Genomic DNA, 112,980 nt, shown 5'->3' with positions numbered 1-112,980 from the left:
CGCCTGTTTCGTCGGCCCGTGGCTGCTCGCAGCCGATCCCGCCGCGAGCGACTGGGCCTCGATCAGCCTGCCGCCGACCTGGGCGAACCAGCACTGGTTCGGCACCGACGAGCTCGGCCGCGACCTGCTCGTGCGCACGCTGATTGGCGGCCGCGTATCGATCGAGGTCGGCTTGCTCGGCACGCTCGTGTCGGGCCTGTTCGGCGTCGCGTGGGGCGCGACCGCGGGCTTCGCGGGCGGCCGCGTCGACTCCGTGATGATGCGCATCGTCGACATGATGTACGCGATCCCGTACCTGCTGATCGCGATCCTGATGATGACCCTGTTCGGCCGCTCGTTCATGCTGGTCGTGCTGACCATCAGCGCGTTCTCGTGGATCGACATGGCGCGCGTCGTGCGTGGCCAGACGCTGTCGCTGCGCAACCGCGAGTTCGTCGATGCGGCGCGCGCGATCGGCGTGTCGCCGGCGTCGATCGTGCTGCGTCACGTCGTGCCGAACCTGCTCGGCGTGGTCGTCGTGTACGCGACGGTCTCGGTGCCCAATATCGTGCTGACCGAATCGGTGCTGTCGTTCCTCGGCCTTGGCGTGCAGGAACCGATGACGAGCTGGGGCGTGCTGATCCAGGACGGCGCGCAGAAACTGGAATCGATGCCGTGGCTGCTGCTGGCCCCGGCCGTCATGCTGTGCGTGACGCTCTACTGCGTGAACTTCGTCGGCGACGGCCTGCGTGACGCGCTCGACCCGAAGGATCGCTGAGATGACTGCACTACTCGAAGTCGACAACCTCGGCGTGCGCTTCACGCGCAAGGACGCGCCGCCGATCGACGCCGTGAATGGCGTGTCGTTCTCGCTCGAAGCCGGCAAGACGCTCGGCATCGTCGGCGAATCGGGCTCGGGCAAGAGCCAGACCGTGATGGCGCTGCTCGGCCTCCTGGCCGGCAACGGCACGACGACCGGCACCGCACGCTACCGCGGCGACAACCTGCTCGACATGGATACGCGCGCGCTGAACGCGGTGCGCGGCGACCGGATCGCGATGATCTTCCAGGATCCGATGACGTCGCTCAACCCGTTCCTGACGATCGAGCGGCAGATGACGGAGACGCTGCAGCTGCATCGCAAGCTGTCGCGCAAGGCAGCGATCAAGCGCGCGATCGAGGCGCTCGAATCGGTGCGCATTCCCGATGCGGCGCGCCGCATCCGCATGTATCCGCACGAGTTCTCGGGCGGCATGCGGCAGCGCGTGATGATCGCGATGGCGCTCTTGTCCGAACCGGAAATCCTGATCGCGGACGAGCCGACCACCGCGCTCGACGTGACCGTGCAGGCGCAGATCATCGACCTGCTGCGCGAGCTGAACCGCGAGCGCGGCACCGCGATCGTGCTGATCACGCACGACATGGGCGTGGTCGCCGGCCTCGCCGACGACGTGATGGTCATGTACGCGGGCCGCACCGTCGAATACGCGCCGGCCGAATCGATCTTCGCGGCGCCGTCGCATCCGTACACGATCGGGTTGCTCAACGCACTGCCGCGCCTGACCGACGCGGACGATGCGCCGCTCGTCGCGATTCCCGGCAACCCGCCGATGCCCGGCACCGCGCCGGCCGGCTGTGCGTTCGCGAAGCGCTGCACGTATGCGGAAGAACGCTGCGCCGCCGCGCGCCCGGCGCTCGAAACCTATGGCGCCATGGGCGCGGTGCGCGCGTGCCACCGCCCGGTGGCCGATCTGACGGGAGGTCTGCGATGAGCGTCGATGAACGCCGCCAAGCCGGCGCGACGGACGACACGCTGCTGTCCGTCGAGAATCTGAAAGTGCATTTTCGCGTGCCGCTCGGCGGCTATCCGTGGTCGCCGAAGGGCACGCTGCGCGCGGTCGACGGCGTGTCATTCGACGTCAGGCGCGGCGAGACGGTCGGGCTCGTCGGCGAATCGGGCTGCGGGAAATCGACGCTCGCGCGCGCGTTGATCGGCCTCGTTCCGATGACGGCCGGCACCGTGAAATGGCGCGGCCAGACCATGGCGCCCGATCACCTGCGCGGCACCGCGATGCGGCGCGAAGTGCAGATGATCTTCCAGGATCCGCTCGCGTCGCTCGACCCGCGCATGACGATCGAGCAGGTCGTCGCGGAGCCGCTCGTCACGCACCAGCCTGGCCTCGGCCGCACCGAAGTGCGCCGCCGCGTGATCGCGATGCTCGAACGCGTCGGCCTGAACGCGCATCACCTGCTGCGTTATCCGCATGAATTTTCCGGCGGGCAGTGCCAGCGCGTCGGCATTGCGCGCGCGCTGATCGGCGAGCCGCAGCTCGTGATCTGCGACGAACCCGTCTCGGCGCTCGACGTGTCGATCCAGGCGCAGATCGTGAACCTGCTGCGCGATCTGCAGCGCGAACTGTCGTTATCCTATCTGTTCGTCGCGCACGACCTGGCGGTGGTGAAGGCCATCAGCCAGCGCGTGCTCGTGATGTATCTCGGCCGCGTGATGGAGTTCGGCACGCGGCATGACGTGTACGGCGTGCCGCAACACCCGTACACGAAGGCGCTGCTCGATGCGGCGCCGACGCCGGAGCCGGCGCGCGAGCGTGCTCGCCGTCCGATGCTGCTGGCGGGCGAGATGCCCTCGCCGCTCAACCCGCCGTCCGGCTGCGCGTTCCGCACGCGCTGCCCGGTCGCGATCGACGCGTGCGCGCAGGACGTGCCGCTGCCGGAAGTGCGGCAGGGATCGGCGGCGCGCGTCGCGTGCATCCGCGCGGGCGCGGTGTGATGTGAAGTGACGCAGCAAACATAACCAAGGCAGGTCAACAGGGGTAGGTGCGGCGCGAACGATCTTCGCGCCGCGGGTACAGGCGCGCCCTTAGCCGGGCTCGCCGGGGGGCCGGGAGCGGATCGCAACCGGTGTGGACGATATCAACACAAGACGAGAATTATTACGATGAAAAAGCAGAAGACGATCGGGACGGCATCGAAGATGCTGCTCGCATGGGGACTGCCGGCGCTCGCAGGCGTCTCGCTGACGGGCGTCGCGCACGCCGACGACGCGGCGAGCGCGCCGCTGACGGTCGCGCAAGCCGCGCCCGCTGCCGGTACCGGCGCAACCGTTGCGCAGGCAACGACTCCGAACGCCGTTGTCAACGCCGAGGCGACCCAGGCCGTCACGCCGCCCGACGAGCCGTCGGCGCAGTCGAAATCGAACGGCTTCATTGCCGACAGCCATCTCGACTTCCTGTTCCGCAACTATGCGGACGTGCTCGACGCCAAGGGCGGGCCGCATCGCCATGCGTGGATCCAGGGCGCGATGGCGAACTTCGAGTCGGGCTATACGACCGGCCTGATCGGGATCGGCTTCGATGCGTCGTTGTATGCAGCGCTGAAGCTCGACGGCGGTCAGGGCGCCGGCAGCATGGTGCACATCGCGAAGGGCGGCGGCGGCGGCAACCAGCTCGCGTGGGCCTACCCGGGCATCTACGACGTCAAGGCGCGCATTTCGAACACGGTGGTCAAGTACGGTCTGCAGGCCGTCGACAATCCGTTCATGGAGCAGCACGACAACCGTGCGCTGCCGCCGACGTTCCTCGGCGCGACGCTCGTCAGCAACGAATTCAAGAACGTGATGCTCGAGGCTGGCAGCTTCACGAAGACCGACGCGCGCGGCCATACGACGCTCACCAACCTGACGACGCAATACGGCGGCACGCGCATCAATCGCCTGACCTATGTCGGCGGCACGTGGGACTACTCGCCGAACGGCGAAGTCGCGCTGTACGCGAACCAGGCCGACGACGTGTGGCACCAGTACTACGCGTCGGTGAAGCACAGCATCGGCAGCCCGCAGACGATCAAGTGGACCGGCTTCGGCAACGTCTATTCGACGCACGACACGGGCGATGCGCTGCAAGGCAAGATCAACAACAACGCGTACAGCCTGTCGCTGGCGGCCCAGCATGGCCCGCACGAGCTGCTGCTGGGCTTCCAGCAAGTGCTCGGCGACCAGTTCTTCGACTACCTGAACGAAACGAACGGCATCTTCCTGACCAACTCGATGGACGTCGACTACAACGCCCCGCACGAGAAATCGCTGCAGTTGCGTTACACGTTCTACGGCAAGGAAGCGGGCCTGCCGGGCTTCAAGGCGATGGTGTGGGGCGTGACGGGCTGGGGGGCGGACGGCAGCGCGGGCGCGGCGAACGACCCGAGCAAGTCGAGCATCTACTGGAGCAACGGTGCGCCGGTGCAGGGCCGTCACCACGAGTTCGGCTTCATCCCGTCGTACACGTTCCAGAGCGGCAAGCTGAAGAACACGAAGGTCACGTTCATCGCGATGTGGCACAACGGCTCGGCACACTACTCGGACGCGTCGAACACCGAGTACCGTCTGGTCGTGAACCTGCCGCTGCACGCGTTCTGACGGAAGGGGGCGCAAGGCCCCCAGTCTCGCACGGCCGGCCTGCGATCGGTGCGATCAGGCCGGCTTGTGCCATCCCGCGACAGGATCGCTCCCGGCGGGCGTTTCTTCCACGAGCGACGTGAGCTGGCGGCCCGTATCGCGCCATGCGTCGAGGCCGCCGCGCAGCGCGAGCGCATCGGTGAAGCCTGCATCGAGCAGACGCTTCGCCATCAGCGCGGCCGTCACCTCGTTCGGGCACGAGCAATACACGACGAACTTCTGCGTGAGCGGATAGCGCGCGACGATGTCGGCGATCTGGCGCTCGTCGGCGAACTGCGCACCGGGAATCGCGAACGGGTCGAGCTTGCGGTGCTCGGGCGAGCGGACGTCGAGCACCACCGGGGCGGCGGTGTCGCGCAGCAGCACGTCGAGCTCGTCGACGCCGATCCGCGCGTTCGCGAGCTGGCGGATCAGCGCGCGGCGGCGCATCCACCGCACGGCCGCATAGATGGCGAGCAGTGCGACGATGACGAGCAGCACCGCACGGCCGAGACGGCTCGCGCCGGCGAACAGCCAGTCGATCTGCCGGTAGAACACGAGGCCGGCTACCAGCCCGACGATCGTCCACAGTGCGGCGCCGAGCGCGTCGTAGCCGGCGAACGTGCGATAGCGCGTGCCGAGCGCACCGGCCATCGGTACCGACACCAGCGACAATCCGGGAATGAAGCGCGCGACCGCGAGCACGCGCACGCCGTAGCGGCCGAAGAAGCGTTCGGTCTTTTTCACGCAGGTATCGCGCGACAGCGACAGCCGACAGATCGTCTTCAGCGTCGTGCCGCCGTACCGCCGCCCGGCGACGTACCAGACCGTGTCGCCGATCAGCGCGCCGAGCACCGACAGCACCACGACCGTCACGAGCTGGGAGCCGATCATCGCCGGATGCATCGCCGACATCGCGCCGAACAGCACGAGCGTCGGCATCGCGGGCACCGGCAGGCCGATGGCCGCCGCGAGCACGTTGGCGAACACGAGAAGCGGCCCGTACTGGGCGACGAGGTCACGTAGGAGCATGACGGCTGGCCGAAAAGGGAAACGCGTGGCGGGAAATGCAGATGGGCCGATTATCGGCCTTTTTCAACGCAGCGGCGGGAATGATGCAAAGCGCCTGACGGCGGCAGGGGGATGTGGGTGAGCCAGCGCATTGCACGCGGCTCACCGTTCGGAATCAGGAGGGCGTGCGGGCGAGCGATGCGGCGCCGTGATTTTCGCCGGGCAGCTCGGCGCCGTGCGAGCGGATCGCCGCGATCAGTTCGGCTGGGGTGATCTCGTAGCGGACTTCGCGGTGGATGCCGGGCTTGCGTTCGTCGATCTCGATCAGCAGCACGCTCTTGCCGTCGCCGGTCGCTTCGAGCCGGAGCGAGCGCAGTTCGCGGCCATCGGCCGCGTCGTGTTCGGTGAGCAGGGTCATTGCCCCGGATGAGCCGGTAGTGCGCATCGAACCTATCCTCGTGTCGTGGATGCCTTGGCGGCAAAGATGTCTTTGTTGAATACGGCTTGACGCAGTTTAACGCGAACGGGCCGCAACACGGAGCATTTTCGTGGCGGTGAAATGAGGGCTGAACCACCGATCCTTCTGATGTTTGAGCCGCGCCGGGCGGGCGTCTGCACCGGATCGGGCGCCGGCCGAAACCGGTGCCCGAGCGGCGTTCTCGGCCGTGCCGACACGGGCGGCGACGCGCGCTGCGCCGCGCGTCGCCGCGGCGGCGTCAGAAGCGGTCGGCGAGCCCCATCGCCGGGTCGCTGACCGAGTGCCGGCCGGTTTCCACGCGGCCGGCCAGGCGGCGCGAGAAGCTCGCGTCGCTGTCGGCGGTGACGATGAAGTCGTACCAGTAGCCGGTCGAGTCGAGCTTCCAGTGCAGTTCGGACTGGTCGCCGGCGTGCACCGTGACGGTCCACGTGGTGCCGGCGCCATGGCCGTTGCCCCGACCCTGGTCGTTACCGTTTTCGTTGTCGCGGCCATGGCCGTGGTCGTCGTTTCCGCCGTGTCCGGACAGCGGCCCGTAGACCTGGTTCGACTTCACCGTGAAGCGCACCGTGCCGCCGCCGTCGTTGCGCAGCCGCAGGTGCAGGTTGCCGCTCGCGCCCGCATAGCCGACGCGTACTTCCGGATGCGGTGCGCGCGCGCCGGCCAGGCGGCTCAGGTCGCCGGTGAAGCGGCGGTGATAGCCGTTCGGGCCGAGCACCCACAGGTCATATTTACCGCCATCGTCGGCGCGCGCGGCCCAGTCGCCGTGCAGCGTCTTGCCGGGCTCGACGACGTAGCGCCGCGGCAGCCGGTCGAGGTGCAGCTTGTCATAGACGTGAAACACGGCGGCGGCGCGGCCGGTGTTCGCGAACTTCAGCGTGACCGTGCCGGCGCCGGCATCGGTGCGTGCGCTCGCGTGCAGTTCGTACGGCAACGCGCGCGACGGGCGCACGCCGGTCGCCTGCGCGGGCAGCGCGGGCGTCGCGGGCGGCACGATTTTCGGCGCGGTTTGCTGCGCGGCGCTCAGCGCGTCGACCTGGCTTTTCGTCGTACGGCCCGCGAGCGTCGGCAGCGGCTCGTTGTTCGGCGTGCGGAAATTGAACGCGCTCGTCAGGTCGCCGCACACCGCGCGGCGGTACGCGCCGATCTGCGGCTCCGCGACGCCGAAGCGCGCCTCGAGGAAGCGCAGCGTCGACGTATGGTCGAACACCTGCGAGTTGACCCAGCCGCCGCGGCTCCACGGCGACACGATCCACATCGGCACGCGCGGGCCCGGGCCGTACGGACGGCCGTCGGTTGCCGGCTGGCTCGACGTGGCCGGCGTGAAGTCGTGATACTCGACCGCGACGTCGGCGGCCGACAGCGTATGGCCGCCCGCGAGCGTGCCGTCGGCGTTGCGCGACGGCACGGCCGGCGACGGCATGTGGTCGAAGAAGCCGTCGTTCTCGTCGTAGTTGACCAGCAGCACGGTCTTGCTCCAGACCTCCGGGTTCGCCGTCAGCGCGTCGAGCACGGCCTGCACGTACCAGCCGCCCTGCGCGGGGCTCGACGGCCCCGGGTGCTCGCTGTACGCGGACGGCGGGATGATCCACGACACTTCCGGCAGCTTGCCGTTGCGGATGTCGTCGCGGAACGTTTCGAGAAAGCCGTACGGCATCGTGTTGCCGAAGCCCTTCGCGAGCGGGCTCAGCGGATCGTCGATCGCGGGGTCGTAGAACGCGCCGGCCGCCGTCACCGGCTGCGTGATATCGGTCGACGCGACGTACGCGGGCCGGCGTGCGGCCGGCATCTGCTCGATCGCCGCGCGCCAGTGGCGGAAGCTCATCATCTCGTTGCAGCCGAAGTTGTCGATCAGGCTCTGGTAGACCTTCCAGCTCACGCCCGCCCCTTGCAGCCGGTCGGCATAGGTCGTCCAGGTCCAGCCCTGGCTTGACGGGCCGATGTCGTTGCCGCCGTTGAACTGGTTGTTCAGCGCGGCGATCTTCACGCGGCTGCCGTCGGCCGGGCTGATGCCGTTCGGGCCGTTGGTGCCGCTCCAGTAGAACAGGCGGTTCGCGATCGTGCCCGTGTGCATCCCGCAGTGATAGTGGTCGCACAGCGTGAACGCATCGGCGAGCGCGCGCTGGAACGGCACTTCGGCCGCGTCGTAATAGCCCATCGACAGCGGCGTCTTCGCGTCCGGCCAGCGGTTCATCCGGCCGTGATCCCACGCGGCCTGCGCGTCGGCCCACGTGTGCGGCGTGCCGCCCGCGCGCTGCGCGTTGCCTTGGCGCGCGTCGAGGTGATACGGCGTCACGGTCGCGGCGGGCGCCGCCTTCGTGTACGTCTGATAGAACACGTCGCGGCCGTTCGGCGACGGCACCGCGAAGCGGTCGCCATAGCCGCGCACGCCCTTGAACGTGCCGAAGTAGCTGTCGAACGCGCGGTTCTCCATCATCAGCAGCACGACGTGCTTGACGTCCTGGATGGTCCCCGTTTCATGGAAGGCGGGAATGGCGAGCGCGCGGCGAATGCTCGGCGGAAACGCGGACAGCGCGGCGGCGGCGAGGCCGGAGCCGGCGGTCTGCTGAAGGAATTTGCGGCGTGACGTCATGGCGTTCGGATCCTGTGAAGGTGGGAGCGTTCGTGAGTTCGTCCGGCGGTGCCCGCGCGTGGTCCCGCCCCGGGACGATCCGCGATGCGTGCGTGTTCGGGGCATCGGCCGTGCGTCGCGGCGGTGCGCGTATCGCGCCCGACGCGCGACGTTGCGCGAATACTGCGGCCTTGCCGTCGCGATCCTGTGCGCCGCACGCTCGTGATGCGCGGGGCAGGTGCCGGCACACACCGTCCCGGCGCATGGCCGGGCTGAGGCGGCGCCCAGTCTAGGGACACGACATGACGTCGACGTGATGAAGAAATGACATCGCGTGTCGCGTGCGTGACGTTGTGTGCGCAACGATTCGTTCAAGCGCGAATGCGAGGCCGAGTACGGTAAGAAATTACCGATCGTCGCAGGGGCGACCGGTCGGAATTTTCCGGATGTTGCGAGGACGGCACACGCGCGTTTCGTTGCGGATGCAACCTGACGTGCGCCGGTGTGACGCCCATGTTTCAAATGCGTGAAATCGGCTAAGCTCGACGCGTTGCTGCGCACGTGCGCAGTCCGCGCGTTCGGCGCGACTTTTCGGAACCGGCCCACCCATGACCGATATCAGGATCCGGCACAGCGAGACGCACGACGTCGACGCGATCCGGCAGATCGCCGCGCATCCCGCGGTGTACACGAATACGTTGCAGCAGCCATTTCCGTCGCTCGAGAAATGGCGGAAGCGGCTCGACGACGTGCGCGAGCACGGCGTGAGCCTCGTTCCCGAAATCGACGGTACGGTGGTCGGCCATCTCGGCCTGCATCCCGAGCCGAATCCCCGCCGGCGCCACGCGGCGGCGCTCGGCATGATGGTCGACGCGGCCCATCACGGGCGCGGCATCGGCGGCCGGCTGCTCGCGGCCGCGATCGATCTCGCGGAGAACTGGCTGAACATCACGCGTCTCGAGCTGACCGTGTTTACCGACAACCGAGCGGCGATCGCACTCTACGAGCAACACGGTTTCCGCATCGAAGGCGAATCGCCGGATTACGCGTTGCGCGACGGCGTGCATGCGTCCGTGTATCACATGGCCCGCATCAGGACGCGGCAATGAAGGGCCGGCCGTCGCGGACGTGACGGCACGCGGCCGCGGCGCCGCGCGTCATATTCAATCGAGAATTCGTTCGTTTTCCTTCGGCTATACCTGTCGTATCTTCAAACGATTTGCCGGTCGCTGCGGCCGGCTTCGTGTTTCCGTATCGATGCATGCGCGGCGCTGCATGGCGTTCGGCCTCATCGCCATCGCATCGCGGCCCTCGTTGCGCGCGCGGCATCCCCCTGAAACCGTCCTTTTCAACGGAATCTGCTTCGATGAAAACCGTTCTCCGCAATCTCACCGCCGCCTGCCTGTTCGCTGCCGCCGGTGCGGCGCTTGCCGCTGCCGCGCCCGGGGGCGTCCAGGCGGCGAACGCAGCGCCCGACGGCGCGCATCTGCCGCCCGGCATCGCGTGGCAACACGGCGACGTCGATGCCGCGTTCGCGCTCGCGAAGCGCGAGGGCAAGCCGCTGCTGCTGTACTGGGGCGCGGTATGGTGTCCGTCGTGCAACCAGGTGAAGTCGACGATCTTCAGCCAGCAGGCATTCAAGGCACGTTCGTCGTTCTTCGTGCCCGTGTATCTCGACGGCGATACCGAAAGCGCGCAGAAGCTCGGCGAGCGTTTCAAGGTGCACGGCTATCCGACGATGATCCTGTTCCGCCCCGACGGCACCGAAGTGACGCGGCTGCCGGGCGAAGCCGATCTCGACCGCTACATGCAGGCGCTGTCGCTCGGGATGACGGCCGCGCATCCGGTGCGGCAGACGCTCGCGACGGCGCTGAAGAACGGCGCGTCGCTGACGCCGGACGAATGGCGCCTGCTGGCCGACTATTCGTGGGATACCGACGGCGCGTTGCCGGTGCCGGCCGATCGCGTCGCCGAGACGCTGCAGTCGCTTGCGCAACGCGCCCGGGCGGCGGGTGCGAAAGCCGAATCGGCGCGCTTCGCGCTGAAGTCGGCGGTGGTCGCCGCGTCGGACGACCCGGCGCAGGCCGGTGCGCTCGACAAGGCCGCGCTTGCCGATTCGCTGCGCACGGTGCTGCACGATCCCGCGCTGTCGCGGGCCGATTCGGACGTGCTGGTCGCGGCGCCTGCGCGCGTGGTCGCGTATCTCGGCGGCGACGACGCGCAGCGCACGAAGTTGCGCGGCGCGTACGACACGGCGCTGGCGCGCCTGTCGACCGACGGCACGCTGTCGTCGATCGATCGGCTGATGGCGTTGCACGGCCGCGTGCTGCTCGCGCGCGGCGACGCGCGCAAGGGCGCACCGTCCGCCGCACCGGCGCTCGCCGACACCGCGCGCAAACAGATCGCCGCGTCGGTGCAGCGCGCGGCGAACGCGTACGAGCGGCAGGCGCTCGTCAGCGAAGGCGCGGACACGCTGACCGACGCAGGGCTGTACGACGAATCGGATGCGTTACTGAAGGCCGAGCTGCCGCGTTCGTCCACGCCGTACTACTTCATGTCGGGGCTGGCCGCGAACGCGAAGGCGCGCGGCGACAAGGCGGCCGCGCTCGACTGGTATCGCAAGGCGTACGACGCAGCGAACGGGCCGGCGACGAAGCTGCGCTGGGGCGCGACTTATTTTGCGAATGCGGTCGAACTGGCGCCGGACGATTCGGCGCGCATCGAAGGGATTGCGGCCAGTGTGCTCGCGCAGGCCGACAAGACCCGGGACGCGTTCTACGGCGCGAACCTGCGCGCGCTCACCAAGGTCGTCACGCAACTGAACCGCTGGCGCGGCAGCGGCGCGCACGATGCGTCGGTCAGGTCGGTCGTGAAGCAGTTCGACGGCGTGTGCGGGAAGCTGCCGGCGGGTGATCCGCAGGCGGCGGCGTGCGCGAAGCTGATCCAGCCCGTGAAGGCGTAACGGCGCACGGAGGGATCGCCGGGCGGGCCGACGATTACCGGCCCGACTCCGACGACGCGCCGCGATCGCTGCCGTATCCGGCGTCGTGCTGACGGGCGATCTTCGCTTCGGCGGATACGATGCTGGCCGGATAGAACCAGTCGCTCGACTGGAAGCCGGCCTGCTTGAGCGCCTTGACTTCGGCGTGGACCTGCGCACGCGTGAGCGGCGGATTCGACTGGGCCTGCGCGGCGAACGGGGCCGAGACGGCCAGCGCGATGGCAATGGCTTGGATCAGGCGTTTCATGATGGGGACCTCCACGATTTCCGGTGAATCGCGGCGCTTCGTTCGTCGAAGCGCCGCGAGCGTTGAAACCAGTGTAGGCCGGGGCGGGCGCCTGAAAAATGCGATCGCGCCCAACGCAGTGTTTTGCTGCGGGTAACAATGGGTGGGTGATGGCTCGGACGACGGCCGGCGTGTCGATTTGGCGCAGGGAAATGAAAATCGGACCGGATGCGCTTGCCGGAATCCGTTCCAGTGCGCATGCGGTCCGATCCTGAAAGGCGAGAAGGCGGCGCACGAAACGCCGCCCCGATGCCAAGGCTTACACGAGCCCCGTCGCGTAGTACACGGCGATCACGAAGAATACCGCGAGCGTCTTGATGACGGTGACCGCGAAGATGTCGCGATACGACTCGCGGTGCGTGAGGCCCGTGACGGCGAGCAGCGTGATGACCGCGCCGTTGTGCGGCAGCGTATCCATGCCGCCGCTCGCCATCGCGACGACCCGGTGCAGCACGTCCATCGGGATGTTGGCCGCCTGCGCGCCCTTGATGAACAGGTCCGACATCGCGGCGAGCGCGATGCTCATGCCGCCGGACGCGGAGCCAGTGATACCCGCGAGCGAGCTGACCGACACGGCTGCGTTGACGAGCGGGTTCGGGATGCTCTTCAGCGCATCGCTGACGACGAGGAAGCCCGGCAGCGCGGCGATCACGCCGCCGAAGCCGTATTCCGACGCGGTGTTCATCGCGGCGAGCAGCGCGCCGGCGACGGCGGCCTTCGAGCCGGCCGCGAAGCGATCGCTGACGCGCTTGAATGCGGTCAGCACGACCAGCACGATCCCGAGCAGCAGCGCGGCCTCGACCGACCAGATCGCGACGACCGTCTTGATCGACGTCGTGACCGGCGCGTGCACGCCCGGCAGCACTTCCGGCGCGACCGTGTAAGACGCGGCGCCGTACCACTGCGGGATCAGCTTCGTGAATGCGAAGTTCGACACGCCGACGAGGATCAGCGGCAGGATCGCCAGCGCGGGATGCGGCAGCGCCGTTGCCTCGACGCGCTCCGGCTCGTTGACGAGCGACGTGCCGTAGCCTTCGCCCTTCGCCATCGCCGAACGGCGGCGCCATTCGAGATACGCGAGGCCGACGACGATGATGAACAGCGAGCCGATCGTGCCGAGCGCGGGCGCGGCCCAGGCAGTCGTCTTGAAGAACGTGGTCGGGATGATGTTCTGGATCTGCGGCGTGCCGGGCAGCGAATCCATCGTGAACGAGAACGCGCCGAGTGCAATCGCGCCGGGCATCAGCCGTTTCGGGATGTTGCTCTGACGATAGAGTTCGGCCGCGAACGGATAGACCGCGAACACCACGACGAACAGCGATACGCCGCCATAGGTGAGCAGCGCGCACACCGCGACGATCACCGCATTCGCGCGCGAGCGGCCGATGTAGCGGATTGCCGCATGGACGATCGACTCGGAGAACCCGGACAGTTCGATCACCTTGCCGAACACGGCGCCGAGCATGAAGACCGGGAAATACAGTTTGACGAAGCCGACCATCTTCTCCATGAAGATGCCGGAGAAGACCGGTGCGACGGCGGCGGGTTCGGTCAGCAGCACCGCTCCGAGCGCGGCGATCGGCGCGAACAGGATCACGCTGTAGCCGCGATACGCGGCAAACATCAGGAACGCCAGCGCGGCGAGGACGATCACGAAAGACAAGGGAGTCTCCTAATGGCTTTGGTTGTTGTTCGATCGCGCGGTGCGCCGCGGACCGGCTCAGGTTCGTGCAGGTTTCGTGCCATCGGCCGGATTGCGCCGCCGGACATGGGTCCGCTTGCGGCCGGCGGGCTCGCGCCGGTGCAGGTCTGACGATTCTACATAAAACGTCTCCATCCGGAGACGTTTTAGCCATCCGGTCGACCGTCGAAATCGTGCAGGGCTTTCCCGGACAACGCATTGCGGCGTGTCTCCGGAGTGAGATAATCCGTCTCGTTCCGGAGACATCCGGCCGACGATAAACGGAGACGAAGACACGATGATGAACGACTGGGCCCGCCTGCCCGTCAACTACGGCGACGTGCTGCGGCGCGCTGCCGAGTCGCTGTTCCGGACCTTCGAGGATTCGAGTGCGGGCACGGTGGTGGTCGATCGCAACGCGCGGGTGGTATGGATGAACGAGCGTTACGCCGCGCGCTTCGGGTTCGCCGATCCGCAGCAGGCCGTCGGTCTCGACTGCGAGGCCGTGATTCCGAACAGCCTGATGCGCGAGGTCGTGTCGACCGGGCAGCCGATCCTGCTCGACATCATGGAGACGGGCCGCGAGCCGCTCGTCGTCACGCGCCTGCCGTTGAAGAACGAGGCCGGCGAGACGGTTGGCGCGATCGGCTTCGCGCTGTTCGACCAGTTGAAGACGCTCACGCCAATTTTTTCCCGCTACGCGCAGCTTCAGCAGCAACTGATTGCGACGCAGCGCTCGCTCGCCCAGGCGCGCCGCGCGAAATACACGTTTGCGAGCTTCGTCGGCACGAGTGCCGCGAGCCTCGAGACCAAGCGCCAGGCGCGCCGCGCCGCGCAGGTCGATTCGCCGGTGCTGCTGCTCGGCGAGACCGGAACCGGCAAGGAGTTGCTCGCCCACGCGATTCACGCGGCGTCGGCGCGTGCACTCCAGCCGCTCGTGACCGTCAACGTCGCCGCAATTCCCGACACGCTGCTCGAAACCGAATTCTTCGGCGCGGCGCCCGGCGCGTACACCGGTGCCGATCGCAAGGGGCGCGTCGGAAAATTCGAGCTGGCCGATCGCGGCACGCTGTTTCTCGACGAGATCGGCGACATGCCGCTGCCGTTGCAGGGCAAGCTGCTGCGCGTGCTGCAGGACAAGGAGTTCGAGCCGGTCGGCTCGAACCGGATCGTGCGCGCGGACGTGCGCATCATTGCCGCCACGTCGGCCGACCTGCCGGCGCTCGTGGCAGCCGGGCGGTTTCGCGCGGATCTCTATTACCGGCTGAACGTGCTGACGATTCATGCGCCGCCGTTGCGCGAGCGCGCATCCGACATCGCGGCGCTCGTCTACGCGACGCTCGAGGAACTGGCGGCCCAGCACGGGCGCGCCGCGCACTGCGAGCTGACCGACGATGCGCTGCGGATGCTGTGCGCGTATCCGTGGCCCGGCAACGTGCGCGAGTTGCGCAATACGCTCGAACGCGCGCTGATGCTGTCGGACCGTTCGGTGATCGACGCGCGTGCGCTCGCGCCGTTTCTGGGGCCGGTGCGCATCTCGCCCGAGGGCGCCGCGCCGGCGCAGCGGGTTGCCGCGGCACCGGCCGAGCAGCGCGCGGGCGATGCGTCGACGGCATCCGGTGCGCCGGCCGCCTCGTATGCCGATGCGCTGGCGGCGTGGGAGCGACGGTTTCTGACCGATGCGCTGGCGGCCTGTGACGGGAAGGTCGTCGAAGCGGCCGCGCGTATCGGGATCGGCCGCGCGACGCTGTACAAGAAACTGGCGGCGCTCGGTATCGACCGGTAGGCCGATCGGCGATGCCGATGCGGCTCGACGTAACGCATCGAACGGGAGATCACGATGAAGCGGATCGGCATTGCAGGATGGCTGACCATGTTGCTCGCGAGCGCCGCACTCGCGCAGGCTGGCGACGCCGATGCGCCCGAGGCGCGGCGCAACTGGTACAACGATCCGTTCGTCGCGCTGTCGCAGGACGTGGCCGAATGCCCGTTGCCGCTCGGCCCGTGGATGACGCGCGCCGAGATGACGGACGATGCGCACTACCGCGCCGAACGCGGCACGACCTGCTGGCTCGCCCATCGCTGCACGAAGCCGAACTCGTATATGTATGACGCGTCGATTGCCGATGCCGCGAAGGCGCACTTCGCCGGCTCCGATCGTCTGCGCGGCACGAGCTTGTGGATCACCGTACAGCGACGTTTCATCTACGTCGAAGGATGCGCTGATACGACGTTCGATCGTCAGGCGCTGCAACGCGAATTCGAGGCGCTTCCGGACGTCGAGCAGGTTTTCGTTCGCATCACCGAGGATCCGCGCAAGCACTTGCCGTACAAGGCGCGCGGGCAACCCGAGCGCACGCCGGACTGACGGTCGAAGGGCTGCCCATGGCATACTCGCGACATTCAAAAAAAGGTTGACGGGAAGAACGATGAAACACATGCTTGCGTCGGTCTGTCGGTGGCCTCGGGCGGCCGTGATGTTGGCTCTGGTTGCAGGGCTCGGCGGGTGCGGCGGCAGTGCTCCGCTGTTCACTTCGGACGGGCGTCCGACCACTCAGGTGCAATGCACCGGCAGCGACTGGAGTAATTGCACCGACAATGCCCGGGCCATGTGCAACGGAGATTTCGACGTGATCCAGCAATCGACGGATGACGCCGTGCGAAATCTTCTCTTCGCATGCAAGAAGAAGAGCGGTTATTGATCCCGAAATGACCGGCTGAGGAGATCACGATCGGGCGACGCGCTTTTCTGTTTGCTTTGAGTCCATTGTTTTTCACGAATAACACTCATGGAGTCCCATCCATATGGCGACCTACAGGCAACTGAGCGCGCAGCTCGAACGGCTTCAGCAAAAAATCGACAAGGAACGTGAAAAGGCGGTTGCCGACGCGATTGCGGAAATCCGCGCGAAAATCGACGAATACGACATTACGCCGGAAGAGCTCGGTTTTCTTCCGGCAAAATCGGCTGCCACCGCTACCGCCGCGAAGCCCAGGCGACCCTTGCCGCCGAAGTACCTGAACCCGAAGACGGGCGAAACCTGGAGCGGCCGCGGGCGGGCGCCCGCATGGCTGGGCAAGAATCGCGGACGTTTCCTGATCAAGGACTGACTCCCGAAAATCCTCACCTTTCGTGCGCCGACCGACGGTGCGAACGGCCATGCGGCCTTCGCACCGTTTTGTTTTGGCGCAATCGTCATGCGATTTTCCCGGGCGAATTGAAGTGCAACGTCGCACAATCAACGGATCCCGTTTTGCGAATTCCCCGCGATCCGGCCGTATATTGCCGCGAATTCCCGTAAACAGCCGCGTAATGGCGCAATGCATGCGCATTGCCATTCGCGCTTTTCGCGGTGCATGCCTGACGCGGATTTTCATCACCTTTCGCATGCTGGCGCGGTGTGTCGTGCGATTCCCGAAGATACTCACCTTGGCTCCTGTAAATCCTCACCTTTGAGAAGCGGCTGCAGCGTCGTGCCGCGTTACGTGCATCGCGGGAAGAACTGGTGCTGCGACGCCGGCCGCGTGGGTTGCAGTCCATGGTGCGAGCATTGACGTCCGTCGAATAGCCGGCCGTTCGGCATATAGGCAGTCGCGGGCGCTTCGCCTATGCTTGGGATTCGCGTCGATCGGCGCACGGCCTGCGTGGCCGCATGCCGATCGTGTCGTCTTTCGTCACCGCAGGGAGCCGATGTGACCGTTCGCCATCTCGATGCGTTGTTCCAGCCCAAGTCCGTGGCGGTTGTCGGCGCGTCGTCGCGCGCCGGCAGTATCGGCGCGATGGTGTGGTCCCGTGTGCTCGACGGCGCGTTCCGGGGGCCCGTGTGGCCGGTCAATCCTAAATATCGCGAGCTGGACGGGCATGCGGTCGTCTCCGATGTCGACCGGCTGCCCACGCCGCCGTCGGTTGCGGTGATCTGCACGCCGCCCGCGACCTGGGCCGGCATCGTGCGCAAGCTCGGCGAGCTCGGCACGCGCGTCGCGGTGATCGTCGGCGAGGCGCGCACCGAGGCCGATCGCGCCGCGGTCGATCGCACGCTGAAGGCGGCGAAGCCGTTCGTGCTCCGTATCGTCGGGCCCGGCAGTCTCGGCGTGTCGTCGCCCGCGCGGCATGCGCATTTCGGCGCGCCTGCCTATACGGCGCGATCGGGCGGCGTCGCGTGGGTGTCGCAATCGAATGCGCTGACGAACGCGGTGCTTGGCTGGGCCGATGCGCGGGGCCTCGGCTTTTCGCATGTCGTCGCGCTCGGCAGCGAATCCGATGTCGATGCGGGCGACGTCCTCGACTATCTGGCGAGCGATCCCGGCACGCGCGCGATCCTGCTCGAGCTCGATACCGTGCGCGCGGCGCGCAAGTTCATGTCGGCGGCGCGCGCGGCCGCACGCAACAAGCCGGTGCTCGCGTTGCGCACCGGCCGTGCCGATCCCGGCGATGCGCTCTATACGGCGGCGTTCCAGCGCGCGGGCATGGTGCGCGTCGACGCGCTCGACGATCTGCTCGACGAAATCGAGACGCTCGGCGTCGGCCGCGTCACTGCGCGGGGCGCGGCGACGCTCGTGACGAGCGATGCGGGCGTGGCGAAACTCGCGGTCGATGCGGTTGCCGAAGTGCGCGACGTGCTGGCCGCTTGGTCGCCCGCGGCAACGTCGGCCGTCGCGGCCGCGCTGCCGCATCTCGCGGCGCCCGGCAATCCGCTCACGCTGGGCGACGACGCGCGCCCCGAGCACTTTGCCGCGGCAATCAAGGCGCTCGCCCCGTTTCCGCAGACGGGCACGCTGTTCGTCGTTCATTCCACTTCGCACAGCGCGCCGGCCGATTCGGTCGCGCGCACGCTGATCGACGCGCGGCAGCATGCGCATCGCGGCATCCTCGCGTGTTTCTTCGGCGCAGTGGACGCGGCGACGCGCGATGCGCTGCACGCGAACGGCATTCCGGTGCACACGACACCGCAGCGGCTCGCCCGCGCGTATGCGCGTCTCGTCGACTACAACCTCGGGCGCCAATTGCTGATGCAGACGCCAGAGGGTACGCCGCCGCAGCCGGCCGAGTGCGTGGCGTCTGCTCAAGCCGACGCACGTCGCATGGTCGAAGCCGGTCAGCATGAGCTGGCCGGCGAAGCCGCGCTGCACTGGCTGTCCCGTTTCGGTCTGCAGGGCGAGCAGCCCAACGAACCGGCCGGCAAGAACGTCGTCGACATCACGGTCGACATGTACGACGATTCGAACTTCGGTCCGGTGTTTCGCTATGCCGTGCCACCGGCCGACGGCGTATCGGCGCCGCTCGTCGTCTACGGCCTGCCGCCGCTGAACACGGTGCTCGCCCGCGCGGTGATGGAGCGTTCGCCGTATGCGCGCAGCACGCCCGTCGAGCCGACGCTCGACGCGCTGACGGCGCTGTCGCAGGTCGTGTGCGACGTGCGCGAAGTCGTTGCGATGTCGATCACGCTGCGCGTGCTGTCCGACCGAACATGGGTGGTCGCGCCACGCATCACGCTGGCTTCCGGGCGTAGCCGGCTCGCGATCATGCCGTATCCGCGGCACCTCGAGCAGACGCTCGAATGGCGTGGCGAGACGGTGACGATCCGTCCGATCCGTCCGGAAGACGAGGCCGCACACAACGAGCTGCTCGGTGCGATGACGCCGGAAGATCTGCGCATGCGTTTCTTCGGCGCGGTGCGCAGCTTCGATCACTCGCAGGTGGCGCGCATGACGCAGATCGACTACGACCGTGAGATGGCTTTCATCGTGTCGTTCACCGATGTGTCGGGGCGCGACCACACGCTCGCGGTCGCGCGTGCGGTCGCCGATCCCGACAACGAGACGGCGGAGTTCGCGATCGCGGTACGGCCCGATCAAAAGGGCAAGGGGCTCGGCCGGCTGATGATGACCCGCATCATCGACTACGCGCGCTCGCGCGGCACTACCTGGATGGTCGGTGAGGCGCTGCGCGAGAATTCGGCGATGATCTCGCTCGCGAAATCGTGCGGGTTTGCGGTGTCGACGACGGAGGAGCCCGGCGTCGTGGGTTTCAGGATGAAGTTGCAGCCGTAGGCGTCGGTTTCAGGTCCGGCGCTTGGGGCAGCGCATGGCGCCGACGCGTCCGAACATCTCGCCATGTCGCACGCTAAATAAGGAATGCAAAGCATTCGGTGCGGCCTTGAAGCAAAGCGTTCGGCAACGTGTCGGACCTGTCGGTCGAAGCGATCCCGCAACGCACACATGGTGTCCGGCGATGCTTGCAGCGTGCTGCGATATTGGCCCGCCGCAGCCGTTTCCACCGATGTGCCTGCAAGCATTCGCTGCCGTGTTCCGGCCTCGCGTTTTCAAAGCCGTCACCAAGGTGAGACTTTTCGGGAGCGGCGAGTGAGCTTTTCCGGGGCAGCATGGTGAGCCGATACGGGAGGGTTCGGTGAGCTCTCCCGGGAACGGCCGGTGAGTACCTGCGGGAGACGCCGGTGAGCCTTTCCGGGAGGCTTCGGTGAGCACCTGCGGGAGCGATTGGTGAGGATGTTCGGGAGCCGTCAGTGAGCGTCTCCGGAGTCTCGGGTGAGGCTTTTCGGGAGACCATGGTGAGCGCTTGCAGGATGCCGAGGTGAGCTTTTTCGGGAGCATGCTGACGCACGGCTCCCGTGGGCGCGACGCCGGCCCGTGCCGGCGTGAAGCGCGAGTGCGGGCACGCAGGAACCGTGCCCGCGATTACGTTCACGCAGCGAGTTTCGACGCCGCGTCGTTCACCTGGTCGCGCGAAATCGCGAGTTCCTCGAGGTGCGCATCGGCATAGACTGCACCGGTTTCGCGTTCGAGGCGGGCGATCGTGAGCGCACAACGCGCGGTGTCTTTCGGCATCGCGATGAAGCGCCTGACCGACTCGCCGGACGTGAACGCGTCGAACAGTGCGCCGCGCACGTCGTCGGGAAGCGTCTTGGTCCACTGGTACGGCTTGCCGTTGAACGTGATCGACGGCGGCAGCGTGCGTTCCTTCTTGGTCGCCGTGATGAGCCCGTAGGTGCGCGCCGCGTCGCCGATCTGCTCGGGCGAGAAGAGTTCGTCGGGCGTGATGTCGAACTGCTCGATGTAGTTTTCGATCGTCTGCATTGCGGCGGCACGATCGTCGCGCTTTTTCTGCGCGCGCGCGACGATATCGCGCAACTCGTCCGCTTCCTCGGGCGTGATCGTGAAGCTTGCCTGCTTCTGCTGAAGTTCGGAGAAACGCTGGAATTCTTGATCGTTCAGAAGTTTGGCCATGACATCCATCGAATACGACGGCCGTGACAACCGGCCGCCGTAGTTTTTGAGAGGGCCGCTATTCTAGCGTAGCGCCGCGGGTGCCCGATGCGACGCCGCGCATCGGGCACCGCACGGGCGTCGCGCATACCCGGAGCCGGCGCCGCTGCGCCGTGCCCGTGCATTTTGCCGGGTAACCCGCGCGTCAGCAGGTCTCGGTGCGGCACATCGACAGATGGGCGGCCGTATCGCGCAGTGCGCCGACGACCACGTCGACGGACGGCGCCATGTGCGCATCGATCCGGCGCATGTACGGGCAGGTCAGCACCGCGATCGCGTGGCCGGCCGGCCCGAGGATCGGCACGGTCAGGTCGGTCACGCCGTACGCTTGCCGGCTGTCCTGGCGCAGATAGCCGGACTGCCGGATCGACTGACACGCATTCGCGAGTTCCTGCTCGTTCAGCGGCGCCTCGCCCTTGACCTTGCAGTGCTCGGCCAGCATATGCGCGCGTTGCTCGGCGCTTTGGTACGCCAGCATCATGCAGCCCGACGCCGTATCGGCGAGGCCGACGCGCGAGCCGAGCCGGACCGACACGCCCCACGGGCCGGGCCCGTCCACCTGCGCGATCACGAGCAGGTTGCCGCGATCGTAGACGGACAGGTGGCACGACTGCTCGGCGGCATCGGCGAAGCGCTGCATCGGCGGCAGCGCCTCGGCGATCAGCCGGTTCATCGGCGGATGCCGGTGCGCAAGTGCGAACAGCTTGAGGCTGAGCGTGTAGCGGTCGCCGCCGGTCGAACGCATCACGTAGCGGCGCGCGACGAGGCGTTCGAGCATCCGATAGATCTCGCTCGCGTTACGGCCGAGCTCCTTCGTGATTTCGGTGCGGGTGAGTCCTTCCTTCTGCTCGGACAGGAGTTCGAGAATGTCGAGGCCCTTGTCGAGCGCGGGTGCGCGATAGCGGTCGATTGCGGCCATCGATTCCCGTGCGTCGCAGCCGGGAAGCGGGTCGTTGGTTGTCTGCATTGTCGGTGTGAGGTTGGGGGATTACCGTCGATCGGTCGGCGACGCACGCTGGCCGGTTCTGCACGCGTATAGGGCGGCCCCGCGAATGGCCATGGAAACCATCCGTGCGAGCTTAGCAATAAACATACAGTGTGCAATGCAGCGTCTTTTTACCGATCGTTACCGAACAAGAACGGATGGGCAAACGTTTTCGATGACAGGGGCACCCCGAATTGCCAGTATTCATGCACCGATGGCAGGCGCCGCCGCGAATGACGGCCGAGCGATCGACGTGGGTGCAGCGGGTGCTGCGCCGCAGCGTCGGCAGGCGCACCAATAGTCGGTATCCGTCGCGCGTCATTTCACGGCGCGCGGCCGATGGTACAAAGGCTTGCGGGCCAGCGACGGCGCGGCCGCGCGTGCAGCCGGCCGGCATGGGCCGGCACGCGTCGCGGATGCCGGGCCGTCGTCGCCGATGCGCAGACCGGCGGCCGCCCGTTCGATGCGCGCCGTACCGTCGTACGGCGCCGCGATCGCTGCGCCCGCGCGACTCTCGCGCGTCGACGGCACGCCGCATACGGCGCCGACGCGTGCACTCGACGATCGACAACCCGTCCGGCGCGCGGCCGCGAAAGGCCGCGTCGGCCGGTATCCTGTCCCATTCGACAACAGAGGTTAAGCACGATGAAACTGCTTCGCTATGGCCCGTCCGGCCAGGAAAAGCCCGGCATCCTCGACGCGGCCGGCCGGATTCGCGACTTGTCCGCGCATGTGCCGGACCTTGCCGGCGATGTGCTGTCCGACGCGGGTCTCGCGCGGCTGCGCGCGATCGATCCTGCCACGCTGCCGCTCGTGTCCGGGGAGCCGCGCATCGGCGCGTGCGTCGGTCGCGTCGGCAAGTTCATCGGCATCGGCCTGAACTATGCCAACCACGCGGCCGAAGCCGGCATGGCGGTGCCGAAGGAGCCGGTCGTGTTCGGCAAGTGGACGAGTTCGATCTGCGGCCCGAACGACGGCATCGACATCCCGAAGGGTTCGGTCAAGACCGACTGGGAAGTGGAGCTGGGTGTCGTGATCGGCGCGACGTGCAAGGACGTCGACGAAGCCCGCGCGCTCGATTACGTCGCGGGCTACTGCGTCGTCAACGACGTGTCCGAGCGCGAATGGCAGATCGAGCGCGGCGGCCAGTGGGACAAGGGCAAGGGCTTCGACACGTTCGGCCCGCTCGGCCCGTGGCTCGTCACGCGCGACGAAGTGCCGGATCCGCAGCGTCTCGACCTGTGGCTCGAAGTCGACGGCCACCGCTATCAGAACGGCAACACGCGCACGATGGTGTTCACGGTCGCGCAACTGATCGCGTATCTGTCGACCTGCATGACGCTGCAGCCGGGCGACGTGATCACGACCGGTACGCCGCCGGGCGTCGGCATGGGCATCAAGCCGTCGCCGGTGTTCCTGAGGGCCGGCCAGACGGTGCGCCTCGGGATCGAAGGGCTCGGCGAGCAGTTGCAGAGCACGCGTAACGCGCAATGAGCGCGTGAGCGGCGCGGGCCGGCGGGAGCATGTAGCCGCCCGCGCGCGGGCCATGCTGCCCGACCCGTGGGCACGACCGCCGCCGCGACCGGCGCGCACCGAACGACGATGTAGCCGAAACCATGGGCCCGATTCCGCACGATGCGGAATCGGGCCTTTGTCGCTCGTCCGCGTTCGCACGCAGCGGATCAGACGACGTTGTCGAGCTCGCAATGCGCTTCGAGCCGATACCCGTCAGGATCGACGACGAACGCCGCGTAATAGCCGGGGCCGTAGTGCTCGCGCTTGCCGGGCCCGCCGTTGTCCTTGCCGCCGTGCTCGAGCGCGGCGCGGTAGAACGCATCGACCTCGACCGGCGACGCGGCCTTGAACGACAGGTGCAATCCCGAATCGGGATCGGCGACGACGGGGCGAGCCGCGTGCTGCAACCACAGCTCGGGCTCGGTCGTGCCGTACCCGATGGCGCCGTCGTCGCTATACAGACGCTTGTAACCGAGTGCGCCGAGCGCGCTGTCGTAGAAGGTGCGGCTGCGGCCGATGTGTGCAACGCCGAACGAAAGGTGATCGATCATCTGTGGCTCCTTTGGACTGAGGGGGACTTCAGTGCGGCGAACCTGCTTATAGACACCATGCCAGCCGCTTGTAGCGAAGCGCGCCGAGCGTGATGTCGTCGTACGTGCGGCCGGCGGCGATGTGGATAACGTTGAACGAAAGACGATCGATCATCTGTGTCTCCTTGGATCGAAGGGAAGGGCAGTGCAGCCCCCTGTTTTTAACCACCATGGCGGTTATGTTAGAAATCGCTCGAACGCTTGTCAACCGGCATGGTGGTTAGATACGATCGCACCATGAGAAAAACGCAACCTTCCGTCACGACGGACTGCCTGATCCCGGCGCCGCCCGAAACGCTGAGCCTCGATTTCGCGAACACGCTGTACTGGCGCGGCAGCGACCCACCGACGGAAACCTTCGGCACGATGGACGACCTGCTGGCGTGGTGCCGCGAACAGGCGGGCGTACCGGCCGAGCTGGCCGACGCATGTCGCGTGCCTGACGAAGAGAAAAAGGGCGACGCGCCGACGATGCTCGCGCGGGCGCTCGCGTTGCGCGAGGCGCTATACCGGCTGTTTCACGCCCAGGCGGAGCAGCGCGAGCCGCGGGATGCCGATCTCGCGCTGCTCGGCGGCTTTCTGGCGGAAGCGTCGCCGCGCGTTGCGCCGGTGCGCGTCGATGGCCGCTATGCGTGGCGGATCGACGCGCCGGGCGCCACGCTCGCGGGGCTGCTGAGCCCGGTGCTGTGGTCGGCGATCGACCTGCTCGGCGGCACGCGGCTCGCGAAGGTCAAGCGCTGTGCGAACGATGCATGCCAGTGGCTGTTCATCGACGACAGCAAGAACGGCAGCCGACGCTGGTGCTCGATGTCGTCGTGCGGCAATCGCGCGAAGGCGTATCGCCACTATCACAAGGCCGAATGACCGGGCGGCCCGAACCTATTTCGCCGACAGCTTCCGCCACAGCGTCGTCTTGCTGATGCCGAGCATCGCGCACGCGCGGTCGCGGTCGCCGCCGCACGCGTCGAGCACCGCACGGATCTCGTCGGCTTCCGCGCGACGGCGGCGCGCATGCAGTGTTTGCGTGTCGTCGGCGTCGGGCGGCGCGGCGAACAGTTCGGGCGCGATCGCCTGCAGCGCTCCGGGGGCGAGCGCCGCGCACGCGGCGCCCGGATCGCTTTCGTCGGCTTCCTCCGCCAGCTCCACCGCGATCCGCTCGACCACGTTCTGCAGTTCGCGGACGTTGCCGGGCCAGCGGTAGCGCGCGAGCGTCGCTTGCGTCGCGTCGAGCACACGCAGCGCGTCGTCGGTGTCGCGCACGCGTTCGGCGAGACGCGGCTCGCGCCGCGCAGCCTGCACGAGCAGCGTCGCCGCGAGCGCGGGAATGTCGGCCGCGCGCTCGCGCAGCGGCGGCAGGCCGACGTTCAGGATGTTGAGCCGGTAATAGAGATCCGCGCGGAACGTGCCGGCCTCGACGGCCGCGAGCAGCGGCCGGTGCGTCGCGGCGATCACGCGCACGTCGATGCGGATCGGCTCGGTCGAGCCGAGGCGGATCACCTCGCGCTCCTGCAGCGCGCGAAGCAGCCGGCTCTGCAGCGACGGCGGCATCTCGCCGATCTCGTCGAGAAACAGCGTGCCGCGGTGCGCGGCCTCGAACAGGCCGGTCTTGCCGCCGCGCCGCGCGCCGGTGAACGCGCCTTCTTCATAGCCGAACAGTTCGCTCTCGAGCAGCGCTTCCGGAAACGCGCCGCAGTTGACCGCGACGAACGGATAGTTGCGCCGCGCGGACAGCGCGTGCAGGCTCTGCGCGATCATTTCCTTGCCGGTGCCGCTTTCGCCGAGCACGAGCACGGTCGCGTCGGATTTCGCGTAGCGGCGCACGAGCTCGCGCACGCGCGTCATCGGCGCCGATGCGCCGACCACGTCGTCGAGCGCGTAGCGTGCGGCGAACTGCTGCGTGGTCGGTTGCGACCGCAACGCGCGATCGAGCCGTTCGACCGCGCGCGATTCCTGGAACGTCAGCACGCTGCCCGACGTGACGCCGCGATCGACCAGCGGCCCGCGATGCACGACGTAGCGCACGCCGCGTATCGTCGCGAGCGCGTCGCCGTCTTCGCCGCGCAGCGTGCGCAGCTCGGGCCGCAGGTCGACGAGCGCACGGCCGACGGCCGCCGCCGGTTCGACCCCGAGCGCCGACGCGAGCCGTTCGTTGATCGCCTCGACGCGGCCGTGCGCGTCGAGCGCGACCACGCCGTCGCGCAGGTGCTGCAGCAGCGTGTCGAGCCGCTGGCGGCGGAATGTCTCGGCGTGCGTCGCATACGCGACTTCGAGCGCCGTCTCGACCGCCTTGCGCACCGACGCATGCGAATACAGGAACACCGCGCCCATGCCGGCGCTCGCCGCGAGATCGGTGACGAGGCCCGGGCCGACGATCGTCTCGATGCCGCGATCGTGCAGGTCGTGCACGCAGGCTTCCGCTTCCTGCGCGGACTGATATGACGCAAACTGCACGTCGAGGCCGTACGCGGCGACGAAGCGGCGCACCTCGGGCGGCGTTTCGCCGGCGCTGACGAGCGCGATCCGCGCTGCATCGCGCCGCGCGCGCGCGAGCGCCTGCATCACGTCGAAGCCGGTCGGAGACACGACCACCACCGGCACCTGCGCGCGCGTTTTCAGGAAGCCGCCGTTCGAGCCGGCCGCGACGATCACGTCGGGCCGCGCGGCGCCGGCCTCGGCGATCGCGCTCAGCGCGTCCTCGTACGCGCGCGTCACGATGCGCACGTCGGCGCGTTCGTCGAATTCGCCGGCGATCTCGCGAAACAGGTCGCGCAGGCGGCTGATACCCATCGCCCAGATGCGCGGGCGCACCGTGCGGTCGGCAGGGCCGACGGGCTTGGTCGAAGAGAGGTCCATGACGGCCGATTATGCGCGCGCGATTTCATTTTTGAAACATGAGATTGCCGAATTGAAATGAGCGACCGATGCAACGCCCTCGGCGGTTGCTTAAGAATCAGTGGGTTAGCGGCGTTTCGCAAGCTGGCCCGGTCCTTGCTGTTATCGGGCATTCCATCAGGAGGCCGTTCATGAGCAATACGCATCTTCAGAGCGCCGGCGCGAAGTTCCGCGCGGCAGTCGCGGCCGAGCAGCCGCTGCAGGTGGTCGGCGCGATCACCGCGTACGCGGCCAAGATGGCGCAGGCCGTCGGCTTCAAGGCCGTGTACCTGTCGGGCGGCGGCGTCGCGGCGAACTCGCTCGGCATCCCCGACCTCGGCATCAGCACGATGGAAGACGTGCTGATCGACGCGACCCGGATCACCAACGCGACCGACCTGCCGCTGCTGGTCGACATCGACACGGGCTGGGGCGGCGCATTCAACATCGCGCGCACGATCCGCTCGTTCATCAACGCCGGCGTCGCGGCCGTGCACCTCGAGGACCAGGTCGGCCAGAAGCGCTGCGGCCATCGCCCGGGCAAGGAGGTCGTGCCGACCGACGAAATGGTCGATCGCGTGAAGGCCGCGGTCGATGCGCGCACCGACGACCAGTTCGTGATCATGGCGCGCACCGATGCGGCCGCCGCCGAAGGGATCGACTCGGCGATCGAGCGCGCGGTCGCGTACGTCGAAGCCGGCGCGGACATGATCTTCCCGGAAGCGATGAAGACGCTCGACGACTATCGTCGCTTCAAGGCGGCCGTGAAGGTGCCGATCCTCGCGAACCTGACCGAATTCGGCTCGACGCCGCTGTTTACGGTCGAAGAGCTGCGCGAGGCGAACGTCGACATCGCGCTGTACTGCTGCGGCGCGTATCGCGCGATGAACAAGGCTGCGCTGAACTTCTACGAAACGCTGCGCCGCGACGGCACGCAGAAGGCAGCCGTGCCGACGATGCAGACGCGCGCCGAGCTGTACGACTTCCTCGGCTATCACGAATACGAGCGCAAGCTCGACGAACTGTTCGCGCAGGGCAAGAAGTAACACGGCCCGCACCCCCCGATACCCATTGGAGAAGGAAAACATGAGCGAGACGAAAGACGCAGCAGCACCGGCCGCCGCAGGCGCATTCAAGCCGAAGAAGTCGGTGGCGCTGTCGGGCGTGACGGCCGGCAACACCGCGCTGTGCACGGTCGGCAAGACCGGCAACGACCTGCACTATCGCGGCTACGACATTCTCGACGTCGCCGAATCGTGCGAGTTCGAGGAAATCGCGCACCTGCTCGTGCACGGCACGCTGCCGAACCTGACCGAACTGGCCGCCTACAAGGCCAAGCTGCGCGCGCTGCGCGGCCTGCCGAGCGCGCTGAAGGCCGCACTCGAACAGATTCCGGCGTCGGCCCACCCGATGGACGTGATGCGCACGGGCGTGTCGGTGCTCGGCACCGTGCTGCCGGAGAAGGACGACCACAATCTGCCGGGCGCGCGCGACATCGCCGACCGCCTGATGGCGTCGCTCGGCTCGATGCTGCTGTACTGGTATCACTTCTCGCACAACGGCAAGCGCATCGAGACCGAAACCGACGACGACTCGATCGGCGGCCACTTCCTGCACCTGCTGCACGGCAAGACGCCGTCGAAGTCATGGGTCGAGGCGATGCACACGTCGCTGATCCTGTACGCGGAGCACGAATTCAACGCGTCGACGTTCACCGGCCGCGTGATCGCGGGCACGGGCTCGGACATCTACTCGGCGATCACCGGCGCGATCGGCGCGCTGCGCGGGCCGAAGCACGGCGGCGCGAACGAAGTCGCGTACGAGATCCAGAGCCGCTACAGCTCGCCGGACGACGCCGAAGCCGACATCCGCCGCCGCGTCGAGAACAAGGAAGTCGTGATCGGCTTCGGCCACCCGGTCTACACGATCTCCGATCCGCGCAACAAGGTGATCAAGGGCGTGGCGCACAAGCTGTCGAAGGAAGCGGGCGACCTGAAGCTGTACGACATCGCCGAGCGCCTGGAATCGGTGATGTGGGACGCGAAGAAGATGTTCCCGAACCTCGACTGGTTCAGCGCGGTGTCGTATCACATGATGGGCGTGCCGACCGCGATGTTCACGCCGCTGTTCGTGATCTCGCGCACGTCGGGCTGGAGCGCGCACATCATCGAGCAGCGCATCGACAACAAGATCATCCGCCCGAGCGCGAACTACACGGGCCCGGAAGACCTGCAGTTCGTGCCGATCGAGAAGCGCTGACACGCCCGCCGCGCGCACCGGCGCCCGCGAGGCGGGCGGCCGGCGCGCGCGGCGCGTCATACCCCGAATTCCCGCCCCACATCATGAATACCGCCAACCGCAAACCCCTGCCCGGCACGTCGCTGGACTATTTCGACGCGCGTGCCGCGGTCGACGCGATCGCGCCCGGCGCCTACGACACGCTGCCGTACACGTCGCGCGTGCTCGCCGAAAACCTCGTGCGCCGCTGCGATCCGGCGATCCTCGCCGAGTCGCTGAAGCAGATCGTCGAGCGCAAGCGCGAACGCGATTTCCCGTGGTTCCCGGCGCGCGTGGTGTGCCACGACATCCTCGGGCAGACGGCGCTCGTCGATCTCGCCGGCCTGCGCGACGCGATCGCGGACGGCGGCGGCGACCCGGCGAAGGTGAACCCGGTCGTGCCGGTGCAACTGATCGTCGACCACTCGCTCGCCGTCGAATGCGGCGGCTTCGATCCGGACGCGTTCGCGAAGAACCGCGCGATCGAGGATCGCCGCAACGAGGATCGCTTCCACTTCATCGAGTGGACGAAGAGGGCGTTCGAGAACGTCGACGTGATCCCGCCGGGCAACGGCATCATGCACCAGATCAATCTCGAGAAGATGTCGCCGGTGATCCAGGCGCAGGATGGCGTCGCGTTCCCGGATACCTGCGTCGGCACCGACAGCCACACGCCGCACGTGGACGCACTCGGCGTGATCGCGATCGGCGTCGGCGGCCTCGAAGCCGAGAACGTGATGCTCGGCCGCGCGTCGTGGATGCGGCTGCCCGACATCGTCGGCGTCGAGTTGACCGGCAAGCGCCAGCCCGGCATCACCGCGACCGACGTGGTGCTCGCGCTGACCGAGTTCCTGCGCAAGGAAAAGGTGGTCGGCGCGTACCTGGAGTTCCGCGGCGAAGGCGCGGCGAGCCTGACGCTCGGCGATCGCGCGACGATCTCGAACATGGCGCCCGAATACGGCGCGACGGCCGCGATGTTCTTCATCGACGGCCAGACGATCGACTACCTGCGCCTCACCGGCCGTAGCGACGAGCAGGTGAAGCTCGTCGAGACGTACGCGAAGGCTGCCGGCCTGTGGGCCGACACGCTGGCCGACGCGCAATACGAGCGCACGCTGACGTTCGACCTGTCGAGCGTCGTGCGCAACATGGCCGGCCCGTCGAACCCGCACAAGCGGCTGCCGACGTCCGATCTCGCCGCGCGCGGCATCGCCGGCCAGTGGGAAGACAAGCCGGGCCAGATGCCCGACGGCGCGGTGATCATCGCCGCGATCACGAGCTGCACGAACACCAGCAACCCGCGCAACGTGATCGCCGCGGGCCTGCTCGCACGCAACGCGAATGCGAAGGGCCTCACGCGCAAGCCGTGGGTGAAGAGCTCGCTCGCGCCCGGCTCGAAGGCGGTTCAGCTGTATCTCGAAGAAGCGAACCTGCTGCCGGAGCTCGAGAAGCTCGGCTTCGGCATCGTCGCGTTCGCGTGCACGACCTGCAACGGAATGTCGGGCGCGCTCGACCCGAAGATCCAGCAGGAGATCGTCGATCGCGACCTGTACGCGACGGCCGTGCTGTCCGGCAACCGCAATTTCGACGGCCGCATTCACCCGTATGCGAAGCAGGCGTTCCTCGCGTCGCCGCCGCTCGTGGTCGCGTATGCGATCGCCGGCACGATCCGCTTCGACATCGAGCGGGACGTGCTCGGCCACGGCCCCGACGGCCAGCCCGTCACGCTGAAGGACATCTGGCCGACCGACGAGGAGATCGATGCGATCGTCGCGTCGAGCGTGAAGCCCGAGCAGTTCCGCAAGGTCTACGAGCCGATGTTCGCGCGCAGCGCCGACGCCGGCGAGCGCGCGGCGCCGCTGTACGACTGGCGCGCGCAGAGCACCTACATCCGCCGCCCGCCGTACTGGGAAGGGGCGCTGGCCGGCGAGCGCACGTTGAAGGGCATGCGCCCGCTCGCGGTGCTCGGCGACAACATCACGACCGACCACCTGTCGCCGTCGAACGCGATTCTGCCGAACAGCGCGGCCGGCGAGTACCTCGCGAAGATGGGCCTGCCGGAAGAGGACTTCAACTCGTACGCGACGCACCGGGGAGACCACCTGACCGCGCAGCGCGCGACCTTCGCGAACCCGACGCTGATCAACGAGATGGCGGTCGTCGACGGCGCGGTGAAGAAGGGCTCGCTCGCGCGCGTCGAGCCGGAAGGCAAGGTCATGCGGATGTGGGAAGCGATCGAGACGTACATGAATCGCAAGCAGCCGCTGATCGTGATCGCCGGCGCCGACTACGGCCAGGGCTCGTCGCGCGACTGGGCCGCGAAGGGCGTGCGGCTCGCGGGCGTCGAGGCGATCGCCGCCGAAGGCTTCGAGCGGATCCACCGCACCAACCTGATCGGGATGGGCGTGCTGCCGCTCGAGTTCAAGCCGGGCACCAACCGGACGACGCTCGGTATCGACGGCACCGAGACCTTCGACGTGATCGGCGAGCGCACGCCGCGCGCCGACCTGACGCTCGTGATTCACCGCAGCAACGGCGAGCGCGTCGAGGTGCCGATGACGTGCCGGCTCGATACGGCCGAGGAAGTGTCGATCTACGAGGCCGGCGGCGTGCTGCAGCGTTTCGCGCAGGACTTCCTCGAATCGTCGCAGGCCGCCTGAACGGCGCACATTGGGAACACAGACATGGCTCATATTCCTCAAATCAGGATTCCCGCCACCTACATGCGCGGCGGCACCAGCAAGGGCGTGTTCTTCCGACTGCAGGATCTGCCGGATGCCGCGCAGGCGCCCGGCGCCGCGCGCGACGCGCTGCTGTTGCGCGTGATCGGCAGCCCCGATCCGTACGGCAAGCAGATCGACGGGATGGGCGGCGCGACGTCGTCCACCAGCAAGACGGTGATCGTGTCGAAGAGCACGCGGCCGGGCCACGACGTCGACTACCTGTTCGGGCAGGTCGCGATCGATCGCGCGTTCGTCGACTGGACCGGCAACTGCGGCAACCTGTCGGCGGCCGTCGGCCCGTTCGCGATCGCCGGCGGCCTCGTGGATCCGGCGCGCGTGCCGCGCGACGGCGTCGCGACCGTGCGGATCTGGCAGGCGAACATCGGCAAGACGATCGTCGCTCACGTGCCGATCGTGAACGGCGCGGTGCAGGAGACGGGCGACTTCGAGCTGGACGGCGTCACGTTCCCGGCCGCCGAGGTGCAGCTCGAATTCATGGATCCGGCCGCCGAGGAAGAAGGCGCGGGCGGCTCGATGTTCCCGACCGGCAACCTCGTCGACGATCTGGCCGTGCCGGGCGTCGGCACGCTGAAGGCGACGATGATCAACGCGGGCATCCCGACGATCTTCGTCGAGGCCGAGGCGATCGGCTATACGGGCACCGAGCTGCAGGACGCGATCAACGGCGACGCGAAGGCGCTCGAGAAGTTCGAGACGATCCGCGCGCACGGCGCGTTGCGGATGGGTTTGATCGACACGCTCGACGAAATCGCGACGCGGCAGCACACGCCGAAGATCGCGTTCGTCGCGAAGCCGGCCGATTACGTCGCATCGAGCGGCAAGCGCGTGAATGCGGGCGACGTCGACCTGCTGGTACGCGCGATGTCGATGGGCAAGCTGCATCACGCGATGATGGGCACCGCGGCGGTCGCGATCGGCACGGCTGCGGCGATTCCCGGCACGCTCGTCAATCTCGCGGCGGGCGGCGGCGAACGCAACGCGGTCCGCTTCGGGCATCCGTCGGGTACGTTGCGCGTCGGTGCGGAAGCGCGGCGCGAGAACGGCGAGTGGACCGTCACGAAGGCGATCATGAGCCGCAGCGCGCGCGTGCTGATGGAAGGCTGGGTGCGCGTGCCGGGCGACGCGTTCTGATGCCTGGCGGTTCGTGCGTGCGGCGTGGCGCAACAGAACCTTGAAGCGATCCCTGCGAAGCGAATCCGCTGCGCAGGGATTTTTTGTTGGCTGGGTGCGTGGAGGAGGCAATTCGATGAACAGGGCATCGGACCGACGCGCTCGCGCAGGTCGACCGCGAATCATGGGCCCGCGTCCGTCGAGAGGAGAATCGCATGTCGCTTGATGCCCCGCTTTCCGGCATCCACATCGTCGAGTTCGAGGGGCTCGGCCCCGGCCCGCTCGCGGGCTGGATGCTCGCCGGTATGGGTGCACGCATCACGCTGGTCGCACGACCGTCCGGCCGCACGAGCGCGCCGGACGCACTGCGGGCCCGCGATGGCGACCTGCTGCGCGAAGGCAAGACGATCGTCGAACTCGACCTGAAGGCGCCGGCCGGGCGCGACGCCGCGCTCGATCTGGTCGCGCAGGCCGATGCGCTGATCGAGGGGCTGCGGCCCGGTGTGATGGAGCGGCTCGGCCTCGGGCCCGACGCTTGCGCGCGCCGCAATCCGAAACTCGTCTACGGACGCATGACGGGCTGGGGCCAGCGCGGCCCGCTCGCGGCCGCGGCCGGGCACGACCTGAATTACGTCGCGCTGACCGGGCTGCTGTCGCTGTCCGCGCCGCGCGACGGCCGGCCGGGCGTGCCGCCGACCGTCGTCGGCGATGCGGGCGGCGCGCTCGGGCTCGCGTTCGGGATCGTCTGTGCGTTGCTCGACGTGCGCGGCGGCGGGCCGGGGCGCGTGGTCGACGGCGCGATCGTCGATATCGTGTCGATGCTCGGGTCGCTCGCATTGTGGGCACGCGCGAACGGGCAGCTCGACGGCGCGCAGCCGAGCCTGTTCCACGACGCGCCGTTCTACGACGTGTATCGCTGCGCGGACGGCGAATGCGTGACGATTGGCGCCCTCGAGCCGCCGTTCTATGCGCTGCTGGTCGAACGGCTCGGGCTGACCGACGTCGATCCCGCGTCGCAGTACGACCGGGCGCGCTGGCCCGCGCTGAAGGCGCGTTTCGCGCAGGCGTTCGCCGGGCAGCCGTCCGCGCACTGGCGCGCGCTGCTCGAAGGCACCGACGCGTGTTTCGCGCCGGTGCTGAGCGTGGCCGACGCGGCCGTGCATCCGCACAACACGGCGCGCGGGATTTATCGGACGGACGAGTACGGGAACGTCCGGGCGCGGGTGGCGCCGCGGTTTATGCCGCTGGCGGGCGGCGGGGCCGAGTAGGGATATCGAACTTCACGGGTCGAGAGCGAATTCGGTACCGCCTGTTTGGCACCAGAAATCGCACTAAATATAGTGTCAAATAAAGTACAATGTAAATTCGATCGAAAAAGGAGCAGGCATGCCCCATACCATCCTGGCTAGCGTGACGGCGAGCGTCTCGGAGCTGAAGCGGAACCCGATGGGAACCGTGGCGGCGGGAGAGGGGTTCCCGGTCGCGATCCTGAATCACAACGAACCCGCGTTCTATTGCATTCCGGCGAAGACATGGGAGGCGATGGTCGAACGTCTCGAAGATATCGAAGACAACGTGCTGGCCGACTCGCGCGCCAAGGAGAAAGCCGTCAAGGTCAAGTTGAATGACCTTTGAGCTCGCCTTTCTCGAACCTGCGTTGAAGGAGTGGAGGAAGCTCGATCGCACCATTCGCGATCAGTTCAAGGCCAGACTCGTCGAACGGCTCGAGAACCCTCGCATTCCTTCGGCGAAGCTGCACGGTCATCCGGACCGCTACAAGATCAAGCTGCGCAGTATCGGTTATCGCCTCGTGTACGAAGTGCGCGATGCGGAAGTCGTCGTACTGGTAGTCGCGGTGGGGCGTCGCGAGCGCGATGCGGTCTATCTCGCCGCGATGAAGCGCTAGCGCGACACGCGCTGCGTGTTCGGCGTTCTTTCATTGACCTCGCGACGGGCGTCGTCTCACGCCGTTTCCTCCGGCCTGTCCGGCACCTTTCCGTCGCCGACGCGATTGATCGTGCCTTGCGCGATCGCGACGAGCCGCTCGTGATCGCCGTCGATGACGAACACGTGACACTGACAGGTCGCCTGGTGCCGGCCCGCGTAGACGAGCTTCGCGCGGGCGACGAGCGTGCCGTTCACGGCCGGCCGCAGGTAGTTGATCTTGTATTCGGCGGTGATCACGCGCGGGCCGAGCACGAGCGCGCCGGCGAACGTCAGCGCGTTGTCCGCGAGATAGCTGATGACGCCGCCGTGCACGAAGCCGTGCTGTTGCCGCAGTTCCTCGCGCACGGGCAGACACAGCGACACTTCGTTGTCGCCGATATGCATCAGCTCCGTGCCCAGCAGCATGCTGAACGGTTGCGCGCGCAATGCGCCGCGCGCGTGGTCCGTGATGTCGGTCATCGAACTTCCTTAATGAGTGCCCGCTTGCGCTGAACTCTAGGAAGGGGGCTGCCGATAAGCAAGGAAATTCGTTCGCGTTTCGGGCAAATTCCGGTGCGATGCGACGCGATTATTGCGCCGAATACCCAAAATCTCCGCGTTTGGGGGCGATTCGACGCGAATGCGCGCGCGAAGCGCACGATCGACCTGCGCAGCCGGCAATCGGCCTAAAGTCCGACGAAGAAATGCCGCTAATGCCGGGGCATTGCCTCATCGTCCGCTCTCCAGGAACTTCTCCATGTTCGGAAAAATCAAGCTCGCGTCGGGTCTGCTCGGCGTGTTGGCCGTGTTCTGTCTCTTCCTGTTCGCGATCGAAGCGCTCGGCTTCTGGACGCTCGCGTCGACGCGCAGCGGCGTCGACGATCTGTCGAATGTCGCGATCGCGCAGGTCGACGCGGCCAGCCGGGCGACCGAGCAACTGCTCGACGCACGCATCAACCTGTCGCGTGCCGGCACGCGGATGGTGCGCGGCGGCCCGAAGCCCGAAGACATCATCCGCCACGCGGGCGCGTCGCTCGCGGAAGCGGACAAGGCATTCGCCGTGCTGACGGCCGCGCAGCCGGTCGACGACATTAACCGCGCACGCGTCGCGGCGCTTGCCGAACGCTATCGCGCGTTGCGCGGCGCGCTGGGCGAGCTCGTGCAGTTCCTCGACGCCGACAACATCCAGGCGTTCCTCGACCAGCCGACCCAGGGCTTCCAGGACGCGTACATCGCCGAACTGCATCGCTTCACCGACTATGGCGGCACCTCGAGCCGCGCGGCGCTCGACACCATCGACGGCGGCATGCTGTGGTTCAAGTCGGTCGGCATCGTGCTGCTGGTGGCGATGCTTGCGGCGAGCGCCGCGATCTACGCGGCCGCGCGGCGTGCGGTCGTCGCGCCGCTGGAGCAGGCCGGCCGTCATTTCGAGCGGATCGCGCAGGGCCGTCTCGACGAAGCCGTGCAGGCGGGCGGCGTGTTCGAGATCGACCGGATGCTGCGCGGCCTCGCCACGATGCAGACGAGCATCGCGGACACCGTGCGCACGGTGCGCCACGCGTCCGATGCGATCCACCTCGGCGCGGGCGAGATCGCGGGCGGCAACGCCGACCTGTCGGCGCGCACGGGCACGCAGGCCGCATCGCTCGAGGAAACCGCCGCGAGCATGGAGGAACTGACCGCGACCGTCCGGCAGAACACCGACAGCGCCCGTGCGGCGAGCGCGCTGGCCGACGCGGCGCTCGAAGCGACGAGCCACGGCGGCGGCGTGGTCGACAGCGTGATCGACCGGATGCGCGGCATCGCGCAGAGCTCGGGGCGGATCGCGGAAATCATCTCGGTGATCGACGGCATCGCGTTCCAGACCAACATCCTCGCGCTGAACGCGGCGGTCGAGGCCGCGCGGGCCGGCGAACAGGGGCGCGGCTTCGCGGTGGTCGCGGGCGAAGTGCGCTCGCTCGCGCAGCGCAGCGCGCAATCGGCGAAGGAGATCAAGGCGCTGATCGAGGAGTCGGTCGCGCAGATCGACGGCGGAGCGGAGCTCGTCGAGCGCGCCGGCGATGCGATGCGCACGGTGTCGGCGTCGATCACGCGGGTCGTGCAGACGATGGCGGAGATCACGGCGGCGTCGGTCGAGCAGAGCGTCGGGATCGAGCAGGTGAACCAGGCCGTCACGCAGATGGATCAGCTCACGCAGCAAAACGCGGCGCTGGTCGAGGAAGTCGCGGCCGCGGCCGCATCGCTGAACGACCAGACCGCATATCTGATGCAGGCGGTGTCGGTGTTCGAGCTGGGCGACGGACGCGGCGCCGCACCGGGCGGCCGCGCGGCGCCGTCGTTCGCCGCGGGTTACGAACCGGCCGGCAGCGCCGCGTAGGCGGTCGCGAGGTGGTAGGGCGTGGTCGACGGCATGTCGGCGCGCGACACCTGGCCGTCCGCCGTCTTGCACTCGAACCAGCCGCGCGGATGCAGGAAGCGCGCGGCGAACCGCTCGATCTGGCGCGCGAGCGGCGCCGAGGCCGGCGTGCCGCCGTGGGTCGCGAGCGCGCGCAGGTATTCGGTCTGCGCCCAGATCCGCTGCGTGCCGTCGATGCACGCGCCTTGCGCGTCGAGCGCCGCGCACACGCCGCCCGTCTGCGGATCGACGCCGTATTGCTCGGCGAACGCGAACGCGCGCGACAGCGCGGCGGGAAGCCCGGTCTGCGCGAGCCGCGCGCCGGCTGCATCGACCAGATAGAACCACTCGAACTGATGGCCGGGCTCGAAACGGTTGTCGGCCGCCCCGAGCGGCAACTCGGCCACGCAGCCGGTCGCCGCATCGACGAACGTGCGCTCGACGGCCTGCGCGGTGCGCGCGAGCGCATCGTCGAACGCCGGGTCGCCGAACGCATCGGCGGCCGCGAGCCACGCTTCGGTCAGATGCATCAGCGGATTCTGCAGCGGGCCGCTGCCGGATGACGAGAAATCGGCGTGGCGTGCGGCATCGAGCAACGCGTCGCCGTGGCGCGGCGCGAAGCGGTCCTGGATCAGCGCGGCGGTTTCTTCCGCCGCCGTGCGCGCGGCGGCGTCGCGCGACGCCGCATACCATGCGGCGCACGCGAACACGACGAACGCGTGCGTATAGAGATCCTTGGTCGTATCGAGCGGCGCGCCCTGAGCGTCGACGCTGTAGATCCACCCGCCATGACGCGGGTCGCGAAAGTGCCGGCGCAGCGCGTCGAACAGCGTGGCCGCGTGCGCGGAGTCGCCGGCCTGCGCGAACACGAACAGTTGCCGTGCGCACGCCATTGCGCGATAACGCGTCACGGGCAGCGGCGCGTGGGCGGCCGGATCGACGGCCTCGAACGGCAGGTGCAACGCCGGGTCGAACCCTGAACCCCGCCAGATCGGCAAGACGACGTGCGCGAAATGATGGCGCAGTTGGGCGGCCTGGGCGGAAGCGGAGTCGGAAACGGACATGGCGGGGTTGAGCGCTTGGATCGAAACGTGTCGGCGCGGCCCGGAAATCGGCGCGGCCGGGGCCAAGGATAAAACATTCCGCGCGGCCGGCACCAAAAAAAGGAGAGAAATCGGATGCTCAGCAATCTGGAACTCGTGATGCGGCTCGTGCTCGCGGCGGCGCTCGGCAGCGTCATCGGCTTCGAGCGCGAGCGCCTGTCGTGGGCGGCCGGCCTGCGCACGCACATGCTGGTGTGCGTCGGCTCGGCGCTGATCATGATCGTGTCGGCGTTCGGTTTCGCCGACGTGCTCGGCACCAGCGACCACGTCGTGCTCGATCCGTCGCGGATCGCCGCGCAGGTCGTGTCGGGCATCGGCTTCCTCGGCGCGGGCTCGATCCTGCTGCGCGGGGAGATCGTGCGCGGGTTGACGACGGCCGCGAGCCTGTGGTCGGTCGCCGCGATCGGCCTTGCGGTGGGCGGCGGGCTCTATGTCGCGTCGATTTCGGCGACGATCATCATCCTGATCATCCTGGCCGGCATCAAGCCGCTGGAGCGGCGTTACTTCACGGTGCGCCAGCGGCGCCAGCTTGCGTTGACGGTTGCGAGCGGCACGCTGACGTTCGATTCGCTGCACGCGGCGCTCGGCCCCGACAGTGCGCGCGTGAAGCAGTTCATCGTGCAGCGTGCCGACGACTCGGGCGAGCAGGACGAGGTGCGCATCGCGCTGGCGCGGGTGTCGGAACTCGAATACAAGGCGATCTGCGACAAGTTGCGTGCGCTGCCGGGCGTTACGCGCTTCGACGACGGGAACGGGCTCGCGGGGAATGAATAGCGTGAATTGGTGGCGGGGCGTGCGACAATGGCCGACCACCGATTCCGTTCGACATCCGGGTCTGCGCGTGTGGGCCCCGCTATCCGATTTCCATGACCGAATCCGTTTCCACGCCACGCTCCCGTTCCACCCGCTCGTCGGCCCGTTCGCGCCCGCGCTCGGCCGCTGCCGCAGGCAGCACGTCCGCAAGAGCGACGGCACGATCCGGCGGCGCACCGGCCGGCGACGCGCTGCGCGACGAACGGACGCTTGACCTGTTCGGCGATCCGGTGCCGGAGCCGGGCGAGCGCATGCCGGTTGCGCCGCGCGATGAAGCGATCGTGGAAGCTGATGCGACGGCCGGTGCCGACGACGGGCGACAAGCCACGCTCGACGGTTTCATCCCGCCTGCGGATGCGGCAACGCATGCGGAAACCGAAGGGACGGCGACGACGGCTGGGGAGATCGCAGTCGTTCCGACGGCTGAAGGCGATATGGCCGCGAGCGTCGACGGCGCATCCGCAGCAGGTCTTGCAACGAAGGCAGCCGAATCGCCTGTGGGCGATGGCGGGGTAACGACGATCGATGTGCTCGCGGCCGACGGCGCCGCGAGTGTGGAGACGAAGCGGCTAGCCGCCGATGGCGCCGCGGCGCAGGCGGCCGAATCGCAAGCGGCAGATGGCGAAGTCGCGCAACCTGTCGTCGAGGCGGCGGTCGTCAAATCCCGAGAAGGGAAATCTTCGGGCGACACCGCGAAGGAGCGCCGCGCGTCGTCGAGCGGCAAGCGCCGGGCGGCTGCCGGGGCCAACGAAGCAACGGCGACGCAAACCGCACCGGTTGCGACGAGCGTCGACTCGAAGCCGGAAGCGGTTGAATCGGCCCCGCCGCCCGTCGCCGCCGCGCCGGTCGAGCCGCAGACGCCGGCACAACCGGCACAACCGGCACGTCCGCCCGGGCCGGCGATCGCCCCGCATTCCGCGAAGCCTCACGACACGGCCCGGCAGCCGGATGCTTCGCCGCCGATTGCGCAGCCGGTGGCTTCCGCCGCGTCGTTCGTGACCCGGCCATCATCGGAGCGTACGCAGCCGGCCGCGCCAGCCTTCGATCCGGACACGCACCTGCGCCCGCTGACCGACCGGCTCGCCGCGCTGCAGTCCGACGTGGACGGCCTGACGCGCTCGGCCGATCGCGAGATGCGCCGCGTCAACCGCTTGCTGCTCGCGCTGGCCGTCGTCGTGCTGGCGGGGCTCGTCGCGCTGGTGCTGCAAACGCGGCAGATCGCGCACCTGAAGCAGGACGTGGCCGCCAAGCAGCAACGGATCGATCGCCTCGCGGCCGATCTGTCGACGCAGCAGGCCACGCTGATGACGCTCGAGGAGCACCACGAAGCGCTCCTGTCGCAAGTCGACCGGCTTCAGCGCAACGCGAACCGTGACGCGGCCGTCGCGAAGCGGGTTCGTCGCACGCGTTAATCGTTTCGACCCTATCCTGGAGACCTGACGGGGCAAGGATCGCCGTTCTGAGGCGGCGATCGACTGTCGCGCACGTGCGGCAAACCGATGCAGCCCACTGGCAGAGTTTAGGGAAAACCCTTAGAATGGTGTTCATCTAAGGGAAAACCCTACCCATATCTGTCAGGAGTCTCACATGAGCTTCATCTTCGCCCTGCTGCAAAAAATCGACGACCTGTTCGTATCCCCGCACCTGCCGCTCGACGCCGAATACTCGTACGCCGCACGTCACGCCGAGGCCGAGCGCGTGCGCCGTGCGAACCTGGTGCCGATCGTTCTGTATCGTCGCTGATTCGCTGATTCGCTGATTCGCTGATTCGCTGATTCGGCGCGGCGTCCGCCGCACCAACCTGTCTGCCCGTTTCCCACCGCCGCGTCGCGCGCCGGTGCGCCCGTCCCGCTACACTGGAAGCTCGATTCCGTTCACGGCGACCGGGCCATGCTGCAGATGCGGCCGATGACGGCCGGCGAATTCCACGCGTACCGCACGCGAGCCATCGACGGCTACGCGGGCGATCTCGTTTCCTCCGGGCAAAATACTGTCGAAGACGCGGCCGATCGTGCGCGCGCCTGTTTCGACACGCTGCTGCCGGACGGCTTGCTGACCGCCGGCCAGACCCTCGTCACGCTCATCGACGGCGCCAGCGGCGATCCGGTGGGCGACCTCTGGTACGCGATCGTCCCCGAAGGGCCGAACCGTACACTGTTCATCTACGACCTCGACATCGTCCCGTCCCGGCGTCGCCAGGGCTGGGCCACGCGCGCGCTGGATGCGCTCGACGCCGAGGCACGCCGGTACGGCGTCACCGAGATCGGATTGTCGGTGTTCAATCACAACGCGGCGGCGCGTGCGCTGTATCGCGCGTGCGGCTTCGCGCCGATCACCACGACGTTGATCAAACCGGTCGTGTCGGACTGAATCCGCCAGCGCGCGATGCGTCGTGACATGCTGCCGGTTCCGCACGCCGTGTAGCCGGCCAACGTCGGCACGCTTCCCGCCCCTTCCTGCTGGCCGAGCGCCGACCGGCCTGTTCGATCGTCCGGCATTCACCGTCTGCCGCATCAACGCGCGTGGCCTTTCCATCTCCGCAGCAGCAACGCATTGGTCACGACGCTGACGCTGGAAAACGCCATCGCCGCGCCCGCGATCACCGGGTTCAGCCACCCGAGCGCCGCGAGCGGCACGCCGACCAGGTTGTACACGAACGCCCAGAACAGGTTCTGCTGGATCTTGCGGTACGTGCGCCTGGAGATATCGATCGCGTCGGCGACGAGCGCCGGGTCGCCGCGCATCAGCGTGATGCCGGCCGTGTGCATCGCGACGTCCGTGCCCGTCGCCATCGCGATGCCGACGTCCGCCGCGGCGAGCGCGGGCGCGTCGTTGATCCCGTCGCCGACCATCGCGACGACGCCGCCGTGCGTGCGCTTCAGCTCGGCGACGACGCGCGCCTTGTCGTCGGGCAATACCTGCGCGTGCACTTCGCCGATGCCGAGCGTCGCCGCGACGGCCGCCGCGCTGCCGCGGTTGTCGCCCGTCACGAGCGCGCTCGCGACGCCGCGCGCCGACAACGCCGCGATCGCGTCGCGGGCGCCCGGCTTCACGGTGTCGCCGAATGCGATCAGCGCGAGCACCGCGCGCGGCGCATCGGCACGCATTAGCCACGAGATCGTGTTGCCGGCGCCCTCGAGTTCCGCCGCACGGGCGTCGAGCGCCGGCGGTACCGCGATGTCGAGTTCGTCGCGCCAGCGCGTGCTGCCGAGCGCGAGCCGCTGCTCGCCGACGTGCGCTTCCACGCCGCGTCCGGCCACGGCGCGCGCGTCGGTCGCGACGACCGACCCGGCGGCGCCGCCCCGTGCGGCCACGTCCGCGTCATGCGCGGCAACCACCGCACGTGCGAGCGGATGATCGCTCTGGCGCTGCACGGCCGCCGCGAGCACGAGGGCTTCGTCGCGCGGCACGCCGACGGCGTCGAAGGCCGTCACGGACGGTTTGCCTTCGGTCAGCGTGCCGGTCTTGTCGAACGCGATCACGGTCGTGCGCTGCGCGAGCTCGAGCGCCTGCGCATCCTTGATCAGCACGCCGTGCCGGGCTGCGACGCCCGTGCCGGCCATGATCGCGGCGGGCGTCGCGAGACCGAGCGCGCACGGGCACGCGATCACGAGCACCGCGACCGCGTTGAGGATCGCGGTTTCCATCCCCGCGCCGGCGATCAGCCAGCCCACCAGCGTCAGCACGGCGATGCCGAGAATTGCCGGCACGAACACCTCGCTGACGCGATCGACGAGCCGCTGGATCGGCGCCTTCTCGGCCTGCGCGGATTCGACGAGGCGGATGATGCGCGCGAGCGTCGTTTCCGCACCGATCGCGGTGGTTTCGACGACGAGCGCGCCTTCGCCGTTGATCGAGCCGGCCGTGACGGCGTCGCCGTCGTCCTTCGGCACGGGCAGGCTTTCGCCGGTGATCAGCGATTCGTCGATGTGCGAGCGGCCCGACACGATCCGGCCGTCGACGGGCACGCGCTCGCCGGGCCGAATGCCGACGTGCGTGCCGACGCGCACCTGCGACAGCGGCACGTCGCGTTCGACGCCGTGCTCGACGACGCGCGCGCGATCGGGGCGCAGCGCGTTCAGCGCGCGGATCGCCTCGGTGGTCTGGCGCTTCGCGCGCGATTCGAGCCACTTGCCGAAGCGCACGAGCGTGACGATGACGGCCGACGCTTCGAAATACAGATGGCCGGGATGCGCGGGATTGCGCAGCAGCATCCACAGGCTCAGCCCGTACGCGGCCGACGTGCCGAGCGCGACGAGCAGGTCCATGTTGCCGGTGAGCGCCTTCACCGCATGCCAGGCCGCGCGGTAGAAGCGCGCGCCGAAACCGAACTGCACGATCGACGCGAGCACGAGTTGGAGCCACCCGGGCAGCATCAGGTCGATGCCGAACGGCGCGGCCAGCATCGGCGCGACGAGCGGCGCGCTCAGCACGGCGGCCCCGATCACCAGGTTGCGTTCGCGGATCGCGTCGCGGCGCTTGCGTGCGTCGGGGTCCTGCGCGGGGCTGGCCGGTCGTAAGTCGGCGCCGGTCGTTTCGCTGGTGGGTGAGGCGGCGGGAAGCGACGCACGGTAGCCGGCCGTGGTGACTGCCGCGATCAACGTGGCGGGATCGAGTGCGCCTGCGCCATGTACCGACGCGCGTTCGGTCGCGAGATTGACCGTCGCGCGCGCGACGCCCGGCACGGCGGCCAGCGCTTTTTCGACGCGGCCGGCGCAGGACGCGCAGGTCATGCCGCCGATGTCGAGTTCGACGTCTGCGACCGGGGAGGTGGCGGGAGGCGTGGAAACGGCAGCCGGCGTCGCGTCATAGCCGGCCTGTTTCACCGCTTCGGCAAGCTGCGCGGCGGAGACGTCGGCCGACGCATCGACCGTCGCGCGCTCGGTCGCGAGATTGACCGATGCGCGCGTGACGCCCGGCACCTTCGCGAGCGCCTTCTCGACGCGCGACACGCAGGACGCGCAGGTCATGCCGTCGATGTCGAGTTCGATGCTTGCGGGTGCGGCGGGCAAGGCAGTGGCAGCGGCTGGGACGGCGATGTCCGGCCCCGTCGGCGTTGCGTCATAGCCGGCCTGCTTCACGGCATCCGCCAATTGCGCGACGGACACGCCGGCCGTGGCATCGACCGTCGCACGCTCGGTCGCGAGATTGACCGATGCGCGCGTGACGCCCGGCACCTTCGCGAGCGCCTTTTCGACGCGCGACACGCAGGATGCGCAAGTCATGCCGTCGATGTCGAGTTCGATCGTCGCGGCGGCAGCCGGCGTCGGCGGCGTTGCGGGGAGGGGCGCGTGCGCCGAATGCGCGGCCGCGACGGTTTCAACCGCCGCTTCGCGCACCGCTGCGCGGTAGCCGGCCTCGCGGACGGCGTCCACGAGCCGATCGGGCTCGACCGTCTCCTGCGCGGTGACGGTTGCCGCATGCGCATCGAGATCGACCGCCACGCCGATGACGCCCGGCACGGCGGCCAGCGCGCGCTGCACGCGGCCGGTGCAGCCGCCGCAATGCATGCCGTCGACGCTCAGTTCGATCGTGTGCAGCGCTGCGGAGGCAAGTGGTTCAGTCATGTCGGATTCCCCAAAGGCGCGGTTCGTGCCGCGAATGGTTCCAGTATCAACATTCCCATGATGGTAAGGTCAAGCGTCGGCGACGATGCGACGCATGTCGATGCACACAGATTGTCACAATGCGGAAAAAGGCGATCGCCCCGGCTTCCGAACGGACAGCCGGTGCGCGCTGAGGCGCCAGGCTTGGCGCTCGCGAGGCGTTGACGGGTTGATACTCCCGGCGCAGTTCCAGATTTTTGCCGAATCCCGTGGACTATTTCGGATTTTTTGACGGTTCGGCTAGCGTTCTACCCGTTATTCGGCATATTGGGGGATGCCCTTAGGCGCTATGATACCGGCCTGACATCAGCGCCCACCGTTACGAATCGTAGCGAAACGGTCATCCGGGCACGCTGGGGTGCCTTGTTTTCGCCGTTCGCGAGGCGAACAGGGCGTTGACTGAAAAGAATGATATTCGGCCAGTAATCGATGATTGAAAACCAGCGAGAATCAGTTTCTCTGCGACGCGCGTGCGCGTCGCTGGCCATTGCGGCGTTGCTTGCAGGGTGCGCGTCGCAACCGGACGCGATCCAGCGGAAAACCGGCTGGATGCGTGCGGAAGTCGCCGACTCCTATATCTATGCGTATCCGCTCGTGTTGATGGACGTCGCGAAGGAAGCGGCGACGGGCGGCGACGGCGCGCAACCGGGGCAGGCCCCGCTCAACACGCTGCGCCACGCGCAGGCGCTGCCGCCCGTCGGCGCGGTCAATCCGCCGTTGCCGGGCGTGGACACGCTCGACTCGACCGGCTGGCTCGACGTCGCCGCCGAACCCGTGATCGTCACGCTGCCCGACACGCGCGGCCGCTACTGGGACGCGCGCGCGCTCGACATGTGGACGAACGTGCTGTGGTCGTCGTCGAGCGTGGCGGCGCGCGGCGCCCGTGGCGCCGGACGGTCGCAAACGATTGCTTTCGCCGCCAAGGACTGGCAGGGCACGCTGCCGAAGGGCGCGCTGCGCGTCGACGTGCCGTCCGCCAACGCGTGGCTCGAAGTGCGGCTGCAGACGAGCGGCGGGCGCGACCTGACGAACGTGAAGAAGCTGCAGCGCGCGATCCGCGTGGTGCCGCTGTCGGTTTACACGGGCGCCGAGCGAGGTGCGTCGGTCGCGGTCCATGCGGGCAGCGCGCCGTCCGAAGCGGTGGGCGGCGGCACGCCGGCCGAGCAGGTGGCCGCGCTCGACCCGAAGGCGTTCTTCACGCGCTTCGCGCAGGCGCTGCAGGACAATCCGGCGCCGGCCGACGACGCGCACGCCCAGGAATCGCTCGCCGATATCGGCGTGAAGGCCGGCTACCCGGTACTGTGGACGGGCGACCGTCTCACGGCCGCGACGGCCGGCATTGCCGAGGCGCGCGCGCGGCTCGCGACGCCGCCGTCGAACCTGCTGAGCGCGAACGGCTGGAACTGGATCGGCGACACGGCCGGCAAGTACGGCCAGGACTACGCGCTGCGCGCGTACGCGGCCTACACGCAGTTCGGCACCGCGACGCGCGACGACGAGACGCTCGCGATCACCCGCGTCGACAGCGACGGCCATCCGCTGAACGGCGCGAACCGCTACGTGCTGCATTTCGCGCCGGGCGCACTGCCGCCGGTGCGCGCGTTCTGGACGCTCACGCCGTACACGACCAACGGCGCGCTGCCCGACGTCGGGTCGGCGCGCCGCTCGCTCGGCGACCGCGACCGGCTGCGCCGCAACCACGACGGCTCGATCGACATCGTCGTGTCGGCGTCGCCGGGCGGCACGCATGCGGCCAACTGGCTGCCGGCGCCGCGTACCGATTTCGCGCTCGCGTTGCGCCTGTACGCGCCGAAGCCGCAGGCGAGCGACGGGTCGTGGATGCCGCCCGTCGTCGTCCGGAAATGAACGGTTGACTGCCGCCGTTGTCCGACCGGCGGGCGCGGCGGTGGCGCCCGACCTCCGTACCGTCACCTCCTGAGCCTATACTTTCGGGATAGCGTGCGCGGCCGCCCGGTTCTCCGGTGCGGCCCGTCATCCATTTCCGAGACATTCAAGCATGGCAAGCGCAGACAAAGAAACCATACCCTCGACCCTCCATGCCCTCGGTGGCGTTGCACGCTCGCGCCGGACCCGGCGTATCGGCATCGGCGTGCTGATCTTCGTCGTTTTATTCGGACTGCTCGGCTTCTTCGCGGCGCCACCGCTGATCCGCCATGTCGCCGAACAGCAACTGAGCAAGCAGCTCGACCGTCCGGCCACGATCCAGCGCATCGCACTGAACCCGTACACGCTGAACCTCGAAGCCGACGGCATCCACCTCGGCGAGCGCGGCGGCCAGGGCGACTTCATCGACATCGGCAAGCTCGTCGTGAGGCCGTCGTGGTCGTCGCTGTTCCGCGGCGCGCCGATCGTCAACGAAATCCGGCTCGATTCGCCGCGCTTTCATATCGTCCGCTACGACGCGCAGCGCTTTAACTTCACCGACCTGATCGAGAAGTTCTCGTCGCCGTCGCCGCAATCCGACAGCAAGCCGACGCAGTTCTCGGTGTCGAACATCCAGATCAACGACGGCCGGATCGACTTCGACGATCGCCTGCTGAACGAAAAGCACGTTGTCGACAACTGGACGCTCGGCATTCCGTACATCGCGACGCTGGCCTCGAAGACCGACATCTTCGTCGAGCCGAAGCTGCGCGCGCGCTTCGACGGCAGCCCGCTCTCGATCGACGGCAAGACCAAGCCGTTCGCGCAGTCGCGCGAATCGGAGATCGCGCTGAAGTTCGACCGCCTCGACGTGCCGAAGCTGATCTCGTACGTGCCGGCGAAGCTGCCGGTGGCCGTGACGAGCGGCCTGCTGAGCAGCGACCTCACGGTCAATTTCGTGATGAGCGGCGAGACGCCCGCGCTGCGCGTGTCGGGTACCGTCGACCTGAACGACGCGAAGGTGACCGACCGCGCGTCGGCGCCGCTGTTCGCCGCGCGCGGCGTGCACGTCGCGGCGGCTGGCCTCGAGCCGCTGCGCAACGCGATGCACTTCGACGAGATCCGGATCGACCAGCCGGTGGTCGACCTGTCGCGCGACAAGCAGGGCGTGCTGAACGTCGAGAAGCTCGTCGCGCAGCCGGCCGCCGCACCGAAATCCGAAGCCGGCAAGCCGGCCGCGTCGGCCGTCGCCGTTTCCGGCGCTTCCGGCGCCACCGTCGCCGCGGCCAGCGCCGCCAGCGCCGCGAAGGCCGAAGGCAGCGCCGCCGCGAAGGCAGCGCCGCCGCTCGACCTGACGATCCGTCATTTCGCGATCGACGGCGGCACGATCAACGTCGACGACCGCGTGCCGGCGACGCCGACCGCGATGTCGCTGACGAAGCTCGCCGCGACGCTCGACGGCTTCTCGCTGCAGGGCAAGACACCCGCGAAATACACGCTGTCGACGTCGCTGTCGCGCGGCGGCGACGTGACGGCCGAAGGCGCGTTCAATCTCGCCGCGAAGCAGGCCGACACGAAGCTGACGGTCGCCGCGCTCGCGCTGCCGGCGCTGCAGCCGTACCTGGGCGAGGCGACGCGCGCGCGCGTGCTCGACGGCACGCTCGGCGCGACCGTCAACGCGAAGACCGACTGGGGCAAGACGCCGCTCGCCGCGGAAGTCGCGGACAGCACGATCAGCCTGAAGTCGCTGAAGATCGCCGCGCCGAACGACAAGGCGCCCGCGATCGCGCTGCCCGACGCGAGCGCGAAGATCGCGAAGGTCGACGTCGCCGCACGCACCGCCGAGATCGCGAGCGTCGACGCGAGCGGGCTCGCGCTCGACGTGAAGCGCCTGAAGGACGGCAAGATCGACCTCGCGGCGCTGGCCGAACCCGCGCAGGCGGCGGTGCCGCAGCGCACGGTCGCGCGCAAGGCCCAGGCCGCCGCGCCGTCGTGGCACTACCGGATCGATGCGCTGAACGTGAAGGACGCGTCCGCGAACTTCACCGACCTGTCGACGCCGCGCCCGGTGAAGCTGGCGATCAAGCCGCTGGAGCTGTCGGTGCAGAAGGTGAGCGACGACCTGACGAAGCCGCTGCCCGTGCAACTGAAGGCGACGCTGAACCGCAAGGGCTCGCTGAACGTGTCGGGCGATGTGACCGCGCAGCCGCTGAAGGTCGGCCTGAAGATCAACGGTAACCGCCTCGACGCGGCCGCGTTCGAGCCGTACTTCGGCAGCGCGCTGAACGCGACGATCGCGAGCGCGCTGCTCAACGCGCAAGGCAACCTGACGTTCGCGCAGGTGAAGGACACGCCGCGCGCGACCTATCGCGGCGACGTCGCGCTGGTCGACGTGCGGATGCTCGACAAGGCGACCTCCGACCCGTTCGCAGGGTGGCGCTCGCTCGCGCTGTCGAACCTGAAGGCGAACTACGACGAGAAGGGCACCGACGTCGACGCCGCGCGCGTGACGTTCTCGAACTTCTACGGTCGCGTGCTGCTCGACGCGCAGGGGCGCCTGAACCTGAAGGACGTGGTCGCGAAGGAGTCGGGCCCCGCGCAGTCGCTCACGCGCGACGCGAGCAAGGGCGAGCCGGTGCCGCTGTCGCCGGGCGTGACGCCGCCGGCCGCTGCGCAGGCCGCATCGGCCGCGGCCGCGCAGCAGGCGTCCATGCCGGCCGCCGCGTCGGCGACGGTGGTCGTGAAGGCCGCGCCGCAGCCGCAGAATCCGGTGCGGATGCACTTCGGCGAACTGCTGCTGCAGAACGGTCGCGTCACGTACACGGACAACTTCATCAAGCCGAACTACACGGCGAACCTCGTCGCGATCAAGGGCACGATCGGCGCGTTCGGCACGGATTCGACGACGTCCGCGCCGGTCGACGTCGCCGCGAACCTCGCGGGCAACGGGCCGATCTCGATCAAGGGCTCGGTGAACCCGCTGATCGAGAAACCGGCGCTCGACCTCACGGCGACCGCGCACGACATCGAGCTGACCAACCTGACGCCATATTCGGCGAAGTACGCGGGCTACCCGATCACGAAGGGCAAGCTCAACGTCGATCTGCACTACCAGCTCGCGAACGACCAGCTGTCGGCGAACAACCACATCTTCATCGATCAGCTCACGTTCGGCGATCGTGTCGAGAACGACACGGCGACGAAGCTGCCGGTGAAGCTCGCGATTTCGCTGCTGAAGAACACGCGCGGCCAGATCGACGTGAACCTGCCGGTGTCGGGCTCGCTGTCGAATCCGGAGTTCAGCGTCGGCGGGCTGATCTGGCACGCGGTGTTGAACCTGATCGCGAAAGCCGTCACGTCGCCGTTCACGCTGCTCGCGAATGCGTTCGGCGGCAGCGGCGGCGAGGATCTCGGCTACGTCGAGTTCGCGCCGGGTTCGTACGAGCTGACCGGCGCGCAGCAGAAGAAGCTCGACACCGTCGTGAAGATGCTGACCGAGAAGCCGTCGATCCGCCTCGACCTGATCGGCCGCGTCGATCCGGCGCAGGACACGCCGGGGCTGCGCGACGCGTACGTCGAGCGGCTGGTGCGCCAGCAGAAGCTGAAGGACGTGGTCGGCCAGGGCGAGAGCGTCGATCCGATGTCGGTGAAGGTCGACAAGGCCGAATACTCGAAGTACCTGACGCGCGCGTACAAGGCCGCCGATTTCAAGAAACCGCGCAACCTCGTCGGCTTGCAGAAGACGCTGCCCGATGCGGACATGAAGCAGGCGCTCGCCGATCACGCGCCGGCCGACGACAACGCGCTGCGTGCGCTCGCGCAGCAGCGCGCGCAGGTCGTGCGCCAGTATCTCGACGGCAAGATCGACTCGAGCCGCATGTTCGTCGTCGCGCCGAAGCTCGACGCGAAGGGCATCTCGGACAAGGGCGCGACGACCCGCGTCGACTTCGGGCTGCAGTAAGCGTTGTCGCCCTCCGCCGCCGCGCCCGCACCCGCCGGGCGCGGCGGTTTTGTCAGCGCCCGGCGATCGCCGGTTCGCGCTTGTCCAGTTCCTTCCTCGCGGCCAGCGGCAGACGCGCGTCGTCCCACTGCGTCAGCCATTCGACTTCCTTCGCGGTGAACACCTGTCCGTAGTTGCGCAATGCGTACTGCAGCGCGTCGACGACGTGATGGCGAATGATTTCGGGGGTACGTGCATCGTCCAGCACGAACCGGAGAGCTTCCAGGGTTGACATAGTCGTGCTCCGGGTCAGGGAAAACCCTTTATCACACGCCAATAGTCGTGGGCCAAGCCGAAAAAAAATCCGGCCGTGCGGGCCGGCGCACGCCAAGGCCGCGTATTGCGACTGCTTCGTGTCATTTGCGATTGGTTACGTTTGACAGAGAACAGAAAGCCCCGCTTCATCCGACCGCCGCACGACCCGGCGATATTTTGCGCGCCTGACGGCAAGTCGCGTAGTTCAACATCAATCGGTGAGGTGGGGTGATGATTTCCAGGTTCATCAAGCAACGGAAAGTGGCGGTGATGGTGGCGGCTGCGCTGGCGCTCGCCAGCGCGGGCGCGCATGCGGCGCAACAGGACGGCAACGCTCACGGCGAGGGCAACGGGCGGGCGAGCCGCGTCGTGAAGCACGTGCTGCTGCTGAGCATCGACGGCCTGCACGAACAGGATCTCGCGCGCTGCATCGGTGCGAATACGTGCCCGAACATTGCGGTGCTCGCGAAGAGCGGCGTGACGTACGCGAATGCGTACACGCCGGGCCTGTCGGATTCGTTCCCGGGCCTCGCCGCGCTCGTGACGGGCGGCTCGCCGAAGACGGCCGGCCTGTTCTACGACGTGTCGTACGACCGCAACCTGTACGCGCCGAGCGACACGACGTGCTCGGGCAAGCAGGGCTGGAACGTCGTGTTCGACGAGACGGCCGGCATCGATGCGTTCAACGGCGGCGCGCTCGTGCACCTCGACGGCGGCGGCGCGTTCAATCCGCAGGCGATCCCGCATGCGAAGGTCAACGGCCAGTGCGTGCCGGTCTACCCGCACAACTACGTGAAGACCAACACGGTGTTCGAGGCCGTGAAGGCCGGCGTGCCGAATGCGCACACCGCATGGGCCGACAAGCATGCATGGGGCTACGACTGGCTGAACGGCCCGTCGGGCACTGGCGTCGACGACCTGATGCGCACCGAGATCAATTCGATCGACCCGGCGACCAACACCGCCTATACCGACGTCTACTCGCACACCGCGCGCTTCGACAACCTGCACGTGCAGGCGCTGATCAACCAGATCGGCGGCCGCGATTCGACCGGCACGAAGAACGCGCCGGTGCCGACGCTGTTCGGCGCGAACTTCCAGACGCTGAGCGTCGCGCAGAAGGCGCCGGTCGCGAAGGGCGGCGGCTATCTCGATGCCGATTTCACGCCGAACGGGCAGGTCGCGAACGCGATCACGTACGTCGACGACGCGATCGGCCATGTCGTCGCGGCGCTGAAGCAGGCCAACCTGTACACGTCGACGGCCGTGATCGTCACGGCGAAGCACGGCCAGTCGCCGACCGATCACACGAAGCTCGTGAAGAACGGCGACACGCTGACGAAGCTGCTCGAAGCGAACAACTTCATCGACCCGAACGGCAACTTCGGCCAGAACAACACGGCGACGGGCAACCTGAACGACGGTTCGGGCCTGGTCGGCACGGGCTTCGTGCAGACCGACGACGTCGGGCTGATCTGGCTGCGCGATCGCAGCCAGCGCACGGCGGTCGTCCAGACGCTGAAGGCGAACCTCGGCTGCAACGCGCCGGGGATCTGCGCGGACGGCCCGCAGGCGTACGTGTTGTACGGCGCGGCGCTGGCCGACCGCTTCGGCGATCCGGCCAACGGCCGCACGCCGGACATCGTCGTCCAGCCGAATCCTGGCGTGATCTACACGTCGAGCACGAAGAAGGACGAGGAGCACGGCGGCAACGCGCCGGACGACAGCCACCTCGGCCTGCTCGTGTCGTATCCGGGCCTGCATCGTGCGCGCACGGTGAACGATCTCGTCGGCACGAAGCAGGTCGCGCCGACGATCCTCGCGCTGCTCGGCGCCGACCCGCGCCTGCTGCAGGCGGTCGTGGCCGAGAATACGCGCGTGCTGCCGGGGCTCGGTATCGGGCGTTGACGGTGTATGCCGGATGCCGACGTCGCGCGGTGTCCGGCAACGGGCGCGTGCCGCCGCAGGCGGTGCGCGCCGTTCGTTTCAGGGCGGCGGCGTGCCGTCTTGCGCGCGCCCGGCTTCGTCCAGCATCCATGCCCTGAAACGCCGCAACGCATCGCTCGTGTCGAGACGCTCCGGCGCGTAGCACAGGTAGTGTCCCTGCGCGTCCACGTCGACCGGCGCGTCGAACGGCTCGACCAGCGTGCCCGCAGCGAGATTGTCGAGAATCAGGAAGCGCGGCACGAGGGCGATCCCGAGCCCGGCCTGGGCCGCCTGAATCAGCACCGAATATTGCTCGAAGCGCGGCCCGGCCAGCGCGTTCATTTGCGACGCGCGATGACGTTCCGCCCAGGCGGACCACGCGATCTCCGCCTGTTCGTGCACGAGGCGCGGCGCCGCCGCTGCATCGGCAGGCCCATGCAGCGCATGCCGGTCGGCGAATTCGCGCGAGCAGACCGGCACGAAGGTCCGCCCGCCGAGATAGTCGCTTCGCACGCCTTCCCATCCGCCGTCGCCGTAGCGGATCGCCGCGTCGAGCCCGAACGGAAACACGTCGCCGGGCGCGAGATGACGGCGAAAGCTCAGCGTGACGCCCGGCGCGGCGGCGAGAAAGCGCGTGAGCCGCGGCAACAGCCACTTCGTCGTGAAGGTCGGCACGCTCGCGATCGTCAGCAGGTCGCTGTTCTCGCGGGCGCTCAGCAGCTCGATCGACGCGTTGCCGATTTCGCGCAGCGGGCCGACGACGCGCGCGTGATACACCTGGCCGGCACGGGTGAGCGCGAGGCCGCGCCCCTCGCGCACGAACAGCTTCACGCCGAACAGCGCCTCGAGGTTCGCGATCTGCCGGCTGACCGCGCTCGGCGTCAGGCCCAGTTCGCGGGCCGCGTAGGAGAAGTTCAGGTACTTCGCGGACGTGGCGAATGCATGCAGTTCCGCCACGTTCGGATACAGGTGCTTCATGGCGAGCTGTTCCGTCCTTGCACAGGTCGATGCGCGCTTTTTACGTTTTTTTCATGACGATGCCATGTCGGAACCGCACACTGCGCCGGCTTCGACAACGCATGCGGGCCTCGTCCGGCGGGCGTTGGGCGAGGATTTTTCCGATCGTCAGCGAGTGTGTTCATGCCTGCGTCAACCGCCCCGGCCGTGGCCGACGGTATTCCGATTCGTCGTAACAAACCGGCCCGGCCGCCCGTCGGGCGCCTGCTGCTGCAGGCGCTGCTCGCGGCGTTCGCGCTCTACCTGCTGTTGCCGATCGCCTTGCTGCTGATCGGCGCGGTGGGCGAATCGTGGACGAACACGTTGCTGCCCGCCGGCGTCACCGGGCACTGGTTCGCCGACCTGGCTGCGAACCGTAGCTTCACCCGCGCGTTCGGCGTGAGCTTCATCGTCGCGCTGGCGTGCTGCGCGCTCAACGCGGTGATCGGCCTGCCGCTCGCGTATGCGCTGCATCATCGCGCGCAGGCCGGCGGCGGGTTCGCGACGCGCGTCGTGATGCTGATGCCGGTCGCGGTGCCGGCGCTGACGCTCGGCTTCGGCTACATCGCGATCTTCAGCGGCGACGCGCTGCCGTGGCTCGGCACGTTGCCGCTGATGATCGCGGCGCATGCGGTGCTGACGCTGCCGTATCTGCTGCAGACGCTGCTCGGCGACCTGCGCCACCTCGGCCTCGCGCGGCTCGAGGCCTGCGCGGCGACGCTCGGTGCGACGCCGCTGCGCCAGTTCGTCACGATCGTGCTGCCGAACCTGCGCCATAGCCTGTTTTCCGGGCTCGTGATGGTGGCCGCACTGTCAATCGGCGAATTCCAGATCTCGAACCTGATCGCCGGCTTCCGCTACCGGAACTATCCGATCGTGTTGCTGCAGGCGTTCTACGGCGCGACGGGGATGGCGTGCGCCGCCACCGTCGTGCTGCTCGTGCTCGCCGTGCTGGCGACGCTCGTGTCCGTCGGCACCGTGCAACGTCTGAAGTGAGTCATCCATGAGCCTCGAATTCGAACACGTCAGCTTCCAGTATCCGGGCGCCCGCCATGGCGTCGAGGACATCACGCTGTCCGCCGCGCAGGGCGAACTGCTTGCGGTGATGGGGCGCAGCGGGTCCGGCAAATCCACGCTGCTGCGGCTCGCGGCCGGGCTGCTCGACGGCTGGCGTGGCCGCATCGCGATCGGCGGCGACGACGTGGCCGGCGTGCCCGTGTGGCGGCGCGAAGTGGGGATGGTGTTCCAGCACTACGCGCTGTTCCCGAACCTGTCGGTGGTCGACAACGTCGCGTACGGGCTGCGGATGCGCGGCGTCGCGGCCGACGTCCGGCGCCGCCGCGCGCTCGACATGCTCGAGCGGGTCGGGTTGTCGGCGCACGCGACGCGCGGCATCGCGATGCTGTCCGGCGGACAGCAGCAGCGCGTCGCGCTTGCGCGGGCGCTCGTGATCGAGCCGAAGCTGCTGCTGCTCGACGAGCCGCTGGCGGCGCTCGATGCAGGCATCCGTCATCAGCTGCGCGACGAGATCCGGGCACTGCAGCGCGCATGCGGCGCGACGACGCTGTTCGTCACGCACGACCAGGACGAAGCGTTGAGCATGGCCGACCGCGTCGCGATCGTCGACGGCGGTCGCGTGCTTCAGTCCGGCACGCCGCGCGACCTGTACGAACGTCCGGCGACCGCCCAGGTCGCGCGCTTCGTCGGGCATTCGACGCTGCTGCGCGGCCGCGTGCTCGCGCACGGCGAAATCGACGTGCGCTTCGCGACGCTGCGCGCGGAAACGGGCGCGCATCGGCCGGGGACGGAGATCGCGGTGCTGGTGCGGCCCGAGCACGTGCAGGCCGATCCGCCGGCGCAGAGCGCGAATCGCATCGAAGGGCGTCGCGGGGACGTGCGTTACTTCGGCGCAACGCAGCGCTACGACTTCATTCCGGACGGCTCGGCCGACGTGCTGCTGTGCGAAGGGCGAGAGCCCGCCGCGCGCAGCATCGCGATCGACCCGCGCCATCTGCTCGTGCTGCCGGCATCGCCGGATGCGCGCTGATTTCTTTCGTTCAACGGAGATTCACGATGTTTGCAGGCTCCTCTCTTGTGAAGGCCATGCGCGCCCGCGTGCTGGCGCTGGGCGCGCTGGTGGCGCTTTCCTGCGCGGCGGCGCAGGCCGCGCCGCTGTATCCGGGCGAAGACGCGCTGTACGCGAAGGCGGCCGACGAAGGGCTCGTCGTGTCGTTCGATACCGGCCCCGAATGGGCGAACTGGAAGGCGCTGTTCGCCGAGTTCCGCAAGCGCTACCCGAAGGTCGAGATCACCTACAACGACATCGGCTCGGCCGCGACCGTCGTCGCGCTCGACAAGTCGCGCCGCCGCCCGCAGGCCGATACCGCGTACTACTTCGCCGCGTCGGCGCTCGACGCCGCAGGCAAGGACGTCGTCGCGCCGTTCAAGCCCGTCAACTTCGACAGGCTGCCGGGCGTGTTCCGAGCGACCGACGCCCGCTGGTTCGCCGTGCATTCGCTGAACATCGCGTTCCTCGTCAACCGGAAGCTCGTCAAGAACGTACCGCAGCGCTGGTCCGACCTGCTGAAGCCCGAGTACCGCAACGCGGTGGTCTATCTCGACCCGCGCTCGACCGGGCAGGGCCAGGTCGCGGTGTTCGCGGCCGCGTATGCGAACGGCGGCAGCGTCGAGAATCCGAAGCCGGGCGCCGACTTCTTCGGCAAGCTGAAGCAGGCCGGCAACGTGCTGCGCGTGGAAGGCACGACGCCGTACGCGAAGTTCGTGAAGGGCGAGATTCCGATCCTGATCGGCTACGAGAACGACGGCCTCAAGGCGAAGTACGCGGACGGCATGGGCGACGCGGCCGACGTCGTGATTCCGCAGGACGGCAGCGTGTCGGCGCCCTACGCGATGAGTCTCGTGAAGAACGGCCCGAATCCGTCCGCCGCGCAGCTCTGGCTCAACCTCGTGATGAGCGACGTCGGGCAGGCGCTGTTCGCGCAAGGCTACGTGCGTCCGGCGGTGCCGGGCACGCCGGTCGCGCCGGAAGTCGCGGCGAAGCTGCCGAACGCGCCGCAGGTGCGCCCGCTCGATGTCGCGAAGGCGGCGGCGCGCAAGGCCGAGGTCGACCAACTCTGGTCGCAGGCCACGCTCGGCCAGTAAGGGGCGAGGGATGCAGGCTTCCTTACCCGAACGCGGCGTGCTGCGCCGCTTCGGCGCGCTTCCTGCGGCGGCATTGCTTGCCGTGTGCTTCGTGCTGCCGCTGGCCGCGCTCGTCGACGCGGCATGCGCGGGCGGCGGCCGCGCGTTCGCGGCGGTGTGGCGCGATCCGCTCGTCGCCGATGCGATCGTGCGCTCGCTGGCGCTGGCTGCAGGCGCCGGCACGCTGTCGGTCGCCGTCGGCGTGCCGGTCGCGTTCGCGCTGGCCGGACAGTCGCCGGCCCGTCGTCACTGGTCGCTCGCGTTGCTCGGCGTGCCGCTGGCGTTTTCCGGGCTGGTGATCGCGTACGGCTTCATCCTCGCGTTCGGCCGCTCAGGCTTCGTGACCACGCTGCTGGCCGCGCTGGGCGCCGATCCGACCGTGATCGGCGGCGCGATCTACACGATGCCGGGACTCGCGGTCGCCTATGCGTATTACCTGATCCCGCGCGTCGCGCTGATGATCTACCCCACGCTCGCGAATCTCGACCGGCGGCCGCTCGAGGCGGCGCTTACGCTCGGCGCGCGGCCCTGGCGCGCGTGGCTCGACGTCGCGTGGCGCGAGCTGTGGCCGTCGGTCGCATCCGCATGGTGCCTCGTGACCGCGATCGCGCTCGGCACGTACGGCACGGCGCTGGCGCTGGCCGGCACGCAGATCAACATCCTGCCGCTGCTGATGTATTTGAAGCTGTCGGACGGGCAAACCGATTTCTCGCAGGCGGCTGTGCTGTCGATCGGGCTGACGGCCATCTGTACCTGCGTTCTGGCACTGGGGGAAGGCCTTGTTCGCCAACGACGTCATTGAATGCGCGTGGTCCGAACCGGCCCGCGACGCGCTCGCGCGACTGGCGCAACGGCAACGCGGCATGCACCGGCACCGGATGCCGGTCGGTGTGATCGGCCCGCGCGACGCGACCGATGAACAGATGCGGGTCGCGGAACGGATCGCGCACGCGGTGGCGGCCACGGGTATCGCGCTCGTCGGCGGCGGCAAGCAGGGCGTGATGGAGGCCGCCGCGCGAGGCGCGCATGCGGCCGGCGGCTGCGCGATCGGGCTGTTGCCCGAAGACGACGCCGCGCTGGCGAATCCGTACCTGAGCGTCGCGTTGCCGACGGGGCTCGGCATCACGCGCAATGCGCTGGTCGCACGCGCGTCGGTGTGCCTGATCGCGGTCGGCGGCGGGCTCGGCACGCTGTCCGAAATCGCGCTCGGGTTGCAGTGGGGCAAGCCGGTGTTCACGATTTGCGGTGCACCGCAGGTCGCGGGCGTCGAGTGCTTCGACGACGCGAATCCGCTCGTCCTGCGCGTCGCGCAGTGGCTGGCCGATTCGGCGTAGCGCGGGCGCATCGGTACGACGCTTCGCCCGGTGCGCGTCGCGCCCGGGCTTGAAACGGCGTGCGCAACCCGCCATATTGGCCGGGTATCGCCCGTTCAACGACGTACTCAAAAGGACCGCTCATGCGCCTTCTGCTTGCCCTGCTGCTCCCGTGGTTCCAGTTCTTCACGATCGGCCGCCCGATCGCCGGGGTGATCTGCCTGCTCCTGCAACTCACGATCATCGGCTGGCTGCCGGCCGCGATCTGGTCGGTGTACGCGCTGAGCCAGTACAAGACCGATCGCAAGATCGAGGCGGCGCTGACCCGCAGAAGCTGATTCAAGATTGCGCCTGCCCAGGCGTGCTCGACAAAGAAGGTTGGCATTTCGGTAGAAAAATATATACTTTACTTGCTGGTCGTCTAGTAATTTATATATATTTCTTCCAGAAAATGAGCGCGTCCTGCACGATCCAACTCCATGCCGACGGTGCCTGGCACGATATCGGCGTCGTCACCCTGTTCGGCGACCCCGGGGAAGGTTGGCGCGCGCGTGCTTATACCGGGTACGACGTCGAGTGGGCCATTCGGCATCGGCCTGCCCGCGACGCGCATGCGATGACGTGCCGTTTTCCGGTTGGCCTCGAGCCACTGGAGACACCGCATTGGCCTGTTTTCCTGATCGATCTGTTGCCGCAAGGCTTCGGCCGCGAGGAACTGTTGCGCCGCCTCGGTTTGCCGGAAACGGCAGAGGAGCATGCCGACTGGCCGCTGCTGCTCGCGGGGGCCGGTAATTCGATCGGAAATCTGCGTGTCAGGGAGGCGGCGCAATGGCTTGCCGAGCATCAGGGGCCGCGGCAAGGCTTTACCGACGAGGAGGTGGTCGCGCGAGGCGACGCGTTCAGCGAATATCTTGCCGCGCACGGATTCTTCGTTGCGGGCTCTTCGGGTGTGCAGGGCGAGTGGCCGAAGCTGCTGCTGACCCGCGCGGACGACGGGCTGCTCTATCTCGATCACACGCTGCCGGACGAGCGCGCGGTCGAGCATTACATCGTCAAGTTCGGACGCGGCACGAACGCACGCCTTGCGCAGATCCTGCGTCACGAAGCGCCCTACATGTCATTGGCCCAGCGTCTCGGCTTGCGCGTGCATGCACCGCTGGTGCTGCGCGACCGCTCGCTCTTCATTCGGCGTTTCGATCGTGCGCGTGTGGGCGGTCGCGTTGTCCGGCTCGCTCAGGAAAGCGTTGCTTCGTTGACGGGCAACGCCGGCTTCGGTGTCGTGCCGAGCCATGACGAGGTATGCCGGCATCTCGTGCGTCAATGCACGAATCCCCAGGCCGAGGTGGCTGAATACCTGTGCCGCGACGTCGCGAATCTCGCGTTGGGCAACAAGGATAACCATGCGCGAAACACCGCGTTACAGCGCGATTTCGACGGCCGCATCGCGCTGACACCGCTCTACGACTTTGCACCGATGTATCTGCATCCGGACGGCATTGCGAGGCGTATTCGTTGGGAAGGAAATGACGGCGGCCGGCCGGACTGGGCGCGCGTGCTTGATGCGGTCGTTCGGTCTAGCGAGCCGCGGGCGGGCGAGACGCATGTCGCGCTGGACCGTGCTGCATTGCAGGCGCGGCTGAGTGCGATGGCGCCGCGTTTGCAGGAAATCGCCGATCATGGCGCCGGGCTCGGATTGGAGGACGATGTGCATGCGTTCCTGAGGCCTGGACTCGAGCGGCTCGCCGGTGAACTGGATGCGCTGGGTTAGGCGGAGGACGACACGATGGACAAACGCTACAACGCGCTGCCGCTTCCCGAACAGCTTTTGCTCCGGCGGCAAGCGATCGAGGGCGTTCTCGCGCATCCCGAATGGTCGCTGCGCGAATCCGTGCGGTACCTGAAGAAGACGATGCGGCTGACGAGTGCGGAAATGGCAACGCTTGCCGGCGTGTCGACCAAGACGATTCAGGATATCGAACAGGGGCGCAGCGAAGGGACGGTGCAGACGATGAACCGCATATTCGGCATGCTGGGGCTCAAACTGGGCGTGGTGCGGCAGGACGCGTAGCCGGTCGCGCATTCGCCGCCGTCCTGCGCCGCCGATTGCCGACCCGATGTCACAAGGCGCTACGGCAGCGTGCAATACGGCGAGACGGGCGAGGGCTGGATGCGGGGCGTTGCACCCCGCTTCGCCTACTTCACCGCAAACAGCGTGAGGTTCATGAAGATCTTGAACGCATAGCCGAGCGTGACGGCGCCGATCACGCCGCCCGCCCACAGAACGACGAACCACATCCAGCCGCGCATCCGCGGCCGCGGCGCCGCAGGCGGGCGATCGGCGGAATCAGTGGTGGTAGTAATGCTGGTCTTCATGGCGCACCTTGCCTCGGAATACCCAGTAACCCATCGTCGTGTAGGCGATGATGATCGGGAGGATAACCGCTGCGCCGACCAGCGTGAAGGTCTGGCTCGAACGCGGTGCCGCCGCTTCCCAGATCGTCATCGTCTGGGGAATCGCATACGGGAACAGCGTGACGAGCAGGCCGACGTAGCCGAGCAGCACCAGCGCCAGCGCGAGCACGAACGGCGTCATGTCGTGCCGGTCGCGTACCGCGCGACGCATCCACACCGCGCACGCGGCCACCAGGAACGGCACCGGCAGCAGGCGCCAGAACAGCCCCGAATCGAACCAGCGCTGCGCGACGGCCGGATCCTGCAGCGGCGTCCACAGGCTGACGATCGCGATGAAGCCGAGCAGCACGACGGTCAGCGGCCACACGACGCGATGCAGGCGCCGCTGCAGGTCGCCTTCGGTCTTCGCGACGAGCCAGCAGCAGCCGAGCAGCGCGTACGTGACGATCAGGCCGAGGCCCGTCAGCAGGCTGAACGGCGTGAGCCAGTCGAACGCGCCGCCGGCATACACGCCGTCCTTCACGTCGATGCCCTGCAGGAACGCGCCGAGCGCGATGCCCTGGAACAGCGTCGCGCCGGCCGAGCCGCCGATGAACGCGAGATCCCACAGCTGCTTCGTGCGCCGCGCCTTCGCGCGGATCTCGAACGACACGCCGCGGAAGATCAGACACACCAGCATGAAGATCAGCGGCAGGTACAGCGCCGACAGCACCGTCGAATAGACGATCGGAAATACCGCGAACAGCCCGGCGCCGCCGAGCACGAGCCAGGTCTCGTTGCCGTCCCACACGGGCGCGACCGTGTTCATCATCAGGTCGCGTTCCCGCTCGTCCGGGAAGAACGGGAAGACGATGCCGATGCCGAGGTCGAAGCCGTCGAGCACGACGTACATGAAGAGCCCCAATGCGATGATCGCGGCCCAGATTACGGTGACGTCCATAGGTTTTCTCGTATGCGAAAGGAATGGGCTCAGACGGTCTCGATCAGCTCGTCGACGGCCGACATCGGGCGGCGCGCGGTGTGATCGGGGCGCGTGTCCGGCAGGTCGTGCGTCGCGTCGTGCTCGACGGCGGGCAGCGCGGGGCCGGCCTTCATCAGCTTCAGCATGTAGTACACGCCGGTGCCGAACACGAGGAAGTACACGATCACGAACGTCATCATCGACAGGCTGACCTGCTGCACCGACAGCGGCGACACGGCCTGCGCGGTGCGCATCACGCCATACACGACCCACGGCTGGCGGCCGGCTTCGGTCGTCACCCAGCCCGCGAGCAGCGACACGAAACCGGTCGGGCCCATCGCGAGCGCGAAGCGCTGGAACCCCTTCGATTCATACAGGCGGCCGCGGCGGCGCAGCAGCCATGCGAGCGCGGCGAGGCCGATCATCGCGAAGCCGAGGCCGACCATGATCCGGAAGCTCCAGAACACGACCGTCGAATTGGGGCGGTCTTGCGGCGGGAAGTCCTTCAGCCCGCGGATCTCGCCGTCCCAGCTGTGCGTGAGGATCAGGCTGCCGAGGTGCGGCACCTTCACCGCGTAGCGGGTCGTCTCCGCTTTCATGTCGGGGATGCCGAACAGGTTGAGCGGCGTGCCGCCCTTTTCGGTTTCCCACAGCCCTTCGATCGCGGCGATCTTCGCGGGCTGGTGCTTCAGCGTGTTGATGCCGTGCTGGTCGCCGATCACGGCCTGCAGCGGCGCGAGCACCAGCAGCAGCCACAGCGCCATCGAGAACATCTTCTTCACGCCCTTGTCGCGGCGGCCCTTCAGCAGGTGCCACGCGCCCGTCGCGGCCACCACCAGCGCGGCGACGATGAACGCGGCGATCGCCATGTGGAACAGGCGGTACGGGAACGACGGGTTGAAGACGATCGCGAACCAGTCGGTCGGCACGACGCGGCCGTCGACGATCTCGAAGCCTTGCGGCGTCTGCATCCAGCTGTTCGACGCGAGAATCCAGAACGTCGAGATCAGCGTGCCGATCGCGACCATCAGCGTCGCGCCGAAGTGCGCGCGCGGGCTCACGCGGTTCCAGCCGAACAGCATGATGCCGAGGAAGCCGGCTTCGAGGAAGAACGCGGTCATGACCTCGTACATCAGCAGCGGGCCGGTGACGGCGCCGGCGAAGCTCGAGAAGCCGGACCAGTTGGTGCCGAACTGATAGCTCATCACGACGCCGGACACGACGCCCATCCCGAACGCGACCGCGAAGATCTTCGACCAGAACAGGCAGAGCGTCTTGTAGTACTGCTTGCCGGTCTTGAGCCAGCGATATTCGAGCACGGCGATGAAGCTGGCGAGGCCGATGCTCAGTGCCGGAAAGACGATGTGAAAGGAGACGGTGAACGCGAATTGCAGGCGGGCCAGATCGAGGGCCGAAAGTGCGGTGTCCATACCAGTTGACCGAGACTTGACGATACCCGCCGGCGGGTGCCGGCGGACCCCGGCGGACGGCGTCGGGGTTGGCTGGAGTATGGGCCGCGATGTTGCACCGCGAAATGCGCCAACTCGTCGCAGATGTCCAGCCCGTCGCGCGCCCTTTCGGGTTAAATCGTTGATTCGTATCAAGAAGGCCGTTCGCGGCGTGAGTGGCCGCGGCGTGGCGGTCTGACGCACGTGCGTCAATATGGCGCGTCGCGTCATCGGAACGGTTTTGCGCGGACGACAACCGTGTGCCGGGACGGCAATCGGTTTCGATGCGTTAAACGCGTAACGCGCGCGTCCGAACGGGCGGGGCGTCCGTCACACGGGTAACGTCGCGCAACATTCGCGCGCCCGCCCGTAATGGATACCGGATCGCGTGCGGCGTAGCGTTCGGGATGTCCGGTTCGGATCGACGAACCGGCCTGCCGGAGAACGTGACGTGAATGGATTGAAGCTCGCACTGGGCGCGGCGGCCGCGGTGGCGGTCGCGACGGGCGGCGTGGCGCATGCCGCCCGGGTCGGGGTCTATATCGGCCCCGGCTACCCGTACTACGCCCCTGTCGTACCTGCGCCGTACTACTACCCGCCGCCCGTCGTCGCGGTGCCGGTCGCTCCGCCGCCGCCCGAGTATGTCGAGAAGGGACAGCCGCAGGACGACGGCGACGCGAACCTCTGGTACTACTGCGACGCGTCGAAGCATTACTACCCGTATGTGAAGACCTGCAAGTCGGGCTGGCGCGCGGTGCCGGCGCGGCCGCAGTGACGGAGGCGCGACGATGAAGACGATATTTCGACCACTGCGCCTGCCGGCCGCGCTGGCGCTGGCCGCGCTGCTCGGCGCATGCGCATACATGCCGACTGGCCCGAGCGTGATGGCGCTGCCGGGTACCGGCAAGTCGTTCGACCAGTTCCGCGCGGACGACGGCAGTTGTCGCCAGTATGCGTTTCAGCAATCGGGCGGCGTGAGCGCCGGGCAGGCATCGACCGCGAGCGCGGTCGGCAGCGCGGCCGTCGGCACCGCGCTCGGCGCGGCGGCCGGCGCCGCGTTCAACGGCGGCACCGGCGCGGCGGTCGGCGCGGGCGCGGGGCTGCTCGCGGGCAGCGTCGTCGGCGCGGGCGCCGCGCAGGGCTCGGCCTACGATGTCCAGCGCCGCTACGACTACGCGTATCTGCAGTGCATGTATGCGACCGGCAACCGCGTGCCGGTGCCGGGCGGCATGAGCGGCGGTAGCGGCGGCGGGTATGGCGGGGGCGGATACGGCACGACGGCGCCGCGCGCGGCGCCGCCGATGCCGCCGGCGGGCGTCCAGCCGCCGCCGCCGCGATATTGATCCGCGCGATCGCGTGCCTCGATCGGCACGCGCTGCGTGAATTGCGTACACTCTGAGTCTCGTTTTCGGCAGGGCCGGACGCAGGATGCCGGCTCGTTTACTCAGGGCACAGCGATGATCGATTTACGCAGCGATACCGTGACACGTCCGAGCCAGGCGATGCTGGCTGCAATGACCGCCGCCGAAACCGGCGACGACGTCTGGGGCGACGACCCGACCGTGCTGCGCCTGCAGGCGGTGATGGCCGAGCGCGCCGGCAAGGAGGCCGGCCTGTTCTTCCCGAGCGGCACGCAGAGCAACCTGGCCGCCCTGATGTCGCATTGCGAGCGCGGCGACGAGTACATCGTCGGCCAGCTCGCGCACACCTACAAGTACGAGGGCGGCGGCGCGGCCGTGCTCGGCAGCATCCAGCCGCAGCCGATCGAGAACGCGCCGGACGGCACGCTGCCGCTCGCGAAGATCGCCGCGGCGATCAAGCCGCTCGACAATCACTTTGCCCGCACGCGGCTGCTCGCGCTCGAAAACACGATCGGCGGCCAGGTCTTGCCGGAAGGCTATGTGCAGGAAGCCGTCGCGTTCGCGCGCAGCCGCGGGCTGTCCACGCACCTCGACGGCGCACGCGTATGCAATGCGGCCGTCGCATCGGGTCGCTCGATCGCCGAGCTGTGCGCGCCGTTCGACACCGTGTCGATCTGCTTCTCGAAAGGGCTCGGTGCGCCGGTCGGCTCGGTGCTGGTCGGCAGCCGTGCGCTGATCGAGCGCGCGCAGCGCTGGCGCAAGGTGCTGGGCGGCGGGATGCGGCAATCGGGCATTCTCGCGGCGGCGTGCCTGTATGCGCTCGATCACAACGTCGAGCGGCTCGCGGACGATCACGCGAATGCCGCGCATCTCGCGGCCGGCCTCGCGCGCATCGACGAAGTGAAGGTGCTGTCGCATGCGACGAACATGGTGTTCGCGCAATTCCCCGAAGCCGATTGCGCGCCGCTCGAGGCGTGGCTCAAGGCGCGCGGGATCCTTACGCAGATGCTGTATGCGTCGCGCTTCGTCACGCATTGCGACGTGTCGCGCGCGGACATCGACACGTTCGTCGGCGCGGTCGGCGCGTATTTCGCGCAGCGTCGCGCGTGAAGCGGAACGCGCCGGCCGGCGACGGGCCGGCGCGGCGTCGTACGACATGACGTCACGCACGAAGGGGTGACGCGGCGCGTGGTCGATCGATCGTTGCGGCGGATTACGCTTGCCGCGGCATGTCGGCAGGCGGTGTGCCGTCGTGAAATAGCGATTTCAGCTGCGTGCGCAGTTCGGCGCTGTCGGTGTGCTGGTGGACCGAGACCGCATGTTGCACGGCGGCCTCCAGCAGTTCGTTGTCGGAGTCGGCGGAGATTGCGACCGAGCAATGCGTCGCGCTGGGAAACTCGCGGCAATCGATATAGCGGCGGGACATGATGTTCTCCTCACACGAAAGGGAACGGCCGGACCTGGATGGTCGGCCGCGCGGCGCGTTCGCGAGGCCGATGGAAAAAGTATAGGCGGCGCGGCCGACTTTCCTGTCGCCGTGCATCCCGCGCCGGCAACGTCGATCGCCCGCGCGCCAGCGCGTCACGGCAACGGCGCGAGCAGCCGGCGCGCCGCTTCGACGACCCGCGCGGACAGCGACGCCATCGTCGGCGACTGCACGGTCCACGCGTGCCAGTACAGCGTGACGTCGGTCGGATGCGCGGGCGCGAGATCGACGAGCCCCTGCGCGTCGAGCGGCGCGGTGCCGATCAGCGGCTCCGGCACCATCGCGTAGCCGAGCCCGTGCCGCACCGCGGCGAAGTGCGAATGGGTGCCCGGCACGTAGTGGCACGGGTACGCGCCTTCGGGCAAGCCGAACTTCTCCTTCAGGAACGACGATTGCAGCGTGTCGCGCCGCGAATACGCGACGACGGGCGCGTGGCGCGCGCTCGTGCGGTTCAGGCCGCGCGGGAACCAGCGACCGGCGAACGCGGCCGCGGCGAGCAGCCGGTAGCGCATCGTGCCGAGCGGCGTCGCGATGCAGCCGCGCATCGGCTTCGGCTCGGTCGTCACGCAGCCGACCGCCATCCCGCTTTCGAGCAGCGCGAACGTGTGATCCTGATCCTCGACGATCAGCTCGAACAGGATCCGCTCGCCCGCGAGCACGGACGTCAGCGCGGGCAGGAACCACGTGCCGAGACTGTCGGCATTCAGCGCGATCGTCACCGAGATCGGCGATTCGCGCTCGGCCGCGAGCGTGCTCTGCAGGTCGGCCTGCAGCAGCGCGACGCGGCGCAGGTGCTGCAGCACGCGCTGCCCGGCTACCGTCGGGCGGCACGGCCGCGTGCGCAGCACGAGTGGCGTGCCGAGGCTCGCCTCCAGCGCGCGGACCCGCTGCGTGACGGCGGACGCGGTCACGTGCAGGCGCACGGCCGCCTGCTCGAAGCTGCCGGTATCGGCGACGGCCAGCAGTGCGGCGGCCTGCTTCGGATCGATCGTCATCGACATGTCGAGGGCATTCCTGTGATCGGAGACGAGGAGAGGCCGTAGTGTAAGGCAGCGTGCGCGGCCGCCCGGGTGCCGCGCATCGTCCCGCCGTGCGCGATTCGTCGACGGAATCGGTTGCGGGGCAGGGCGATGCCGGCGGCGCAGGCATTTTGATTTACGCTGTATGGATGTGCGAAACGCGGCGGGCGCGATGCCGCCCGCGCGGTCTCGATGTCGTCATGCCGACGCCGACGCCGGCGCCGGCGCCCGGCGACGCGAAGTAGCATTCCGATCAGGCTACACCCCACTGAAGCACCAGCAACGGAGCACCAGCGCCATGATCTTCCGGCAACTTTTCGACCCGCAATCGTCGACGTACACGTATCTGCTCGCCGACGGCGCATCGCGCGAGGCGCTGCTGATCGATCCCGTGTTCGAGCAGGTGCGCCGCGACGCGGCACTGCTCGACGAGCTCGGGCTGCGGCTCGTCGCGACCGTCGACACGCACGTGCATGCCGATCACGTGACGGGCGCGTGGCTCCTGAAGCAGCACACGGGCAGCGCGATCGCGATCTCGGCCGCGAGCGGCGCGCAGGGCGCCGACCGCTACCTGAACGACGGCGACCGCTGCGCGTTCGGCTCGCGCTACCTGACCGTGCGCGCGACGCCCGGTCACACGAGCGGGTGTATCAGCCTCGTGCTCGACGACGAATCGATGGCGTTCACCGGCGATTGCCTGTTGATCCGCGGCACCGGCCGCACCGACTTCCAGCAGGGCGACCCGCGCGCGCTATATCGCGCGGTGCACGGTCGGCTCTTCACGCTGCCGGCCGCGTGCCTGCTGTATCCGGCGCACGACTATCGCGGGCTCACGGTGACGAGCGTCGGCGAGGAGCGGCGCTTCAACCCGCGCCTCGGCGGCGATCTCAGCGAAGACGATTTCGCCGGCTACATGCGCAACCTCGGGCTCGCGCACCCGCGCCAGATCGACGTCGCGGTGCCGGCGAACCTCCAGTGCGGCGTCGCCGCGAACGCGCCCGATGCGCGGGCGGCAGCCAACTGGGCGCCGCTCGTCTATACGTTCGCCGGTTTCTGGGAAATCGATCCGCAATGGCTCGAGGATCATCTGCCGGCCGTGCAGGTCGTCGACGTGCGGGAACCGGACGAATTCGCGGGCCCGCTCGGCCATCTGCCCGGCGCGATGCCGATCCCGCTCGGCGAACTGGCCGCGCGCACCGGCGAGATCGCGCGCGAGCGGCCGGTCGTGACCGTGTGCCGGGCCGGCGGGCGCTCCGCGCAGGCGACGGTAATCCTGAAGAAGGCCGGCTTCGACGCGGTCGCGAATCTCGGCGGCGGGATGCTGCGCTGGCGTGCCGAAGGGCGTGTCGTGGCGGATGGCCGATCGTAGCGGCCCGGGCAGCCCTCGAAAAAAATTCCGGATCGATGTCGAAACGGCCGGGCGCCGTTCGTCGTCAAGGTATCCGATCACGTGGCGCCGCATGACGCGGCGCCGAAACCCTGAGAGACCATCAATGATGCCGACGCTTTACGCCCATCCCTTTTCGTCTTACTGCCAGAAAGTACTGACCGCGCTGTACGAGAACGGCACGCCGTTCGACTATCGCGTGCTCGCGCACGACGATCCGAAGCCGATGCAGGAGCTGGCCGCGCTGTGGCCGCTGAAGCGTTTCCCGGTGCTCGTCGACGCGGGCCGCACGGTGATCGAGGCGTCGATCATCATCGAGTATCTCGGCCTGAACCATCCGGGCCCCGTGCGCCTGCTGCCCGACGATCCGCGCGCGGCGCTCGAGGTGCGGACGATGGACCGTTTCTTCGACCACTACGTGGCGACGCCGCAGCAGAAGGTCGTGTTCGATGCGCTGCGGCCGGAAGCCGAACGCGATGCGCGTGGGGTGGCCGATGCGCGCGCGATGCTCGACACGTCGTATGCGTGGCTCGACAAGACGATGGCCGATCGCGAATGGGCGGCCGGCGACCGTTTCAGCCTCGCCGACTGCGGCGCGGCGCCGTTCCTGTTCTACGCGGACTGGACGCACCGGATCGACCCGGCGTTCGCGAACGTGATCGCGTACCGCAAGCGTCTGCTCGCGCGGCCGTCGTTCGCGCGCGCGGTCGACGAGGCGCGACCGTATCGTTCGTTCTTTCCGCTTGGCGCGCCCGATCGCGACTGACGGGCGCGGCCGTCGCACGGCGTGCCGCGGCCGCGCATGGCCGGCAGCGCGCGCCGGGGCGACGGAACAGCAGCAGCGGCAGCATCGCGGGGGCTCGTCACATCGTGCGCGTGGCCGACTGCGCGAGCGTCAGCAACTCGTCGAACTGCGTGATCAACTCGAAGCACAGCAGGAACGCGAGCGTATAGGCCGGCGCGGGAAAGCGCCGGATCAGCTCCAGCACCGGCGGCGCGAACCGCAACCGGATCGCGTCGCGCGTCAGCAGCCATGCGATCGCGATGCCGATCGCCGCGCCCGCGATCAGGTCGGTCGGATAGTGAAAGCCGAGATACGCGCGCGGCAGGCAGATGAACACGACCGAATACAGCAGCGCGACGATGCCGATGCGGCGCGCGATGATGAAGATGCCGGTCGCGATCGCCATCCAGAGCATCGCGTGATCGCTCGGAAACGAACTCCATGTCTGCAGCGTCGCCGCGCGCAGCCCGGCCGACGGAAAGTGCAGGTGCAGGTCGGGGTTGTAGATCGGCCGCACGCGGAACGGCAGCACCTGCGCAAGTACGCGGCCGACGGCCAGCGCGACGAGCCCGCTCGCAACGGTGGCGACCACCAGCTCGCGTTGCCGTTCGCGGTTCGGGCCGGGCTGGAACCACAGCCAGCACAGCACGGGAACGAGCACGAAGCCCTTGAATGTGTAGAGACCCGCGACCACGCGGATCGCGTGATTCATCAACGGGCCGAACGTCACGTGGGTGAGGAAAATCTGGATCGTGGTGTCGAAATCATTCATGTCCTGTGCGACCCGGGCGGACGCGCAGCGCATGACGGGCGGCCGGCTGGATCGGAAAGCGCGCTCGCACGGAGCGCAACGGGGGGCAAGTATGTCACCCGTTATTTCGAAGAAAATGCGAAAAAATACCGGGAATCCCCTGATAAACCGGGGCCGTGTGGTGGGGCCGGATGGGAGCGCGCCGTGCGGTGCGGCAGGGACGATTCATCCGACGTTTGCGGGCGGGCGTGCACGTGCGTCGGAAAAATATTTGGGTGAACTGGACAATTCGGCAGGCCGCCGTCGTCCTTGCGCCGGATGAGCGATTGCCGTGCCGGAACGGCGCGAATCTGCCGCACGGCGCAGCGTCACGTGCGCGCCGATCGAAAATAAAAAAAGCGGGCAAACCGCGTGGGCTTGCCCGCCGGCATGGCGCGATGCCGATTTCAGTTGCGCCACACCCGCACGGCGAGCGCGGCCAGCGACGTCGCGACGGCCAGCGCAGTTACCGCGTTCCAGCCCAGTTGCGCGAGCAACGAACTGCCGATCGCGGCGCCGGCTGCCATCCCGATGAACATGCCGACGAACAGCACCGCGTTGAGGCGGCTGCGCGACGCGGGATCGATCCGGTAGACGATCGCCTGGTGCGCGATCAGCGTGGCCTGCACGCCGAGATCGAAGCCGATCGTCGCGACCGCGAGCAGGACGAGCTGTGCATGCGGTGACATCAGCGGCGCGGCGGCCATCGACGCGAACGACACCGTCGCGATACCGATACCGATCCGCGTCACGCGCTCGGGGCCGTGGTGGTCGGCGAGGCGCCCGGCGATCGGGGCGGCCAGCGCGCCCGCGGCGCCCGCGAGGCCGAAGGCGCCGGCGGCCGCGCTGCCGAGGTGGAACGGCGCGCCGTGCAGCATCACCGCGAGCGTCGACCAGAACGCGCTGAAACCGATGGCCAGCAGCCCCTGCGCGAGCGCGGCGCGGCGCAGTGCCGAATGGTCGCGCCACAGCGCGCCGAGCGAACCGATCAGCGCGCGATACGGCAGCCGCGTGGTCGGCTCGAAGCGCGGCAATCCGCGTGCGGCTACGACGCCGATCGCGGCGACGCTGACGGCCGCGAGCGCGAACATCGCGCGCCAGCCGGCCGTCTCGGCGACGAATCCGGCCACGACGCGCGACAGCAGGATGCCGAGCAGCAGTCCCGTCATCACCGTGCCGACGATGCGGCCGCGATGCGCGTCGTGCGCGAGCGTCGCGGCGGCCGGTACGACGTCCTGCGCCATCGTCGCGGCGAGGCCGATCGCGAAGCTCGCCGCGAGCAGCAGCCCGAGCGACGGCGCGACGGCGGCCAGCAGCAGCGCGACGACCAGCGCGGCAGCCTTGGTCACGATCACGCGGCGCCGGTCGAAGCGGTCGCCGAGGGGCGCGAGCAGCAGGATGCCGAGCGCATAGCCGAGCTGCGTGAGCGTCGGCACGAAGCCGATCGCTCGCGCCGATGCGCCGAGATCGGGCGCGAGCGCGCCGAGCATCGGCTGCGCGTAGTAGAGCGGGGCGACGCCGAGGCCGGCGGCGGCCGCGAGCAGCAGCACGAGCCGGCGATCGGGCATCGAATGGGCGGCCGGATGGGCCGGGGCATGCGCCACGCGGGGCGCGGTGTCGAGACGGGTCGGGGTGGACATCGCGTACATCCTCGGTTGAAGAATGGGATGGACGCGAGTGTGGCGGTACGCGGCCGGCGACGGTAGTGCCGGCCGGCGCAGATTTGTTATACGCTACACGCATGACCGAAAAATCCTCTTCCTCTCCCGCTGCTGGCGGGTCTCGGCGCATTCAGACGGTACCGGTGGACGGCGCCGGCTATCGTTTCGAGCTGATGGAAACCTTCGTGCGCATAGTCGAGGCCGGCAGCCTGTCGGCGGCCGCCGTGCAACTGCATACGACGCAGCCGACCGTCAGCCGGCGGTTGCAGGCGCTGGAAAATTCGCTCGGCATGCGGCTGCTGCAACGCACGACCCATACGATGCGGCTGACCGTCGACGGCGAGCGTTGCTTCAAGCGGGCGAAGGAACTGCTGGCGAGCTGGGCGGCGTTCGAGGCCGATCTGCGCGGCGCGCAGGAGGAGCCGGACGGGCTGCTGCGCGTCGCGGTGCCGCACGCGTTCGGGCAGCAGCGTTTCGTCGCCCCGCTCGCGCAGTTCCTGCGCGACTATCCGCGCGTGTCGGTCGAGTGGCTGCTGCAGGACGAGGTGCGCGATTTCGTCGGCAGCGGCATCGATTGCGCGATCCAGGTCGGCGAGCCGACCGATCCGGGCGTGGTCGCGATCCGGCTGACGAAGGTGCCGCGCTTCGTGGTCGCCGCGCCGTCCATACTGAACGGCGCCGACGTGCCGGCCGATCCGGATGCGCTCGCCGCGCTGCCGTGGCTCGCGTTGCGCACGTACTACCGTACCGAGCTCGTGCTCACGCATGCAGCGACCGGCGACACGCGGCGCATCGCGATCCGCCCGCGCATCACGACCGCGAACCTGTATGCGCTGCGCAGCGCGGCGCTGCTGGGCGTCGGCGCGTGCGTCGGATCGTCATGGATGCTGGCCGACGATCTCGCGCGCGGCGATCTCGTGCACCTCGCGCCCGAATGGCAGGCCGCGCCGCTGCCCGTCTACCTGACTTATCCGCATGCGCAGTTCTATCCGTCGCGGCTCGTGCGGTTCGCCGCGATGATGCGCGAGGCCGTGCCGGCGCTCGTCGAAGGGCGCGACGGCTGAAGCGGGCGGTGTCGGATGGCGTCGGGTGGCGGCTCGCCGTCAGCCGCGCCGGATCCCTTCGGGCAGCGCGCTGATGCGGCGCACTTCGGGCGAGTCGAGCCACGCGCGCGACGTCGCGCAGTCGACGAACATGTCGGTCGCGTCCTCGCCCCAGAACAGGTCGCCGTCGAGTGCGAAGGTCGGCACGCCGAACACGCCGTCGGCGATCGCGCGATCCGTGTTCGCGCGCAACGCGTCCTTGACCGGCTGGGCCTCGACGGCCGTCACGCCTTCCGGAAAGCCGACGGCTTCGCACAGTGCGGCGAAGCCTGCCGGCGTCGAGACGTCCTGGCCGTCGCGCCAGATATGCCGGAAGATCCGCCGGATCGCGTCCGGCGAACTGCCCATCGCGATCGCGAGGCGCAGCGGCCTGATCGGATTGAACGGGTGCGCGGGCGGCATCCGGAACGCGATGCCGAGCTTGTCCGCGCGATATTGCGCATGCCGATAGGTGAACACACGTTTGGCCGCGATCTCCGCCGGCGCTTTCTGGCCCCAGTGCGCGAGCAGCGCGCCGAGCACGATCGGCCGCGGCTCGAACGCGACGGCGGGCGGCAACCGGTCGAACCGTTCCTGTTGCAGGTAGGCGAACGGCGAAACGAAATCGAAATACCAGGTGGCGGTGCGCGCGGCGTTCATCGCGGTGTCTCCTCGTGCGGGTCCGGTTGACGGTTGCACGCGCGGTGCGTCGCCTGCGAACGGCGCGCTGCGTGCATCGGCGGCCAGTGTCGCATGCGGCTGCCTTTCGCGCTGCCGTATCGCGTGCCGGATGCAACCGGCTCCCTACGACCGGGCGACGTCGTCCGCCGACGATGCGAGCCGCGCGAGACTGTCGCGCACGGCGGGCGCGTCGTAGCGCGCGCCCGCGCCGCCGAGTGCGACGGTCGCCTTCTGCGCGAGCGGCAGCAGCATCGCGAGCGCCGCCGTCATCGCCGGCGCGGCGGCGAGCCGCGATTTCGGGCCCGATACCGTCAGCGCGCCGACGCATTCGCCGGCCGCGCCGAACACGGGCACGGACGCCGAGGCCGTCTCCGGGTCGCGCTCGCCGTACGACGCGGCCCACAGCCGTTCGCGCACGTCGTTCCAGCGGGCGTCCTGCGTGTCGGTGAAAGCCAGCAGCACCTTCCCCGATGCGCCTTGGCCGACCGGAAACTCTTCGCCGACGCGGATCGATACGCGCACCGCCCGCGCGGGCTCGACGCGATAGAGCACGGAGCGCACGTCGCCCTGGCGCACATAGAACGATGCCGTTTCCCCGAGTTCGCGGCTCAGCGTCTCGAGGAGCGGCTCGACCACCGGGCCGACGCGGAACGAGCGCTGGTACAGCGCCGCAAGTCGCAACGGCTCGTGCCCGATCGCGTACTGGCCGTCGTCGAGCTTGCGCATGAAACCGCCATGTTCGAGCGCGGCGAGCAGGCGCAGGATCGTGCTCTTGTACAGCCCGGTGCGGCGCGACAATTCGGCGAGCGACAGCCGGTCGTCGGTCTGGCCGAACGCACGGAGGATCGCGAACGCGCGGTCGAGCACGGCGACGCCGCTGGATGCTTCTTCGGTCGCCGGATCGGATGCGTCGCCGGCCTGATTTGCTGGATTCCTCGGCACTCCCTGGTTCCCTCGGATAACGGTCGGTCGACTATATCGTTCTATCTGACAGAACTCAAGTTCCAGAAAAACGCAATTTCCCGGGTATACCCCGCTTATCGTCCACTCGGCACACGCTTAAAGTTCCGTCAAACAGAACTATGTTCTTTCAGATAGAACGATGAGGTGTCGAATGGAGATTTCCAACAATCCGGCGGTGCTGGTCAGCGAGGTCGGGCCGCGCGACGGGCTGCAGAGCATCAAGACCGTGATGCCGACGGCCGGCAAGCTGCGCTGGATCACCGCGCTGGCCGCGGCCGGCCTGCGCGAGATCGAGGTCGGGTCGTTCGTGCCGGCCAGACTGTTGCCGCAGATGGCCGACGTACGTGAAGTCGTGGCGCACGCACTCGCGATTCCCGGGCTGCATGTCGCCGCGCTCGCGCCGAACCTGCGCGGTGCCGAGGACGCATTCGGCGCGGGCGTGCACAAGTTGACGCTGCCGGTCTCGGTGACGGAAGCGCATTCGCTGGCGAACATTCGCAAGACGCCCGCGCAGATGATCGACGAGGTGCGCGCGATCGTCGCGCTGCGCGACGCGCGGTTCCCGTCGGTGCAGATCGAGGCGGGCGTGTCGGTTGCGTTCGGTTGCACGATTGCGGGCGCGGTCTCCGACGACGAAACGATCGCGATGGCTGTCGCGATGGCCGAATGCGGTGTCGACGAGATCGGCCTGTCCGATACCAGCGGTTATGCGAATCCCGTACAGGTGCGCCGGCTGTTCACGCGGCTGCGGCGCGAAGTCGGCGACAAGGCCGGCGGCGCGCATTTCCACAACACGCGCGGCCAAGGGCTCGCGAACGTCGTCGCGGCGCTCGATGCGGGCGTGACGACGATCGACGCCAGCCAAGGTGGCCTGGGCGGCTGCCCGTATGCGCCGGGCGCGACCGGCAACATCGTCACCGAGGATCTCGTGTTCCTGCTCGAAGCGATGGGATACGACACGGGCATCTACGTCGACGCGCTGCTCGCCGCGCGCGCGATCCTGCATGCGGCGCTGCCGTCCGACGCGCTGTACGGCCACGTGCCCGACGCAGGGTTGCCGAAGGGCTTTCGCTATGCGGATGGCCGTGCTCCGTCGGCCGTGCAACCGGAAGGATGTCTGCCGGGAGTCGCACGATGAACGATCGGCAATCGGCTTCCACGCTGCCGTATGCGGGCGTGCGCGTGATCGAGATGACGCACATGGTGATGGGCCCGACGTGCGGGATGCTGCTCGCGGATCTCGGCGCGGAAGTGATCAAGATCGAGCCGATCGCGGGCGACGGCACGCGGGCGCTGCGGGGTTCCGGCGCGGGGTTCTTCGGGATGTTCAACCGCAACAAGAAGAGCCTCGCGGTCGACGTGAAGGATTCGCGCGGGCTGGAGATCGTGCTGCGGCTCGTCGCGACGGCGGACGTCTTCAGCGAGAACTTCAAGAGCGGCACGATGGACCGGCTCGGTCTCGGCTACCCGGCGCTGGAGTCGCTGAATCCGCGCCTCGTGTACGTATCGCACAAGGGTTTCCTGCCGGGGCCGTACGAGCACCGCACCGCGCTCGACGAGGTCGTGCAGATGATGGGCGGCCTGGCCTACATGACGGGCCCGGAGGGGCGACCGCTGCGCGCGGGCGCGAGCGTGAACGACATCATGGGCGGCATGTTCGGCGCGATCGGCGCGATGGCCGCGCTCGCGCAGCGCGAGCGCACCGGCCGCGGCCAGCAGGTGCAGAGTTCGCTGTTCGAGAACAACGTGTTCCTCGTCGCGCAGCACATGATGCAGTTCGCGGTGACCGGGCAGGCCGCGTCGCCGATGCCGAGCCGGATTTCCGCGTGGGCCGTCTACGACGTGTTCTCCGTCAAGGACGACGAACAGATTTTCCTCGCGGTCGTGTCGGACACGCAGTGGGCGCTGTTCTGCGATGCGTTCGGCCTGGCCACGCTGAAGGACGATCCGCGCCTCGCGACCAACAACCTGCGCGTACAGGCGCGCGAATGGCTGCTGCCCGAGCTGCGTTCGCGGCTTGCGCCGTACTCGGCCGCGGAGATCGGCGCGATCTTCGAATCGACCGGCCTGCCGTATGCGCCGATCACGAAGCCGCAGGATCTGTTCGACGATCCGCATCTGCTCGCCACGGGCGGCCTCGAAGCCGTGACGCTGCCGGCCGACGCGAGCAGCGCCGGGCGGCCGGTCGACACGCGCACCGCGCTGCTGCCGCTGACGCTCGGAGGCGAGCGCCTGCGGCTGCGCTCGGCGCCGCCCGCGCTCGGCCAGGACACGTGCGCGCTGCTCGGCGAACTCGGCTACACGCCGGACGATGCGCGTGCGCTGATCGATGCCGGCGTCGTAGCGGGGCCGTACGGCGCGGACGCTGCCGCGCACGGCGACGACGGGCCGGGCGGCGCGCCTTCGGCGAACGAAATGGCGAGCGCGTAGCGCGGCCGCGATTCATCGAACGAACAAAGGCGTCCCGGCCGCGCGTCGCGCGGGGGAGGATCGCCGCATCCACGGAGACAACCATGACATCCGCTTCCCCGGCGCTGGCCGCCGATCGCGAGACCGACGCGTCGATCGAGCAACGGGCCGTGCGCAAGGCCGCGTGGCGCTTCATCCCGCTGCTCGCGCTCGCGTATTTCTTCAACTATCTGGACCGCACGAGCGTCGGATTCGCGGCGCTCACGATGAACCGCGATCTCGGGCTGACCGCGACGCAGTTCGGCTGGGGCGCGGGGATCATGTTTGCCGGCTATTGCGTGTTCGAAGTGCCGAGCAATCTCGCGCTGTACCGCTTCGGTGCGCGCCGCTGGCTTGCCCGCATCATGATCACGTGGGGGTTGATGGCGGCCGCGACCGCGCTCGCGACGGGACCGACGAGTTTCTACGCGATCCGGCTGCTGCTCGGCATCGGCGAAGCCGGATTCTTTCCCGGTGTGATCTTTTTCCTTGCCGTGTGGTTTCCCGCGAGCTACCGCACGCGTGTGCTGGCGTGGTTCACCGTGTCGACGCCGCTGTCGTCGCTGATCGGCGGCCCGCTGTCGACGTGGCTGCTGCAGCTCGACGGCACGCTCGGGCTCGCCGGCTGGAAGTGGATGTTCATCGTCGAAGGGCTGCCTGCGTGTGCGCTCGGTTTCCTCGTGCTGAAGCTGCTGTCCGATTCGCCGGCGAATGCCGTGTGGCTGTCGGACGACGAGCGTGCCGCGCTGCAGCGTGCGTTCGAGCGCGACGGCGCGGCGGCCGGCCGCAAGAAGCGCTTCGGCGTCGCGTTGCGCGACGTGCGCGTGTACGTGCTCGCGCTGATTTCGTTCGGCTTCACGATGGGCTCGTACGGGATCGGCATCTGGTTGCCGCAAATGCTGAAGGCGCACGGGATGTCGACGATGCAGACCGGCTGGCTGTCCGCGGTGCCGTACTTCTTCGCAACGGTCGCGCTGCTGGGGTGGGCGAAGCGGGTGGACCGTCGCGGCCGCCCGATCGCGAACCTGGCGATCGGCTTGTGCATCGGCGCGGTGGCGCTCGGCGTGTCGACGCATTTCGTGACCCTCGGGCCGGCGCTCGTCGGCATCACGCTCGCGCTGATCGGCACGATTGCCGGCCGCACGATCTTCTACACGCTGCCGTCGCACTTCCTGTCCGGCCAGGCCGCGGCCGGCGGGCTGGCGCTGATCAATTCGATCGGCGCGCTCGGCGGCTTCGCGGGCCCCTATCTCGTCGGCTACCTGAAGGACAGCTTCGGCACTTTCACGGCCGGGATGCTCGGCCTCGCGATCGTCCTGGCGATCACGACACTGCTCACGCTGTCGCTGTATGCGTTCGACCGGAGCGAATGACATGACCTTTTCGATCAAACGGCGCCGGTTGATCGGTGTGACCGCCGCATCGCTCGCGCTGCCCGCGTTCGCCGACACGCCGGCCCACGATGGAGCTCCCCGCATGACGCAAAGCAACTACCTCGCGGTCCGTCCCGACTGGCTCGCGTCGGCGCTCGAACCGGCGCTCGAGCCCGACCTGCCGATCGTCGACGCGCATCATCACTTCTACGAACGGCCGGGCTGGATCTACATGCTCGACGACTATCTGCAGGATGCACGCTCGGGCCACAACATCCAGGCGTCCGTCTACATGCAGGCGCAGACGCGCTATCGCGATTCAGGCCCGGCGGAGCTGAAGCCAGTGGGCGAGACGGCCTATGTCGCCGGCGTGACCGAGCCGCTGCAGCACGGCCCCGTGGCCGTCGCGAAAGGCATCGTCGGCCATGCGGATCTACGGCTCGGCGCGCGTGTGCGCGACGTGCTGGAAGCGCATGTCGAAGCCGGGCGCGGGCGGTTTCGCGGCATTCGGCACCTGACGACGTGGGATGCCGATCCGACGCTCGCCAATCCGCTGTCGGCGGTGCCGCGCGGGCTGCTGTCCGATCCCGCGTACCGGGCCGGCGTCGCGCAACTTGCGCCGCTCGGGCTGTCGTACGACGCGTGGCTGTTCTTTCCGCAGTTGCCCGAATTGTTCGACCTCGCGAAAGCGAACCCCGACACGCGGATCGTCGTCAACCACTGCGGTGGCGTCGTGCGGATTGCCAGCTATGCGGACAAGCGGGCGGAGGTGTTCGCGCGCTGGTCGGCGTCGATGCGCACGCTCGCGCAATTGCCGAACGTGTACGTGAAGGTCGGCGGCCTCGGGATGCGCATCAACGGGTTCGATTTCGAGAAAGGCGAGAAGCCGCCGTCGTCGGCGCAGCTCGCCGACGCGTGGAAGCCGTGGATGATGACCTGCATCGACGCATTCGGCCCTGGCCGCTGCATGTTCGAGAGCAATTTCCCGGTCGACAAGGGGTCGTATGCGTTCGTGAACGGCTGGAACGCGTTCAAGCGATTGACCGCGCAGGCCGGCGCGGACGAGCGCGACGCGCTGTTCCGCGGCACGGCTACGCGGGTGTACCGGCTCGGCTGATGCGCTTGCGCGGCGTCATCCGGTTTCCACCAGCGCCGCGAGCCGCGCCAGCGCCATCTGCCAGCCGGTCTCGTTGTCGGCGGCCGGCACGCCGGGCGGGACGCCGTCATGGACGGCGTCCACGCGCGTGCCGCCCGCTTCGTCGGACAGCGTGATCGTGATCGTCATCGCGCCGCGCAGCATCGGGTCGTCGGTTTCGAATACATCGATCTCGACGATCTGCCGGTCGGGCACGAGCGTGACGAAGCGGCCGTGATAGGTGTCGGTGCGCGCGGCGGTCTTGCCGGTGCCGGCCGACGGCGCGTCGTAGCTCAGCGACACGCGCAGCGCGCCGCCTTCGCGCGCATCGTAAGCATGCACGCTGCAGGTCATGCCGTCGGGCACCTTCCACTGTTCGACCGCGTGCGGGTCGAGCAGCGCGCGATAGACGCGTCCGCGCGGGGCGTTCAGGTGTCGGCTGACCCGGGTCGAATGCGTGTGCGTGTGCAACATGTCGCCTCCCGCCAAGCGCGCGCGACGGTGCACGCCGGCGCCCGGCGTGTCGTCGCGCTTCCTTCAGGAATCCTAGGCGCGGGCGCAGCGGCATGCAATGACCGCATGCGAAGCCGCGCTCAGCGCAACGTCGCGGCGAAGGCGTCGAGCTGCGTGATGCAGGTGTTCCAGCCCTCGAAAAAACCGAGCGCTTCGTGGCGCTCGCGCGTCGCGGCGTCGGGATGCATCACGCGCGCCTCGTAGCGGCTGCCCGCGTCGTCGTCGGCCATCGTGACGATCGCCGTGAAGCCCAGCCACGGCGCCTGCGGCCGCCAGCCGCCCGCGAGCATCGACGTGAACGCGATGCGCGATTCCGGCACGATTTCGAGGAAGCAGCCGGGGTTGTCGCTCGTGCCGCCGTCGGGGCCGCGCATGAACGTATGGAAAGCGCCGCCCGGCCGCAGGTCGAACGCGCGTACCTCGGTGGTCCACGGCTTCGGGCACCACCATTCCTTCAGCAGTTCGGGGTCGGTCCATGCGCGCCACAGCGCGTGGCGCGGCGCGCGCAACGTACGCGTGATGACGAGATCGTTGGCTTCAGCGGGTTCGACGTGGCTTGCTGACATCTTGCTCCTCCTGGTGACGGTGTTCGACGAATTCGACGAGACGATCGGATCGCGCTTCCCACTGCGCGCGCTGCGCGGCGAGCCATGCCTCGGCCTCGGTCAGCCGGCTGCCGACCAGCGCGCAGGTGCGCGAGCGGCCGGTTTTCCGGGTTGCCACGAGGCCGCTGCGCTCGAGCACGGCGACATGCTTCATGAACGACGGCAGCGCCATGTCGAACGGCGCGGCCAGCGCGGAGACGGTCCGCTCGCCCTGGCCGAGCGCGCTGACGATCGCGCAGCGCGTCGGATCGGCGAGGGCATGGAACACGTCGCTGATGCCGGGTTTAAGGTTATCCATTTGGCTAAGTATAGCCGATGTCGAGACCGGTGCAGCGAAAATTTCTATCGCGTACGATGATGGGGCGGTAACACGCGCCGATCGGGCGCCGCGTTACCGGACGCCTGCCGCCGTCGCGCGAGCCTCGATACCCGGCCGGCGTGCGTTCCGATTCCGGCCCATGCCGAACCCGCGCATGCGGCCCATCTGATTACCGGAGAGGGCATGACCGAACCTGTTACCGTCCGCCGCGTCGGCGCGAGCGAAGCGATGGCCTGTGTCGATGCGCTGGCCGACGTGCTGATCGATTGCGTCGAAGGCGGCGCATCCGTCAGCTTCATGCTGCCGATCGAGCGGCCGACCGCCGTCGCATTCTGGACGCGCGTGGCCGAGGGCGTCGCGAACGACGAGCGCATTCTGCTCGTCGCCGAGGATACGTCGGGCCGGATCGTCGGCACCGTGCAGCTCGTGACCGCGCAGCCCGAGAACCAGCCGCATCGCGCGGACGTCGCGAAGATGCTCGTGGCGCGGCACGCGCGCCGGCAGGGCATCGCCGCGCGGCTGATGGAGGCGGCCGACGCGGCCGCGCGCGACGCCGGCAAGACCGTGCTCGTGCTCGACACGGTGACGGGCGGCGACGCCGAGCGGCTGTACGAGCGGGCCGGCTGGCAACGCGTGGGCGTCGTGCCGAACTACGCGCTGATGCCCGACGGCGCACTCTGCGCGACGACGTATTTCCACAAGCAGCTCGCGTGATGGCATCCGTCAAACCGACGCCTCGATGAAACGCACCCATATCGCTTTCGCTCTCGCGGGCCTGCTCGTCACGCTGCCGATTGCCGCGTATGCGCTCGTCAAGCCGCTGCGCGTCGTCGCGCCCGCGCTGGTTCCCGGCGTGTCGTGCCCGAGCGCCGACATCTGCACGGACGATGCCGCGGCGCTCGGCGCTGCGCAGCAGCTCTATCGCGACGGCGCCGCGCGCGCGGCGGCGGCCGTCGGCGCGTTCCGCGCCGCACCGCGCATCGTGTTCTGCGCGACGCGCACGTGCGCCGATGCATTCGGCCTCGGCACGCGCGCGGCGCTGACGCTCGGCGATTTCGGCATCGTGATCGCGCCGCGCGGCTGGCAGACCTACTTTCTCGCGCACGAGTTGATCCATCATCGCCAGGCCGAAGTGCTCGGCAACCTGGCCGTCTTGACCAAGCCGCGCTGGCTGATCGAAGGGATGGCGTATTCGCTCAGCGACGATCCGCGCCATCCGCTCGCGCAACCGTTCGAATCGTGGCGCACGCAGTTCGCCGCGTGGAATGCGGCGCGCGGCACGCAGCCGCTTTGGGATGCCGCGCGGGCAATCGAATAGCGCGACCAGGACGGCGGCGCCGCGCCGAAACGCGCGCCGTTACGCCGACGCGACTGGATCGCCGTGTCGGCCGGTCAGCGCGTCCCGCCCCGCGTCGAGAATCTCGTCGGCCAGCGCGGGATCGCTGTCGGCGATCGCGCGGGACAGCACGAGCGCACCGACCATCTGGCTGAAAACGGCAAGCGCGTCGCGACGCGTCTGCTCCGGCGTGGCGCCGTCGGTCGCCACCATCCGTTCCAGTCGATCGAGATACGCGGCGAGTCCGTGCGCGTAGCATCCGCGCGCCGTATCGGTCAGCCGCGGCGCATCGCCCGCGAAGCCGGACAGCGGACACCCGGCCTCGACGTTGTCGCGATGCGCGGACGACAGATACGCCGCCACCTGCGCGTCGAGGCTGCCGGCGTTCGGCGAATCCGCGCGGTCGCGCATCGCCTTTTCCATGACTTCGGCGACCAGCGCGTCTTTCGACTTGAAGTGGTTGTAGAAGCCGCCCTGCGTGAAGCCGGCCTCCTTCATCAGCTCCGTCAATCCCACCGCATCGACGCCGCGCACGCGGAACAGCCGCTCGGCGGCCGCGACGATCGCGCTTCGGTTCTCGGCCGCCTGCTGTCTGGATACGCCCATCGATCTCTCCCTGATTGTTGCCGATCGCCTCGATTGAAAAACACAATGGTGATCGCAATTGACATGCTCGCCCGGCGCGAACACAATGCATCGCAAAGACGATGGTGGTCGCCATTGACATCGAGTGTAGCCGACTTGGCTGGCAACGCAAAGCCAAGGCGGGGGCAGGAATGGCAATCGGTCGACGTTTGCGACGTCGCGGAGTCATGCCGGCAGCGGATGGACGGCTCGTCGTTCGCCACCGGTGGCGCAACGGCTCGGCTCGCGACGGCAGCCTCGTTTTTCTCCGAATCTCATGCGCGCGGCGAGCCGGCGCGCAGGCGATTCATCACGCGAAAGGAAAGATCATGAAGATCGAAGGTGCAGTCGTTTTCGTCACGGGCGCGAACCGCGGGCTGGGGCTCGAGTTTGCGAAGCAGGCGCTCGCCCGAGGGGCGCGCAAGGTCTATGCAGCGGCGCGTGATCCGGCCAGCGTGACGCTGCCGGGCGTCGTGCCCGTGAAGCTCGACGTGACGGATCCGGCGGCGGTCGCGGCGGCGGCCGATGCCGCACGCGACGTCACGCTGCTGATCAACAATGCCGGCATCGCGCGGCTCGGTAGCCTGACCGACGACGGTGCGGTCGACGCATTGCGCGCTCACTTGGAGACGAACGTGTTCGGGATGCTGGCGATGTCGCGGGCGTTTGCGGGAACCCTCGCGGCTCACGGCGGCGGCGCGATCCTGAACATCCTGTCGGTCGCGAGCTGGGTGAACCGGCCGATCCTGTCGGGCTACGGCGTATCGAAATCGGCCGCATGGGCGCTGACCAACGGGCTGCGCCATTCGCTGCGCGAGCAGCGTACGCAGGTGGTCGGGCTGCATGCCGGCTTCATCGATACCGACCTGACGGCCGGCCTCGACGTGCCGAAGGCCACGCCGGCCGACGTCGTGCGCCAGGCGTACGACGCCATTGAAGCGGGGGCGGAGGAAGTGTCGACCGACGAATTCACGCGGCAGGTGAAGGCCGCGCTGTCGTCGGGCGTCTATCTGGAAGAGCCGGCGCCGCGTTGACGCCGCCGGCAATGCGGGCCCGCCGCACGCGCGGCGGCGGGGCGTGCCGTCAGACCGTCGTGTCGATGATGCCCGGGATCTTCACGTCCGGATTCACGTCCGCGTCGTAGTCGACACCGGCGATCTCGAAGCCGAACAGGCGCAGGAACTCGGTCTTGTAGCCGGCGAAGTCGGTCATCTCGTACAGGTTCTCGTTCGTCACCTTGTCCCACATCGCGACGACCTTGTTCTGTACTTGCGGATCGAGTTCCTTGTAGTCCGCGCGCAGGCGGCCTTCCTCGTCGACGTGCGGCGTCGCGCCGTACAGGCTGTCCTTCAGGAGCCCGTACACCTGCTCGATGCAGCCTTCGTGCGTGCCGGTTTCCTTCATCACCTTGAACAGCAGCGACAGGTACAGCGGCATCATCGGGATTGCCGAGCTGGCCTGCGTGACGACGGCCTTCAGCACCGCCACGCGGGCATCGCCGCCGTGCGCGGCCAGCTTGTCGCGGATCGACAGCACCTTCTTGTCGAGATCCTTCTTCGCTTCGCCGATCGAGCCGTTCCAGTAGATGTCGTGCGTGATCTGCTCGCCGAGGTACGTGAACGCGGTGGTCTTCGCGCCGTCGGCCAGCACGCCGGCGTCGGCCAGCGCGTCGATCCACATCTGCCAGTCCTCGCCGCCCATCACCGCGACGGTGCCGTCGATCTCTTCCTGCGTCGCCGGTTCGAGCGACACGTCGCGGATCACTTCCTTGTCGGTGTCGAGGCCGCGGAACGTGACGGCCTTGCCGACCGGCTTGAGCGTCGAGCTGATGGTTTCGCCCGTCTTCGGGTGCGTGCGGCGCGGCGCCGCGAGGCTGTAGACGACCAGGTCGACCTTGCCGAGATCCTGCTTGATGGTGTCGATCGTGACCTGCTTGACCTTGTCGGAGAAGGCGTCGCCGTTGATGCTGCGCGCATACAGCCCCTTTTCCGCGGCGAATTTCTCGAACGCGGCGCTGTTGTACCAGCCTGCCGTGCCCGGCTTCGTTTCGCTGCCGGCGCGCTCGAAGAACACGCCGAGCGTGTCCGCGCCCGAGCCGAATGCGGCCGAGATCCGGGCGGCGAGGCCGTAGCCGGTCGACGCGCCGATCACGAGCACCTTTTTCGGGCCATTGGCGATCGGGCCGTGCGAAGTCACGTAGTCGATCTGTTCCTTGACGTTGGCTTCGCAGCCGACGGGATGAGTCGTCACGCAGATGAAGCCACGCACGCGCGGTTTGATGATCATGGAAACCTCTGTCTATCAGAAAGGCGGGGACGGCCTGAAATCGGAAAAATCCCGCGCATTGTAAAGGAAGCGGCCGATCGCGGGCGGGCGCAGCCGGAAGGCGTCGGATCGCCCGGTTATTTCTCTCTTGACAGAAATAACTGAAATATCTAAATTCCCCACCATGGAACTCACACCGATTGCCGAACGATTCATTCTTCACTGGGGCGAAATGGGCTCGCGGTGGGGCGTCAACCGTACTGTCTCGCAGATTCACGCGCTGCTCTACCTGGCCGGACGGCCGGTTGCGGCCGACGAGATCGCCGAGACGCTCAACGTCGCACGCTCCAACGTCAGCACGAGCCTGAAGGAGCTGCAGGCGTGGCGGCTCGCGAAGGTCGTGCACGTGCTGGGCGATCGCCGCGACCACTTCGAGACGTCGACCGACATCTGGGAGTTGTTCAAGCTGATCGTCGAAGGGCGGCGGCAACGCGAGATCGAGCCGACACTCACGGTGCTGCGCGATTGCCTGACGAATCCGGACATCGCGAACGAGAGCCGCGAGACCGAACAGCGCATTCGCGACACGCTACAGTTCGTCGAGACGCTCACGACCTGGTCCGACGAAATGCTGCGGCTCAAGCCCGATACGCTGATGAAGGCGCTCGGCATCGGCGCGAAGATCAGCCAGACGGTCAGGCGCAAGCCGTCGAAGTAAGCGGTCACGGCAGAGCGGGCACGCAGCCCGCTTTTTTCGGGGTTTTTATTTCTGTATGTACAGAAATAACTGTAAATAGAGGATGAACATGAACGCAGCCTTGCCATCGACCTGTTTGCCCGATCGCACCGGCGCACGCGGCATGACCGTGCTCGTGTGCGGCGCGAACGGTTTCATCGGGCAGGCGCTGTGCGCGCGGCTCGAAGGCGGCGGGCATCGCGTGCTGCGCGGCGTGCGCCGCGCGGCCGGCCCGAACGACGTCGCGATCGACTTCGCGCGGGACGTCGATCCTCGAGCGTGGCGCGCGCGGCTGAAGGGCGTCGACGTGGTGATCAACGCGGTCGGCATGCTGGCCGATCGACGCGGCGCGACGCTCGACGCCGTGCATCGCGCCGCGCCGTGCGCGCTCTTTACCGCGTGCAGCCTTGCCGGCGTGGGGCATGTGATCCAGATCTCGGCGCTCGGGGTCGAGCGCGGCGACACGCGGTACTTCGCGAGCAAGCACGCGGCCGACCGCTTCCTGCAGACGCTGCCGATCGACTTCTGCATCGTGCGCCCCGCGCTCGTCTACGGGGCGGCCGGCGCGTCCGCGCGGTTTTTCCGGATGCTCGCGAGCCTGCCCGTGCATGTGCTGCCGGCGGGCGGCCGTCAGCGGCTGCGCCCGGTGCACGTCGACGATCTCGCCGAAGTCGTGGCGCGGCTCGTCGAGCACACGGGCGATTCGCGGGCGGCGGGCAGCCGCGTGATCGACGTGGTCGGCAGCGACGAGGTCGAATACCGCGAGATGCTGGCCGGCTACCGCGCCGCGCTCGGATTTCCGCCGGCGGCCAGCGTGACACTGCCGGGTCCGCTGGTCGGCGCGGCGGCCGCCCTGTTGGGCACGCTGCCGGGGGCGATGCTGACGCGCGATACGTGGACGATGCTGCGCGGCGGTAACACCGGCGATCCGGCGGCCGCCACCGCCGTGCTGGGCCGGCCGCCGCGCGGCTTCGGCAGCTTCATCGACGCGGACGCTGGCGCATTGCGCCGCGACGCGCTCGCGATGTGGCGGCGCCCGTTGCTGTTGGGCGCGCTCGCGATCGTGTGGATCTGGACGGCGATCGCGAGCGCCTTCATCCATCCGCTGCACGCGAGCCTCGCGCTGCTGGCGCCTGCGCACCTGACGGGCCTGCCCGCGTTGATCGCGCTTTACGCGGCCAGCGCGCTGGATTTCGCGTTCGGCATCGCGACCGTCGTCGCGCCGTCGCGGCGCCTGTGGGCCGCGCAAGCCGCGCTGATCGTCGCGTACTCGGCGGTCATCGCGGTCACGATGCCGGGTCTGCTGGCCGAACCGTTCGGCCCCGTGCTCAAGAACGTGCCGATTCTCGCCATCCTGTTGATCCTCTATTCAGAAGAACACGCATGAATACCTATCTCGTCATCAAGGCGCTTCATATCCTGTCTTCGGTGCTACTGGTCGGCACGGGTTTCGGCACCGCGTTCTATCTGTTCTTCGCGAACCGCACGCGGTCGGTGCCCGCGATCGCGGCAGTATCGCGGCTCGTGGTGCGCGCGGACTGGTGGTTCACGACACCGGCCGTGATCTTCCAGCCGGCGTCCGGGCTGTGGCTCGCGCACACGGCCGGCTGGCCGTGGCATACGCCGTGGCTGCTCGCGTCGATCGTGCTGTATGCGCTCGCCGGCGCGTGCTGGCTGCCGGTCGTGTGGCTGCAGCTCGAACTTGCATCGATGGCGAAGCTCGCGTACGCGAACGGCGACGCCGCGTTGCCCGAGCGCTACTGGCGCTATGCGAAGCGCTGGGAGCTGCTCGGTTATCCGGCGTTCTTCGCGATGCTGACCGTCTACTTCCTGATGGTGGTCAAGCCGATGTAAGCCCGGCGCCGTCACCGTCGCGCGGGCGCGGCGGCGTACGCGGGAAAGCAGTCGATCGACCGGTTCGTGATGCCAGCGATAACAAGAAGGAGTGCAAAGCATGGACGCAAGTGAATTGATTCTCTACTTCGACGGGCGATGCCCGTTATGCGTCGCGGAAGTCCGGCGTCTCGGCGAGCGCGACGCGCGACATCGGCTGGCGTTCGTCGACATCGCCGAGCCGGGTTTCGATCCGGGGTCGCTGGGCGTCGACCTGCCCGCGCTGAATCGCGAGCTGCATGCGCGCCTGCCCGACGGACGCATGCTGACCGGCATCGACGGCATCGCGGTCGCTCATGCGCTGGTTGGGCGTCGCTGGTTCGCCTCGCTGCTTCGCGTGCCGGCGATGCGTGCCGTGTTCGCGCCGCTGTATCGCCGCCTGGCCCGCAACCGGTATGCGGTATCGCACTGGCTCGGGTATCGCGCGGAAGCCTGCCGTGAAGGCGGCGCGTGCAGCCTCGGCAGGAACGCCGAAAGCACGGCAGCGAATCGCCCGCCGCGCGACATCCCGCGCCGCACCGTCGTGCGCTGGATGTACGCAGCCGCGATCGCGCACCTGCTCGTCGGCGCGGCTATTCCGTGGATTGCCGGCGCATCGTGGCTCGACGCGTATCACCGCGGCATCGAGTGGCATTTTCGGTCGACCGCGGCGCCCGACGCCGCGCGCGCCCAGCAGGTCTGGTGGATGTCGCTGCTTGGCGCGACGGTGCAGTGCACCGCGGTCTGGATGCTCGCGCTCGTCCATCTCGGCAACCGGTTGCGGAAGCGGGAAGTGTGGGGCTGGCTGCTGGCCGGCCTGTTGATCTGGGCGCCGCAGGACATGCTGTTGTCGTGGCAGGCGCAGGTGTGGGAGCACGTGGCGATCGACGTGGCCGCACTCGTCGCGATGGTGCCGCCGCTGGTCTGGTTGTGGAGGAGGGATACCGCATGAACACGTTGCCCGCTTTCGACTGGGCGCTCGACCTGCTGATCGTGCAGGGCGCGATGGGCGCATTCGATACGCTTTACCACCATGAACTCACGCAGGACCTGCCGCACAGCCCGCGCGCGCGGCTCGAACTGGCAATTCACGCGGTGCGGTCCGTGCTGTACGGCCTCGTGTTCGCGTCGATCGCGAACGTCGCGTTTCACGGCGCGTGGGTCGCGGCGCTCGCGGCAGTCGTGCTCGTCGAAGTGGTGCTGACGCTGTGGGATTTCGTCGTCGAGGACCAGAGCCGCAAGCTGCCGGCGACCGAGCGCGTGCTGCATACGCTGCTGGCCGTCAACGGCGGCGCGCTGTTCGGCATGATCGCGATGCAGCTCGCCGTGTGGGTGCGCGCGCCCACCGCGCTGCACGCGATTGACCTCGGCTGGCGCGGCTGGCTGCTCGGCCTGTTCGCCGTCGGCGTGACGGTGTCCGGCGTGCGCGACGGGATCGCCGCGTGCCGTATCGCGCCACGCTCACCGGCCGCCAACCCGTTCGCGGGGCAGCGGCCGGGCAACGTGCTCGTCACCGGCGGGACCGGCTTCATCGGCGAAACGCTCGTGAACCGGTTGCTCGATGCAGGGCATACGGTCACGTTGCTGGCACGCGATCCGCTGCGCGCGGCTTACCTGTTTCAAGGCCGCGTGCGCAGCGTGACGTCCGTCGACCAGTTGCAGCCGCACGAGCGCTTCGACACGGTCGTCAATCTCGCCGGCGCGCCGGTGCTGGGCGCACGCTGGAGCAAGCGCCGGCAGGCGCTGCTGCTCGCCAGCCGCGTCGGCGTCACGCAGGCACTGATGCGCTGGGTGGAAACCGCAGAGGTCAAGCCGCGTACGTGGATCCAGGCGTCGGCGATCGGCTACTACGGCGTGCGGCCGGGCGACGAACGGCTCGACGAAGGCAGCAGTATCGGCACCGGCTTCATGTCCGAGCTGTGCCGGCAGTGGGAGCAGTCCGTGCAACCACTCGAGCGCCACGGCGTGCGCGCGGTGGTGCTGCGGCTGGGCATCGTGTTCGGCCCGGGCGGCGCGTTGCGCCCGATGCTGATGCCGCATTACTTCGGGCTGGGCGGCCGATTCGGCGACGGCGCGCAGGTGATGAGCTGGATTCACCGCGACGACGTGTTGCGGATCGTCGCGCGAGCGATGTCCAACGCGGGCATGCGCGGCGTCTACAACGCGGTCGCACCGGCGCCGCTGACCCAGCGCGCATTCGTGCAGGTCGTGACGAAGGTACTGCGCCGCCCGGCGTTCCTGCACGTACCGGCCGCGCCGCTGCGCGCCGCGATGGGCGAGATGGCCGAGCTGCTGCTGGACGGGCAGCGCGTGGTGCCGGCACGGCTGCATCAGGACGGATTCATGTTCCGCTTCCCGACGGCCGAGCACGCGCTGCGCGACCTGACGAATCGGCCGCACGCCGATTTCGCGCCCGAGACCTGCCGTTTCCCGCGAGGTCGTGTATAAATTCCGCGTGAACGCGTTCGGAGCCTGCCGTGCGCCCCGAATGCCCCGCACCCGCCCCCACAAGGAGACCGCATGCTGCACGTCCTCGGCAAGATTCCGTCCATCAACGTCCGCAAGGTGCTGTGGCTGTGCACCGAACTGAACCTGCCGTTCGAACAGGAAGACTGGGGCGCGGGCTTTCGCACCACCCACGATCCGGCCTATCTCGCGCTGAATCCGAACGCGCTCGTACCCGTCATCAAGGATGACGACTTCGTGCTCTGGGAATCGAACACGATCATCCGCTACCTCGCGAACTGCTACGGCGGCGATGCGCTGTATCCGGCCGAGCCGCAGGCGCGTGCGCGGGTCGACCAGTGGATCGACTGGCAAGGCTCGGACCTGAACCGCTCGTGGGTCGGCGCATTCCTCGGCCTCGTGCGCAAATCGCCCGATCACCAGGATCCGGGCGGCATCGCGCAGTCGATCGCGGGCTGGACGAAGCACATGCAGGTGCTGAATGCGCAGCTCGAAAAGACCGGTGCGTACGTGGCCGGCAACACGTTCACGCTCGCGGACATTCCGATCGGCCTGTCGGTGAACCGCTGGTTCGGCACGCCGTTCGAACATCCGGAATTGCCGGCGGTGTCGCGCTATATCGAACGTCTCGCGACGCGCGAGGGTTTCAAGCAGTACGCGGGCAGCGCGAATCCGTAATGCAGCGCAGATAGCGCGTGAAGCGGCGGCGTCACTGCCGCCGCTTTCTCGCGTCCGGCGGGCCACGGCCCGTCGTCACGCCCCAGACGCCGGCACCGCGTCGAGCACGCGCGCGAGAAAGGCCTCGTGATTCCACGCGGCTTCCGGCCGCGACAGCCCGAGCCGCACGACCACCAACTGACGGCTCGGCACCACGCTCACGAACTGGCCTTCATGGCCGACCGCGTGAAACGCGTCGGCCGGCATCGCGTGTGCATGCGGATCGAGATCGTTGAACGGCTCCGGCACCTTGACCCACAGGTGCGCGCCGAATTCCTGCCGCGACGACTGCGGCGTCGCGCGCGTCAGGTAGCGCACCCAGCCTTCCGGCAGCAGCCGCTGCCCGTTCCACACGCCGTCCTGCAGCAGAAGTTGCCCGAAGCGCGCCCAGTCGCGTGCGCTCGCATACATGTACGACGCGCTGACGAGCGTGCCGGACGCATCGGGCTCGAACACCGCGCTGTGCATCCCGAGCGGCGCGAACAGCGCACGGCGCGGAAACGCGAGGTAGTCGGCGTCGCTGCCGCCCAGCGCTTCGCGCATCACGCGCGCGACGATCGCGCTCGTGCCGCTCGAGTAGGACCATTGCGCGCCGGGCGTCGCGGCAAGCGGCTTCGCCGATGCGAACCGCGCGGTATCGGGCTGCGTGAACAGCATCACCGCGACGTCGGACAGCGGGTCGTCGTAGTCCTCGTTGAACTGCAGGCCGCTCGTCATCCGCAGCAGCTCGTCGAGCGTGATGGCCGCGCGCGGATCGCCGCTGCCGCGCCATTCGGGCAGCAACGCCGACGCGTCCGGCGACAGCTTGTGCCGCGCGACCAGCGTGCCGACCAGCGCGGCCGTCACGGTCTTCGTCATCGACCAGCCGGGCAGCGGCGTGTCGGCCGTGAAGCCGGGCGCATAGCGTTCAGCGATCACCTGGCCGCGCCACATCACGACCACCGCCCGCGTGCGCCGCGGCCCCGCCGGATCGGGTTCGTCGAACGCGCGGTCGAGCGCGGTTTGCAGCTTGTGTGCGTCGATGCCGGCGGGCGGCGTGGCCGGCGCGGGCGGTGCGGGTGGCGCGGGCGGCGCGGGCGGCGGATCGGGGAGGGGCGGCAATGCGGCGGGCAAGGTGGCCGCCGCCGCACCGGTCGGGGGCACGAGTGCGAGCGTGCAGCCGAGTCCCGGCCGGAAGTCGGCTTCGCGTTCGGCGAAGCCGGCGAAGGTCGCCACCGCGCGATGACGGTCGGGGTCGATCGACGGGCGCACCAGTTTCAGCAACGGATGGACGCCGGCCATGATGTCGACGTCGATCACGGATGCGGCCGGGCGGCCCGACACGAACACGCCGGAGCACAGCGCCTTGGCTGCATAGCCGGTCGCGATCGGCGCAAGCCGGGACAGCATGTAGCCCGTGTAGCCGATCGCGGCAACGAGCGCGAACGCGATACCGCGCAGAATCAGCTTCTTGAGGGGGATCGTCATGCGCGAGCATCCTCGGTGGCGTGCCGGCCGGCAACGATCCGGCAGTGTCGCAGGTTCGGGCGAGACGTTGCAATCGCAGCCGCGTGACGCGCGATGACGGCCGCGTGCGTTCGCGCTGCCGCGTGCCCGACAGGCCGGCCGGCGTCGTGCGATCGGCGAGTTGATATCGGGCCGGCCATCGGCCGATAATCGTCCGGCATTGCTCTCTCCCCGTCCCACTGTCCAACCGAGATCGGAAAACGCCATGTCCTATGACAACAACAACCCGTTCGCCAGGATCCTGCGCGGCGAACTGCCCTGCGTGAAGGTCGCCGAAGACGACGCGACGCTCGCGATCATGGATCTGATGCCGCAGGCCGACGGCCACGTGCTCGTGATTCCGAAGGAGCCGGCCGCGCAGATCTTCGAGCTGTCCGGCGATGCGGCCGCGGCCGGCATCCGCATGACGCAGCGCGTCGCGGCGGCAGTGCGCGCGGCGCTCGAGCCGGACGGCGTGTTCATCGGCCAGTTCAACGGCGCGGCCGCTGGCCAGACGGTTCCGCACGTGCATTTCCACGTGATTCCGCGCTGGGAAGGCGCGGAGCTGCGGATGCATGCGCGCGACGTCGCCGACGCGGCGACGCTCGAAGCGCTCGCGCAGCGCATCCGCGCCCGCTTCGTGTAACGGCTCGACGCACCCGGTGCAGCCGCCGTCCACCGGCCGCCGTGCCGCCCGAGCCTGTTTCAGCGGTCACACCAGGTAACACGTGTAACCGGCCGGGAAACTCGGCCGGCCGGGCCCGGCGCTAGACTCCGCGCATTGTTTCATCGAGCGACAGGAAGGGTGGATCGCCTCTTCGTGCCGGCCGCCGCCCGTCGCGGCGGCACGGCCTTCGCGCGGTGCCATTCGTCTTTCGCGCCGGGAACCGAGCCATGTCCAGACTTCTCATTATGCTTGCCCTGATCGGCGGCCTGTCCGGCTGCTACGTCGCGCCGCCATACGGCTACGCGCCCGCGCCGGCTTACTACGGGTACGGCTACGGCTATGCGCCCGCGTACTACGCGCCGCCCGTCAGCGTCGGAATCGGCGGCCACTTCCGCATCCGCTGATCCGCCGCAGTGCGCCAGCCCGGGCCATACCGGCCCCGGTTGGCCGCGTGAGGGTTGACGATGCGCGCGAACGCGCGCGCCGCATGACGGCGGCGCACGGCCCCGGTGTGTGTAGTTCCTATACTTCACGGGAAAGCACGCCCCCGCGAGGCCGTCATCATGACAGTTACCCCCAAGCTCGTCGTCCTGTCGAGCGTCGCCACGCTCGTCTACCTCGGGCTCGCCGTGCTCGGCAGCGGCGGGTTCGCCGTGTTCTTCTCGCATCCGCCGTTGATCGTCGTCGTCGTCGCGACGTTCGCGATGGCCGTCGCCGCACTGTTCACCGAAGGCAACCTGAGCAGCGGCGAGCGCGAGAACCGCGACAATCGCTGGGTGCTCGCGGCGTTCGCGGCGAGCGGCTTCCTGCTCGCGTACTTGCCCGCGCTGACCGACCGGCTCGACGTCTGGACCTTCGGCGGCGACACCGTGCGCTGGACCGGCGTCGTGCTGTACATCGCGGGCGGCGTGCTGCGCATCTGGCCCGTGTTCGTGCTCGGCAAGCGCTTCAGCGGGCTCGTCGCGATCCAGCCGGGCCATACGCTCGTGACGGGCGGCGTCTACAGCCGCATCCGCAATCCGAGCTATCTCGGTCTGCTCGTCAATTCGCTTGGCTGGGCGCTGGCGTTTCGCTCGGGCATCGGCGTGCTGCTGGTCGCCCTGATGCTGGTGCCGCTCGTCGCACGGATCCGTTCGGAGGAGGCATTGCTGCGTTCGCAATTCGGCGCCGAATACGACGCGTACTGCGCGCGGACGTGGCGGTTGCTGCCTGGCGTGTACTGACCCCGCCATCTTTTCTCCGCCCGCCGTTTGAAGGCCGCTTACGGCATGTGCAGATGTGTTGCCACGTGTGTCTCAAACGTGCGTTCGCGCGCATGAGCGGTCTGCGTCGGTGTGGGGCCGGACCCTTGCTTGAGTCAATACCAGCAAGGATTTCGAGCGATTTCCGGTACGCGTTCGACATGCGCGATTCGTAAACAACTTGTTACCAGAATGTCCACGGCAGGAATGCGGGACCGGTGCTATTCTTCGCCGCAAGCTCATTGAAATGAATTGGTCCGCGGTTCGGCACAATGCTTGGCCCGACGTCGATCGATTCAGATCGTCGTACCGAGCGGACTTCGATAACCAGAATTGCGAACAAGGAAGAATACGGGAATGTGGAAGAAAATCGCCCCCGCTCTCGTCGTCGCCGTGCTGACCGGCGCGACCGCACTGCCGGCAGTGGCCGGTGACTTGAACAACGCGCTCGGCGGCGCGCTCGGCGGGGTTGCCGGCGCAGCGGTCGGCGGCGCGGTCGGCGGCAGCACCGGCTCCGTCATCGGCGGCGCGATCGGCGGCGGCGCCGGCGGCGCGGTGACGTCGAACCGTCGCGAGCGCACCGGCGCGATCATCGGCGGCGCCCTTGGCGGCGGCGCAGGTACCGCGGCAGGCAACGCGATGGGCGGTCGTACGGGCGGCCTGCTGGGCGCGGCAGTCGGCGGCGGCGCCGGCGCGGCACTCGGCGGCAACATGTCGCGCAGTTCGTACGATCGCGATCACGGCGACCGCGGCTACCGTCACCGCAAGCATCGTCACCACCGCGACTGGGACTGATCGCCGCTGGCGCGGTACGGTGCGCGAGCCGCGCACCGGCGCGCCGACGGCGTCGGCATCCCGACGCGAGCTTCAGCCCGGCGTCCTGCCGGGCCGCTTCGCCGGCCAGACCGGCGATTGTCCTCCAACTGCATCAGCCGCTGTCATGTGCCCGATCGACGGCCGGCCATTCTCCTCCCGCCTTTTGCCCGTTTCTCGACGACACCAGTCGCCGCGTCGTAACGCGTCCGAATGCGTCCGCACTGGATCGGCCGAACGACATCTGCTTTTCCTTCGACACGTCGACTCGTTCCAACCTGACTTGACCTGATCGTCTCCCGCGATCCTGCCGCAGCGATCCGCTGCCGCGCACGTAGCAACCGACTTCGATCCGCGTCACGAAATGCACCGAGACCGTCGCTTGCGCGCCGCGTTGCCGTGTATGGACGCATTGCACGAACGTCGCGACCGTCAGGATTTCCCTGATAGTCAGCGCGCCTCGCGACGCCTCCCGACCGCGCGTCGCAGGCGCCGCCAGGTAGTGGTAAATCGAATGGATGTCATCGCAACATTTAATTGGTCGATCGCGATCGACTTCGCTATCGTCGGCGATGCTCGCGTACGGAGTCGAACCGCGCCGTCGTCCGCGCCTCGCCGCATGATCGCGAGTGCGGCGGCCCGGCCGCCGGCCCGACGACCCGGCCCGCCGCGTCCCCCGAACCGGACGGACCCGACGCGAAGCCTGGCCGACCGATCGAAGGCGCATGCGCTTTCAAGCCACCCCGGCAACGATGTCCCGCCGTCGCATGCGTGCCCCACGCGCATGCGAACCGCCCGATGCCGTTTGCGCCCGGGGCCGGACCAACCCATTGCCTGGATGCAATATGTCTAAGACAACGTATTACGCGCCGCACGGCGGCCACCCGCCGCAAACGGATCTGCTGACCGATCGCGCGATGTTCACCGAGGCGTACGCGGTGATTCCGAAGGGTGTGATGCGCGACATCGTCACGAGCTGGCTGCCGTTCTGGACCCACACGCGCCTGTGGGTGATCGCCCGCCCGCTGTCGGGTTTCGCGGAAACCTTCTCGCAGTACATCGTCGAAGTGAATCCGGGCGGCGGCAGCGACAAGCCCGAGCAGGACAAGAACGCCGAAGCCGTGCTGTTCGTCGTCGAAGGCGAAGCCGAGCTGACGCTGCAAGGCAAGCAGCACACGCTGAAGCCGGGCGGCTACGCGTTCATTCCGCCGGGCGCGGACTGGACGCTGCACAACGTCAGCGATGCGGCGGTGCGTTTCCACTGGATCCGCAAGCATTACCAGGCCGTCGACGGCATTCCGCTGCCCGAAGCGTTCGTGACCAACGAGCAGGACGTCGAGCCGATCCCGATGCCGGGCACCAACGGTGCATGGGTGACGACGCGCTTCGTCGACATGAGCGACATGCGCCACGACATGCACGTGAACATCGTGACGTTCGAGCCGGGCGGCGTGATTCCGTTCGCCGAAACGCACGTGATGGAGCACGGCCTGTACGTGCTGGAAGGCAAGGCCGTTTATCGCCTGAACCAGGACTGGGTCGAGGTGGAAGCCGGCGACTTCATGTGGCTGCGCGCGTTCTGCCCGCAGGCGTGCTATTCGGGCGGGCCTGGGCGGTTCCGTTATCTGCTGTACAAGGATGTGAATCGTCACATGAACCTGACGCTGAACCCGGCGCGCTGAAGCGCCGCGCAAGTGGGACGCGAAAGCCCGCCGGTGTGAGCCGGTGGGCTTTTTTCATCGACGATGCGTGCGGTGTGGGGTTACCGGTCAAGCGCGGCCGCAGCCAGCGCGGCGACCTGCAGCCGCGTATCGGGCGGCAGATCGTCTTCGATCAACCATATGGCCGACAGCCCCGACCACGCGAGTATCCATTGCAGCAACCGCCGCCGGTCGAGTTGCGCCGCGTCGGCCACGAGCACGACGCGCCGCTCGAAACGCACCGGATCGACCGCGATGTCGTGCGCGGGATTGCAGAACAGGTTCGCGTAATCGAACGTGCGCTCGCCGCGCAGCCCTTTCGGGTCGATCGCGCGCCAGCCGCGATCGCCGAAATGAAGGATGTTGTCGTGATGGATGTCGCCGTGCAGCACGACTTCGTCGACGGATGGCTCGGCCAGCAATTGGCGTGCGCTCGTTGCGGAGCGGCGCAGCGTGTCGTTGTCGGCATCGCTCGACAGCAGCGCGTAGAACCAGTCGTGCAGCGGCACGACCGCAGGCACCTGCGGCGCACGATGCGCGTGCAGCCGCGCGACGACGTCGCAGGCGATGCGCATCGTGTCGTCGTCGTGGCCCGCCGCCGACAACGCGGCCAGCGACGGCGCCGGCTGCGCGCGTTCGAGCAGGATCGCGTCGCCGTCGTGCCGCCACACCTGCGCGGCGCCTTGCCCGCTCCACCAGGCCATCAGCGCATTGCCGCGGCGCTCTTCGTCGCAGGTGGCGACTTTCAGCATCGCGGGCCGCGCGTGCCAGACGACCGGCAACAGGCCGCCGCTCGCGGTCAGGATCGGGCCGCCGTCGGGGGCAAGGCCCCACAGGTCGAGATATCGATCGAACATCCGACGATGGTACAAGCGAACCGGTTCATGCGCCCGGTGCGCTCGGTCGCGACGACGTGCCGCAGACCCGCATACACGGCGCGAGCCGGCCCCAAAGCGCTTTCCTAAATAAAATTTAGCCAGCCAAACTTTGGCTAAAGAATGTTCCGGTTTCACGTGATCCCTTCGACAATGCGCGCCTTTCGCGACCGATCGGCGCCGCTCGCGCGCCGGCCGTCGCGGCATTGAAGAAGGAGCCCGACATGACCGACCCCACCGCCAGTCCGCCGCCGCCCGCGCCGCCATCCGCACCGCCACGCCGCCGCGTATGGCGCACGCTCGCGGGCGCACTGCTCGGCCTGACGCTTGCGTGCGCAGGCATCGGCGCATGGACGATCGATCGCATCTGGACGCAGTTGCCGTCCGTCGAACACCTGGCCGTCTATCGTCCCGCGCTGCCGCTGCGGATCTTCTCGCGCGACGGCGACCTGCTGGCCGAATACGGCGTCGAGCGGCGCGAGTTCGTGCCGCTCGAACGCATCCCGCCGCTGATGCGGCATGCGCTGCTCGCGGCCGAGGACGCGAAATTCTACGAACACGGCCCGGTCGATGTCGGCGGCCTCGCGCGCGCGACGTTCGCGAACGTCGTCACCGGGCAGCCGGGGCAAGGCGGCAGCACGATCACGATGCAAGTCGCGCGCAACTTCTACCTGACGCGCGACAAGGTGCTGAGCCGCAAGCTCGCCGAGATCCTGATGGCGGCCAAGCTCGAACGCGAATACAGCAAGGACAAGCTGCTCGAGCTGTACATGAACGAGATCTATCTGGGCGAGCGCGCGTACGGCTTCGCGGCGGCCGCGCACGTGTACTTCGGCAAGCCGCTCGATGCGCTGAGCGCGGGCGAGGCGGCTGTGCTCGCCGGGTTGCCGAAGGCGCCGTCCGCGTTCAATCCGGTCGTCAATCCGGCGCGCGCGACCGCGCGGCGCAACTACGTGCTCGGCCGGATGCATGCGCTCGGCCAGCTCGACGACGCGGCGTATCGCACGGCCGTCGACGCGCCGATCGTGCTGGCGACCACGCCGCCGCCGGGGATCGTTGCGGCGCCGTACGTCGCCGAGCGCGCGCGCCGCATGATGGTCGAGCGGTTTCACGACGACGCGTACACGTTGGGCCTCGACGTGACGACGACGATCTCGATGCGCGACCAGCGCGCGGCCGAAGCCGCGCTCGAGCGCACGCTGAGCCGGCAGCCGCGCGCGAAGCGCGACATGCGCAACGGGCTCGAAGGCGCGCTCGTGTCGCTCGATGCGGCCACCGGCGACATGCTCGCGCTGGTCGGCGGCGCGGATTTCGACCGCAACGTGTTCGACCATGCACTGCAGGCGTATCGCCAGCCGGGCTCGAGCTTCAAGCCGTTCGTCTATTCGGCCGCGCTGGAGAAGGGCTACTTCCCCGGCGTGCTCGTCGACGATACGCAGCGCACGCTCACGCACGCGGAAACCGGCGCGCGGCCGTGGCGTCCGCGTAATTTCGGCAATCGCTACGAAGGCTTCATCCCGGTGCGGCGCGGGCTCGTGCGCTCGAAGAACCTGGTCGCGGTCAGCCTGATGCAGGCCGCCGACGCGCGCTACGTGCAGCAGCACGCGGTGCGTTTCGGCTTCGACGCGCAGCGCAATCCGGCGTCGCTGCCGCTCGCGCTCGGCGCGGGCGCCGTGACGCCGCTCGAACTCGCGAGCGCATACGGCGTGTTCGCGAACGGCGGGACGCGGATGGAGCCGCGCCTGATCCTGTCGGTGAAGCAGCGCCACGGCGGCGCGATGTACGAGGCGACCGTGCCGGCGGGCGAGCGGGTCGTATCGGCGCGCAATGCGTTCGTGATGGACAGCATGCTGCGCGACGTCGTGCGGGCCGGCACCGCGCGCGGCGCGCTCGCGCTGCGGCGTGATGACACGGCGGGCAAGACGGGCACGTCGAACGGGGCGAAGGACGTATGGTTCGCCGGCTACTCGTCGGGCATCGTCGCGGTCGCGTGGCTCGGCTACGACACGCCGCGCCCGATGGGGCGCGCGACCGGCGCGACGCTGGCGCTGCCGGTCTGGCTCGACTACATGAAGACGGCCGTCGACGGGCGCACGCCGGTCGCTGCGACGCCGCCGCAGGACGTCGCGCTCGTCGACGGCGATTTCGTCTACGCCGAATACACGCGCGGCACGTGCACGGCCGACGTGCCGCCGTATATCCGCAGCCGCTTTGCATGTGGCGGCGCGGTAGCCGCCGATGCGTCGGATGCGCCGGCCGACCACGGCAAGCGCGACGCACCGATGCCTGCCGCTGTCGATGCGGCCGAGCGCGAACGCGTGCTCGACCTGTTCCGGACCGACGACTGACGCGCGCCATGCATACGCTCTATCTGATTGCGATCGTCGCGGAAGCGATGTCGGGGGCGCTGATGGGCATGCGCCGCGGGATGGACCGCTTCGGGCTCGCGCTCGTGGGCGCGGTGACGGCGCTCGGCGGCGGCACCGTGCGCGACGTGCTGCTCGGCCACTATCCGCTCGGCTGGATCGCGCATCCCGAATACCTGGTGATCACGCTCGTCGCGGCGACCGTCGCGTCGTGGGCGGCGCGGCGCGTCGCGCGGATGAAGACGCTGTTCGTCACCGTCGATGCGATCGGCCTCGCGGCGTTCACGATCATCGGCTGCGACGTCGGCGCGTCGACCGGCACGGCGCCGATCATCGTCGTGCTGGCCGGCGCGATCACGGGCGTGTGCGGCGGGATGCTGCGCGACCTGCTGTGCAACGAGATGCCGCTGATCCTGCGCGAGGAACTGTATGCGAGCGTCGCGTTCGTCACGGGCGCGCTGTATGTCGGGATGCAGCATGTCGGCATCGACGCGGGATGCGCGGCGCTCGTCGCGCTGGCGGCCGGCTTCTCGATGCGGATGCTCGCCGTGCGGCTCGGCTGGAAGATGCGGCGCTTCGGCGCGGCGGACGTCGAGTATTGAGCGCTCGCGCCCGGGCCTGCGCGCCGGCATTCAGTCCGGCTGCATCACCTGAAAGACGTTCCCTTCCGGATCGATGCCGTCGACCATCCGGTACGGGAAGCCGTCGTAGCGCTTCAGCGCGCGCACGGTCACGCCGTCGCGGGCGAGCCGGTCGCGATACGCGTCGATATCGGCGTCGATCGTGAATACGAGCTTCACGTTGCCGGCGGCCGCGTTCGCGTTCGTGCTTGCCGATGCGGCCGCATGGCGGAACGCCGGGCCGACCCGATGCAGCGCCAGCTCGATTGCGCCCGCGTCGAGTACGGCCCATTCGCCGTCGATTTCCTCGATGACGGGCAGCGCGAAATGCCGTCGATAGAACGCCTTCAGCAACGCGACGTTGCGGACGTACAGGATGATGCGGGTCATCGGAAGCGGCACGAGGGCTCCTCGAAGGGGAGATACGACGGATCTGGAAAGAACGCCGCAGCCAAAGGCAGCGTACGACATCGAGCGACGCAACGATCGTGCGACACACGCCCGCGCTACGCGGGCACCATCACCGGCGGCGTCCCGTCGCCGGTTTCCACCATCTTCACCGCGAAGCCATAGCACCGCGCGATATGGGCAGGCGTCATCACGTCGCGCGGTGCGCCATGCGTGACGACCGTGCCGTCGACGAGCATCGCGATCGCATCCGCATGCCGCGCGGCGAGGTTCGGATCGTGGACGATCGCGAGCACGCCGAGCTGCCATTCGCGCGCGACGGCGCGCACGGTATCGAGCAGGCGGTGCTGGTGCGCGAGATCGAGCGCGGCGGTCGGCTCGTCGAGCAGCAGGTAACGCGGGCCGGGTTCCGTCGTGTGGTGGTCGGGCCACAGCTGCGCGAGGACGCGGGCGAACTGCACGCGCGCGAGTTCGCCGCCCGACAGCGTCGTGACGTCACGGCCGACGAGCGCATCGGCGCCCGCGCGTTCGAGCGCGCGCCACGCGATGTCGCGATCGCGGTGTGCGATCACGTGCCGCGCACCGCCGCGCCGCGCATGCGGATAGCGGCCGAGCAGCACGATTTCGTCGACGCTGAACGGGAAGGCCGGCTGCGCGGCCTGCGGCAGCACCGCGCGCAGGCACGCGAGCCGCCGCGCGTCGATGCGCGCGAGCGGTTCGCCGTTCAGCGTGACGTCGCCCCTCACGCGCACGCCGTTCGGCGCGACGCTGCCGATCAGCTCGCCGGCGAAGGTTTTCAGCAGCGTGCTCTTGCCCGCGCCGTTGCGGCCGAGCAGCGCCGTCACGCGGCCGGGTTCGATCGACAGCGACAGGTCGCGCAGGATCGTGCCGTGCCGGCGAGTGACGTCGAGGTGGTGGGCGGTCAGCATGGTCGTCGTGAAGAAGGGGTTACCCGCCGAGCGCGCCGCGGTTCTTCCACAGCAGCGCGAGGAAGAACGGCGCGCCGAGCAGCGCGGTCAGCACGCCGAGCGGAATGTCGGCGGGCGCAGCGACGGTGCGCGCGGCGAGATCGGCAGCGAGCGTCAGCAACGCGCCGAGCAATGCGGCGCCGGGCAGCACGATGCGCTGGTCGGGACCGCACGCGAGGCGCACGCAATGCGGCGCGACGAGCCCGATGAAGCCGACGATGCCCGCGCACGACACGAGCGTGCCCACGGCGAGCGCGACCGCGACGAGCACGCGCCGCTTCAGTTGCTGCACGGGTACGCCGAGATGCAGCGCTTCGGTTTCGCCGAGCTGCAGCGCATTCAGCGCATCGCGTTCGCGCACGAGCAGCATGCAGCCGAGCGCGACGCACGGCGCGACGGCCGCCAGCGTCGACCATTGCGCGCCGCCGAGGCTGCCGAGGCTCCAGAAGGTCAGCGAACGCAGCTGTGCATCGTCGGCGACGAACGTGAGCAGCCCGATCGCCGCGCCGGCCAGCGCATTGATCGCGATGCCGGCGAGCAGCAGCAGCGGCAGCGCAAGCCGGCCGCGCGATGCGGCCAGCCGGTAGACGAGCGCCGCGACCGCGAGGCCGCCCGCGAACGCGGCAACCGGCAGCGCGGCCGCGCTCGCGTGTGCGGCGAAGAGCGCGGGACCGAGCACGATCAGCACGGTCGCGCCGAGCGCGGCGCCGCTCGACACGCCGACGAGTCCCGGATCGGCGAGCGGATTGCGGAACAGCGCCTGCATTGCGGCGCCGGTTGCGCCGAAGCCGCCGCCGACCAGCAGCGCGAGCGCGACGCGCGGTGCGCGGATGTCGAACAGCACGGCGCGCGCCTGTTGCGCGGCTGCGTCGCCGCTCAGTGCGGCCCAGGCTTGCGCCAGCGGAATACGGTACGCGCCGACGCACAGCGCGACGACGGACATCGCGCCCACCAGAACGGCGAGCGCGGCCAGGACGAACGGCGCGAAGCGGCGCGACGTGCCGATGCGCGCGGCGCCGGCGCGCGAGGCGGACGATGGCGCGTTGAAGGGCGAAACGTGAGCGGGCATCGGGTCGATCCGGAATCAGGCGAGCGCATCCGACAGGCGTCGATGCAGGGTCGTGACGGCGAGCGGCAGGCGCGGGCCGAAGCCGAGCAGGAACAGCGCGTCGAGCGAGACGACGCGCCGCGCGCGGCCGGCCGGCGTCGCGCCGAAGCCGGGTGTCGCGAGCAGCGCGGCGTGACCGCCGACGGCCGCCAGCCCTTCGTCGGAGATCAGCACGACGTCGGGTGCGGCCGCCGCGAGCGCCTCGGTCGTCAGCGGCTTGTAGTGATCGAAGCCCTGCATCGCGTTGCGCGCGCCCGCATAGCGGATCATCGCGTCGGCGGCGGTGCGCTGGCCGGCGACGAGCGCTTGGGTGCCGGTATGGTTCAGCACGAACAGCACGCGTGGCGGCTGCGCGCCGCCGGGCACGCGCGCGGCGACCGCGTCGCGCGCGGCCTGCCAGTCGCGATCGAAACGCCGCAGCAGCGCGGCGCCGGCGTCGCGCACGTCGAGCGCCTGCGCGACCCCGGCGATCTTCGCGCGCACCGATTCGACGTCGTGGTGTTCGTCGAACGTCGTCACCGTCACGCCGGCGCCTTTCACCTGCGCGATCGCCGTCGGCGGGCCGGCTTCCGCCGATGCCAGCACGAGATCGGGCCGCAGCGACAGCAGCCCTTCGGCCGACAGCGCGCGCTGGTAGCCGACCTTCGGCAGGCGCTTCGCGGCGTCGGGATACGTGCAGGTCGTGTCGGCGCCGACGAGCCGGTAACGCGGCGTCTCGGCGCCGCCGAGCGCGAACGCGGTCTCCGCGAGCGCACCGCCGATCACGATCACGCGCTTCGGTGCGGCGGGCGCAACTTGTGCGAGCACGCTACCGGGCAGCCCCGCCGCGAGCGCGCCGGCCGCCGCGCCGGCCAGCAGCGTACGGCGGCGCGGATCGAATGGCCGCGCGCTCACCGCGCGGCTCCGCGTGCGGCCGGCGGCAGCGTCGCGACGAGCGCGCGCCAGTCGTCGCGTTCGACCTTTCCCGGCTTGCGTTCGCCGAACAGCAGTGCGACATGGTCGCCCTGCCGGTCGAACAGCTCGAGCGACGTGACGATGCCGTCGCTCGTCGGCTTCTTCACGACCCACGCGGCGGCGATCAGGTCTTCGCGCACATGCAGGTTGAAACCCGGATCGAGCACGTTGATCCACGCGCCGACCTCGCGCACGTTCGCGACGGGGCCCGTATGGATCTGGATCATCCCCGCGTTGCCGACGAACACCATGATCGGCTGGCCGCTTTTGGCCGCCTGTTCGAGCACGTGGCGCAACGCATGCGCGGTTTCGACCGGATACGCGTATTGCGGATCGGCGAGGCGCAGGGCCTGCATGCGGCTCACGCCGAAGCGCTGCGTGATGCCGAAGAACTGGTGCGTGTCGGTCATCGCGTCCCACGCGGCGCGAAAGCCCGCGACGTCGATCTCGGTGTCCGCGCGCTCGGGCGTTTTCGGCGCGGCGGGCGCGACCTCGAGGCCCGGCTCCTGCGACGGCGCGCGCCAGCGTTCGACGAACGCGTCGTATGCGGCATGATCGCTGTGCGCGCGCAGGTAGACCTTGTGGACCGCATGGCCCTGCGCGTCGAAGAACTGCAGGCTCTTCAGCGGACCGTGCGCGGTTTCGTCGCGCACCGCGAACGCCGACACCCAGTGACGATAGAAGATGCGCAGGTCGATGTCGCCGAGCGCGAGGCCGACGGGGCCGTCGTGGCTCATCTGCGCGTACTCGCCGTCTTTTTCGTGGACGGCCGTGTCGTTGCGCGTGAGCGCCATCACGCGGCCGAGACGCGGCATTTCCTCGAACATGGTCGGAAAGCGCGCGTCGAGCCGCACGACGTGCTCGCCGACGAATGCGGCGAGCGCCTCGGCTTCGCTGACGCCGAGCGCTTGCGCGACGTCGCGGTTGCGCAGTTGGCGCTCGGTCTTGAGCTTGATGAACGCGTCGCGCAGCGCGGCGGCCGCGCGGGCCGGCGTGGCCGATTGACCGGGAAGGGCGGATGGCATCATGTCGGACTCCTTCAAGTAACGGTTGGGGTGGCAGCGCGGGCACCGCGCATCAGAAATCCACTTTCATGCTGACGGCGACCGTGCGACCGGGCGACGAATACGCATCGAGCACCTGTGAATCGGCCGCGATGCCGCGCACGTCCGACCAGTTCCAGTACTTGCGGTCGAACAGGTTGCGGATGCCGATCGTCGCGCTCACGTGCTTGTTGAAGCGGTAGCCGCCGCGCAGGTCGACGACGAACGACGACGGCGGCGTGAAGCACGCCTTGTTCGAACAGTCGGACTTGTCGATGTCCTTGTCGCGTTTGGCGGCCTGGAACAGCAGGTCGGTCTGCACGAACCAGCGTTCGCCCGGTTCGTACCGCACGCCGAACACGGCCGAGAACGGGTTCACGGTGTTGAGCGGCTGGCTGGCCGCGCCGTCGTTCTGCGTCGAGCCTTTCGTGAACGCCATCGCCGTCTTCAGCGTGATGCCGTTCGGCATCACCCATTCGGCGCGGCCTTCCAGGCCGTGGATGCGCGCGTCGGCGAAATTCACGTACTGGAACACGAACGGGTCGACCGGGCGGCCGCTGCCAGCGATCGTCGTGCGCGAGATGAAGTTGCGGTAGCGGCCGGTGAACGCGGCCGCGCTGTAGCGCACGACGCCGTAGCCGGTGCCGGCCTTGCCGCGCAGGCCGGCTTCGAACGTGTCGCTGGTTTCGGGCTTCAGGTTCGGATTGCCGATCGACGTGTAGCCGTACACCGGATTCGAGAAGCTGCTGTTCACCTGGTCGGGCGTCGGTGCGCGGAAGCCGTGCGCGTACTGCACGTACGGAATGACCGCGGGCGTGATCTCGTAGAGCACGGCGACGCGCGGCGATAGTTCGTTCGCGCTCGTCGACACGGCCTTGCCGGTGAACAGCGGATCGTTTTCGGTCGGGCTCAGCCGGTACGTGTCGAAGCGCAGGCCCGGCGTGACGAGCAGGCGGCCGTAGCCGATCTGGTCCTGCACGAACGCGCCGAACAGCGTGTAGTCGGTGTCGGGGAACGCCTTGTTCGGGAACGCTTCGCCGACGCCCGGCACCGTGCCGTCGCGCATGTTCGTCACGCGCGACAGGCTGCCGTCCACGCCATACAGCAGCTTGTGCGCGAGCGGGCCGGTCGCAAAGCCGCTTTCGGCGAACGCGGCGCCGCCGAACGTGCGTTCCTTGTACTGGTTGTCGCGCGAGCGCGATTTCAGCGGCGCACTGCGCGTCTCGAACGCGTACTGGTCCTGCTTCGCGTCCTGGTAGTAGAACTGCACGTGCGCGGTCTGGAACCAGCGGAATGCGTCGTCGCGGAAGTCGTAGTCGACGCTGAAGCGGTTGCGCTCGAGCCGGTCGTGAGTCGTGAGGCCGAGCGTCGCCGGCGCATTGATCGCGGAGAGCACGTCCGTGCTCACGCGCCGCTGCACCGTTTCGGCGGTGAGCTTGACCGTGTCGCGCGCGGTCGGCGTCAGCACGAGCTTGCCGAGCAGCGATTCCGAATAGACGTCCTGCGGGTTCGACGTCGTGCGCAGCGTGCTCGCCGAGTTGTTGCCGCCGCGCGTGTCGACCTCGTGGCCGCGCCGGCCGTCGGCGATGATCATCCCCTGGATGCGGTCGTTGCCGCCTGCTGCCGACACGGTCGCGCCGATGCTGCGGTCGGTCGAGTCGTAGCTCGGCCGGAACGAGAAGTAATAGGGTTTGTCGTGAATCGACAGCAGGTCGCTCGGGTCTTTCGTGATGAAGTTCACCGCGCCGGTCAGGCCGTCGCTGCCGTAGAGCGCCGACGCCGGCCCGCGCAGGATCTCGATGCGCTTGAGCGTGTCGAGATCGGCGTAGTCGCCGCGACCCGCTTCGAGCGGCCCGAACGAGAACGCGTTCGGCAGGCGGATGCCGTCTTCCATCAGCAGCACGCGATTGCCTTCGAGGCCGCGGATGTTGATGCTCGAATCGCCGTCGCGGCCGCCGCCGAGCGCGGCGCTGCCGGGCCGGTACGCGGTGCGGCGCACCGTGATGCCGGGCTCGTAGCGCAGCGCGTCCTTGATGTTGGTGGCCTGCTGCGCTTCCAGATCCTCGTCGGTGATCACCGACACGGACGCCGCCGTGCGGCTCGCCACGGTGGCGGTGCGGGTGGCCGTGACGGTGACGGGGTCGAGCAGCGCCGCATCGCCGCGCGTGGACGCGGCGGCGGTCAGGACGGCGGCAGGCGGGGTGGCGCCTTGCGGCGACGAATCGGCGTGAGCCGTGGCGGCGGACAGGCCGAACGCGCCGAACAGCGCGGCACAGATCGGCCGCCGCGCCAGCGTATAGCAATGCACAGGTGGTCTCCCATTGACGATAACAAGCCCGAAGGCTGGCTGGGTGACGCGTTCACCTGGCTGGCCCGTTTGCGCGCGGCATGCGGCAAACGGCGATTTGAAAGGCAACTGACAATTTTGTCAGTGTAAATGAGAATTATTATCAATACAAGGACACGAAGCGACCCACGCGAGTGAGTGCTCGCATGCGCGGCTCGCGCGAGCCGGGACGGAAATTCCGGGGAAATGGGGCCTTAAGCGAGCGCTTCGATGCGAATCAGCAGGTTGCGCGCATGCGCGATGAACGCATCGTGTGTCGCGCGATCGCCGTGGCCTTCGATACCGGCCTGTTCGGCGAACGCGATCTGTTCGGTGTAGAGATCGACGAGCGCACGGCGTTCGTCAAGGGGAAGCGCGCGGATCATCGACACGATCAGCAGTTCCTGTGCGCGAAGCATGCCGGACAGCGATTGGGCGTTCATGCTGGCCTCCTCGGACGATGCGGCGGCGGGCCGCTCTTTCCATACTAGGCGGTCGACAGTCGCCGCGCACGCGCGGCACGCGAGACGGTGACGCGGGAAGCCGATTCGACGACGATGCCTCGGCCCGAAACGACGAGGTGCCGCGCGAGCCGATACGCGCCGCGTGCATCCGCGGATCGCGAACCGAAGCGTGCCGCGATGCGAATGGAATCAGCCGGCCGCCGTCGCGGCCTGTGCATCGCGCACGACCTGCGCGACGCGTTCGACGAACGCGGCGTCGACGCTCGACAGCGCTTCGCGCTTGCCGTCGGGCATCTCGACCATCAGGCGATACGTGATGTCCTGCGTGGCCCAGGCGAGATAGCCGACGACGACGAGCATCACGCCGACCACCAGCGCGGCGCTCGACGCGCCGATGCCGCCGGCGACGGCGATGGCCGCGCCGATCAGCGAGATCAGCGACGGCACGAGCCGGTTCTTCGGAATCTTGACGACGTCGACATGGCGAATGTCACGCAGTGCGAATACCTGCCCGGCGGCCGACAGGCCGTTGCGCGTGACCATGACGCCACGTTCGTTGAATGCGTTTTCCATCGTGTGTTGCGTGGACGAAAACGCGCAGCGTAGCAGGTTTCGTTGCCGCGTCAAACGAGACCGACTGCCGCACGATACGTGCGGCGCGGCCAAAAGACGGGAGGCGGGTGGAGCGCAAACGCGCTCAGAACTGCAGCCGGCCGTCGCCGTAAAGCCGGCCCGGCACGTGCGACGCGACGACCTCGGCGATCTCTTCGTCGGTCGATTCGGCCGGCACGATCTGGCGCCGCGCGGGTGCGTCGAGATGCATCGTCCACTCGACGAGGCGATACGGACGGCCCCAGGGGCGCTGCATTTCCACCGAGACCCGGCAACTCTGGACCGGCAGCGAGTGTTGGCACGTCAGAATCGCGTGCAGATGGCTGAAAACGGTATCTTCGATCATCGTGGCCTCCGATCCTGTCTTGTGGGCAGTTGATGGCGGTGCCGTAGGGGTGTCTCAAAAAAAAAGCCGCCGATGCTCAGGCGGCCAACAGGGGGGGTGAGAGCATCCTCTCAGCCCAGAATTAAGCGAAACTTAAAAGCCCATAAAAAAGCGCCCCGCGTGAAGCGGGGCGCTGCTTGCCGTCGTGATCCGCGCGTGGCGCGGACAGTTAAGCGGATGCTTTAGAACTTGTGACGGATACCGATACGTGCGGCGATCTGGTTCTTCGAACCCGTGCCCGACGTGTTGAAGTAGCTCGTGCTCGAGCCGATCTGCGCTTGCACGCCCTTGCCCGACGCTTGCTGGTACACGACCAGGCCGTACACGTCCGTACGCTTGCTGAGTGCGTAGTCGGCGATACCGTTGACCTGGTTCCAGTGCCACGAGTTGCCGTTCTGCGTGGCGTTCGTGTACGTGTAGCCGAGGCCGCCCGACAGTGCCGGCGTGAACGCGTACTTCGCGCCTGCTTCATATGCGTTGTAGAACGTGCCGCCCGCGCCCGACACGGTCGAGAACTGCGTACGCGTCCACAGCAGCCATGCCGTCGCCGGGCCCCAGACGTAGCGGCCACCCACGCCGTACGTGCGCAGGTCGCGGACGTTGCCGGTGCTCAGGTTCGCGATCGTCGTCGAGAAGGCCGGGGTCGACTGGCTCGGGAAGCGGATGTCCGTGTAGGCAGCGCCGAGCGAGAACGGGCCGTTCGCGTAGTTCAGGCCGAAGCTGTATGCGCGCGACGAGCCTGCCGTCGTCGTCGTGCCCGTCGTCGTCGCCGGTGCGCCTGCGAAGTCGGTCGAGTTCGAGAAGCCGTACAACGCGCCGAACGTGAAGCCCGAGTAGTTCGCGCTCTGGAACTTCACGGCGTTGTTGATGCGGCTCGACGTGAGTTGGTCGATGTCGTTCACGTGGTACGCGTAGTTACCCGCGACCGTGTTGCCGCCCGTCGAGTAGTTCGAGCCGAGGATGTCGGTCGAGAACGAGTACTGGCGGCCGAACGTGACCGTGCCGTATTGCGACTGGCTCAGGCCGACGTAAGCCTGGCGACCGAAGATCGCGCCACCTTGGCCGATCGTGCCGTTGCCGCTGTTGAAGCCGTTTTCGAGCACGAAGATCGCCTTCAGGCCGCCACCGAGGTCTTCGGTGCCGCGCAGGCCCCAACGGCTGCCCTGGGCCACGCCGTCGTCGTACTTGAACAGCTTGCCCGTGCCGCCGTTGGCGGTCTTGCTGTGGTTCACATAGCTGATACCGGCATCGATGACGCCGTACAGGGTCACGCTGCTTTGTGCGTGTGCCGTGCCGGCCGTTGCTGCCAGGGCGGCGAGGGTCAACAGTTTCTTGTTCAAAGGATTCTCCGAGCGAATGAATGGCGTGTCCAGTTGCGGTTCCGGCGCACTCTATGGGCGCTTTCACGGACCGGCGCAACTTTATCGGCGGGCCACGTAATGAATATGACAGCGACTGTCATATGAAGAATGTGTGGTGCCGATGCGACACTGGATTTTGCCCGGTTGTACAGCAGGGAGTTATACCGATTCCGCCTGAGATTCGATGAGGGCCAGGAATATGCACATGAAATAAGCTTGGTTGGTGCCGTTCCGGCCCCGTGCCACGATGCGCGCTTCAACAACGACACGGGACAAGAGGACACCATGCGACGTTCGATCCTGACCGGCCTCGGCGCACTCGCCGCCGCGCTGGCATTCGCCGCCCCCGGCGCGCACGCCGACCCGCAAACGCTGAAAGTCGGCACGATGAGCGGCCCCGACGCGCAGATCTGGACCGAAGTGACGAAGGTCGCCGCGCGCGAAGGTCTCGCGATCAAGGTCATCGAATTCAACGACTACGTGCAGCCGAACGCGGCGCTCGATGCCGGCGATCTCGATGCGAACGGCTTCCAGCACCAGCCGTTCCTCGACAGCCAGATCAAGCAGCGCGGCTACAAGATCGTCAACGTCGGGCTCACCTATACCGCGCCGATGGGCTTCTATTCGAAGAAGCTCAAGTCGCTGAAGGATTTGCCGGTCGGCGCGAAGGTCGGGATCCAGAACGATCCGTCGAACGGCAACCGCGCGCTCTTGCTGCTGCAGAAGTACGGGGTAATCAAGCTGAAGGCCGGCGTCGGCACGAACGGCGTGAACGCGACGCCGCTCGACGTCGCCGAGAACCCGAAGAAGATCAGGATCGTCGAGCTCGACGCCGCGCAACTGCCGCGCGCGCTGCCCGACGTCGATGCCGCGTCGATCAACACCGACTACGCGGTCAAGGCCGGGCTCACGCCGGTGAAGGATGCGATCGCGATCGAGGATCTGCGCGGGCCGTACGCGAACCTGATCGCGGTGCGCGCGCAGGACAAGGACAAGCCGTGGGTGAAGAAGCTCGTCGCGGCCTATGAATCGGACGACGTGCGCAAGTTCATCGACCGGAAGTTCGGCGGTGCGATCGTGCCGGCGTTCTGAACGGTCTTCGCGCGCGGGGAGGCGGCGGGCGATCGTCGGCCGCCGACGCGCGCTCCGGAAAGCCAATCGCCCGCGCTAGCGGGCGATTGCGTTGGTGCATGCGAGTGCATGCGCAGTGCGGGACGGCCCGGCGCGCGGGCCGCGCACCCAGGCTCAGGCGGACAGCAGCGAGCCGGTGCGGATCGCGGTGGCGCCGGCGATGCGCGCGACTTCCATGCCGGCCGTCGCGAAGCGCACGACCTGACGCGCGTACAGCACGCCCGACACGCTGCTCTTCAGCGTGACGACGCGATCGGTCAGCGGATCGACGATGTCGGCCACCGCCTGGCCTGCCTCGATCATCGCGCCGACCGGCGTGCGGAACACGATCACGCCCGACACGGGCGCGACGAGCGGATCGGTGCCCGCGAGCGGCGTGGCCGGGTGCGCGAGCGGCGGCAGCGGCGCCGGCGTGCCTTCGACGATGCCGCGCTCGGTCAGGTATTCGACGATCGCCTGCGCGTCCTTTTCCGCGAACTCGTACGACACGTCGCGTTCGCTGCGCAGTTCCACCGTGACGGAAATCGCGCCGTTCGGGATCGGGAAGCGGTCGCCGAAGCGGCTGCGCAGGTCGGACCAGCAGAAGCTGTGGATTTCGTCGAACGGGTTGCCGACCGAATTCAGCGCGAGCAGCGACGCCTTGGCATCGAGATAGCGCGCCAGCGGCTCGACGTCCGGCCACAGATCGGGATTCGTGTAGAGATGCATCACCGCATCGCTGTCGCAGTGCAGGTCGAGCACGATATCGGCGTCGAACGACAACTTCTGCAGCGCGAGGCGCTGCGAGTCGAGTTCGGTGCGCGGCTTCTGCTCGTCGAGCGCTTCGCGCATCGCGGTGCGCACGACGGCCAGATTGCGCTGCGCGTCGTTCGTGAGGCGGTCTTCGACACGCGGCAGCACGAGCGCCGCGAGATCGTAGAAATTGCGGTTGAAGTTCTGCATCGAGCCGAGCTCGAAGCGGCCGAGGTGATCGCCGAACACGTGTTGCGACAGGCCGATCGGATTGGGCACGGGCACGACGACGATTTCGCCGCGCAGCTTGCCGGCTGCTTCGAGCGCGGCGATCTTGCGGCGCAGCAGCGTGGCGACCAGCATGCCGGGCAGCTCGTCCGCGTGCAGCGACGACTGGATATAGACCTTCTTGCCGCCGCGCGGGCCGTAATGGAAGCTGGTGATCTGGCGTTCGGTACCGACGGCGGGGGAAATCAGCGGATGGGTCTGCGTTTGCATGATGAGGGGAGTGCGGCGCAGCCGCGAATGATCCATGTGCGTGGAAGATCGATTGTACGTTGCCTTTCTCGCCGCCATCAAACCGGCGCCAGAACGCGCGGTTTTCCGTTGCGAATCATCGGGTTGATGCGGAAAAAATAACGTCGCCGGCGCCGCGCGCAAAAAAAACGGGCTCCTCGCGGAGCCCGTTTCCATCGCGCCGATTCGCGCGTGCGTCGGCCGGATTACTTGCCGTAGACGTCGAAATCGAAGTACTTCTTCGCGATCTTGTCGTACGTGCCGTCCTTGCGCATGCCGGCGATCGCGCCGTCGATCTTCGCCTTCAGGTCGGTGTCTTCCTTGCGCAGGCCGATACCGGCGCCGTTGCCGAGCGTCTTCGGATCGTCGAGATCCTTGCCGGCGAAGTCGAAGTTCGCGCCGCGCGGCGTCTTCAGGAAGCCGATCTCGGCTTGCACCGCGTCCTGCAGCGCGCCGTCCAGACGGCCGGAGATCAGGTCGGCGTAGACCTGGTCCTGGTTCTGGTAAGGCACGAC

At 68.4% G+C, this 112,980-nt stretch carries 105 protein-coding genes (2 of these 105 cut by a window edge); 63 read left to right on the top strand and 42 right to left on the bottom strand.

The genetic code is table 11. The features are described from left to right. From WT97_RS15335 to WT97_RS15320, 4 genes are all read left to right on the top strand, one after another. Positions 1-757: the 3' portion of an ABC transporter permease gene (locus WT97_RS15335; protein WP_059499523.1), read on the top strand. Its footprint begins 146 nt before the window's first position; only the last 757 of its 903 coding nucleotides appear in the window; the start codon falls outside the window, past its left edge; the stop codon is at positions 755-757. Position 758: 1 nt separating this feature from the next. Then, on the top strand, positions 759-1,751 hold the full coding sequence (locus tag WT97_RS15330; protein WP_060353728.1) for an ABC transporter ATP-binding protein: 993 nt from the start codon (positions 759-761) through the stop codon (positions 1,749-1,751). Further along, complete coding sequence (locus WT97_RS15325; protein ID WP_060353727.1) at positions 1,748-2,767, top strand: ABC transporter ATP-binding protein; 1,020 nt, start codon at positions 1,748-1,750, stop codon at positions 2,765-2,767. The genes WT97_RS15330 and WT97_RS15325 overlap by 4 nt, the downstream gene beginning before the upstream one ends. 168 nt (positions 2,768-2,935) lie before the next feature. Continuing rightward, on the top strand, positions 2,936-4,408 hold the full coding sequence (locus WT97_RS15320; RefSeq protein WP_059499520.1) for an OprD family outer membrane porin: 1,473 nt from the start codon (positions 2,936-2,938) through the stop codon (positions 4,406-4,408). A 54-nt stretch (positions 4,409-4,462) separates the two neighbouring features. Here WT97_RS15320 and WT97_RS15315 read toward each other — a convergent pair whose 3' ends face one another. The 3 genes from WT97_RS15315 to WT97_RS15305 all read right to left on the bottom strand — a co-directional run bounded on the left by WT97_RS15315 (position 4,463) and on the right by WT97_RS15305 (position 8,505). Then, the gene (locus WT97_RS15315) at positions 4,463-5,458 is read right to left on the bottom strand and encodes a DedA family protein/thiosulfate sulfurtransferase GlpE (protein ID WP_059499519.1); all 996 of its coding nucleotides are present in this window, start codon (positions 5,456-5,458) and stop codon (positions 4,463-4,465) included. A gap of 154 nt (positions 5,459-5,612) precedes the next feature. After that, the gene (locus WT97_RS15310) at positions 5,613-5,882 is read right to left on the bottom strand and encodes a hypothetical protein (protein WP_006480304.1); all 270 of its coding nucleotides are present in this window, start codon (positions 5,880-5,882) and stop codon (positions 5,613-5,615) included. 271 nt (positions 5,883-6,153) lie between these two features. Further along, on the bottom strand, positions 6,154-8,505 hold the full coding sequence (locus tag WT97_RS15305) for a phosphocholine-specific phospholipase C (protein WP_060032915.1): 2,352 nt from the start codon (positions 8,503-8,505) through the stop codon (positions 6,154-6,156). Between the two features lie 587 nt (positions 8,506-9,092). Between WT97_RS15305 and WT97_RS15300 the strand changes: the two genes are divergently transcribed. Both WT97_RS15300 and WT97_RS15295 read left to right on the top strand, forming a co-directional pair. Next, the gene (locus WT97_RS15300) at positions 9,093-9,593 is read left to right on the top strand and encodes a GNAT family N-acetyltransferase (RefSeq protein WP_060353726.1); all 501 of its coding nucleotides are present in this window, start codon (positions 9,093-9,095) and stop codon (positions 9,591-9,593) included. 257 nt (positions 9,594-9,850) lie between these two features. Then, the gene (locus WT97_RS15295) at positions 9,851-11,446 is read left to right on the top strand and encodes a thioredoxin family protein (RefSeq protein ID WP_060353725.1); all 1,596 of its coding nucleotides are present in this window, start codon (positions 9,851-9,853) and stop codon (positions 11,444-11,446) included. Between the two features lie 34 nt (positions 11,447-11,480). Here the strand turns inward: WT97_RS15295 and WT97_RS15290 are convergent, their stop codons facing one another. Together WT97_RS15290 and WT97_RS15285 are read right to left on the bottom strand one after the other, a co-directional pair. Continuing rightward, the gene (locus WT97_RS15290) at positions 11,481-11,732 is read right to left on the bottom strand and encodes a DUF4148 domain-containing protein (RefSeq protein ID WP_027781686.1); all 252 of its coding nucleotides are present in this window, start codon (positions 11,730-11,732) and stop codon (positions 11,481-11,483) included. Between the two features lie 298 nt (positions 11,733-12,030). Further along, positions 12,031-13,434: a GntP family permease gene (locus WT97_RS15285; protein ID WP_059499514.1), complete on the bottom strand. Its 1,404-nt coding sequence runs from the start codon at positions 13,432-13,434 to the stop codon at positions 12,031-12,033. 316 nt (positions 13,435-13,750) lie between these two features. Between WT97_RS15285 and WT97_RS15280 the strand changes: the two genes are divergently transcribed. The 5 genes from WT97_RS15280 to WT97_RS15260 all read left to right on the top strand — a co-directional run bounded on the left by WT97_RS15280 (position 13,751) and on the right by WT97_RS15260 (position 19,503). After that, on the top strand, positions 13,751-15,238 hold the full coding sequence (locus WT97_RS15280; protein WP_059499513.1) for a sigma-54-dependent Fis family transcriptional regulator: 1,488 nt from the start codon (positions 13,751-13,753) through the stop codon (positions 15,236-15,238). Between the two features lie 54 nt (positions 15,239-15,292). Beyond that, positions 15,293-15,820: a BON domain-containing protein gene (locus WT97_RS15275; protein ID WP_059792779.1), complete on the top strand. Its 528-nt coding sequence runs from the start codon at positions 15,293-15,295 to the stop codon at positions 15,818-15,820. Between the two features lie 61 nt (positions 15,821-15,881). Beyond that, positions 15,882-16,154, top strand: coding sequence for a hypothetical protein (locus WT97_RS15270; RefSeq protein ID WP_082741903.1), 273 nt, complete (start codon positions 15,882-15,884; stop codon positions 16,152-16,154). Positions 16,155-16,257: 103 nt separating this feature from the next. After that, positions 16,258-16,563, top strand: coding sequence for an H-NS family nucleoid-associated regulatory protein (locus WT97_RS15265; protein ID WP_060353724.1), 306 nt, complete (start codon positions 16,258-16,260; stop codon positions 16,561-16,563). 582 nt (positions 16,564-17,145) lie between these two features. Next, a complete protein-coding gene (locus tag WT97_RS15260) occupies positions 17,146-19,503 on the top strand; it encodes a GNAT family N-acetyltransferase (RefSeq protein WP_060353723.1) in 2,358 nt (785 codons plus the stop codon). A 651-nt stretch (positions 19,504-20,154) separates the two neighbouring features. Here WT97_RS15260 and WT97_RS15255 read toward each other — a convergent pair. Further along, positions 20,155-20,706, bottom strand: coding sequence for a hypothetical protein (locus tag WT97_RS15255; protein WP_060353722.1), 552 nt, complete (start codon positions 20,704-20,706; stop codon positions 20,155-20,157). A gap of 175 nt (positions 20,707-20,881) precedes the next feature. Continuing rightward, a complete protein-coding gene (locus WT97_RS15250; RefSeq protein ID WP_059499508.1) occupies positions 20,882-21,703 on the bottom strand; it encodes an IclR family transcriptional regulator in 822 nt (273 codons plus the stop codon). Between the two features lie 663 nt (positions 21,704-22,366). Between WT97_RS15250 and WT97_RS15240 the strand changes: the two genes are divergently transcribed. Then, positions 22,367-23,215, top strand: coding sequence for an ureidoglycolate lyase (locus tag WT97_RS15240; RefSeq protein WP_060353721.1), 849 nt, complete (start codon positions 22,367-22,369; stop codon positions 23,213-23,215). Between the two features lie 188 nt (positions 23,216-23,403). Here WT97_RS15240 and WT97_RS15235 read toward each other — a convergent pair whose 3' ends face one another. Further along, positions 23,404-23,787 carry a VOC family protein gene (locus tag WT97_RS15235; RefSeq protein ID WP_027781675.1) on the bottom strand — a complete coding sequence of 128 codons (384 nt, stop codon included), beginning with the start codon at positions 23,785-23,787 and terminating at the stop codon, positions 23,404-23,406. A gap of 276 nt (positions 23,788-24,063) precedes the next feature. Here WT97_RS15235 and WT97_RS15230 point away from each other — a divergent pair, with 276 nt between their 5' ends. Next, positions 24,064-24,690 (top strand): ABATE domain-containing protein, encoded by a 627-nt coding sequence (locus WT97_RS15230; protein WP_257128492.1) that lies wholly within the window; start codon positions 24,064-24,066, stop codon positions 24,688-24,690. Positions 24,691-24,705: 15 nt separating this feature from the next. Here WT97_RS15230 and prpR read toward each other — a convergent pair whose 3' ends face one another. Beyond that, the gene (prpR, locus tag WT97_RS15225) at positions 24,706-26,679 is read right to left on the bottom strand and encodes a propionate catabolism operon regulatory protein PrpR (protein ID WP_060353719.1); all 1,974 of its coding nucleotides are present in this window, start codon (positions 26,677-26,679) and stop codon (positions 24,706-24,708) included. 170 nt (positions 26,680-26,849) lie between these two features. Here prpR and prpB point away from each other — a divergent pair, with 170 nt between their 5' ends. From prpB to WT97_RS15190, 7 genes are all read left to right on the top strand, one after another. Continuing rightward, positions 26,850-27,743: a methylisocitrate lyase gene (gene prpB, locus WT97_RS15220; protein WP_059499503.1), complete on the top strand. Its 894-nt coding sequence runs from the start codon at positions 26,850-26,852 to the stop codon at positions 27,741-27,743. Between the two features lie 40 nt (positions 27,744-27,783). After that, the gene (prpC, locus tag WT97_RS15215) at positions 27,784-28,956 is read left to right on the top strand and encodes a 2-methylcitrate synthase (RefSeq protein WP_034205934.1); all 1,173 of its coding nucleotides are present in this window, start codon (positions 27,784-27,786) and stop codon (positions 28,954-28,956) included. Between the two features lie 83 nt (positions 28,957-29,039). Then, a complete protein-coding gene (gene acnD / locus WT97_RS15210; RefSeq protein WP_060353718.1) occupies positions 29,040-31,634 on the top strand; it encodes a Fe/S-dependent 2-methylisocitrate dehydratase AcnD in 2,595 nt (864 codons plus the stop codon). Between the two features lie 24 nt (positions 31,635-31,658). After that, complete coding sequence (gene prpF, locus WT97_RS15205; RefSeq protein WP_060032935.1) at positions 31,659-32,849, top strand: 2-methylaconitate cis-trans isomerase PrpF; 1,191 nt, start codon at positions 31,659-31,661, stop codon at positions 32,847-32,849. Between the two features lie 194 nt (positions 32,850-33,043). Further along, entirely contained in the window at positions 33,044-34,096 is a 1,053-nt protein-coding gene (locus tag WT97_RS15200; protein WP_060032938.1) for a CaiB/BaiF CoA-transferase family protein, read from the top strand. 118 nt (positions 34,097-34,214) lie between these two features. Then, a complete protein-coding gene (locus WT97_RS15195) occupies positions 34,215-34,463 on the top strand; it encodes a type II toxin-antitoxin system Phd/YefM family antitoxin (RefSeq protein WP_034205945.1) in 249 nt (82 codons plus the stop codon). Beyond that, positions 34,453-34,734, top strand: a complete 282-nt coding sequence (locus WT97_RS15190; RefSeq protein ID WP_059780124.1) for a type II toxin-antitoxin system RelE/ParE family toxin — start codon at positions 34,453-34,455, stop codon at positions 34,732-34,734. The genes WT97_RS15195 and WT97_RS15190 overlap by 11 nt, the downstream gene beginning before the upstream one ends. Positions 34,735-34,790: 56 nt before the next feature. Here WT97_RS15190 and WT97_RS15185 read toward each other — a convergent pair whose 3' ends face one another. Then, positions 34,791-35,234 (bottom strand): PaaI family thioesterase, encoded by a 444-nt coding sequence (locus WT97_RS15185; RefSeq protein ID WP_059499490.1) that lies wholly within the window; start codon positions 35,232-35,234, stop codon positions 34,791-34,793. Between the two features lie 277 nt (positions 35,235-35,511). Between WT97_RS15185 and WT97_RS15180 the strand changes: the two genes are divergently transcribed. After that, a complete protein-coding gene (locus WT97_RS15180; protein ID WP_060353717.1) occupies positions 35,512-37,131 on the top strand; it encodes a methyl-accepting chemotaxis protein in 1,620 nt (539 codons plus the stop codon). Here the strand turns inward: WT97_RS15180 and WT97_RS15175 are convergent. Beyond that, entirely contained in the window at positions 37,104-38,213 is a 1,110-nt protein-coding gene (locus WT97_RS15175; RefSeq protein ID WP_059499488.1) for an AGE family epimerase/isomerase, read from the bottom strand. The genes WT97_RS15180 and WT97_RS15175 overlap by 28 nt on opposite strands. A gap of 114 nt (positions 38,214-38,327) precedes the next feature. Here WT97_RS15175 and WT97_RS15170 point away from each other — a divergent pair, with 114 nt between their 5' ends. The 4 genes from WT97_RS15170 (at position 38,328) to WT97_RS15160 (ending at position 41,435) form a co-directional block, all read left to right on the top strand. Further along, the gene (locus WT97_RS15170) at positions 38,328-39,026 is read left to right on the top strand and encodes an MgtC/SapB family protein (protein ID WP_060032944.1); all 699 of its coding nucleotides are present in this window, start codon (positions 38,328-38,330) and stop codon (positions 39,024-39,026) included. A gap of 92 nt (positions 39,027-39,118) precedes the next feature. Continuing rightward, positions 39,119-40,477 (top strand): hypothetical protein, encoded by a 1,359-nt coding sequence (locus tag WT97_RS15165; protein ID WP_060353716.1) that lies wholly within the window; start codon positions 39,119-39,121, stop codon positions 40,475-40,477. A 175-nt stretch (positions 40,478-40,652) separates the two neighbouring features. After that, on the top strand, positions 40,653-40,808 hold the full coding sequence (locus tag WT97_RS34570) for a hypothetical protein (protein ID WP_011548928.1): 156 nt from the start codon (positions 40,653-40,655) through the stop codon (positions 40,806-40,808). 147 nt (positions 40,809-40,955) lie between these two features. Continuing rightward, on the top strand, positions 40,956-41,435 hold the full coding sequence (locus WT97_RS15160; protein ID WP_060032950.1) for a GNAT family N-acetyltransferase: 480 nt from the start codon (positions 40,956-40,958) through the stop codon (positions 41,433-41,435). A 143-nt stretch (positions 41,436-41,578) separates the two neighbouring features. On the opposite strand, the gene WT97_RS15155 is transcribed toward WT97_RS15160, so the two are convergent. After that, positions 41,579-44,632, bottom strand: coding sequence for a heavy metal translocating P-type ATPase (locus tag WT97_RS15155; RefSeq protein ID WP_082751391.1), 3,054 nt, complete (start codon positions 44,630-44,632; stop codon positions 41,579-41,581). A gap of 468 nt (positions 44,633-45,100) precedes the next feature. Here WT97_RS15155 and WT97_RS15150 point away from each other — a divergent pair, with 468 nt between their 5' ends. Beyond that, positions 45,101-46,537, top strand: a complete 1,437-nt coding sequence (locus WT97_RS15150) for a DUF1254 domain-containing protein (RefSeq protein WP_059499484.1) — start codon at positions 45,101-45,103, stop codon at positions 46,535-46,537. 151 nt (positions 46,538-46,688) lie between these two features. Further along, positions 46,689-50,516, top strand: coding sequence for a DUF748 domain-containing protein (locus WT97_RS15145; RefSeq protein ID WP_060353715.1), 3,828 nt, complete (start codon positions 46,689-46,691; stop codon positions 50,514-50,516). 52 nt (positions 50,517-50,568) lie between these two features. On the opposite strand, the gene WT97_RS15140 is transcribed toward WT97_RS15145, so the two are convergent. Then, complete coding sequence (locus WT97_RS15140; protein ID WP_011548933.1) at positions 50,569-50,790, bottom strand: hypothetical protein; 222 nt, start codon at positions 50,788-50,790, stop codon at positions 50,569-50,571. A 251-nt stretch (positions 50,791-51,041) separates the two neighbouring features. On the opposite strand from WT97_RS15140, the gene WT97_RS15135 reads away from it, so the two are divergent. Further along, positions 51,042-52,718, top strand: coding sequence for an alkaline phosphatase family protein (locus WT97_RS15135; RefSeq protein WP_060032956.1), 1,677 nt, complete (start codon positions 51,042-51,044; stop codon positions 52,716-52,718). Between the two features lie 78 nt (positions 52,719-52,796). Here WT97_RS15135 and WT97_RS15130 read toward each other — a convergent pair whose 3' ends face one another. After that, positions 52,797-53,714: a LysR substrate-binding domain-containing protein gene (locus WT97_RS15130; RefSeq protein ID WP_059792817.1), complete on the bottom strand. Its 918-nt coding sequence runs from the start codon at positions 53,712-53,714 to the stop codon at positions 52,797-52,799. A gap of 162 nt (positions 53,715-53,876) precedes the next feature. Between WT97_RS15130 and WT97_RS15125 the strand changes: the two genes are divergently transcribed. The 8 genes from WT97_RS15125 to WT97_RS15090 all read left to right on the top strand — a co-directional run bounded on the left by WT97_RS15125 (position 53,877) and on the right by WT97_RS15090 (position 60,314). Further along, positions 53,877-54,728, top strand: a complete 852-nt coding sequence (locus WT97_RS15125; protein WP_059499480.1) for an ABC transporter permease — start codon at positions 53,877-53,879, stop codon at positions 54,726-54,728. A 7-nt stretch (positions 54,729-54,735) separates the two neighbouring features. After that, a complete protein-coding gene (locus WT97_RS15120) occupies positions 54,736-55,779 on the top strand; it encodes an ABC transporter ATP-binding protein (RefSeq protein ID WP_059499479.1) in 1,044 nt (347 codons plus the stop codon). A 26-nt stretch (positions 55,780-55,805) separates the two neighbouring features. Then, the gene (locus WT97_RS15115) at positions 55,806-56,894 is read left to right on the top strand and encodes an extracellular solute-binding protein (RefSeq protein WP_059499478.1); all 1,089 of its coding nucleotides are present in this window, start codon (positions 55,806-55,808) and stop codon (positions 56,892-56,894) included. 10 nt (positions 56,895-56,904) lie between these two features. After that, a complete protein-coding gene (locus WT97_RS15110) occupies positions 56,905-57,735 on the top strand; it encodes an ABC transporter permease (RefSeq protein ID WP_059499477.1) in 831 nt (276 codons plus the stop codon). A gap of 61 nt (positions 57,736-57,796) precedes the next feature. Further along, complete coding sequence (locus tag WT97_RS15105) at positions 57,797-58,267, top strand: TIGR00725 family protein (protein WP_156440259.1); 471 nt, start codon at positions 57,797-57,799, stop codon at positions 58,265-58,267. Positions 58,268-58,389: 122 nt separating this feature from the next. Continuing rightward, positions 58,390-58,584, top strand: a complete 195-nt coding sequence (locus WT97_RS15100) for a YqaE/Pmp3 family membrane protein (protein ID WP_059792823.1) — start codon at positions 58,390-58,392, stop codon at positions 58,582-58,584. Positions 58,585-58,697: 113 nt separating this feature from the next. After that, a complete protein-coding gene (locus WT97_RS15095; protein WP_059499475.1) occupies positions 58,698-60,014 on the top strand; it encodes a type II toxin-antitoxin system HipA family toxin in 1,317 nt (438 codons plus the stop codon). Between the two features lie 15 nt (positions 60,015-60,029). Further along, positions 60,030-60,314, top strand: coding sequence for a helix-turn-helix domain-containing protein (locus WT97_RS15090; protein ID WP_059499474.1), 285 nt, complete (start codon positions 60,030-60,032; stop codon positions 60,312-60,314). Positions 60,315-60,439: 125 nt separating this feature from the next. On the opposite strand, the gene WT97_RS15085 is transcribed toward WT97_RS15090, so the two are convergent. From WT97_RS15085 to WT97_RS15075, 3 genes are read right to left on the bottom strand one after another with little or no spacing between them, the layout of a single operon-like run. Next, the gene (locus WT97_RS15085) at positions 60,440-60,619 is read right to left on the bottom strand and encodes a hypothetical protein (protein ID WP_059499473.1); all 180 of its coding nucleotides are present in this window, start codon (positions 60,617-60,619) and stop codon (positions 60,440-60,442) included. Next, complete coding sequence (cydB, locus tag WT97_RS15080) at positions 60,591-61,598, bottom strand: cytochrome d ubiquinol oxidase subunit II (protein ID WP_059499472.1); 1,008 nt, start codon at positions 61,596-61,598, stop codon at positions 60,591-60,593. The genes WT97_RS15085 and cydB overlap by 29 nt, the downstream gene beginning before the upstream one ends. A gap of 29 nt (positions 61,599-61,627) precedes the next feature. Then, complete coding sequence (locus WT97_RS15075; protein WP_059499471.1) at positions 61,628-63,049, bottom strand: cytochrome ubiquinol oxidase subunit I; 1,422 nt, start codon at positions 63,047-63,049, stop codon at positions 61,628-61,630. Between the two features lie 469 nt (positions 63,050-63,518). Between WT97_RS15075 and WT97_RS15070 the strand changes: the two genes are divergently transcribed. The 3 genes from WT97_RS15070 (at position 63,519) to ltaE (ending at position 65,538) form a co-directional block, all read left to right on the top strand. Then, positions 63,519-63,842: a hypothetical protein gene (locus WT97_RS15070; protein ID WP_059499470.1), complete on the top strand. Its 324-nt coding sequence runs from the start codon at positions 63,519-63,521 to the stop codon at positions 63,840-63,842. A 13-nt stretch (positions 63,843-63,855) separates the two neighbouring features. Continuing rightward, positions 63,856-64,410, top strand: coding sequence for a YMGG-like glycine zipper-containing protein (locus WT97_RS15065; RefSeq protein ID WP_059499469.1), 555 nt, complete (start codon positions 63,856-63,858; stop codon positions 64,408-64,410). Between the two features lie 114 nt (positions 64,411-64,524). Further along, on the top strand, positions 64,525-65,538 hold the full coding sequence (gene ltaE, locus WT97_RS15060; protein ID WP_059499468.1) for a low-specificity L-threonine aldolase: 1,014 nt from the start codon (positions 64,525-64,527) through the stop codon (positions 65,536-65,538). A 103-nt stretch (positions 65,539-65,641) separates the two neighbouring features. On the opposite strand, the gene WT97_RS15055 is transcribed toward ltaE, so the two are convergent. Continuing rightward, complete coding sequence (locus tag WT97_RS15055; protein WP_034205979.1) at positions 65,642-65,854, bottom strand: DUF1059 domain-containing protein; 213 nt, start codon at positions 65,852-65,854, stop codon at positions 65,642-65,644. Between the two features lie 155 nt (positions 65,855-66,009). Then, positions 66,010-66,915, bottom strand: a complete 906-nt coding sequence (locus tag WT97_RS15050) for an HTH-type transcriptional regulator ArgP (protein ID WP_059499467.1) — start codon at positions 66,913-66,915, stop codon at positions 66,010-66,012. A 316-nt stretch (positions 66,916-67,231) separates the two neighbouring features. On the opposite strand from WT97_RS15050, the gene WT97_RS15040 reads away from it, so the two are divergent. Both WT97_RS15040 and WT97_RS15035 read left to right on the top strand, forming a co-directional pair. Continuing rightward, complete coding sequence (locus WT97_RS15040) at positions 67,232-68,302, top strand: rhodanese-like domain-containing protein (protein WP_060032987.1); 1,071 nt, start codon at positions 67,232-67,234, stop codon at positions 68,300-68,302. Between the two features lie 124 nt (positions 68,303-68,426). After that, entirely contained in the window at positions 68,427-69,086 is a 660-nt protein-coding gene (locus WT97_RS15035) for a glutathione S-transferase family protein (protein ID WP_060353712.1), read from the top strand. Positions 69,087-69,183: 97 nt separating this feature from the next. Here WT97_RS15035 and WT97_RS15030 read toward each other — a convergent pair whose 3' ends face one another. Together WT97_RS15030 and WT97_RS15025 are read right to left on the bottom strand one after the other, a co-directional pair. Beyond that, complete coding sequence (locus WT97_RS15030; protein ID WP_060353772.1) at positions 69,184-69,876, bottom strand: phosphatase PAP2 family protein; 693 nt, start codon at positions 69,874-69,876, stop codon at positions 69,184-69,186. 425 nt (positions 69,877-70,301) lie between these two features. Then, positions 70,302-71,534, bottom strand: a complete 1,233-nt coding sequence (locus WT97_RS15025) for an MFS transporter (RefSeq protein WP_060353771.1) — start codon at positions 71,532-71,534, stop codon at positions 70,302-70,304. Between the two features lie 101 nt (positions 71,535-71,635). On the opposite strand from WT97_RS15025, the gene WT97_RS15020 reads away from it, so the two are divergent. Beyond that, entirely contained in the window at positions 71,636-72,619 is a 984-nt protein-coding gene (locus WT97_RS15020; protein ID WP_082751390.1) for a LysR family transcriptional regulator, read from the top strand. Between the two features lie 39 nt (positions 72,620-72,658). Here WT97_RS15020 and WT97_RS15015 read toward each other — a convergent pair whose 3' ends face one another. Next, entirely contained in the window at positions 72,659-73,297 is a 639-nt protein-coding gene (locus WT97_RS15015) for a 2-hydroxychromene-2-carboxylate isomerase (RefSeq protein WP_060353711.1), read from the bottom strand. A gap of 144 nt (positions 73,298-73,441) precedes the next feature. Beyond that, a complete protein-coding gene (locus WT97_RS15010; RefSeq protein WP_060353710.1) occupies positions 73,442-74,260 on the bottom strand; it encodes an IclR family transcriptional regulator in 819 nt (272 codons plus the stop codon). Positions 74,261-74,432: 172 nt separating this feature from the next. On the opposite strand from WT97_RS15010, the gene WT97_RS15005 reads away from it, so the two are divergent. The 4 genes from WT97_RS15005 to WT97_RS14990 all read left to right on the top strand — a co-directional run bounded on the left by WT97_RS15005 (position 74,433) and on the right by WT97_RS14990 (position 79,219). Then, a complete protein-coding gene (locus tag WT97_RS15005) occupies positions 74,433-75,419 on the top strand; it encodes a hydroxymethylglutaryl-CoA lyase (protein WP_060353709.1) in 987 nt (328 codons plus the stop codon). Further along, positions 75,416-76,711, top strand: a complete 1,296-nt coding sequence (locus WT97_RS15000) for a CaiB/BaiF CoA-transferase family protein (RefSeq protein ID WP_060353708.1) — start codon at positions 75,416-75,418, stop codon at positions 76,709-76,711. Before WT97_RS15005 ends, WT97_RS15000 begins: the two co-directional genes overlap by 4 nt. An 83-nt stretch (positions 76,712-76,794) precedes the next feature. Continuing rightward, positions 76,795-78,102, top strand: coding sequence for an MFS transporter (locus WT97_RS14995; RefSeq protein WP_060353707.1), 1,308 nt, complete (start codon positions 76,795-76,797; stop codon positions 78,100-78,102). A 1-nt stretch (position 78,103) separates the two neighbouring features. After that, on the top strand, positions 78,104-79,219 hold the full coding sequence (locus tag WT97_RS14990; RefSeq protein ID WP_060353706.1) for an amidohydrolase: 1,116 nt from the start codon (positions 78,104-78,106) through the stop codon (positions 79,217-79,219). A gap of 15 nt (positions 79,220-79,234) precedes the next feature. Here WT97_RS14990 and WT97_RS14985 read toward each other — a convergent pair whose 3' ends face one another. The 3 genes from WT97_RS14985 to WT97_RS14975 form a co-directional block, all read right to left on the bottom strand. Beyond that, positions 79,235-79,711 (bottom strand): SRPBCC family protein, encoded by a 477-nt coding sequence (locus WT97_RS14985; protein ID WP_060353705.1) that lies wholly within the window; start codon positions 79,709-79,711, stop codon positions 79,235-79,237. A gap of 119 nt (positions 79,712-79,830) precedes the next feature. After that, on the bottom strand, positions 79,831-80,316 hold the full coding sequence (locus WT97_RS14980; RefSeq protein WP_059499455.1) for an SRPBCC family protein: 486 nt from the start codon (positions 80,314-80,316) through the stop codon (positions 79,831-79,833). Beyond that, positions 80,288-80,653 (bottom strand): helix-turn-helix transcriptional regulator, encoded by a 366-nt coding sequence (locus tag WT97_RS14975; RefSeq protein ID WP_060353704.1) that lies wholly within the window; start codon positions 80,651-80,653, stop codon positions 80,288-80,290. The genes WT97_RS14980 and WT97_RS14975 overlap by 29 nt, the downstream gene beginning before the upstream one ends. A 204-nt stretch (positions 80,654-80,857) precedes the next feature. Between WT97_RS14975 and WT97_RS14970 the strand changes: the two genes are divergently transcribed. Beyond that, positions 80,858-81,388, top strand: a complete 531-nt coding sequence (locus WT97_RS14970) for a GNAT family N-acetyltransferase (RefSeq protein WP_059499453.1) — start codon at positions 80,858-80,860, stop codon at positions 81,386-81,388. A gap of 25 nt (positions 81,389-81,413) precedes the next feature. Beyond that, entirely contained in the window at positions 81,414-81,992 is a 579-nt protein-coding gene (locus WT97_RS14965) for a hypothetical protein (RefSeq protein ID WP_060353703.1), read from the top strand. Positions 81,993-82,031: 39 nt separating this feature from the next. Here WT97_RS14965 and WT97_RS14960 read toward each other — a convergent pair whose 3' ends face one another. Further along, positions 82,032-82,616 carry a TetR/AcrR family transcriptional regulator gene (locus WT97_RS14960; RefSeq protein WP_060353702.1) on the bottom strand — a complete coding sequence of 195 codons (585 nt, stop codon included), beginning with the start codon at positions 82,614-82,616 and terminating at the stop codon, positions 82,032-82,034. Between the two features lie 347 nt (positions 82,617-82,963). Here WT97_RS14960 and WT97_RS14955 point away from each other — a divergent pair, with 347 nt between their 5' ends. Further along, positions 82,964-83,668 carry an SDR family oxidoreductase gene (locus WT97_RS14955; protein WP_059793033.1) on the top strand — a complete coding sequence of 235 codons (705 nt, stop codon included), beginning with the start codon at positions 82,964-82,966 and terminating at the stop codon, positions 83,666-83,668. A gap of 49 nt (positions 83,669-83,717) precedes the next feature. On the opposite strand, the gene fabV is transcribed toward WT97_RS14955, so the two are convergent. Beyond that, positions 83,718-84,920: an enoyl-ACP reductase FabV gene (fabV, locus tag WT97_RS14950; RefSeq protein ID WP_059499449.1), complete on the bottom strand. Its 1,203-nt coding sequence runs from the start codon at positions 84,918-84,920 to the stop codon at positions 83,718-83,720. Between the two features lie 163 nt (positions 84,921-85,083). Here fabV and WT97_RS14945 point away from each other — a divergent pair, with 163 nt between their 5' ends. From WT97_RS14945 to WT97_RS14920, 6 genes are all read left to right on the top strand, one after another. Beyond that, positions 85,084-85,617, top strand: coding sequence for a GbsR/MarR family transcriptional regulator (locus tag WT97_RS14945; RefSeq protein ID WP_050012168.1), 534 nt, complete (start codon positions 85,084-85,086; stop codon positions 85,615-85,617). Between the two features lie 88 nt (positions 85,618-85,705). Continuing rightward, on the top strand, positions 85,706-87,022 hold the full coding sequence (locus WT97_RS14940) for an SDR family oxidoreductase (protein WP_060353770.1): 1,317 nt from the start codon (positions 85,706-85,708) through the stop codon (positions 87,020-87,022). After that, entirely contained in the window at positions 87,019-87,489 is a 471-nt protein-coding gene (locus WT97_RS14935; RefSeq protein ID WP_059792861.1) for a DUF2269 domain-containing protein, read from the top strand. The genes WT97_RS14940 and WT97_RS14935 overlap by 4 nt, the downstream gene beginning before the upstream one ends. Before the next feature lie 100 nt (positions 87,490-87,589). Further along, entirely contained in the window at positions 87,590-88,459 is an 870-nt protein-coding gene (locus WT97_RS14930; protein ID WP_060353701.1) for a thiol-disulfide oxidoreductase DCC family protein, read from the top strand. Beyond that, a complete protein-coding gene (locus WT97_RS14925; RefSeq protein WP_060353700.1) occupies positions 88,456-89,955 on the top strand; it encodes a TIGR01777 family oxidoreductase in 1,500 nt (499 codons plus the stop codon). Before WT97_RS14930 ends, WT97_RS14925 begins: the two co-directional genes overlap by 4 nt. A gap of 72 nt (positions 89,956-90,027) precedes the next feature. Beyond that, positions 90,028-90,651, top strand: a complete 624-nt coding sequence (locus WT97_RS14920) for a glutathione S-transferase family protein (RefSeq protein WP_060353699.1) — start codon at positions 90,028-90,030, stop codon at positions 90,649-90,651. 75 nt (positions 90,652-90,726) lie between these two features. Here WT97_RS14920 and WT97_RS14915 read toward each other — a convergent pair whose 3' ends face one another. Then, positions 90,727-92,157: a serine hydrolase gene (locus tag WT97_RS14915; protein ID WP_060353698.1), complete on the bottom strand. Its 1,431-nt coding sequence runs from the start codon at positions 92,155-92,157 to the stop codon at positions 90,727-90,729. 244 nt (positions 92,158-92,401) lie between these two features. On the opposite strand from WT97_RS14915, the gene WT97_RS14910 reads away from it, so the two are divergent. The 5 genes from WT97_RS14910 (at position 92,402) to WT97_RS14895 (ending at position 96,578) form a co-directional block, all read left to right on the top strand. Continuing rightward, a complete protein-coding gene (locus WT97_RS14910) occupies positions 92,402-92,821 on the top strand; it encodes an HIT family protein (protein ID WP_011548975.1) in 420 nt (139 codons plus the stop codon). A gap of 248 nt (positions 92,822-93,069) precedes the next feature. Continuing rightward, a complete protein-coding gene (locus tag WT97_RS34565) occupies positions 93,070-93,246 on the top strand; it encodes a hypothetical protein (RefSeq protein WP_179949331.1) in 177 nt (58 codons plus the stop codon). Between the two features lie 159 nt (positions 93,247-93,405). After that, positions 93,406-94,065, top strand: coding sequence for an isoprenylcysteine carboxylmethyltransferase family protein (locus tag WT97_RS14905; protein WP_060353697.1), 660 nt, complete (start codon positions 93,406-93,408; stop codon positions 94,063-94,065). 375 nt (positions 94,066-94,440) lie between these two features. Next, positions 94,441-94,878 (top strand): hypothetical protein, encoded by a 438-nt coding sequence (locus WT97_RS14900; protein ID WP_027781621.1) that lies wholly within the window; start codon positions 94,441-94,443, stop codon positions 94,876-94,878. Positions 94,879-95,741: 863 nt separating this feature from the next. Beyond that, complete coding sequence (locus WT97_RS14895; RefSeq protein WP_034206005.1) at positions 95,742-96,578, top strand: bifunctional allantoicase/(S)-ureidoglycine aminohydrolase; 837 nt, start codon at positions 95,742-95,744, stop codon at positions 96,576-96,578. A gap of 80 nt (positions 96,579-96,658) precedes the next feature. Here the strand turns inward: WT97_RS14895 and WT97_RS14890 are convergent, their stop codons facing one another. After that, complete coding sequence (locus WT97_RS14890) at positions 96,659-97,453, bottom strand: aminoglycoside phosphotransferase family protein (RefSeq protein ID WP_060353696.1); 795 nt, start codon at positions 97,451-97,453, stop codon at positions 96,659-96,661. Between the two features lie 242 nt (positions 97,454-97,695). On the opposite strand from WT97_RS14890, the gene WT97_RS14885 reads away from it, so the two are divergent. Both WT97_RS14885 and WT97_RS14880 read left to right on the top strand, forming a co-directional pair. Continuing rightward, positions 97,696-99,819, top strand: coding sequence for a penicillin-binding protein 1A (locus WT97_RS14885; RefSeq protein ID WP_060353695.1), 2,124 nt, complete (start codon positions 97,696-97,698; stop codon positions 99,817-99,819). 8 nt (positions 99,820-99,827) lie between these two features. Continuing rightward, positions 99,828-100,439 carry a trimeric intracellular cation channel family protein gene (locus WT97_RS14880; protein WP_060353694.1) on the top strand — a complete coding sequence of 204 codons (612 nt, stop codon included), beginning with the start codon at positions 99,828-99,830 and terminating at the stop codon, positions 100,437-100,439. Between the two features lie 30 nt (positions 100,440-100,469). Here WT97_RS14880 and WT97_RS14875 read toward each other — a convergent pair whose 3' ends face one another. The 10 genes from WT97_RS14875 to WT97_RS14825 all read right to left on the bottom strand — a co-directional run bounded on the left by WT97_RS14875 (position 100,470) and on the right by WT97_RS14825 (position 110,065). Continuing rightward, the gene (locus WT97_RS14875) at positions 100,470-100,859 is read right to left on the bottom strand and encodes a VOC family protein (RefSeq protein WP_059792879.1); all 390 of its coding nucleotides are present in this window, start codon (positions 100,857-100,859) and stop codon (positions 100,470-100,472) included. Positions 100,860-100,963: 104 nt separating this feature from the next. Beyond that, positions 100,964-101,794 carry a heme ABC transporter ATP-binding protein gene (locus WT97_RS14870; RefSeq protein WP_059792881.1) on the bottom strand — a complete coding sequence of 277 codons (831 nt, stop codon included), beginning with the start codon at positions 101,792-101,794 and terminating at the stop codon, positions 100,964-100,966. A gap of 19 nt (positions 101,795-101,813) precedes the next feature. Further along, the gene (locus WT97_RS14865; protein ID WP_060353693.1) at positions 101,814-102,902 is read right to left on the bottom strand and encodes an iron ABC transporter permease; all 1,089 of its coding nucleotides are present in this window, start codon (positions 102,900-102,902) and stop codon (positions 101,814-101,816) included. 15 nt (positions 102,903-102,917) lie between these two features. Continuing rightward, positions 102,918-103,835, bottom strand: a complete 918-nt coding sequence (locus WT97_RS14860; protein WP_060353692.1) for a hemin ABC transporter substrate-binding protein — start codon at positions 103,833-103,835, stop codon at positions 102,918-102,920. Beyond that, positions 103,832-104,923 (bottom strand): hemin-degrading factor, encoded by a 1,092-nt coding sequence (locus WT97_RS14855; protein WP_059793037.1) that lies wholly within the window; start codon positions 104,921-104,923, stop codon positions 103,832-103,834. Before WT97_RS14855 ends, WT97_RS14860 begins: the two co-directional genes overlap by 4 nt. Positions 104,924-104,972: 49 nt before the next feature. Then, positions 104,973-107,246, bottom strand: a complete 2,274-nt coding sequence (locus tag WT97_RS14850) for a TonB-dependent hemoglobin/transferrin/lactoferrin family receptor (RefSeq protein ID WP_060353691.1) — start codon at positions 107,244-107,246, stop codon at positions 104,973-104,975. Between the two features lie 233 nt (positions 107,247-107,479). Then, entirely contained in the window at positions 107,480-107,707 is a 228-nt protein-coding gene (locus tag WT97_RS14845; protein WP_034206014.1) for a hypothetical protein, read from the bottom strand. 210 nt (positions 107,708-107,917) lie between these two features. Beyond that, on the bottom strand, positions 107,918-108,301 hold the full coding sequence (locus WT97_RS14835) for a DUF6232 family protein (protein WP_059499434.1): 384 nt from the start codon (positions 108,299-108,301) through the stop codon (positions 107,918-107,920). 124 nt (positions 108,302-108,425) lie between these two features. Further along, the gene (locus WT97_RS14830) at positions 108,426-108,686 is read right to left on the bottom strand and encodes a DUF2866 domain-containing protein (protein ID WP_011548992.1); all 261 of its coding nucleotides are present in this window, start codon (positions 108,684-108,686) and stop codon (positions 108,426-108,428) included. 221 nt (positions 108,687-108,907) lie between these two features. Continuing rightward, complete coding sequence (locus tag WT97_RS14825; RefSeq protein ID WP_034206016.1) at positions 108,908-110,065, bottom strand: porin; 1,158 nt, start codon at positions 110,063-110,065, stop codon at positions 108,908-108,910. A 306-nt stretch (positions 110,066-110,371) separates the two neighbouring features. Here WT97_RS14825 and WT97_RS14820 point away from each other — a divergent pair, with 306 nt between their 5' ends. After that, entirely contained in the window at positions 110,372-111,178 is an 807-nt protein-coding gene (locus WT97_RS14820) for a MetQ/NlpA family ABC transporter substrate-binding protein (RefSeq protein WP_060033053.1), read from the top strand. Between the two features lie 153 nt (positions 111,179-111,331). Here WT97_RS14820 and WT97_RS14815 read toward each other — a convergent pair whose 3' ends face one another. Both WT97_RS14815 and WT97_RS14810 read right to left on the bottom strand, forming a co-directional pair. Further along, positions 111,332-112,447, bottom strand: coding sequence for a succinylglutamate desuccinylase/aspartoacylase family protein (locus tag WT97_RS14815; protein WP_059499622.1), 1,116 nt, complete (start codon positions 112,445-112,447; stop codon positions 111,332-111,334). 224 nt (positions 112,448-112,671) lie between these two features. Then, positions 112,672-112,980, bottom strand: the 3' portion of a protein-coding gene (locus tag WT97_RS14810; RefSeq protein ID WP_059792892.1) for an ABC transporter substrate-binding protein. The gene runs 474 nt beyond the window's last position; 309 of the gene's 783 nt are visible here — the last part of the coding sequence; the start codon falls outside the window, past its right edge; its stop codon occupies positions 112,672-112,674.

The organism is Burkholderia sp. MSMB1459WGS (assembly GCF_001534535.1).
Taxonomy (GTDB): Bacteria; Pseudomonadota; Gammaproteobacteria; order Burkholderiales; family Burkholderiaceae; genus Burkholderia.
The sequence above is the reverse complement of the archived record's forward strand: the minus strand, read 5'-3'. Positions and strand labels throughout refer to the sequence as shown.

What these genes read in the sequence shown, in the direction of transcription:
- WT97_RS15330 (WP_060353728.1), top strand. Translation starts at nt 759, where the DNA reads ATGACTGCACTACTCGAAGTCGACAACCTCGGCGTGCGCTTCACGCGC.
- WT97_RS15325 (WP_060353727.1), top strand. Translation starts at nt 1,748, where the DNA reads ATGAGCGTCGATGAACGCCGCCAAGCCGGCGCGACGGACGACACGCTG.
- WT97_RS15320 (WP_059499520.1), top strand. Translation starts at nt 2,936, where the DNA reads ATGAAAAAGCAGAAGACGATCGGGACGGCATCGAAGATGCTGCTCGCA.
- WT97_RS15315 (WP_059499519.1), bottom strand. Translation starts at nt 5,458, where the DNA reads ATGCTCCTACGTGACCTCGTCGCCCAGTACGGGCCGCTTCTCGTGTTC.
- WT97_RS15310 (WP_006480304.1), bottom strand. Translation starts at nt 5,882, where the DNA reads ATGCGCACTACCGGCTCATCCGGGGCAATGACCCTGCTCACCGAACAC.
- WT97_RS15305 (WP_060032915.1), bottom strand. Translation starts at nt 8,505, where the DNA reads ATGACGTCACGCCGCAAATTCCTTCAGCAGACCGCCGGCTCCGGCCTC.
- WT97_RS15300 (WP_060353726.1), top strand. Translation starts at nt 9,093, where the DNA reads ATGACCGATATCAGGATCCGGCACAGCGAGACGCACGACGTCGACGCG.
- WT97_RS15295 (WP_060353725.1), top strand. Translation starts at nt 9,851, where the DNA reads ATGAAAACCGTTCTCCGCAATCTCACCGCCGCCTGCCTGTTCGCTGCC.
- WT97_RS15290 (WP_027781686.1), bottom strand. Translation starts at nt 11,732, where the DNA reads ATGAAACGCCTGATCCAAGCCATTGCCATCGCGCTGGCCGTCTCGGCC.
- WT97_RS15280 (WP_059499513.1), top strand. Translation starts at nt 13,751, where the DNA reads ATGATGAACGACTGGGCCCGCCTGCCCGTCAACTACGGCGACGTGCTG.
- WT97_RS15275 (WP_059792779.1), top strand. Translation starts at nt 15,293, where the DNA reads ATGAAGCGGATCGGCATTGCAGGATGGCTGACCATGTTGCTCGCGAGC.
- WT97_RS15270 (WP_082741903.1), top strand. Translation starts at nt 15,882, where the DNA reads ATGAAACACATGCTTGCGTCGGTCTGTCGGTGGCCTCGGGCGGCCGTG.
- WT97_RS15265 (WP_060353724.1), top strand. Translation starts at nt 16,258, where the DNA reads ATGGCGACCTACAGGCAACTGAGCGCGCAGCTCGAACGGCTTCAGCAA.
- WT97_RS15255 (WP_060353722.1), bottom strand. Translation starts at nt 20,706, where the DNA reads ATGGATGTCATGGCCAAACTTCTGAACGATCAAGAATTCCAGCGTTTC.
- WT97_RS15250 (WP_059499508.1), bottom strand. Translation starts at nt 21,703, where the DNA reads ATGCAGACAACCAACGACCCGCTTCCCGGCTGCGACGCACGGGAATCG.
- WT97_RS15240 (WP_060353721.1), top strand. Translation starts at nt 22,367, where the DNA reads ATGAAACTGCTTCGCTATGGCCCGTCCGGCCAGGAAAAGCCCGGCATC.
- WT97_RS15235 (WP_027781675.1), bottom strand. Translation starts at nt 23,787, where the DNA reads ATGATCGATCACCTTTCGTTCGGCGTTGCACACATCGGCCGCAGCCGC.
- WT97_RS15230 (WP_257128492.1), top strand. Translation starts at nt 24,064, where the DNA reads ATGAGAAAAACGCAACCTTCCGTCACGACGGACTGCCTGATCCCGGCG.
- prpR (WP_060353719.1), bottom strand. Translation starts at nt 26,679, where the DNA reads ATGGACCTCTCTTCGACCAAGCCCGTCGGCCCTGCCGACCGCACGGTG.
- prpB (WP_059499503.1), top strand. Translation starts at nt 26,850, where the DNA reads ATGAGCAATACGCATCTTCAGAGCGCCGGCGCGAAGTTCCGCGCGGCA.
- prpC (WP_034205934.1), top strand. Translation starts at nt 27,784, where the DNA reads ATGAGCGAGACGAAAGACGCAGCAGCACCGGCCGCCGCAGGCGCATTC.
- acnD (WP_060353718.1), top strand. Translation starts at nt 29,040, where the DNA reads ATGAATACCGCCAACCGCAAACCCCTGCCCGGCACGTCGCTGGACTAT.
- prpF (WP_060032935.1), top strand. Translation starts at nt 31,659, where the DNA reads ATGGCTCATATTCCTCAAATCAGGATTCCCGCCACCTACATGCGCGGC.
- WT97_RS15200 (WP_060032938.1), top strand. Translation starts at nt 33,044, where the DNA reads ATGTCGCTTGATGCCCCGCTTTCCGGCATCCACATCGTCGAGTTCGAG.
- WT97_RS15195 (WP_034205945.1), top strand. Translation starts at nt 34,215, where the DNA reads ATGCCCCATACCATCCTGGCTAGCGTGACGGCGAGCGTCTCGGAGCTG.
- WT97_RS15190 (WP_059780124.1), top strand. Translation starts at nt 34,453, where the DNA reads ATGACCTTTGAGCTCGCCTTTCTCGAACCTGCGTTGAAGGAGTGGAGG.
- WT97_RS15185 (WP_059499490.1), bottom strand. Translation starts at nt 35,234, where the DNA reads ATGACCGACATCACGGACCACGCGCGCGGCGCATTGCGCGCGCAACCG.
- WT97_RS15180 (WP_060353717.1), top strand. Translation starts at nt 35,512, where the DNA reads ATGTTCGGAAAAATCAAGCTCGCGTCGGGTCTGCTCGGCGTGTTGGCC.
- WT97_RS15175 (WP_059499488.1), bottom strand. Translation starts at nt 38,213, where the DNA reads ATGTCCGTTTCCGACTCCGCTTCCGCCCAGGCCGCCCAACTGCGCCAT.
- WT97_RS15170 (WP_060032944.1), top strand. Translation starts at nt 38,328, where the DNA reads ATGCTCAGCAATCTGGAACTCGTGATGCGGCTCGTGCTCGCGGCGGCG.
- WT97_RS15165 (WP_060353716.1), top strand. Translation starts at nt 39,119, where the DNA reads ATGACCGAATCCGTTTCCACGCCACGCTCCCGTTCCACCCGCTCGTCG.
- WT97_RS34570 (WP_011548928.1), top strand. Translation starts at nt 40,653, where the DNA reads ATGAGCTTCATCTTCGCCCTGCTGCAAAAAATCGACGACCTGTTCGTA.
- WT97_RS15160 (WP_060032950.1), top strand. Translation starts at nt 40,956, where the DNA reads ATGCTGCAGATGCGGCCGATGACGGCCGGCGAATTCCACGCGTACCGC.
- WT97_RS15155 (WP_082751391.1), bottom strand. Translation starts at nt 44,632, where the DNA reads ATGACTGAACCACTTGCCTCCGCAGCGCTGCACACGATCGAACTGAGC.
- WT97_RS15150 (WP_059499484.1), top strand. Translation starts at nt 45,101, where the DNA reads ATGATTGAAAACCAGCGAGAATCAGTTTCTCTGCGACGCGCGTGCGCG.
- WT97_RS15145 (WP_060353715.1), top strand. Translation starts at nt 46,689, where the DNA reads ATGGCAAGCGCAGACAAAGAAACCATACCCTCGACCCTCCATGCCCTC.
- WT97_RS15140 (WP_011548933.1), bottom strand. Translation starts at nt 50,790, where the DNA reads ATGTCAACCCTGGAAGCTCTCCGGTTCGTGCTGGACGATGCACGTACC.
- WT97_RS15135 (WP_060032956.1), top strand. Translation starts at nt 51,042, where the DNA reads ATGATTTCCAGGTTCATCAAGCAACGGAAAGTGGCGGTGATGGTGGCG.
- WT97_RS15130 (WP_059792817.1), bottom strand. Translation starts at nt 53,714, where the DNA reads ATGAAGCACCTGTATCCGAACGTGGCGGAACTGCATGCATTCGCCACG.
- WT97_RS15125 (WP_059499480.1), top strand. Translation starts at nt 53,877, where the DNA reads ATGCCTGCGTCAACCGCCCCGGCCGTGGCCGACGGTATTCCGATTCGT.
- WT97_RS15120 (WP_059499479.1), top strand. Translation starts at nt 54,736, where the DNA reads ATGAGCCTCGAATTCGAACACGTCAGCTTCCAGTATCCGGGCGCCCGC.
- WT97_RS15115 (WP_059499478.1), top strand. Translation starts at nt 55,806, where the DNA reads ATGTTTGCAGGCTCCTCTCTTGTGAAGGCCATGCGCGCCCGCGTGCTG.
- WT97_RS15110 (WP_059499477.1), top strand. Translation starts at nt 56,905, where the DNA reads ATGCAGGCTTCCTTACCCGAACGCGGCGTGCTGCGCCGCTTCGGCGCG.
- WT97_RS15105 (WP_156440259.1), top strand. Translation starts at nt 57,797, where the DNA reads ATGCACCGGCACCGGATGCCGGTCGGTGTGATCGGCCCGCGCGACGCG.
- WT97_RS15100 (WP_059792823.1), top strand. Translation starts at nt 58,390, where the DNA reads ATGCGCCTTCTGCTTGCCCTGCTGCTCCCGTGGTTCCAGTTCTTCACG.
- WT97_RS15095 (WP_059499475.1), top strand. Translation starts at nt 58,698, where the DNA reads ATGAGCGCGTCCTGCACGATCCAACTCCATGCCGACGGTGCCTGGCAC.
- WT97_RS15090 (WP_059499474.1), top strand. Translation starts at nt 60,030, where the DNA reads ATGGACAAACGCTACAACGCGCTGCCGCTTCCCGAACAGCTTTTGCTC.
- WT97_RS15085 (WP_059499473.1), bottom strand. Translation starts at nt 60,619, where the DNA reads ATGAAGACCAGCATTACTACCACCACTGATTCCGCCGATCGCCCGCCT.
- cydB (WP_059499472.1), bottom strand. Translation starts at nt 61,598, where the DNA reads ATGGACGTCACCGTAATCTGGGCCGCGATCATCGCATTGGGGCTCTTC.
- WT97_RS15075 (WP_059499471.1), bottom strand. Translation starts at nt 63,049, where the DNA reads ATGGACACCGCACTTTCGGCCCTCGATCTGGCCCGCCTGCAATTCGCG.
- WT97_RS15065 (WP_059499469.1), top strand. Translation starts at nt 63,856, where the DNA reads ATGAAGACGATATTTCGACCACTGCGCCTGCCGGCCGCGCTGGCGCTG.
- ltaE (WP_059499468.1), top strand. Translation starts at nt 64,525, where the DNA reads ATGATCGATTTACGCAGCGATACCGTGACACGTCCGAGCCAGGCGATG.
- WT97_RS15055 (WP_034205979.1), bottom strand. Translation starts at nt 65,854, where the DNA reads ATGTCCCGCCGCTATATCGATTGCCGCGAGTTTCCCAGCGCGACGCAT.
- WT97_RS15050 (WP_059499467.1), bottom strand. Translation starts at nt 66,915, where the DNA reads ATGTCGATGACGATCGATCCGAAGCAGGCCGCCGCACTGCTGGCCGTC.
- WT97_RS15040 (WP_060032987.1), top strand. Translation starts at nt 67,232, where the DNA reads ATGATCTTCCGGCAACTTTTCGACCCGCAATCGTCGACGTACACGTAT.
- WT97_RS15035 (WP_060353712.1), top strand. Translation starts at nt 68,427, where the DNA reads ATGATGCCGACGCTTTACGCCCATCCCTTTTCGTCTTACTGCCAGAAA.
- WT97_RS15030 (WP_060353772.1), bottom strand. Translation starts at nt 69,876, where the DNA reads ATGAATGATTTCGACACCACGATCCAGATTTTCCTCACCCACGTGACG.
- WT97_RS15025 (WP_060353771.1), bottom strand. Translation starts at nt 71,534, where the DNA reads ATGTCCACCCCGACCCGTCTCGACACCGCGCCCCGCGTGGCGCATGCC.
- WT97_RS15020 (WP_082751390.1), top strand. Translation starts at nt 71,636, where the DNA reads ATGACCGAAAAATCCTCTTCCTCTCCCGCTGCTGGCGGGTCTCGGCGC.
- WT97_RS15015 (WP_060353711.1), bottom strand. Translation starts at nt 73,297, where the DNA reads ATGAACGCCGCGCGCACCGCCACCTGGTATTTCGATTTCGTTTCGCCG.
- WT97_RS15005 (WP_060353709.1), top strand. Translation starts at nt 74,433, where the DNA reads ATGGAGATTTCCAACAATCCGGCGGTGCTGGTCAGCGAGGTCGGGCCG.
- WT97_RS15000 (WP_060353708.1), top strand. Translation starts at nt 75,416, where the DNA reads ATGAACGATCGGCAATCGGCTTCCACGCTGCCGTATGCGGGCGTGCGC.
- WT97_RS14995 (WP_060353707.1), top strand. Translation starts at nt 76,795, where the DNA reads ATGACATCCGCTTCCCCGGCGCTGGCCGCCGATCGCGAGACCGACGCG.
- WT97_RS14990 (WP_060353706.1), top strand. Translation starts at nt 78,104, where the DNA reads ATGACCTTTTCGATCAAACGGCGCCGGTTGATCGGTGTGACCGCCGCA.
- WT97_RS14985 (WP_060353705.1), bottom strand. Translation starts at nt 79,711, where the DNA reads ATGTTGCACACGCACACGCATTCGACCCGGGTCAGCCGACACCTGAAC.
- WT97_RS14980 (WP_059499455.1), bottom strand. Translation starts at nt 80,316, where the DNA reads ATGTCAGCAAGCCACGTCGAACCCGCTGAAGCCAACGATCTCGTCATC.
- WT97_RS14975 (WP_060353704.1), bottom strand. Translation starts at nt 80,653, where the DNA reads ATGGATAACCTTAAACCCGGCATCAGCGACGTGTTCCATGCCCTCGCC.
- WT97_RS14970 (WP_059499453.1), top strand. Translation starts at nt 80,858, where the DNA reads ATGACCGAACCTGTTACCGTCCGCCGCGTCGGCGCGAGCGAAGCGATG.
- WT97_RS14965 (WP_060353703.1), top strand. Translation starts at nt 81,414, where the DNA reads ATGAAACGCACCCATATCGCTTTCGCTCTCGCGGGCCTGCTCGTCACG.
- WT97_RS14960 (WP_060353702.1), bottom strand. Translation starts at nt 82,616, where the DNA reads ATGGGCGTATCCAGACAGCAGGCGGCCGAGAACCGAAGCGCGATCGTC.
- WT97_RS14955 (WP_059793033.1), top strand. Translation starts at nt 82,964, where the DNA reads ATGAAGATCGAAGGTGCAGTCGTTTTCGTCACGGGCGCGAACCGCGGG.
- fabV (WP_059499449.1), bottom strand. Translation starts at nt 84,920, where the DNA reads ATGATCATCAAACCGCGCGTGCGTGGCTTCATCTGCGTGACGACTCAT.
- WT97_RS14945 (WP_050012168.1), top strand. Translation starts at nt 85,084, where the DNA reads ATGGAACTCACACCGATTGCCGAACGATTCATTCTTCACTGGGGCGAA.
- WT97_RS14940 (WP_060353770.1), top strand. Translation starts at nt 85,706, where the DNA reads ATGAACGCAGCCTTGCCATCGACCTGTTTGCCCGATCGCACCGGCGCA.
- WT97_RS14935 (WP_059792861.1), top strand. Translation starts at nt 87,019, where the DNA reads ATGAATACCTATCTCGTCATCAAGGCGCTTCATATCCTGTCTTCGGTG.
- WT97_RS14930 (WP_060353701.1), top strand. Translation starts at nt 87,590, where the DNA reads ATGGACGCAAGTGAATTGATTCTCTACTTCGACGGGCGATGCCCGTTA.
- WT97_RS14925 (WP_060353700.1), top strand. Translation starts at nt 88,456, where the DNA reads ATGAACACGTTGCCCGCTTTCGACTGGGCGCTCGACCTGCTGATCGTG.
- WT97_RS14920 (WP_060353699.1), top strand. Translation starts at nt 90,028, where the DNA reads ATGCTGCACGTCCTCGGCAAGATTCCGTCCATCAACGTCCGCAAGGTG.
- WT97_RS14915 (WP_060353698.1), bottom strand. Translation starts at nt 92,157, where the DNA reads ATGACGATCCCCCTCAAGAAGCTGATTCTGCGCGGTATCGCGTTCGCG.
- WT97_RS14910 (WP_011548975.1), top strand. Translation starts at nt 92,402, where the DNA reads ATGTCCTATGACAACAACAACCCGTTCGCCAGGATCCTGCGCGGCGAA.
- WT97_RS34565 (WP_179949331.1), top strand. Translation starts at nt 93,070, where the DNA reads ATGTCCAGACTTCTCATTATGCTTGCCCTGATCGGCGGCCTGTCCGGC.
- WT97_RS14905 (WP_060353697.1), top strand. Translation starts at nt 93,406, where the DNA reads ATGACAGTTACCCCCAAGCTCGTCGTCCTGTCGAGCGTCGCCACGCTC.
- WT97_RS14900 (WP_027781621.1), top strand. Translation starts at nt 94,441, where the DNA reads ATGTGGAAGAAAATCGCCCCCGCTCTCGTCGTCGCCGTGCTGACCGGC.
- WT97_RS14895 (WP_034206005.1), top strand. Translation starts at nt 95,742, where the DNA reads ATGTCTAAGACAACGTATTACGCGCCGCACGGCGGCCACCCGCCGCAA.
- WT97_RS14890 (WP_060353696.1), bottom strand. Translation starts at nt 97,453, where the DNA reads ATGTTCGATCGATATCTCGACCTGTGGGGCCTTGCCCCCGACGGCGGC.
- WT97_RS14885 (WP_060353695.1), top strand. Translation starts at nt 97,696, where the DNA reads ATGACCGACCCCACCGCCAGTCCGCCGCCGCCCGCGCCGCCATCCGCA.
- WT97_RS14880 (WP_060353694.1), top strand. Translation starts at nt 99,828, where the DNA reads ATGCATACGCTCTATCTGATTGCGATCGTCGCGGAAGCGATGTCGGGG.
- WT97_RS14870 (WP_059792881.1), bottom strand. Translation starts at nt 101,794, where the DNA reads ATGCTGACCGCCCACCACCTCGACGTCACTCGCCGGCACGGCACGATC.
- WT97_RS14865 (WP_060353693.1), bottom strand. Translation starts at nt 102,902, where the DNA reads ATGCCCGCTCACGTTTCGCCCTTCAACGCGCCATCGTCCGCCTCGCGC.
- WT97_RS14855 (WP_059793037.1), bottom strand. Translation starts at nt 104,923, where the DNA reads ATGATGCCATCCGCCCTTCCCGGTCAATCGGCCACGCCGGCCCGCGCG.
- WT97_RS14845 (WP_034206014.1), bottom strand. Translation starts at nt 107,707, where the DNA reads ATGAACGCCCAATCGCTGTCCGGCATGCTTCGCGCACAGGAACTGCTG.
- WT97_RS14835 (WP_059499434.1), bottom strand. Translation starts at nt 108,301, where the DNA reads ATGGAAAACGCATTCAACGAACGTGGCGTCATGGTCACGCGCAACGGC.
- WT97_RS14830 (WP_011548992.1), bottom strand. Translation starts at nt 108,686, where the DNA reads ATGATCGAAGATACCGTTTTCAGCCATCTGCACGCGATTCTGACGTGC.
- WT97_RS14820 (WP_060033053.1), top strand. Translation starts at nt 110,372, where the DNA reads ATGCGACGTTCGATCCTGACCGGCCTCGGCGCACTCGCCGCCGCGCTG.
- WT97_RS14815 (WP_059499622.1), bottom strand. Translation starts at nt 112,447, where the DNA reads ATGCAAACGCAGACCCATCCGCTGATTTCCCCCGCCGTCGGTACCGAA.